The following is a 115343-nucleotide window of genomic DNA, read 5'->3' on the forward strand; positions in this document are numbered from 1 at the left end:
CCAACTTTGATGATACCGCGCTCTACACGACCGGTAACAACGGTACCACGACCGGAGATGGAGAATACGTCTTCGATTGGCAGCAGGAATGGCTTGTCAATCGCACGCTCTGGTTCTGGGATGTAAGAATCCAGGTAGCCAGCCAGTTCGATGATTTTCTCTTCCCACTCTGCTTCGCCTTCCAGCGCTTTCAGCGCGGAACCACGAACGATTGGAGTGTCGTCGCCTGGGAAATCGTACTGAGACAGCAGTTCACGAACTTCCATCTCTACCAGTTCCAGCAGTTCTTCGTCATCAACCATGTCGCATTTGTTCAGGAACACGATGATGTAAGGAACGCCTACCTGACGACCCAGCAGGATGTGCTCACGAGTCTGAGGCATAGGGCCGTCAGTCGCAGCAACAACCAGGATCGCGCCGTCCATCTGCGCAGCACCGGTGATCATGTTTTTAACATAGTCGGCGTGGCCTGGGCAGTCTACGTGTGCGTAGTGGCGAGTCGGGGTGTCATACTCAACGTGAGAGGTGTTGATGGTGATACCACGAGCTTTTTCTTCTGGTGCGTTATCGATCTGGTCGAAAGCACGAGCAGCACCGCCGTAGGTTTTAGCCAGTACGGTAGTGATTGCAGCAGTCAGGGTAGTTTTACCATGGTCAACGTGGCCGATAGTACCAACGTTGACGTGCGGTTTTGTACGTTCAAATTTTTCTTTAGACACGGCTATATTCCTTACTATAGTGCTCTCCCCTTCGGAGAGAGCACGGGACTTAGGTTTTAATCCTGTGGATTACTTACCACGGGCTTCGATAACGGCCTGAGCAACGTTGTTCGGCGCATCATCATACTTCAGGAATTCCATAGTGTATGATGCACGACCTTTGGTCAGAGAACGCAGCTGAGTTGCATATCCGAACATTTCAGACAGCGGAACTTCAGCGTGGATCTTAACGCCAGTTACTTCGGATTCCTGACCACGCAGCATACCGCGACGACGGCTCAAGTCACCGATAACGTCACCGGTGTTCTCTTCAGGAGTTTCTACTTCAACCTTCATGATCGGCTCAAGCAGAACTGGTTTTGCTTTCTTAAAGCCTTCTTTAAAGGCAATAGACGCAGCCAGTTTAAACGCCAGTTCAGAGGAGTCAACGTCGTGGTAAGAACCGAAGTGCAGACGAACACCCATGTCTACAACCGGGTAACCAGCCAGAGGACCAGCTTTCAGCTGCTCCTGGATGCCTTTATCAACGGCAGGGATGTATTCGCCAGGAATTACACCACCTTTGATGTCGTTGATGAACTCGTAACCTTTAGGGTTAGAGCCCGGCTCCAGTGGGTACATGTCGATCACAACGTGACCGTACTGACCGCGACCACCAGACTGCTTAGCGTGTTTACCTTCAACATCGGTAACTTTCGCGCGAATCGCTTCGCGGTAAGCAACCTGAGGTTTACCCACGTTCGCTTCAACGTTGAATTCACGCTTCATACGGTCAACGATGATGTCCAGGTGCAGTTCACCCATACCAGCGATGATGGTCTGGTTAGATTCTTCATCAGTCCATACGCGGAATGATGGGTCTTCTTTCGCCAGACGGCCCAGAGCCAGACCCATTTTTTCCTGGTCAGCTTTGGTTTTTGGTTCAACTGCGATGGAGATTACCGGCTCAGGGAATTCCATACGCTCCAGAATGATCGGGTGATCCGGGTCACACAGGGTGTCACCAGTGGTCACGTCTTTCAGACCGATAGCAGCAGCGATGTCGCCCGCACGAACTTCTTTGATCTCTTCACGTTTGTTAGCGTGCATCTGTACGATACGGCCAAAACGTTCACGCGCCGCTTTCACGGAGTTCAGGATGGTGTCACCGGAGTTAACCACACCAGAGTAAACGCGGAAGAAGGTCAGGTTACCCACGAATGGGTCGGTAGCAATTTTGAACGCCAGTGCAGAGAACGGCTCGTCATCACTTGCGTGACGCTCAGCCGGAGTATCTTTACCGTCGTCCAGGATGCCGTTGATCGCAGGAACGTCAACCGGGGATGGCAGGTAGTCAACTACCGCATCCAGCATCGCCTGAACACCTTTGTTCTTGAACGCAGAACCACAGGTTACCAGGATGATTTCGTTGTTCAGAACGCGCTGACGCAGAGCAGATTTGATCTCTTGCTCAGACAGTTCTTCACCACCCAGGTATTTCTCCATCAGCTCTTCAGAAGCTTCTGCTGCGGATTCGATCAGGTTCTGGTGCCATTCGTCAGCCAGGTCCTGCATCTCTGCCGGGATATCTTCGTATTCGAAGGTAACGCCCGCATCTGCTTCGTTCCAGTTGATGGCTTTCATTTTCACCAGGTCGATAACGCCGGTGAAACCTTCTTCAGCACCAATTGCCAGCTGAAGCGGAACAGGGTTCGCGCCCAGACGGGTTTTGATCTGGCCAACAACTTTCAGGAAGTTAGCACCCATACGGTCCATTTTGTTAACGAACGCGATGCGTGGAACTTTATATTTGTTTGCCTGACGCCATACGGTTTCAGACTGTGGCTGAACACCACCAACTGCGCAATAAACCATTACCGCGCCGTCAAGAACACGCATGGAACGTTCTACTTCGATGGTGAAGTCAACGTGCCCTGGGGTGTCGATGATGTTTACGCGATGCGGTTCGTACTGCTTAGCCATACCTGACCAGAATGCAGTAGTCGCTGCGGAGGTGATAGTAATACCACGCTCCTGCTCCTGTTCCATCCAGTCCATGGTGGCTGCGCCGTCATGAACTTCACCGATTTTATGGTTTACACCGGTGTAGAACAGAATACGTTCGGTAGTAGTGGTTTTACCGGCGTCGATGTGCGCACTGATACCGATATTACGGTAGCGTGCGATGGGTGTTGTACGAGCCATTTGATTCCTCGTTTATATCTTTAGGCGTTCAGTTAAGTTACCCAGAGCGGGCGGCTTCTCTGAAGCGCCCGCCTGGTGACTACGACTCCGAAGGGATTACCAACGGTAGTGTGCGAACGCCTTGTTGGCTTCTGCCATACGGTGAACGTCTTCACGTTTCTTAACTGCGGTACCTTTGTTTTCCGCAGCATCAGAAAGTTCGTTCGCCAGACGCAGAGCCATGGATTTATCACCGCGTTTACGAGCAGCTTCAACGATCCAACGCATTGCCAGAGCATTACGACGAACCGGACGAACTTCAACTGGAACCTGATAAGTAGAACCACCAACGCGGCGAGACTTAACTTCTACAGTCGGGCGCACGTTGTCGAGAGCGACTTCGAAGGCTTCCAGTTCATTTTTACCAGAACGCTGAGCCAGGGTCTCCAGCGCGCTGTATACGATTGCTTCTGCGGTAGATTTTTTACCATCTACCATCAGGATATTTACAAATTTTGCCAGCAGTTCTGATCCGAATTTCGGATCTGGAAGAATTTTACGCTGACCAATGACGCGACGACGTGGCATGGGATTACTCCGTTGTTAATTCAGGATTGTCCAAAACTCTACGAGTTTAGTTTGACATTAAGATAAATCAGTTTGGCCTTACTTAACGGAGAACCATTAAGCCTTAGGACGCTTCACGCCGTACTTGGAGCGAGCCTGCTTACGGTCTTTAACACCTGAGCAGTCCAGCGCACCACGAACGGTGTGGTAACGAACACCCGGAAGGTCTTTAACACGACCGCCACGGATCAGGATCACGGAGTGCTCCTGAAGGTTGTGACCTTCACCACCGATGTAGGAAGTCACTTCGAAACCGTTAGTCAAACGCACACGGCATACTTTACGCAGTGCGGAGTTTGGTTTTTTAGGAGTGGTGGTATATACACGAGTACATACGCCACGTTTCTGCGGGCAGGCTTCCAGCGCAGGCACGTTGCTTTTTGCAACTTTGCGTGCACGTGGTTTGCGTACCAGCTGGTTAACTGTTGCCATTAAATAGCTCCTGGTTTTAGCTTTTGCTTCGTAAACACGTAATAAAACGACCTCATACAATATGAGGACGCGAAATTTTAGGGCTACGTCGAAAAGGTGTCAAGAAATATACAGCGATCTCAAATCACCAGTTCATTTGACTGGCGTGCGTCACAGTAAGATTGACGAAATCAGTATAGCCAACCACGTCAATTTTGGCTGAAATTTGACCAGAAAGACCCCGCGCATCCAGATCCTCTTTCAGCGCAGAGACTGTTATGGGGGCATTAGCGAGGATTTCAACAAAACGGCTGCCTTCAAGCGCCGCAAGCACGCCATCCTGAATCAGCAGCAGATCATCACCTTCGCGCAGCATGCTCAGTAACGTGTCGATATCGCATTGCCACGGTGAACGGCTCAGGGTATGGAGCATGACAGCCTCAGAAAGTCAGAACGGTATCGTAGTGAGAGAGTTGTTCGCGCAGCGCAGCAGATGTCAGGATCGTCACGTCCAGCACGAACGGTGTTTTCTCGTTTAACCCACGCGCGGCCAGCGAGTCGGCGCACACATAGAAGGTTTCAATGTCATAGAGCGGCAGAACTTTAAAGGTCGCAATGTAGTCGCGCGCAAGAATGGCCTGCGGTTGTTGGCCTGCCAGAAGCTGGAATACGCCATCGCCTAAAAAGAAGACGCCGATATCTTCGGTTAAAGCCGATGTCGCGAGCAATGCATCCAGCCCTTCCCGGCCTGAAGCGCTGCCATGCGGCGCAGAAGTAAAAACAAACGCTACGCGCTTCATCAAAATTGCACCACTCTGTCGCAGGTCAACGCCGCCTGTGCCAGGGCACCCAGTCCGCTGAGCGAAAAGCCCGGTTGCAGGTTAGCCCCCGCCAGACCAAGGCGTTCGGCTTCGGTCGCATCCGTCACGCCGCGACGCAGTGCCGCCGCGACGCAGATATGCAGGTCAACGCCCTGCGTTTCGTTTAATTTTTGCCAGGCGCGCACGAGGTCAAACTCATCGCTCGCCGGAGACGTAAACTGGTTCGCGTTATATACGCCTTCGCGATAAAAGAAGACGCTTGCCAGTTCATGACCGGCATCAAGCAGCGCATGGGCAAACTGTAGCGCGCTGCTGGCCTGCTGGGTACCGTACGCCGGGCCCGTCACCATTAACGCAAAACGCATTACTTGTCTTGTCCCAGGAAGTCGCCGCTTTTGAACTGGCGAATATAGAGGTAAACCGTGTGTTTGGAGATATTCAGGCGATCGGCCACCTGGTTGATGGCATCTTTGATATCAAAAATCCCTTTCTCATAGAGGTTCAGGACGATCTGACGATTCTTGGCGTTGTTGGATACGTTGCGATCGGCATTCACCTCTTCAATGGTGAACTCCAGCGTCTGGGTCACGAGATCCTCAACCGAAGAAGCAAAGTTCACCGATGAGCCCACGTCCGGCGTTTCTGGCGGGATGAAGGTGCTCATGATTTGCGAGAATGGCACATCAAGGTTCATGTTGATGCACAGCAAACCGATTACCCGGTGTTCGCGATTTCGAATCGCGATCGTTTCTGATTTCATCAGCACGCCACTTTTGGCGCGGGTGAAATAGCATTTTGAGACGCTGCTGTCCGCGCCGGTCATGTCATGCAACATACGCAATGCAAGGTCGGTTATTGGCGAACCAATTTTACGGCCAGTGTGCTCACCATTCGCAATGCGGATAGCGGAACACTTAAGATCTTGCAGGGAATGCAATACGATTTCGCAGTGGGAACCAATGAGCATCGCTAACCCGTCCACTACCGCTTCGTAGGATTTCAGAATATCGAAGTCGGTCTGGTCAAATGGACGTTGATCCAGCAAATCAAGTTCACTGGTTTCGTTGGTTAAAAGCGACCTGGACATGAAAAAAACACTCCTTTTCAGGAGCCTGTCGTTAGGTTTTCAGGGCAGGCTCATTATCTACACGGACAACTAAATTAATACAGCGTGTATAACGCTTTCCAGTGTTAATTATATCTGCCCCGCAATAAAAAAACCGCCGCCTGTAAAGGCGGCGGTTTTTTTCAGGATTACTTCTTAGCTGCTGCGGCTTTGTCGTCAGCCGGTGCGTCTGTTTTCGCATCCGCTTTCGGCGCCGGTTTGATGTCCAGCAGTTCTACATCAAATACCAGCGTGGAGTTAGCCGGGATACCCGGAACGCCGGTTTTGCCGTAAGCCAGATCCGGTGGGATGACCAGCTTGATTTTACCGCCTTTCTTGATGTTCTTCAGGCCTTCGGTCCAGCCCGGGATCACACCATCCAGACGGAAGGAGAGAGGCTCACCACGGGTATAAGAGTTATCGAACTCTTTACCGTCGATCAGCGTACCTTTGTAGTTCACCACAACGGTGTCGCTGTCTTTAGGCGCGTCGCCGGTACCTTCTTTCTCAACTTTATAGATCAGGCCAGTAGAAGAGGTTTTAACGCCTTTCTCTTTAGCGAACTTGTCGCGGTAGGCTTTGCCTTTCGCTTCGTTATCTTTAGCGTCTGCTTCCATCTTGGTCTGAGCGGCGCCTTTCACGCGCGCTTCAAACGCTTGCAGAGTCTGCTCGATTTCCTGGTCAGACAGTTTGCTCTTGTCTGCGAACGCATCCTGAACCCCTGCGATCAGCTGGTTTTTGTCCAGTTTGATGCCCAGTTTCTCTTGTTCTTTCAGAGAGTTTTCCATGTAACGACCCAGAGACGCGCCAAGTGCGTAGGCGGATTTCTGGTCGTCATTTTTGAATGCCGCTTTGCTGTCTGTAGTCGCAGCAGGCTTCGCAGCAGTATCAGCAGCGAAAGACAGCGGCGCATTGAGCGCTACAGCCATAGTGGTCGCCAGCAGCGTAACTTTAAACAGTGATTTCATCCATATCTCCAGGACCTGAGGTCTCTCACCCCAGTGTTAAACGTAAATGAGTGACGTACTATAAAACGTTGTGGAAGAAATCTACAGACAGACTCCCCCGAATGTCGCTTCTTTTCAGACTATTTTTGTTTAAATAAGTTTCTTGTCAGGGAGATGGATACTGTACTTAGGGAAAAAGTCAGCTAAACTTCGCCGCCGCTGGTCCATTATGGCGAATGAGAGATAAACGAGGTGAATGATGAAGGATACAACGATCGAAGCGAGACTGGCTGAGCTGGAAAGCCGCCTGGCTTTTCAGGACATCACCATCGAAGAACTGAACCAGACCGTGACGGCCCATGAGCTTGAAATGGCAAAACTGCGCGATCACATGCGCCTGCTGACGGAAAAGCTGAAGGCCACGCAGCCGTCAAACATTGCCTCTCAGTCAGAAGAGACGCCACCACCTCATTATTGAGGCGTAAAAAAAGCGGGATTATCCCGCTTTTTTATTTTCCGGAGTACGGAATCAGTGGCAACCGCAGCCGCCGTTACCACAACCACCTTTACCGTGGCCGTGGTCATGACCATGGTCGTGGCCGTGACCACCGCAGCAGCCGTCGTGGCCGTGATCGTGGTCATGGTCGTGACCGTGCGCACCGTGAACGTGGCCATGAGCCAGCTCTTCTTCGGTCGCTTCACGGATCGCAACAACTTCTACGTTGAACTTCAGGTTCTGACCCGCCAGCATGTGGTTGCCGTCAACCACAACGTGGTCGTCTTCAACTTCAGTGATTTCAACCGGAACCGGCCCCTGGTCAGTTTCCGCCAGGAAGCGCATACCAACCTGCAACTCGTCAACGCCCATGAATACGTCTTTAGGAACGCGCTGAACCAGGTTGTCGTCATACTGACCGTAAGCGTCGTTCGCGCCTACAGCAACGTCGAATTTGTCGCCAACTTCATGGCCTTCCAGCGCCGTTTCCAGGCCGGAAATCAGGGAACCGTGACCATGCAGGTAGTCCAGCGGCGCACTCACCGGAGACTCATCAACCAACACACCGTCTTCTGTACGTACCTGATAGGCCAGGCTGACCACCAGGTCTTTTGCTACTTTCATGATATCTCCTGAGCGTGGGAAAATTGCTGGCGCAGATTGTAGCGGAAATCTGCACCCGTGTACCCTTAAGCTTAAAAAAACTCAGAGCATATCGCTAGTCTGGATGAAAAATGCCGATCACTTGCTCTTCTTTGCGAACGTGATCGCGGGCTTCTTTGTCGGCCTCACGCATCTGGTGACCGCACTTAACACATTCAACGATATCGATATTATTTTCACGCCACATGGCCAGCGTATCTTGCGCCTGGCAGGATGGGCATTTTGCGCCCGCGATAAAGCGTTTACGTACAGCCATCTTTCGTTACCCTTTATTCAAATTCATCCCAGCCGTCGAGCTGGCGTCGTTCCTGTTGCATCTCACGCTGGAAGATCTCCTCCAGTTCGCGACGCGCTTCCCGCACGCGGGAGATCTGCGCCGTGTCGCTGTGCACGGGCATCAGTTCACGCAGCATTCGCATATCCAGCCGGCGGAAATGCATCTGGGCGCGTTGCGCCTGATGAGGATGCATACCCAGCGAAACCAGCGCCTTGCGTCCCAGCTCCAGCGCGCTGGAGAAGGTTTCGCGGGAGAAGTGTTTCACACCCGCCTGCAAAAGTTCGTGAGCCTCAACACGTCCGCGCGCACGCGCCAGAATATGCAGATGCGGGAAATGCTGCTGACACAGCTCCACCAGCTTCATTGTGTCTTCCGGATCGTTGCAGGTGATGACGATGGACTCCGCAGCCTCTGCCCCCGCCGAGCGCAACAGCTCAAGCTGCGTCGCATCGCCGTAGTACACCTTATAACCATATTTGCGCATCAGGTTGACGGCGCTAATATCGCGCTCCAGCACCGTAATACGCATTTTGTTCGCCATCAACAGGCGACCAATCACCTGTCCGAAGCGGCCAAAGCCCACGACGATCACCTGCGGTTTATCATCTTCCACCCACGGCGCTTCGTCTTCATCGTCCGCAGGATTCAGGCGGTGCGACAGCAGTTTGTCCACCAGCTTCATCAGCAGCGGCGTGGTCATCATCGACAGCGTGACCGTCACCAGCAGCAGCGCCATCTGGTCATCTTTGAACAGCTTCTGAGACGACGCCGTGGAAAACAGCACGAACGCAAATTCTCCCCCCTGGCTTAACACGCTGGAAAACTGCATTCTTTCCGAGCTGCGCAGCCCGTAAATCCTCGCGAGGAGATACAGCACCAGCGTTTTGACCGCCACCAGCACGGCGACACTCGCAATAACCCACAGCAGATGGGTATAGAGCACGCCAAGATTAAGCGCCATACCTACCGAGATAAAGAACAGCCCTAACAGCAGCCCCTTAAACGGATCGATGGCGGTCTCCAGCTCGTGGCGGTACTCGCTTTCCGCAAGCAGCACCCCGGCGATAAACGTCCCGAGCGCCATCGACAGCCCCAGCGCATCCATAAACAGCGCTGAGCCAAGCACCAGCAGCAGCGTTGCGGCGGTGAATACCTCGCGCACGCCGGATGCCGCAATAAACCGGAACACCGGACGCAGTAAAAACCGTCCGCCGATCAGCATCCCCGCGAAGGCCAGCACCTTCATGGAGATCTTCATCCAGTCGAAATGATCGTCTCCGGATCCCGCCAGCAGCGGCACCAGCGCCAGCGCCGGGATCACCGCTAAATCCTGGAACAGCAGCACCGAAAAACCCAGTTGCCCCGCCTCGTTGCGGTTCATCCCTTTGTCGCGCATCAGCTGAAGCGCCATCGCCGTCGACGACATCGCAAGACCGATCCCGCCAATCACCGCGGCCTGCCAGGAAAACTGCGTCAACATCAGCAGTCCCGCGAGAATGGCCGCGCTGAGTAACACCTGCGCCGCCCCGACGCCAAAAATAGATTGCCGCAGTTGCCACAGCTTGGCGGGGTTCAGCTCCAGCCCGATGATAAACATCAGGAAGACCACGCCCAGCTCGGAGAAGTGGAGAATTTCATCCACATCGCTGATAAACCCAAGCCCCCAGGGGCCAATGGCGATCCCCGCCAGCAAATAGCCCAGCACCGCGCCAATGCCGAGACGCGCGGCAAGCGGGACCGCGACGACGGCGGCAAACAAAAACAGCACCCCGGCAAGGAGTAAATTCGAACCGTCCATTAGCGTCCTCCCGCCGGAATCGGTGACGCCAGCCATTCGCCATAGGCCCTGGCATGGCTCGCCAGTGCTTTCGGATCCTGCCGCCGTGCCCAGTAGATAATAATCGGGCTCATCCAGTGCATACGGCACATCGCCGCCGTCAGCTCAAACGGCCGCAGAATGTCGCTCATGGGGTAACGGTTCAGCCCGTCGTGACGGTAAGCGCTTTCCGGCTCACCGGTGGTAATGACACTCCGCCAGTACTTTCCCGCCAGCTGGTTGCCCCCCACCCCGCTGGAGAAGCCCCGGCTCAGCACGCGGTCCAGCCACTCTTTGAGCAGCGCCGGACAGCTGTAGGTATAAAGCGGATGCTGGAACACAATCACGTCGTGCTGACGCAGCAGTTCCTGCTCGTAAGGAATATCGATAAAAAAATCAGGATAGTGCGCGTAGAGATCGTGCACCGTTACGTTACTGAGCTGTGTGGCCGGCTTAAGCAGCACCCGGTTCGCCACCGAGTCCTGTGATTCCGGATGGGCATACAGCAGCAGCACTTTCGCTGTCTGAGACATCACTCCCCTCCCGGTTCTGTTTTTGTGTATTGTTGTCGTTTTGGGCTACCATGGCGGCCCGGTGGGGAAAATGGCCCACACCTTACATTATCATAATGACAAATTAACATAGTCGGAACATACGGCGCTTCTATGATTGTTTTCTCCTCGTTACAAATTCGTCGCGGCGTGCGCGTCCTGCTGGATAACGCGACTGCTACCATCAACCCGGGCCAGAAAGTGGGGCTGGTCGGCAAAAACGGCTGCGGTAAATCCACCCTGCTGGCGCTGCTGAAAAACGAGATAAGCGCGGATGGCGGTAACTTTACCTTCCCGGGCAACTGGCAGCTCGCCTGGGTGAACCAGGAGACGCCCGCGCTGAGCGAACCCGCGCTCGACTATGTTATCGACGGCGATCGTGAATACCGTAAGCTCGAAGCGGAGCTCAACGCCGCCAACGAACGTAACGACGGCCACGCCATCGCCACCGTCCACGGCAAGCTGGACGCCATCGATGCCTGGACCATTCGCTCCCGTGCCTCCAGCCTGCTGCACGGTCTGGGTTTCAGCAACGAACAGCTTGAACGCCCGGTGAGCGATTTCTCGGGCGGCTGGCGCATGCGCCTTAACCTGGCCCAGGCGCTGATCTGCCGCTCCGACCTTTTGCTGCTCGATGAACCAACCAACCACCTCGATCTTGATGCGGTTATTTGGCTGGAGAAGTGGCTCAAGAGCTATCAGGGCACTCTGATTCTGATCTCTCACGACCGCGACTTCCTCGATCCGGTAGTGGATAAAATCATTCATATCGAACAGCAAAGCATGTTCGAATACACCGGCAACTACAGCTCTTTCGAGCGCCAGCGCGCGACGCGCCTTGCCCAGCAGCAGGCGATGTATGAAAGCCAGCAGCAGCGCGTGGCGCACCTGCAAAGCTTTGTGGATCGCTTCAAGGCCAAGGCGTCAAAAGCCAAGCAGGCGCAGAGCCGCATCAAGATGCTGGAACGCATGGAGATGATCGCCCCGGCGCACGTGGATAACCCGTTCCACTTCAGCTTCCGCGAGCCTGAAAGCCTGCCTAACCCGCTGCTGAAGATGGAGAAGGTCAGCGCGGGCTATGGCGATCGCATTATCCTGGACTCTATCAAGCTCAACCTGGTGCCGGGTTCACGCATTGGTCTGCTGGGACGTAACGGCGCCGGTAAATCGACGCTGATCAAGCTGCTGGCGGGCGAGCTTAACCCGGTCAGCGGCGAAATCGGCCTGGCGAAAGGCATCAAGCTTGGTTACTTCGCCCAGCATCAGCTGGAATTTTTACGCGCGGATGAATCGCCGATCCAGCACCTGGCGCGCCTGGCGCCGCAGGAGATGGAGCAGAAACTGCGCGACTACCTCGGCGGCTTTGGCTTCCAGGGCGATAAGGTGACTGAAAACACCGAGCGCTTCTCCGGGGGCGAAAAAGCCCGTCTGGTGCTGGCGCTGATCGTCTGGCAGCGCCCGAACCTGCTGCTGCTTGATGAACCGACCAACCACCTCGATCTCGACATGCGCCAGGCGCTGACCGAAGCGCTGATAGAGTTCGAAGGGGCGCTGGTTGTCGTATCGCACGACCGCCACCTGATCCGCTCCACCACCGACGATCTCTACCTGGTGCACGGCGGCAAAGTGGAGCCGTTCGACGGCGATCTGGAAGACTACCAGCAGTGGCTGACGGACGTGCAGAAGCAGGAAAACCAGCCGGAAGAGTCAGCGAAAGACAACGCCAACAGCGCCCAGGCGCGTAAAGACCAGAAGCGCCGTGAAGCGGAACTGCGCACCCAGACGCAGCCGCTGCGTAAAGAGATTGCCCGTCTCGAAAAAGAGATGGAAAAGCTCAACGCCACGCTTGCTGCCGTCGAAGAGAAGCTGGGCGACAGCGAACTGTACGATCAGAGCCGCAAAGCGGAGCTGACGGACTGTCTGCAAACTCAGGCGAAAGCCAAATCCAGCCTCGAAGAGTGCGAAATGGCATGGCTGGACGCGCAGGAACAGCTGGAAGCGATGCTGCAAGCCGACTAACACGCCGGGAGGGTTATGGGCTTCGATACCACGAGCGAGATTACATTCCGTAAGCTCAGCATCTTCATGACGTTCATGGAGAAGGGCAATATCGCACGTACCGCCGAAACGCTCGGCCTGAGCGGTGTCAGCGTGCACCGCGCGCTGCATACCCTCGAAGAGAACGTCCGCTGCCCGCTCTTTGCTCACAAAGGGCGCAACCTGATAGCCCTGCCTTCCGCCTGGACGCTGCTGGAATATTGCCAGGAGGTGATGCAGGTGATGGAGCGCGGGCTGGAAGAATCCCGCAAAATTGCCGGAATCGGCCAGGGGCGGCTGCGCGTGGGCACGCTCTACTCCCTGACGCTGGAAACCGTGCCGCGCCTGATTATGGGCATGAAGCTGCGCCGTCCGGATCTGGAGATGGATCTGACGATGGGCTCCAACGACACCCTGCTGCACATGCTGGATGAAGGCTCGCTGGACGCGATTCTTATCTCCATCTCCGAAAGCGATATCGATCGCAACAGCCTTGAGGTTCTGCCGCTGTTCCATGACGATATCTTCCTTGCCGCACCGGCTTCCGCCACGCTAAATACCCACGGGCCAGCGGATCTCCGCGATTATAAAGATCAGAAATTTGTCGCGCTTGCAGAAGGCTTTGCGACCTACGCCGGGTTCCAGGAAGCGTTCCATATCGCCGGGTTTGAACCAGAGATTGTTACCCGGGTGAACGACATTTTCTCAATGCTCAGCCTGGTGCAGGCGGGCGTCGGCTTTACGCTGATGCCGGGAAGGATGAAGAAGGTCTACGAGAATTCCGTGCAACTGTTGAAGCTGGCGGAGCCGTACCAGATGCAGCAGCTGATCGCGATTGTCTTTGCCCGCAACCGCGAGCAGGATCCGAGCCTGCGCGCGCTGGCCGCCGAAGGGCGGATGTATGCCAGAAGTTTGCAGGATAGTGCCTGATGTTATTGCCCGGTGGCGCTACGCTTACCGGGCCTACAATCCGGGAGTAGGCCCGGTAAGGCGCAGCCGCCACCGGGCAAAAAGTCACCGCTGAAGCCGACCCGCCAGATGAACCGCCACGTCCACCCCGCTGCGCTCCAGCGAAATGGATTCGCCTTCCCACGCCGCCTGCCGCGTCAGACAGGTCAGGATGCCCCCTGGCGGCATCTCAATCGCCAGCCGCGCTTCACGCTCGTTAGCAGAAATCACCGCCTCCTGCCAGCGCACGGTTCGCGCCATATTCATCGCCAGATCGTCGGCAATTTTCTCCGGCTGCCAGAGCACGCGTCCGGTACTGCCGCTCAGGTACGCACAGCGCGGACGTGAAAGCGTGACCGAATTAAATGCTGCCACCAGCTTCTGCGCCGGTTCCGCCAGCAGTTCACAGTGCGACGGTACGCTCACCGCCAGCCGCTTAGCCTTGCTCGCGCCTTTTGCCAGGGCGCGCTCCGCCACCTGCGCCATGCCGTCATCGGCTCCGGCAATCACGATCTGCGTTTCGGCGTTCAGGTTAGCAATATAGGTTCCTGTCCCCTGAATCAGGTTTTCCACCTGCGGCAGGGTCAACCCCATAATTGCCGTCAGGCCGTAGCCGTGAGGATACGCCTGCTCCATCAGATCGCCGCGCAACGCCACCAGCTTCAGCGCGTCCGTAAAGTCCAGCGCGCCGGCGATAACCGCCGCAGGATAAGCGCCAATGGACAGCCCGCTGACGATATCCGGCGACACGCCGCGACGTTCCAGCTCGCGCGCCCACGCCACGCCGGCAATCAACAGCGAAAGCTGAACCGCACGGGTGTGGGTTAACGAGCATGCGCTGTCCAGGGTATCGACTTCCGCCCCCAGCACAGCACGGGCCTGCTCCAGCTCCGTTCCCGGCAGGTTTTGCAGCATACCTTCATGCTGTGTGCCCTGCCCCGGAAAGGTAAACAGTATTTTCATTACTCCTCCCTGTGCCATGGATCCGCCACCAGGCGCGGTCCACATTGCGTTTTTAGCAGCGTTTTGCCGTCGCGTAACCATTCCGCCAGCGCGAATCCGCCCTCGGGCGTGTCCACCTGCGTATCCGCCCGGCACAACGCACGGCTGAGCTGAGCCTGCCAGCCAGTAAACGCCTCAGGGGAAACGGCACGCGGGGCGCGGATGAGCAGATCGAGATCGCTGTCGGCGTGGATCACCGGAATGCCGGTCGCCAGCGCGTACCCCGTACTGCCGGTTATCCCCCACGTCCACGTCCACGACTGCTGCGCAAGCTGAAGCGCCACCTGAACCGGCGGCTGAGTGATAAACGGCGAACGCAGCAGATCGGCGGCAACGCTCAAATCTTCGGGCGACACCACGCGCAACACGTTCTCAGGCTTCACCCATCCGGCCGCCCGCTGGTCGCGGCGCAATCCGCGCACGCCAACGGGAATACGGCCTTCATTATCAACATCACGCCGCACCACTACCGGTAGTCCGGCATGCCAGGCCGCGTCCACCCAGGATTCGGTAATCCCTTCCAGGGCGTCGCGCGCGGTAAGCCAGATGAGGTCGTGTGGGCGTAATGTTGTGGTCATGATTACATTCCTGAAGTCAGCGAGATAAACAGCGGCAGCGACAGGATACACAGTACGGAGCTCAACAGCAGCACGGCTTCAGCATCCGGCGACTGCACGCCAAAGCGGTTACCGAACACCACGCCAAAGAAGCCCGCGGACAGCGCAATCATCAGGATGGCGGTGATCGCCACAGAACCGTGCAGACCGAAGATTAAAACGATACCCCAGGCAATCGCTGGCTGGATCAGCAGCTTGGCGATAGTGGAAGTGATCACCATGGTGTTGATCTGAAGTTTACGCGCGGAGAGGATCACCCCGGTCAGGAACAACGCCGCAGCGGTCGCAGACAGTCCCAGCGGTTTAATCGCCGCCAGTACCAGCTCCGGCATTTTGATGCCGATAGCGGACAGGATCACACCCAGCAGCGGGCCCATCACGATCGGTTTTTTAATGGAACGCCACATCAGCACCGGCAGCATGGAAAGCGTTGAACCCGAGTTATTGCCTTCGGCGCGGGCTTTCTCACGCTCCAGAATCAGCAGGCAGAACGGGGTCATCAACACTGAACCACAGGCGATGGAGACCGCAACGGACAGTGAGGTTGAAGGGCCTTCGCCCAGCACGCTGCCCAGAATCGGCAGGCCAAGCGCCGCGTAGTTTGGCAGGGCGACGGTAAGCGTCAGCACGGCCGCATCCTGCGGGGATTTTTTAAACACTTTCGTCGCGAGGAAGTAGATGACCGCATAGGTGATCCACATCGCCAGGGTGAGCACCAGGATCAGCGGCGACTGCGCCACGATGCCGGTCCACGGGGTTTGCACGGTGGCGCTGAACAGCGCAGCCGGGAGTGCAAAATCCATCACGAAGATATTCAGCAGGGAAACATTTTTGTTATCGACCATCTTTGCCTTACCGGCCCAGAATCCCAGCAGCATGATGACGAAAATCGGTGCAAGAGCATGAACAATTACGTAAGTCATAAATCACCTGTAGTAAAAAAGTTTAAGCACTGGCGCGATGTTTATTATTTTCAGGATGCAGGTTCCCGCGTGGACGCAACGGGCGCGCCCACGGGGTGATGCATCTGGCAGGTCTCTTTTTACTTACCAGCTGGCTCGCATACGTTCACGTACGAGCGCCGAGCTGCGGCGGTTGTCAGCACCCAGACGGTTTTTCAACGTGGTGTCCTGACGAGCGTCGCTGATGGCCTGTTGCAGGGTGGTTTTCACCCGCGTCAGATCGCTTTCGGTAGGGGCATCCGGATTGCTGATATCCAGCAGGTCGGAAAGCAGCCCCAGCGTGGCGTAGTTGCTGATGTCATACGCCATTGGCGGAATGGTTGCAGCCAGTTTTTCCAGCGCCTCAACGGTACGCAGCGTAATGCGCGCCGCAGACTCTTTGCCCATGGCATGGATCAGCACGCCTTTATCGTTGAAGGCAATCAGACGGTTAGCCTGGTAGCCGTGCGCCAGAAACGCGCCGGACATGGCCTTACCGACGATAAGACCAATCACCGGATGACCCGCCAGCCGCGCATTAGCGTAGGCGGCAGCGGCGCCGGCCAGCGCCTGGTGGATACCAAACGCCTCTTCGCGACGGCCATAGGCCTGGCTTGGGACGTCGATTACCGCCACAATCGGGCGCTTCACGGCTTTATCTGCGTCGGCGGCGACGGTTTCGCTGACCACTTTTGCCAGCGTCCATCCTTCCAGCAGGCCGACTTCACCCTGCGCCGCGCGCGGGAAGTGGTTGTTGGCGTCCGGCACCACGGCGACAAAACGCACCGTTTCACCGTTTAGCTCGCCGTCTGCGGCCTGCACGGACGGGCATAACCCCTCCAGACGTTTCGCGTTCGGGGCCAGGGTTTCCAGCCAGAGTTCGCCACGGCTAATTGAGTTAGTCATCATTTCACCTCCCGGGCAAAAAGCGCTTTAATCTGTTCGGCATCGGCCTGTTTGCGGGTGTCGAAATTCGTCAGACGGTTCAGGTAATCGTCGTAGTTATCGGTGCGATGTTTCGCCGGTACGCCTTTGGCGATGGCGTCGTTCATCGCGGCTTTCACCGCGTTCACGCCGTCGCCCACCAGCGCGTCCACCAGCCCGCTTTCAAAGCGTACTTCGCCGCCGGTCATGCTCCAGATAAACGGACGGTCGCGGGAGTCATACTCTTCAATGCCCGCTTCCTGCTCGATAACCTGCGGACCGTTGAGGCCGAGCCGCGCTTCGCGGGTCACAATCAGGTAGCTGCACAGCGCCGCGGCGATAGACATCCCACCGAAGCAGCCCACGGTCCCGGCGACAATCCCGACGACCGGGGTATAGCGACGCAGGTCAACGATCGCGGCGTGGATATCGGCAATCGCCGCCAGGCCGAGGTTGGCTTCCTGCAATCGTACGCCGCCGGTTTCGAGGCACAGTACCGCCTGAGTCGGAATGCCGTTGCGGTTATCTTCCGCCGCCAGCTCCAGCGCCGCCGCCATTTTGGCGCCGGACACTTCACCCATGCTGCCGCCCTGGAAGGTGCCTTCAATCGCTACCACCACCGCAGGCTGACCGTTGATGGTCCCTTTCGCGACCACCATGCCGTCATCGGCCTGAGGAACAATCCCCTGTGGCCCAAGCCACGGAGAGATAATGCCTTCAAACGGATCCAGCAGTTCGCGGTAGCTGCCGTCGTCGAGCAGCGCCTGCGCACGCTGGCGCGCTTTTAATTCGATAAAGCTGCTGTCATCACGCATGGTTCACCCCTTCAAAAACCTGTTCGATACGAATGCGTGCCACGCCCGGCGTCGCGCCGAAGTCGTGGATGGTCAGCTTACCTGCGGGCAGGCTGCTGACGGTTTGCAGGCGGTTGAACAATGCCTCCCAGCGCCCGCGGCTGTTGTCGACGGAGGTGGTGATATCAATGGTTAAGGTCTGGCCCGGTTCGGCGGTGAAAAGCGCCTCCATATCCCCGGAACCGACTACCCCTGCCAGCGCCCTGCCGCTTACTTCGCGGCTGGCGGGCACGGTCAATGTGATTTTTTCCATAACATCCTCTTAATGCTTTGAATAGGGCGTTTCGGCGCGGTCAAGAAACAGCGTGGCGGCAAGCAGGTCTGCGGCTCCGCCCGGCGAGGCGTTAAGCGCCAGCATCTGACGGTCTAGCCGCGCCAGCGCCTGCTGCCCGGCGAGGGTTGCGCATCCTCCGGCGTTCAGCACCGCACGGGCGCCGTTCTGCATGGCGTCCAGCCCCTCCATGCCGGCGCGCGACAGCACGCAGGTGTCGGTGAGCGAGGTCATGATCGCCATCAGCGCGTCGAGTCTGGCCTGCGTTTCGCTGCTGCCGTTGAGACGGCTGAGGCGAAGCTGCGGCAGCGCGCGCTGCATGATGTGCGGAAACGCCTGCTGAGCCTCTTCACGCGCGCCCGGCACGCGGTAGCGGTGCGTGACGCGTAACCCCTTGCTAAACACTTTCGGCGCCGCGTCATCCGGCAGCTTCGCCAGCTGAGCGGCGGTGTTCGCGACGGTTTGCGCCCGGGCATCGCCGCCCAGCATCGCCACCGCGCTCACCAGCAATCCCAGCGCCCAGATCGCGCCACGGTGCGTGTTCACGCCGTCGGTAGCGGCCATCATCTGCCGTTCGCCTTTGCGACCCAGGCGGCCAACGGTTTGCCGGAGGGCAATATCCGCCGGACGCTGCCAGCTCTGCTGCGCCAGCGCCTGAAACGTGGGGGTCAGGCTGTGAGCGGAGCGCTCCATCAGCGCAAGCGATAAATCGTGGTGCGCGCCGTTCCCCCGGCTGTCCACCAGACCGGGCTTCGGGCTTAAACGTGCTTCGTCAATCAGACACTGCGTGGCGGTTCGCGCCAGCCATTCGGCACCGCCTTCAACCTGGATCTGGGGCAGAAGTTTCATTACCAGCTCCGGAATTTCGCAGGTGGGTTGTAAAGACCGCCGGACCATTCCACCAGGTCCGCGACGCTACCGGCCGCCAGCAGCGAACGGGTGGCATCGGTGCGGCGAATGCCCATATCTTCCGGATACACAACCTTGCCGCTCTGGCGCAGTTCCGCCACGCGTTTGGCGTCAACGCCCAGTCCGATATCGGTGATACCCGCCACGGCGGCGACCATGGCGCGACGCTCTTCAAGATCTTTCGCCCGGTAGAGGTAAGCAATCCCCTCTTCCGTCAGCACGTGGGTGACGTCATCACCGTAAATCATGACCGGCGCCAGCGGCATACCGGAGGCTTTCGCGACGTCAACGGCGTCGAGTTTTTCCACGAAGGTTGGCTTCACGCCCGCCTGGAAGGTTTCCACCATCTGCACAACCAGCTTTTTACCGCGCTGCATCGGGTCAGGCTCGGTGATCATGTTCAGCCAGGCCGGTGTGGCGTGGCGACGACCGTGCGGATCGTGGCCCATGTTTGGCGCGCCGCCGAAGCCGGAAAGACGGCCGCGGGTCACGGTTGAGGAGTTAGCGTAACCATCAACCTGTAGCGTGGAGCCGATAAACATATCGACCGCGTACTGACCAGCCAGCTGGCAGAAGGCGCGGTTAGAACGCATGGAGCCATCGGCACCGGTAAAGAACACGTCAGGGCGGGCGCGGATGTACTCTTCCATTCCCAGCTCGCCGCCGAAGCAGTGGACGCTCTCCACCCAGCCGCTTTCGATGGCCGGGATCAGCGTTGGATGCGGGTTCAGGGTCCAGTGTTTACAGATTTTGCCTTTGAGTCCGAGCTGTTCGCCGTAGGTTGGCAGCAGCAGCTCGATCGCTGCGGTGTTAAAGCCAATCCCGTGGTTCAGGGACTGCACCTGGTGTTCAGCGTAGATGCCTTTAATCGCCATCATCGCCATCAGGATATGTTCCTGTTTGATCAGGCGCGGGTCACGGGTGAAGAGCGGTTCGATAAAGAACGGCTTATCGGCAACCACCACAAAATCAATCCACGAGCCCGGAATATCCACACGCGGCAGGTCGCACTCGTCGTCCACCAGCTCGTTCACCTGCGCGATGACGATGCCGTCATGGAACGCGGCGGCTTCCACCAGCGCCGGAGTATCTTCGGTACTCGCCCCGGTATAGAGGTTGCCTTTGCGGTCCGCTTTAAAACCGGCAATCAGCGCCACGTTTGGCGAAAGGTCGACGTATAAACGTGAGTAGAGTTCGATGTAGGTGTGAATCGCCCCGATTTCGAGCTGACCATCCTCCAGCAGCTGCGAAATGCGCAGGCTTTGCGTACCGGAGAAGGAGAAGTCCAGCTTGCGGGCGATGCCTTTCTCAAAGATGTCCAGATGCTCGCTGCGGCCCACGCTCGGCATGATCATATGCAGATCGTGCACAATTTGCGGGTTCACTTCCGCCAGTGAACGGGAAAGGAAATCCGCCTGCTTCTGGTTGTTGCCTTCCAGAACGACTTTGTCGCCTGGTGCGATCAGTTTTTCCAGCATGGCGACAAGATCGCCGGTTGGCAGTACCTTGCCCTGCACCGGTACGGACGCCAGACGACGCGCTTTCTCGCTGCGTCGGGTGTTCCATTGCCGGGTGGGTGTTTGCCCAGATAACATTATTAACCTCCTGATACAGCACATCATTCTGATTTGCTTAACGTTGAGTAAAGTGTGCGCGCTGGTGAGAAAGGCATCAATTAAGCGTAGAGCCAAATCATTAGCCTGAGAGTAATAATCAAGGTAAATATTTGTGATCGGGATCAGTTCATGTTTCGGAAAAACGGGCTAAACGGGGTACAATTCGGAAGGTATAGTTAATTTCTGACAAGAATCAGCATCGCCCTTATGACCCAAATCATTCCCTCAGACTTCGACATTGCAGCCGAAGAGAGCGCAGAGTTCGTGCCCATGCGCGGTGTGGCTAACCCTCACCTGCAAACCATGCTGCCGCGCCTGATCCGCCGCAAGGTACAGTTCACCCCGCACTGGCAACGGCTGGATTTGCCGGATGGCGACTTTTTGGATCTCGCCTGGAGCGAAGATCCGGATCGGGCCAGACATAAACCCCGTCTGGTGGTGTTTCACGGTCTGGAAGGCAGCCTGCACAGCCCTTACGCGCACGGTCTCATTGAGGCGGCGAAAGCCCGCGGCTGGCTTGGGGTGGTGATGCATTTTCGCGGATGCAGCGGCGAGCCTAACCGTCAGAAACGCATTTATCACTCGGGTGAAACCGAGGACGGCACCTGGTTCCTGCGCTGGCTAAGAGACCATTTCGGCGAGGCGCCAACGGCAGCGGTGGGGTATTCGCTGGGCGGGAATATGCTGGCCTGCCTGCTGGCGAAGGAGAGCGACGCCGTACCGCTGGATGCGGCGGTGATCGTCTCTGCGCCCTTTATGCTGGAGCAGTGCAGCTATCATATGGAAAAGGGCTTTTCGCGAGTGTACCAGCGCTACCTGCTCAACCTGCTGAAAGCCAACGCCGCGCGCAAGCTGAAGGCCTATCCGGATACGCTGCCTGTGACGCTGCAACAGCTCAAACGCGTGAAGCGCCTGCGCGAGTTTGATGATTTGATCACCTCGAAAATTCACGGCTTTGCCGATGCGATTGACTATTACCGTCAGTGCAGCGCCATGCCTTTACTGAACCAAATCACGAAACCTACGCTGATTATCCACGCCAAAGATGATCCGTTTATGGATCACCACTCGATTCCGGCACCCGATCATCTGCCGGCCAACGTGGAGTATCAGCTCACCCAATTCGGGGGACACGTCGGCTTTGTCGGCGGCACGCTGCGTCGGCCAAAAATGTGGCTTGAGACGCGCATTCCCGACTGGTTAACGGCTTATCTGAACGGTAAATAATGATTATTCCCTGGCAGGATCTCTCTCCCGACACGCTCGATAATCTGATTGAAAGCTTTGTCTTGCGCGAAGGCACCGATTATGGTGAACATGAACGTTCGCTTGAACAAAAGGTCAACGATGTTAAGCGCCAGCTTAAAAGCGGCGACGTGGTGCTGGTATGGTCCGAACTGCATGAGACGGTCAATATCATGCCCCGCAACGCGTTTCACGGCTGATCTTTACACTTTTCCAGTCAGGGAGTTGCTATGTCTGCCAGACATCCGGTTATTGCCGTTACGGGTTCGAGTGGGGCGGGAACCACTACCACCAGCCTCGCCTTCCGCAAGATCTTCGCCCAGCTTAACTTACGGGCGGCAGAGGTAGAAGGCGACAGCTTTCACCGCTACACGCGCCCGGAGATGGATATGGCCATCCGCAAAGCGCGCGATCTGGGTAAACACATCAGCTACTTCGGCCCGGAGGCCAATGACTTCGGCCTGCTGGAGCAAACCTTCCGTGAATACGGGCAAAGCGGTACCGGGCAGTCCCGCAAGTATCTCCACACCTACGATGAAGCCGTGCCCTGGAACCAGGTCCCCGGCACGTTCACGCCCTGGCAGCCGCTGCCGGAACCGACTGACGTGCTGTTTTACGAAGGATTGCACGGCGGCGTGGTGACGCCTCAGCACGACGTGGCGCGCCACGTGGATTTGCTGGTGGGGGTGGTGCCGATTGTTAACCTTGAGTGGATCCAGAAGCTGACGCGTGACATGAGCGAGCGCGGCCATTCGCGAGAGGCGGTCATGGACTCGGTGGTGCGCTCCATGGAAGATTACATCAACTTCCTGACGCCGCAGTTCTCCCGAACCCACATTAACTTCCAGCGCGTCCCCACCGTGGACACCTCCAACCCGTTCGCTGCAAAAAGCATCCCGTCGCTGGACGAGAGCTTTGTGGTGATCCACTTCCGCAACCTGGAAGGCATTGATTATCCCTGGCTGCTGGCGATGCTACAGGGTTCGTTTATTTCGCACATGAATACGTTAGTGGTACCGGGCGGAAAAATGGGGCTGGCAATGGAGCTGATCATGACACCGCTGGTGCAGCGGCTGATGGAAGGAAAGCAGATCGCGTGACACCTGTTGCCGGATGGCGCTTCGCTTATCCGGCCTACGTTCGTGCAGTTGTAGCTTTTGTAGGGCGGGTCAGCGAAGTGCCACCCGCCAAAAATTAAGCCGCGATCACTTCATACGAATGGGTGATTTTTACCGCTTTCTCCAGCATTAACGCCACAGAGCAGTATTTTTCCGCAGACAGGTCAACCGCACGCGAGACCGCCGCATCCTTCAGTTCTTTGCCGGTGACGATAAAGTGCAGATTAATATGCGTGAACAGGCGGGGCGCCTCTTCACGACGTTCCGACGTCAGCTTCACTTCACAATCGGTCACGTCATGACGGCCTTTTTGCAGGATCGACACCACGTCGATCGCGCTGCATCCGCCCGCCGCCATCAGCACCATTTCCATCGGGCTTGGCGCTTTATCGCCGGAGTTGCCATCCATCAAAACCTGGTGCCCGGAAGCAGACTCGCCCAGGAACGTTAACCCTTCAACCCATTTCACACGCGCTTGCATATTCACTCACTCCAACGTTGCATTTTTTATGACAGATTACGTGTACGTTACATTTCTCGCAACGGAAGGCGACCTGCGTCATGCTGAAGCGAGACACCAGGAGACACGCGGCGAAAGCTATGCTAAAACACTCTGGATGCTACAGTAATACATTGACGTTACACATGTATGCAGAGGACATCAAACTTTACTGGCTGCGAAACGTTACGACAGCCGACTTCCCAGGTATGGGTAAGAATTCGATTGCAACCCCAGAGTCCGGATGCATCTTATGACTCTGGTGACAGCTTATAACAGAGGATAACAGCGCATGGTGCTTGGCAAACCGCAAACAGACCCGACTCTCGAATGGTTCTTGTCTCATTGCCACATTCATAAGTACCCATCAAAGAGCACGCTGATTCACCAGGGTGAAAAAGCGGAAACGTTGTATTACATCGTTAAAGGCTCGGTGGCCGTGCTGATCAAAGATGAAGAAGGGAAAGAGATGATCCTTTCTTATCTGAACCAGGGCGATTTTATCGGTGAACTGGGCCTGTTTGAAGAAGGCCAGGAACGTAGCGCCTGGGTTCGTGCAAAAACAGCATGTGAAGTGGCTGAAATTTCTTACAAGAAATTCCGTCAGCTGATTCAGGTCAACCCTGACATCCTGATGCGTCTTTCTTCCCAGATGGCACGCCGTCTGCAAGTGACCTCTGAGAAGGTGGGTAACCTCGCCTTCCTGGACGTGACCGGTCGTATCGCTCAGACGCTGTTGAACCTGGCGAAACAGCCAGACGCCATGACCCACCCTGACGGTATGCAAATTAAAATTACCCGCCAGGAAATCGGTCAGATCGTCGGCTGCTCCCGTGAAACAGTGGGCCGTATCCTGAAGATGCTGGAAGACCAGAACCTGATCTCTGCCCACGGTAAAACCATCGTGGTCTACGGAACCCGTTAATTTCGGTCAAACGGCGTGCCGCCGCAGGGTGGCACGCCGTTTTTGTCTCTACTCCTCATGTGGCGCAGGCTGATCTATCACCCGGAAGTTAACTACGCACTACGACAAACGCTGGTGTTGTGTCTTCCCGTGGCCGTGGGCCTGATCCTCGGACACCTTCAGCAAGGTCTGCTGTTTTCCCTCGTCCCCGCCTGCTGCAACATTGCCGGTCTGGATACGCCGCATAAACGCTTTTTCAAACGCCTGATTATCGGTGGCAGCCTGTTTGCTGGCTGTAGCCTTGCCGTTCAGCTCTTACTGGCCCGCGACATTCCGCTGCCGCTGATACTGACCGTGCTGGCGATGACTCTCGGCGTCACCGCCGAAATCAGCTCGCTGCATGCCCGTCTGCTTCCCGCGTCACTCATTGCGGCCATCTTCACCCTGAGCCTGGCCGGGAATATGCCCGTGTGGGAGCCATTGCTGATCTACGCCCTCGGCACGCTGTGGTACGGGCTGTTTAACTGGTTCTGGTTCTGGCTGTGGCGGGAACAGCCGCTGCGCGAATCCCTGAGCCTGCTCTACGTGCAGCTTGCTGAATACTGCGAAGCAAAATACACCCTGCTCACTCAACATACCGACCCGGAAAAATCCCTGCCGCCGCTGCTGGCGCGCCAGCAAAAAGTGGTGGATCTGATCAGCCAGTGCTATCAGCAGTTGCACATGCTTGCCGCCAACAAAAATCATGAATACAAGCGGCTGCTGCGAACCTTCCAGGTCGGGCTGGATTTGCAGGAGCATATCTCCGTCAGCCTTCATAATCCGGAAGAGGTGCAAAAGCTGGTGGAGCGCAGCCATGCGGAAGCGGTGATCCGCTGGAACGCGCAGACCGTCGCGGCCCGCCTGCGGGTGCTGGCTGACGATATCCTCTATCACCGCTACCCGACGCGCTTTAACATGGACAAACAGCTCGGCGCGCTGGAAAAGATTGCGCGTCAGCACGCGGATAACCCGGTCGGGCAATTTGCTGCCTGGCATTTCAGCCGCATCGCCCGGGTGTTACGCACCCAGCGCCCGCTTTATGCCCGGGACCTGATGGCCGATAAGCAAAAACGGCTGCCGCTACTGCCCGCGCTCAAAAGTTATCTTTCACTGAAATCTTCCGCCCTGCGCAATGCCGCGCGGATCAGTGTGATGCTGAGCATCGCCAGCCTGATGGGAATGGCCCTGCACCTGCCGAAACCCTACTGGATCTTAATGACCGTGCTGTTTGTCACCCAGAACGGCTATGGCGCCACGCGGGTGCGCATTCTGCATCGGGCGGGCGGTACGATGGCGGGGCTGATTATCGCGGGCGTGACGCTGCACTTTCACGTGCCGGAAGGCTATACCCTGGCCGGTATGCTGGCGATCACGATGGTGAGCTACCTGATCATCCGCAAAAACTACGGCTGGGCGATGGTGGGCTTTACGGTGACGGCGGTGTATACCCTGCAACTGCTCACGCTTAACGGGGAACAGTTTATTATTGCCCGGCTGGTCGATACGCTGATTGGCTGCCTGATCGCCTTTGGCGGCATGGTCTGGCTGTGGCCACAGTGGCAAAGCGGGCTGCTCAGGCAGAACGCCCACGACGCGCTCGAAGCCGATCAGCAGGCCATTCGTCTTATTCTGAGCGATGACCCGCAGCCCTCTCCGCTGGCCTACGAGCGCATGAAGGTCAACCAGGCGCATAACGCCCTGTTCAACTCCCTTAACCAGGCCATGCAGGAGCCGGGCTTTAACGCGCACTATCTGGCTGACATGAAGCTGTGGGTCACGCACAGCCAGTTTATCGTCGAGCACATCAATGCCATGACGACGCTGGCGCGGGAGCACACGATGCTGACGCCGGATCTGGCGCAGCGCTATTTGCAGTCGTGTGAAATTGCGTTGCAGCGCTGTCAGCAGCGTCTGGAGTATGACGCGCCGGGCGAGTCAGGGGATTCGAACATTCTGGAAGCGCCGGAGACGCTGACCCATGGGCCGATGAGCACCCTGGAGCAGCATTTGCAGCGCGTGCTGGGGCATCTGAACACCATGCACACTATTTCGTCGGTGGCATGGCGTCAGCGCCCGCATCACGGGATTTGGTTAACGCGTCGGTTAAAACGAACCGCGTATTAGCCTCTGACGATCTTCGCGACCGCCGCGGCAAAACGGGTTAGTCCGTCTTCGATGTCTTTGTCTTCCACCACCAGCGATGGCGCAAAGCGCATCACGTCCGGCCCGGCATTGAGCACCATCACCCCTTCGTGCGCGGCGGCGTGCAGGAAATCGCGCGCGCGGCCTTTGTACTGCGGCTTCAGTTCGGCGCCGATCAGCAGCCCCATGCCGCGGATGTCGCTGAAGACATCAAACTGTTCATCAATCTGCTGGAGATGTTTCACAAACAGGTCGCGTTTCGCATTCACGCCATTCAGGACGTCCGGCGTATTAATGATGTCGAACGCCGCACCCGCCACGGCGCACGCCAGCGGATTACCGCCGTAGGTGGAGCCGTGTGAGCCCACATGAAATGCGGAAGCGATATCCTGGGTGGTGAGCACCGCACTGACCGGGAAACCGCCGCCGAGCGCTTTCGCGCTGGTCAGAATATCCGGCGTTACGCCGTAGTGCATATAAGCAAACAGGTCTCCGGTACGCCCCATCCCACACTGCACTTCATCAAACACCAGCAGCGCCTGGTGCTCGTCGCACAGCTCGCGCAGCCCTTGCAGAAATTCCGGGGTGGCCGCCGTGACGCCGCCTTCCCCCTGAATGGGCTCGACCACCACGGCACAGGTGTGATCGTCCATCACCGCTTTAACGGCGTGGAGATCGTTAAACGGCACGTGGATGATATCCGCAGGTTTCGGACCAAAGCCGTCGGAATACTTCGGCTGGCCGCCAACGGAAACGGTAAAGAAGGAGCGTCCGTGGAAGGCGTTATGGAAGGCGATGATTTTGGTTTTGTACGGGCTATGACGCGTGGTTGCGTAGTAGCGCGCCAGCTTAAAGGCGGTTTCGTTGGCTTCGGTGCCGGAGTTCATAAACAGCACGCGTTCGGCGAAGGTGGCATCGATGATCTTACGCCCCAGACGCAGCGCCGGTTCGTTGGTGAACACGTTGCTCGTGTGCCACAGCGTTTCGCCCTGCGTTTTCAGCGCGTCCACCAGCGCAGGATGGCAATGGCCCAGCGCCGTCACCGCAATACCGCCTGCGAAATCAACATACTCGTTGCCCTGCTGATCCCAGACGCGGCTGCCTCTCCCTTTCACCGGGATAAACTCAGCCGGTGCATAAATCGGCAGGATCACTTCATCGAATGTCGCGCGGGTAATTGCTGGTTGTTCAGTTGCCATGTCATGACCATCCATTTTTATGTCACATTGATTGTGAAAATATAATCACAAAATATGCATAAAAAATCACAACAAGGCAACAGATATTCAGCGATTAAGGAAATTGGCCAGCAGCGCGTGCCCCTGTTCGCTGAGAATGCTTTCCGGGTGGAACTGCACGCCTTCCAGATCGTACTCACGGTGACGAATGCCCATGATCTCCTGCGTCTCGCTCCAGGCGGTGACCTCAAAGCAGGCCGGCAGGGTCGGCGGATCAATGATCAGAGAATGGTAGCGCGTCACGGTTAACGGATTGTTTAGCCCCAGAAATACGCCGGTACCGGTGTGCGTGACCGGAGAGGTTTTGCCGTGCATGACTTTCGCGGCACGGACAATGGTGGCGCCAAAGACCTGCGCAATGGCCTGATGACCCAGGCAGACGCCCAGAATCGGCAGTTTGCCCGCATAATGGCGGATCGCCTCCAGCGAGATACCAGACTCCGAAGGGGTACACGGCCCCGGCGAAATCACGATTTTCTGGGGTGCCAGCGCGTCAATGTCAGCCAGCGCGATCTCATCGTTACGGCGGACAACCACCTCTGCCCCCAGCTCACAAAAATACTGGTAAAGGTTCCAGGTAAAGGAATCGTAGTTATCAATCAGCAGAATCATGGCGGCTCCTGAAAAAATGGCCGCCCTATTTTACGCAGATTCCCGCGCTTCGCTCACAACTTTGGCAAAGATGGCGTTCAGGGCTGTCAAATCCCCCATCGCCCCGCTCTGGTTGGCGGCAGCCCAGTCGTTCGGGTCGATCCCCTGCCAGTTCAGCACATAGCCCGCATGAATAGCCAGTTGTTCAAAGAAGATCCGCTGGGCCACGCCATTACCGCTCATAAACGGATGTAGCATGTTGATTTCACAGTAGTAATGACTGATTCTGTCTGTAAACTCTGCTTTCTGAAGGCCCACCAGATATTTATCACTTTCCAGCGAAGCCATCAGCTCATTACCCACTTTCTCGATGTACTCGAAATGGCAAAAAGGAATGTCGCCCTTAGAAATATCGGCGGTGCGCAGCTCGCCCGCGCCTTTCATTTCGTTGCGGAATAAATGGCGGTGAATAAGACACAGATGGGGTAAACCCGGTGCGGAAGGCCCCAGTTCCAGCGTCTCGATATCGGGTTCAGCGGGACCCTTACCTTTTTCAAGGAGGCAGCTGGCCTGAAAATTGACCTTACGTTGTTGCTCCCAGAGACGGGATTTTTGCTTGTCGGTGAGTTTTTTCACTACGCCTCCCTGAATAGTCCGTTTGCCACAAGTATAAGCAGCAAAACGCGCTTTCGCAGGGAGGGCGGAAAGACACGGGCAAGATGTGCCCGTGTGAGGGAACGTTACGGCAGCACTTTCGCGGAGAGAATGACGACAGGCTTAGTCGGCACATTCTGGTATGGACCGACATCGTGAGTCTGAACCTGAGAGATCTTATCCGCCACGTCCATGCCTTTCACCACTTTGCCGAACACCGCGTAGCCAAAGTCGCGCTGACCGTGGTCCAGGAAGGCGTTATCAGCCACGTTGAGGAAGAACTGGCTGGTGGCGCTGTCTTTGTCCGCCGTACGCGCCATGGAGATGGTGCCGCGCTTGTTCAGCAGGCCGTTGTCTGCTTCATTTTTGATGGGCGGGTTAGGCTGTTTCTGCTGCATCTGCTCGTTAAAACCGCCACCCTGAATCATAAAGCCCGGGATCACGCGGTGGAACGTGGTGTTGTTATAAAAACCACTGTTCACGTAGTCGAGGAAGTTTTTCACCGAAACAGGGGCTTTCTGGCTATCCAGCTCCAGCTCAATATTCCCCGCAGAGGTAGTCAGCAGGACGTGGGGGTCTCCTTTGGCTGCCAGCGCAGCAGGGGAAACGGCAGAAAGAGCAAACACAGCTGCGACAGCCGCCAGTGTTGATTTGAGCATGAGAATTCCTTAACAAAGCGCAGTATAAAAAGCGAATGGCTTGATTCTAAAGAGCAGTATGAACCCAGACCAGTCTTTTACCTAATTTTACCAAATTGAAACAATTATTACCGCGCAAACGATTGTTCACCCCGCAACGTAATGTGATCTGCATCACGTTAAAACCTGCAATTGTGCTCAAAATTTTCTGAAAAGATTTAATTAGATCACTTTCGCGACTAAAATCTGCCCGCTCAAACGCAGTCATTGCGTTTTTCTTTACTTTTAACAGGCCAGACATGACTAACAGCAATCGCATCAAGCTCACATGGATCAGCTTCTTCTCTTACGCCCTGACCGGCGCGTTGGTGATCGTCACCGGGATGGTGATGGGAAATATCGCAGACTACTTCCAGCTGCCCGTTTCCAGCATGAGTAACACCTTCACCTTCCTGAACGCGGGGATCCTGATCTCTATTTTCCTGAATGCCTGGCTGATGGAAATCGTGCCGCTGAAAACGCAGCTGCGTTTCGGCTTCGTGCTGATGGTTGCCGCCGTGGCGGGCCTGATGCTGAGCCACAGCATCGCCCTCTTCTCTGCCGCCATGTTCGTGCTGGGCCTGGTGAGCGGGATTACCATGTCGATCGGTACGTTCCTGATTACGCACATGTATGAAGGCCGCCAGCGCGGCGCGCGTCTGCTGTTCACCGACTCCTTCTTCAGCATGGCCGGGATGATTTTCCCGATGGTCGCCGCGTATCTTCTGGCGCGCAGCATTGAGTGGTACTGGGTGTACGCCTGCATTGGTCTGGTTTATGTCGCGATCTTTGTTCTCACCTTCGGCTGCGAGTTCCCGGTGCTGGGCAAAAAAGCGCAGACTACGTCCGAGCCGGTTGCGAAAGAAAAATGGGGTATCGGCGTACTGTTCCTCTCCATCGCCGCGCTGTGTTACATCCTCGGCCAGCTGGGCTTTATCTCCTGGGTTCCTGAATACGCGAAAGGTCTGGGCATGAGCCTGAACGACGCGGGTAAACTGGTGAGCGATTTCTGGATGTCTTACATGTTCGGCATGTGGGCGTTTAGCTTTATCCTGCGCTTCTTCGACCTGCAACGGATCCTGACCGTTCTGGCGGGTCTGGCAACCGTGCTGATGTATCTGTTCATCAACGGTTCCCCGGAGCATATGCCGTGGTTCATCCTGACCCTGGGCTTCTTCTCCAGCGCGATTTATACCTCGATCATCACCCTTGGCTCTCTTCAGACCAAAGTGGCCTCGCCAAAGCTGGTGAACTTCGTGCTGACCTGCGGCACCATCGGCACCATGCTGACCTTCGTGGTCACGGGCCCGATTGTTGCGCACAGCGGCCCGCTGGCGGCGCTGCATACCGCTAACGGTCTGTACGCCGTGGTGTTCATCATGTGCTTCGTGCTGGGCTTTGTGACCCGTCACCGTCAACACAACCCGGCAACAGCTACCCACTAATCGCCGTAACCCCTTTGCGTACTGCAAAGGGGTTTTCCCCTGCTCACCCGCCCTGCCCGCCAATGGGTAAAAAACACCACTACATTTGTGCAAAAAATAAGCAAGCACAAAAATCAAACAATATCCGTCACTTATAAAAATCCTGACAAATCATAGATATACCCACTAAGGGGTAGGTGAAGGCGTATTTGATTTGCATCAATAAGTGCCCCTGCTGAATCGTTAAGGTAGGCAGTAATAGAAAAGAAATCGAGGCAAAAATGAGCAAAGTCAGACTCGCTATCATCGGTAACGGCATGGTCGGCCACCGCTTTATTGAGGATCTTCTCGATAAAGCCGATGCTGAGCAGTTCGATATTACCGTGTTCTGTGAAGAACCCCGCAAGGCGTACGACCGTGTGCACTTGTCTTCCTACTTCTCTCACCATACCGCCGAAGAGCTCTCTCTGGTGCGTGAAGGGTTCTACGAGAAGCATGGCGTAAAAGTGCTGGTGGGCGAACGCGCTATCACCATCAACCGTCAGGAGAAAGTGATCCACTCCAGCGCCGGACGTACGGTTTTTTACGATAAGCTGATCATGGCGACGGGCTCGTATCCGTGGATCCCGCCTATTAAAGGGTCGGAAACCCAGGATTGCTTCGTTTACCGTACCATTGAAGACCTCAACGCCATTGAATCCTGCGCACGTCGAAGCAAACGCGGCGCGGTTGTCGGCGGTGGTCTGCTGGGTCTGGAAGCGGCAGGCGCACTGAAAAACCTCGGCGTTGAAACCCACGTCATCGAATTTGCCCCGATGCTGATGGCAGAACAGCTGGACCATATGGGTGGCGACCAGCTACGCCGTAAAATCGAAAGCATGGGCGTGAAGGTTCACACCAGCAAGAACACCAAAGAGATCGTGCAGGAAGGCACCGAAGCGCGTAAAACCATGCGCTTTGCAGACGGCAGCGAGCTGGAAGTGGATTTCATCGTCTTCTCCACCGGTATTCGCCCGCGCGACAAGCTGGCCACCCAGTGCGGTCTGGCCGTTGCGCAGCGCGGCGGGATCATGATCAACGATACCTGCCAGACCTCCGATCCGGATATCTACGCCATCGGCGAATGCGCCAGCTGGAATAACCGCGTATACGGTCTGGTTGCACCAGGGTACAAAATGGCGCAGGTCGCCGTTGACCATATCCTCGGCAGCGAAAACGCCTTCACCGGCGCAGACATGAGCGCCAAGCTGAAACTGCTGGGCGTGGACGTGGGCGGTATTGGTGATGCGCATGGCCGCACCCCGAACTCCCGCAGCTATGTTTATCTGGACGAAAGCAAAGAAGTCTACAAACGTCTCATCGTCAGCCAGGACAACAAAACCCTGCTCGGGGCGGTGCTGGTGGGTGATACCAGCGACTTCGGTAACCTGCTCCAGCTGGTGCTGAACGCCATTGAGCTGCCGGAGAACCCGGACGCGCTAATCCTCCCGGCGCACGCCTCCAGCGGTAAGCCGTCCATCGGCGTGGATAAACTGCCGGACAGCGCGCAGATTTGCTCCTGCTTCGACGTGACCAAAGGCATGCTGATCTCCGCCATTAACAAAGGCTGCCACACCGTTGCGGCGCTGAAGGCGGAAACCAAAGCCGGGACCGGCTGCGGCGGCTGTATTCCTCTGGTCACTCAGGTGCTGAACGCCGAGCTGGCAAAACAGGGCATTGAAGTGAACAACAACCTGTGCGAGCACTTCGCTTACTCTCGCCAGGAGCTGTATCACCTAATCCGCGTGGAAGGCATTAAGTCCTTCGACGAACTGCTGGAGAAACACGGCCAGGGCTATGGCTGTGAAGTATGTAAGCCTACCGTCGGTTCCCTGCTGGCGTCATGCTGGAACGAATATGTGCTCAAACCAGAACACACTCCGCTTCAGGACACCAACGATAACTTCCTGGCCAATATTCAGAAAGACGGGACTTACTCGGTGATCCCGCGTTCTGCCGGAGGGGAGATTACCCCGGAAGGGCTGGTCGCCGTGGGCCGTATCGCCCGTGAGTTTAACCTGTACACCAAAATCACCGGCTCCCAGCGTATCGGCCTGTTCGGTGCGCAGAAAGACGACCTGCCGGAAATCTGGCGTCAGCTGATTGAAGCGGGCTTTGAAACCGGTCACGCGTACGCCAAGGCGCTGCGCATGGCGAAAACCTGCGTCGGCAGCACCTGGTGCCGCTACGGCGTGGGCGACAGCGTGGGCTTCGGCGTAGAGCTGGAAAACCGCTACAAAGGCATCCGTACGCCGCACAAAATGAAGTTCGGCGTGTCAGGATGTACCCGTGAATGTGCGGAAGCCCAGGGGAAAGACGTGGGTATCATCGCCACCGAGAAAGGCTGGAACCTGTACGTGTGCGGTAACGGCGGGATGAAACCTCGCCACGCGGATCTGCTGGCCGCCGATCTCGATCGCGATACGCTGATCAAATACCTCGACCGCTTCATGATGTTCTACATTCGTACCGCCGATAAGCTGACCCGTACCGCGTCCTGGCTGGATAATCTCGAAGGCGGCATCGACTACCTGAAATCGGTCATTATCGACGACAAGCTGGGTCTGAATGAACAGCTGGAATCCGAGATGACTCGCCTGCGCGAGGCGGTGATCTGCGAGTGGACCGAAACCGTGAACACGCCAGCGGCGCAGACGCGCTTCAAACACTTTATCAACAGCACCCAGCGCGACCCGAACGTGCAGGTGGTGCCGGAGCGCGAACAGCATCGTCCAGCGACCCCGTATGAACGTATTCCGGTGATGCTGGTGGAGGAAAACGCATGAGCCAGTGGGTTAACATCTGCAATATTAACGACATTCTGCCAGCAACCGGCGTCTGTGCCCTGCTGGGCAACGAGCAGGTGGCGATTTTCCGCCCTCGCCACGATGAACAGGTCTATGCCATCAGCAATATCGACCCGTTCTTCGAGGCCAGCGTGCTCTCCCGCGGTCTAATTGCGGAGCACCAGGGCGAGCTGTGGGTTGCCAGCCCGCTGAAAAAGCAGCGCTTCCGCTTAACCGACGGACTCTGCATGGAAGATGAAAGCTTCTCGGTCAAACACTACGACGTCCGCGTGAAGGACGGCGAGGTGCAGCTGAAAGCGTAACCTCTCGCCTTTTCAATAGGAAAGGCTTATGACCCCTTATGGGTAACGGCAGGAAAAACCGTATGTTCTGTACGATTCCTGCTGTTATCCTGACGTCAATTCTTCCCCCGCCATGAATGCTGTGAGGTAACGTCGTGGATCACCTGCCGATTTTTTGTCAATTACGCAACCGCGACTGCCTGCTCGTGGGCGGCGGCGATGTGGCTGAACGCAAGGCACGCCTGCTGTTAGAGGCGGGTGCCCGGCTGACCGTCAACGCCCTCACCTTTGCCCCGCAGTTTGACGTCTGGGCGCAGGAAGGGATGCTCACCCAGGTGCAGGGCGAATTTGATGAATCCCTGCTGGATACCTGCTGGCTGACCATCGCCGCAACGGATAACGATGACGTTAACCAGCGCGTCAGCGACGCCTGCGAAGCGCGCCGCATCTTCTGTAACGTTGTGGATGCGCCGAAAGAGGCGAGCTTTATCATGCCGTCGATTATCGACCGTTCACCGCTGATGATTGCGGTGTCGTCCGGCGGGCGCTCGCCCGTTCTTGCCCGTCTGCTGCGGGAAAAACTGGAAGCCGTGCTGCCGCAGCATCTTGGTCAGATTGCCCGATACGCCGGGGAGCTGCGCTCCCGCGTGAAGCAAACCTTCGCAACCGTGGGCGAACGCCGTCGCTTCTGGGAGAAGTTCTTTGTCAACGACAGGCTGGCGCAGTCCCTTGCCAATCAGGACACCAAAGCCGTTGAAGAGACGACCGAACAGCTCCTGAGCGAGCCGCTGGACCATCGCGGTGAAGTGGTGCTGGTGGGCGCAGGTCCCGGCGATGCGGGCCTGCTGACGCTGAAGGGTCTCCAGCAGATCCAGCAGGCGGACATCGTGGTGTATGACCGTCTGGTCTCTGATGACATCATGAATCTGGTGCGCCGCGATGCTGACCGCGTGTTCGTCGGCAAACGGGCAGGTTATCACTGCGTACCGCAGGAGGAGATCAACCAGATCCTGCTACGGGAAGCGCAAAAAGGTAAGCGCGTGGTGCGCCTGAAAGGGGGCGATCCATTTATCTTTGGTCGCGGCGGCGAAGAGCTGGAAACCCTGTGCAACGCGGGTATTCCGTTCTCCGTGGTGCCGGGCATTACGGCGGCGTCCGGCTGTTCTGCCTATTCCGGCATTCCGTTAACCCATCGCGACTATGCCCAGAGCGTGCGCCTGGTGACGGGCCACCTGAAAACCGGCAGCGAACTGGACTGGCATAATCTGGCCGCTGAAAAGCAGACGCTGGTGTTCTATATGGGGCTAAATCAGGCAGCCACGATCCAGGCGAAACTGCTGGAGCACGGCATGGAAGCAGATATGCCGGTCGCACTGGTGGAAAACGGCACCGCCATTACGCAGCGCGTGGTCGATGGCGTGCTGACGCAGCTGGGCGAGCTGGCGCAGCAGGTTGAAAGCCCGGCGCTGATCGTGGTGGGTCGCGTGGTAGCCCTGCGCGAAAAACTGAACTGGTTCTCCAGCCACTAACGCATAATCTCTCCCGGGAGTAGTCTTTAAGCGGACTACTCCCTTCTTACCTCAGTCGATAACATACCGCCCGCATAATGGAACTTTTCCATTTATTCCCTCGTGTTACATCCAATTTTCGATTTTTTGACAAGGAATGCGTATGTTCAAACTGGCAAAAGCTGCCGTTCTGGTCGGCCTGTTATCAACTCTGACGGCCTGCACCGGTCACGTTCAAAATACTAAAAATAATTGCAGCTACGATTACCTGCTTCACCCGGCGATCTCCATTTCGAAGATCATCGGCGGTTGCGGCCCGGCGGCACAGCAGTAAGCGTTTTTCAGGCGTAAAAAAACCGGGGATGTCCCGGTTTTTTTTGTTTCGTCAGTTTTGTCGGGTGGCGGCTCCGCCTTACCCGACCTGCACGGTCCCGTAGGCCGGGTAAGCGTAAGCGCCACCCGGCAAAGCGGCTTAAGGTTTCGCCACAAACCCAATCGCGTCGTACACCGCTTTCAGGGTTTCGGAGGCGCGCGCGCTGGCTTTTTCCGCGCCCTCTTTCATCACTTTTTGCAGGAAAGCTTCGTCGTTACGGTAACGGTGATAGCGCTCCTGCAAGTCGGTCAGCATGCCGGAAACGGCGTCTGCCACTTCGCCTTTCAGGTGGCCGTACATCTTGCCTTCAAAGTGTTTTTCCAGCTCAGGGATGCCCTGTCCGGTCACACCGGAGAGAATGTCCAGCAGGTTAGACACGCCCGCTTTGTTCTGCACGTCGTAGCGCACCACTGGCGGCTCGTCGGAGTCAGTCACCGCACGCTTGAGTTTTTTCACCACCGATTTCGGATCTTCCAGCAGGCCGATAACGTTGTTGCGGTTATCGTCAGACTTGGACATCTTTTTGGTCGGCTCCAGCAGCGACATCACGCGCGCGCCGGATTTCGGAATAAACGGCTCAGGCACTTTGAACACGTCACCGTAAAGCGCATTGAAGCGCTGGGCAATATCGCGGCTCAGCTCCAGGTGCTGCTTCTGGTCTTCACCCACCGGCACCTGGTTGGTCTGGTACAGCAGAATGTCGGCCGCCATCAGCACCGGATAGTCAAACAGACCGGCGTTGATGTTTTCAGAGTAGCGGGCAGACTTATCCTTGAACTGGGTCATGCGGCTCAGCTCGCCGAAATAGGTGTAGCAGTTCAGCGCCCAGCCCAGCTGCGCGTGCTCTGGCACGTGAGACTGAACGAAAATGGTGCTCTTCTCTGGATCGATACCGCACGCCAGGTACAGCGCCAGCGTATCAAGTGTTGCTTTGCGCAGCTTCTCGGGATCCTGACGCGCGGTGATAGCATGCAAATCCACGATGCAGTAAATGCAGTGGTAGTCATCCTGCATGCTCACCCACTGACGTAACGCACCCATGTAGTTACCAATGGTCAGTTCACCTGAAGGCTGTGCGCCACTAAAAACGATGGGCTTAGTCATTATTCAATTCCTGATGTTCACTGTGCGAGAGCCCGAGTGCGGGCAACAAATCTTTGAAGTGGTCGAACACAACGTCCGGCTCACTCAGCGTAATGGCTTCACCGTAGTTGTAGCCGTAGGTCAACCCAACCGACGGGCAACCTGCCGCTCTGGCAGCCAGAATATCATTGCGGGAATCCCCGACAAAGAGCAGCTCCGCAGGCGCTAAGGATAATTTTCCTGCCACCAGCAATAGCGGTTCCGGATGCGGCTTTTTATTCTGCACGTCATCGCCGCCCACAATTACGGAGAAGTATTTCGCGATATCCAGCGCTTCCAGCAGAGGCGCAACGAACGGTGTCGGCTTGTTAGTCACCAGTCCCAGCGGGATGCCTTTGGCATGTAGCGCGCTCAGCGTTTCAGCGACATCCGGGAACAGGAAGCTACCCTCTTCGACGGTCTCTTCGTAGAAACGGTCGAACAGTTTGCGCAGAATACGCTGCTGCTCATCCTGGGGAATATCCGCGTGGTCAACACTCGGTTTACCTTGCGCGGAACGCTGAGAGGCACGCTCCTGACGAGCCCAGGACAGCGCGCGCTCCATCAGCACGTCTGCACCGTTACCAATCCACGTCACCACGCGCTCTTCGCCTGCAACGGGGAGTTCAAGGGCATACAGCGCCTGATCGACGGCGCGGGTTAATCCTGGCGCGCTGTCGACCAGCGTGCCGTCGAGGTCAAATGCTACACCCCGAATAGCCTGCAATTTATCCATGACTTACCTTCGCCAGTTCACGGCGCATTTCATCAATGACTTTTTTGTAATCCGGTTGATCGAAGATGGCGGAGCCTGCAACGAACATATCCGCCCCTGCCGCCGCAATCTCACCGATATTATTGACCTTCACGCCGCCGTCCACTTCCAGACGAATATCATAGCCAGACTCATCGATACGGCGGCGCACTTCACGCAGTTTGTCGAGGGTCTGAGGGATAAATGACTGACCACCAAAGCCTGGGTTGACGGACATCAGCAGGATCACGTCCAGCTTGTCCATCACGTAGTCGAGATAGCTCAGCGGGGTCGCCGGGTTAAAGACCAGTCCCGCCTTACAGCCGTTCTCTTTGATCAGCTGTAGCGTGCGGTCAACATGTTCGGAGGCTTCCGGGTGGAAAGTGATGATGCTGGCACCCGCCGCGGCGAAATCAGGCACGATGCGGTCAACCGGTTTCACCATCAGATGCACGTCAATGGGCGCGGTGATCCCGTAGTTACGCAGTGCTTTAAGCACCATCGGACCGATGGTCAGGTTGGGAACGTAGTGGTTATCCATAACGTCGAAATGGACGACATCCGCGCCAGCCGCGAGAGCTTTGGCAGTGTCTTCACCCAGGCGGGCAAAATCGGCCGACAGAATTGAGGGGGCAATCAAAAACTGTTTCATCCGCATCTCCTTGAAATGTGTTTACCGGCGGGCAAAGGCTCAGGGTCGATAAAGCGCCAGAAGTTCGTCCACCTTTTTACGTGTGCCGCCGTTGCTGCTAATGCTACGCCGCACCTTGACCTGAAAATGCTTCGCGGCTTTGTACCATTCGCGCGTATCAGGGGTATCGTGATTCGAAATTAACACCGGAATTCTTTTGCTGACCAGCTTTTCCGCCATCTCCGCCAGACGCGCCTGCTCGGCAGGGCTGAAGCTGTTGGTGTGATAAGCGGTAAAATTCGCCGTCGCAGAGAGCGGGGCGTAAGGCGGGTCGCAGTAGACGACCGAGTTTACGCCAGCCAGCTCCATGCACTCCTCATAGGAGAGACAGTGGAATTCTGCATTCTGCGCTTTTTCAGCAAAGTGGTACAACTCATCCTGCGGGAAGTAAGGGCGCTTGTAGCGACCAAACGGCACGTTAAATTCACCGCGCAGATTATACCGGCACAGGCCGTTGTAGCCATGGCGATTGAGATAAAGAAACAACAGCGCGCGACGGAACGGATCCTGGCTTTGATTAAACTCAGCGCGGAACTGATAGTAGACGTCCGGGTTGTTGTTCTCTGGAGTAAACAGCTTCCGCGCCTCTTCCACATACTCATCGGTACGCAGTTTGACGATGTTATAGAGGCTGATAAGGTCGCTGTTGATATCCGCCAGGATATAACGAGAAAAATCGGTATTCAGGAACACCGATCCAGCACCCACGAAGGGCTCGATAAGACACTCGCCTTTCGGCAGGTGCTTTTTAATATCGTCGAGCAGGGGGTATTTCCCCCCTGCCCATTTCAGAAAAGCGCGATTTTTTTTCATGCTGACTAACTGATTACACCTTCTCCGGCTGTGGAGAAAGCTCCGACAGCATCCTGCGCTTTAAACATTACTTCAGATCGGCCTGCACCTGATGAATCGGCTTCGCCCACGGGTTTTTCGCCTGCACGTCGGCTGGCAGCGTGGAAACGGCACGTTTTGCTTCATCTTTGGAAGCATAAATACCACTCACCAGCACATACCACGGTTGACCGTTACGGGTCGTCTGATAAACCACGTAGTTTTTCAGATTCGATTTCTTCGCCCAGGCGTTGAGGTTGTCATAGTTAGACGAACTGCTCAGCTGAAGGGTGTAGTTGCTGGAAGAGGCCGACTGCAAAGAACCCACGTTGCCCGTCGTTTTACCTGATGCAGCGCCCGTTTTGGCTGCGGGAGCCGCAGGTGTTGTTGCAGAAGGTGTTGTTGCAGCAGGCGCGGTTGTGGTCGCCGTTGCTTTCGGTGCAGTGGTTGCCGCAGGCGTTGGCGCTTTAACCGGCTGGCTCACCGCAGGTTTTGTCTGCGCTGGCGCTTTCGTTTCTGGCGCTTTTGCCACGGTTTGCGGTTTCGTCTCACGCTTCGGCTCAATCACAGCCTGCTTACGCTCCTGGCGTGGCGCAGTCTGCGTCTGGCGCGGTTTGGTTTCCGTTGTCGCCGTTTGCTGCTGGGCATTGCTGCCATGAACTGGCGCAACGGTGGCTGGTTCAGTTGGCAGCGTGGAGTTCACCACGGCAGCGTTAACCTGCTCCTGATTCTGCGGCTGCATCAGCGCATTGTTCAGATCGCCCTGAACTTCAACACGCTGCTGACCTTCAGGCGTCGCAGGCGCCTGGCCCTGAGTCGGGGTCGCAGAGACAGGCGGCAGAGAGATATCCTGGCCAGCGCTGGTGTTACCTGCGGTCTGCTCTGCGGAAGTGGTGCCCGGCGCAGGCTGAGCGCCATTCGCCTGGTTGCTCGCATCGTTACCAGACAGGTCAATGCTCTTCTCGGCAGACGCCGTCTGCTCGGTAGAATTGGTAGAAGGTGCTTTTAGCGCGGACCCAATGCCGACAATCAGCAAGACCAGCACCAGAACGCCAAGGCCCATCATGATGTACTGACGGGAGGCCGGTTTTGCCGCTACCGCTTTTTTACGTTTGCGCGGACGACGTTCAACAGGCTGTTCATCCATTAACTCTTCTTCGGATTCATACTCCTCGTCTTCTCGCTCATTTCGCGCGTTACGGCTACGCGAAGGGCGACGATCGTCTGCATCCAGTTCGACATCGTCAAAATTGATCTGCGGCTCGTTATCACGTTCTGAAGATTGACGAGAACGACCAGTACGACGATCGCTGGGATCGGGTTTCAGCTCGTCTTCTGGTTTGAATTCATCCATTTAACACCCCACTCAAAGGCTTCTGCCAACGACTCTGCATTTACCTGAAGCTAAAACGACCACCTGTTACAGCGGTCTGACCTTTCTAGTTGTTACGCCTGCTGACAATCAGCAATAGCGCCAAGTACGACTTCGTGCGGCACTCCGCCGCGCACTTCACTTTTCCCTATTGCAAGCGGGAGTACCAGACGCATCTCACCTGCCAATACTTTTTTATCGCGCATCATGTGGGGAAGGTACGCCTGCGCAGACATTTCCTGCGGACCACTCACCGGCAAGCCAGCACGTTTAAGCAACGCGATGATACGTGCTGTCTCTTCCGGCCTGAACTGCCCCAGACGTTCAGAGGCTCGCGCCGCCATAAGCATTCCGGCAGCGACAGCTTCACCGTGAAGCCAGTTACCGTAGCCCATTTCGGCTTCGATCGCATGACCAAACGTATGCCCCAGATTCAGTAAAGCACGTAAGCCGGTTTCACGCTCATCTGCGGCAACGACTTCTGCTTTCAGCTCACAACAACGGCGAATACAGTAGGCCATTGCCTGCCCGTCGAGGCGCAGCAGCGCATCCATATTCTCTTCCAGCCAGGTGAAGAATTCCCCGTCAAGAATAATGCCGTATTTGATCACTTCTGCAAGGCCGGACGCCAGTTCGCGCGCTGGCAAGGTTTTCAGACAGTCGAGATCCACCACCACCGAGGCAGGCTGGTAGAACGCGCCAATCATGTTTTTGCCGAGCGGATGGTTAACCGCCGTTTTACCGCCCACAGAAGAATCGACCTGTGAGAGCAACGTGGTTGGAATTTGAATAAAGCGCACGCCGCGCTGATAGCTGGCGGCTGCAAAACCGGTCAGATCGCCCACAACGCCGCCGCCCAGGGCAAGCAGTGTTGTATCACGACCGTGCGGTTTTTGCAGAAGTGCGGTAAAGACGGTATCCAGTACCGTCAGGCTTTTGTACTGCTCGCCATCGGGCAGAATCACACTGTCGACCTTCACGCCCGCCTGCTCAAGCAGGTGACGTACACGGTCGAGATAAAGCGGAGCCAGCGTCTCGTTGGTGACCAGCATCGCCTGATCACCCGCTTTCAGTGGTAAGAAGGAAGCTGGGTCGTTAAACAAACCAGCCGCGATGGTGATAGGGTAACTACGTTCCCCGAGAGTAACTGTAATCCTCTCCATGACGCGACATCCACCTTAAATGCTTTTACCCGCAGGCGAGTGTATATAAAGCCAGAATCAGTTGCTTTCCAGCATATGAATAATCTGGTTTGCAACCACTTTAGCGCTTTGATCGTCAGTACGAATGGTCACATCAGCAATCTCTTCGTACAGAGGATTGCGTTCATCGGCCAAAGCTTCCAGAACTTCACGTGGCGGTGTTTCAACCTGCAACAACGGGCGCTTTTTATCACGCTGCGTGCGTGCCAGCTGTTTTTCGATGGTCGTCTCAAGATAGACCACTACGCCACGGGCGGAGAGACGGTTGCGGGTTTCGCGAGATTTTACAGAGCCGCCGCCAGTTGCCAGCACAATGCCCTGTTTTTCCGTGAGTTCGTTGATCACTTTTTCTTCTCGGTCACGGAAACCTTCTTCGCCTTCTACGTCGAAGACCCAGCCCACATCCGCTCCGGTTCGTTTCTCAATCTCTTGATCAGAATCGTAAAATTCCATATTGAGTTGTTGAGCTAACTGACGCCCAATAGTGCTTTTGCCGGCACCCATAGGCCCAACCAGAAAGATATTGCGTTTCTCTGCCATTTTTTCGGTACTACTAAGACTATTCGTTAATGGTAATCCCCGCTGCGCAGACACCCGGCGTAGCAGGACATGAACTGAAACCTCATTTGCAATAGAGCGAGAGTCAGACGAAAAATTATCTCAATACTCCGGCTTGTTTGGCAACTGATTAAATCACCGTTCCCGGCGCATAAGGAAATAAGACGTAAGTCCAACTCAAATCGGTACTCCTTGTATGCTAATTCATGCCCCACGTCAAACATCTGCAACAAACTGAATGCAAAATCATTGCGGGGATCGTTACCCATTACTGAATACTGACCAGACGTGGCGTGATAAACACCACTAACTCGCGCCGTTCATTATCTTTTCCGTCATGGCGGAACAGCTGACCCAGCCAGGGAATGTTGCCCAGCACGGGCACGCTGTCGCGTCCGGTTTTATTCTTTTGCGAAAAGATCCCGCCCAGCGCGAGCGTTTCCCCACTTTTTACCTCTACCTGCGTTTCGATCTCCTGCTTATCGATCGCCAGCGTTTCGCCGTCTGCCTGTTGCAGCACCTGGCCGGGCATATTTTCACTGATATGCAGTTTCAGGCGCACGCGACCACCCGGCAGGACCACCGGCGTGACCTCCATGCCTAATACCGCTTCTTTAAATTCAACGGATGTCGCCCCGCTTTCGCCGCTGGAAACCTGATACGGGATTTCGCTGCCCTGCTTGATGCTGGCCGGCTGCATGTGCGACGCCAGCAGCCGCGGGCTGGCGATGATATCCACCTGCTGCTTTTGCTCAAGCGCCGACAACTCAAGATCCAGCATCCTGCCGTTGATGCGCCCGATGTTAAACCCTGCGTGGGTGGTTGCACTGGCCACCGACAGGTCCGCCCCCAGCGTCGTGACCTGACCCACCTTACCGGCCTCCGTTGCGTCAGCGAGGTTCCATTTCACCCCCAGTTCACGCAGGCTTTTTTCACTGATGGTCACAATCTGCGCTGCCAGTTCCACCTGCTCGACGGGCAGATCCATCTGCACAGCCCAGCGCTGGAGCATATCCACCACCGTCTGGTTATCCCTGACCAGGAAACGGTTGGTGCGCTTGTCGACGGAGAGACTGCCTTTCGGGCTTAAGAGCTTTTCTGCCGCTTTTTGCAATTCGGCTGCATCCGCATAAGCAAACGGAATGCTGTGAGAGTGCAGCGGGGCGTCAAGCAGACGCTGGGCCCGCTCCTGCTCTTTACGCGTCTGTTGCTCCCGTTGCCAGGCCGCCGTATGCACATAAAAAATGCCGCCCTCTTCCCGCAATACCAGCCCGGCGCTGTTCACTACTGTCTGAAGCGCCTGTCTCCAGGGCACCCGCGTTAAATTCAGCGAAAGCGAACCGCTGACATCCGGCGACACCACCAGATTGCGATCCTCCTGCGCCACCAGCGCCTGTAATATCTGCACCACCGGGACATCATCCACCAGCAGGGTGACCGGTTTTGGCGTCGCGGCCCACAGGGGCTGGCTGAGTGCCGCCAGTAACAGCCCTATCCTTATCTTCACTTTTTTTCGTTCCTTCTCGTTGCCATGTCCATCGCTTCGGCTCGCACATGTCGCCGACATCAACGGTCAGTTGTAGTTTATCTATCGCGCTCACCCGCCAGCCTGTCGGTAACCGCACCTGCGTTTTTACCCGGTGCCAGCGTTTCTGCCCGTCCTGCATAAGGCCGATATCCCTGCTGCCGCTGACTACCCCCTGATACCGCCACTGGCTGAGCTGCCCGGCTGCGCAACGCTCTTCCGGTACAGAGAAGGGATCCCGCATCCCGGTCAGGAAAAGCGGAGAAAGCAGGATCAGCAAACGGGCTTTACTGCGCATGACCGATCTCCAGTTGCAGGCTGAGGCGTAACTGTTTGCCCTGTGGGATGATGGAAAACGCGCTCACCCGCACGTTCTCAAGCGCCAGCCGGGAAAAGAGCGCCGGAACCTCGCCCCAGGAGGCATCCAGCGCCAGCTCTCCCCCACTCTGCTGCGGCTTCCAGTACACCAGCCTTGCGCCCTCACGCTGAAATGCCAGGGGAGAAAAGGGCCGCGAGGGCGTCACTTGCGTAACCACCACTCGCCGTCCGGCCTCTGACCACAGCGAGGCGTTGATTCGCTTCGCACTGATGGCCTGCGCCTGAATATCGGCGTAACGCAGAGCAGCGGGCCTGAGCAGCAGTCCCCAAATTGCCAACGCAACAAGCCCCGACGCAATCAACCAGCAAAGGACGCGCCGGGAGGGACGTGCATCAGTCCAGCGTTGATACCAGATACCCACGGGCTACCTCCGGCTATGCAGTTGAAAAGAGAACATCCATCGTCCCTGGCTATCCTGTTGCAGTTCGCCTGCCGGTCCGGGGTTAAATCCCGTCACCCTTTTCAGCGCATCGGTCATGGCGGAGAGCGCTGGCAGTGAAGTGGTATAGCCGGTCAGGGTCAGCGAGGGTGGCTGATAACGCAGCGCCGTCAGCCACGCCTGCCGGGGCATTGCGCTGGCAAGGGACTCCAGCGCAGGTTGCCAGGCCGGATCGGACGGCGGCGAAGGGGTTTTCAGCTCCGCTGACTGCGGCTGACGGGCTTTCAATACCTTCTGCACCGCACGTGTCCCCGCCAGTTCGCTCTGCAACCCCTGTAACGCGAGAGACTGCGTCGCCCGTAGGCTGATACCTCCCGCCAGCATCACCAGCAATGAGCCAGCAAACAGCAGCCCCCAGAAACGCAGGCGCTGATTACGTTGCTGCCGACGCCAGGGTAAAAGATTGGGTATGCTCATTACGGCACCTCGCTCATGGCCAGCGCCAGGGCGACGGTGTAATCAGCACCGCATTCCGGCAGCGGCGGCTGGCACAGCGTCACCGCTTCCCAGGGATCGCGGGCAGCATCAAACACGGCGATATCAGAAGGAGAAAGCGCAAGCAGCGCCGCCAGTTCATTCACCGTCGCCGCTTCTGTGGTGTAGCGCCGCCCCCACTGGTGACGCATCGCCCATAGCCACTGGTGTTGATCTCTCCAGGCGACGCACCGGGCGGGGGCAACAGCAGAGAGAAGATTAGCCAGCGCGCCGGCATCCGGGGCGATTGCTGCCAGACGCAAACGCAGCGCGTTCGCCAGCGTCAACAGGGTATCGACCTCTCTGTTTTGCGCTGCGGTAACCTGAAAAGTGTTGCTGAACGTATCCTGCGCGTAGTCAAAGCAGAGCGTATCGGCGGGCATCTCCAGCTCACGCGCTAATGCGGCGCCTACCCAGGTGAGCTGTTCGCTGTCACGCAAGGTAACGGATGGACGGGGCAACGCGCGTTGCAGAACGCGCGTCGCCGGAAATGAGAGAAATACCCGATGCGAGTGCGGCAATGTTTTCCGCCAGCCACGTAATGCGTTAACCAGCTGTTCTGGCTTAAGTATTTTGCCTTCCCCGATAACGCCGTCCGACAGCGGTACCGCCCACCAGCGCCGTAAACGCCAACCGGCCCGCTCTCTGGTCAGCGCTACCGCAACCACCTTATCCTGTTGAATATGAACGCCTGTTTGCCACGTTTTAAAAGCCATGCTTCACGATCTCCTTATCGCCCGTCGGAGTGACGGCTATATCAATGAATCAGGCTTGCCTTTATACTACCGCGCGATTGTTTAGAAACTGCCCAGGCTAAACCAAATGGGAAATCTCCGGTGAAGTTCGTAAAGTATTTATTGATCCTTGCAGTCTGTTGCATTCTGCTGGGAGCAGGCTCGATTATTGGTTTGTACAAATATGTCGAGCCGCAACTCCCTGATGTCGCCACGCTTCGTGATGTGCGGCTTCAGATCCCTATGCAGGTCTATAGCGCCGATGGTGAACTGATGGCGCAATACGGCGAGAAACGTCGTATCCCTCTGACCTTAAATCAAATTCCACCCGTGATGGTGAAGGCTTTTATCGCCACCGAGGACAGCCGTTTTTACGAGCACCACGGTGTCGATCCGGTCGGTATTTTCCGTGCGGCAAGCGTGGCGCTGTTCTCCGGTCATGCCTCTCAGGGGGCAAGTACCATTACCCAGCAGCTGGCGCGTAACTTCTTCCTCAGCCCGGAAAAGACGCTGATGCGTAAGATCAAAGAGGTGTTCCTCGCGATCCGCATTGAGCAACTGCTGAGCAAAGACGAGATCCTTGAGCTTTACCTCAACAAGATCTATCTGGGCTACCGCGCCTATGGCGTAGGGGCTGCGGCTCAGGTCTATTTTGGTAAGCCGATCGATCAGCTCACGCTGAGCGAAATGGCGACCATTGCCGGCCTGCCAAAAGCGCCATCCACGTTTAACCCGCTCTACTCGCTGGACCGCGCCACCGCGCGCCGTAACGTGGTGCTGTCGCGTATGTTGAGCGAAGGCTATATCAGCCAGTCTGAGTACGATAAGGCGCGCAGCGACGTTATTGACGCCAATTACCATGCGCCGGAAATCGCCTTCTCTGCACCGTATCTTACTGAAATGGTTCGCCAGGAGATGGTGAGTCGCTACGGTGATAAAGCGTATGAAGATGGTTATCGCGTCTATACCACCGTGACCCGCAAGGTGCAGCAGGCTGCCCAGCAGGCGGTGCGTAATAACGTGATGGATTACGATATGCGTCACGGCTATCGCGGCCCGTCCAACGTGCTGTGGAAAGTGGGTGAAGGCGCATGGGACAGTAAAAAAATCACGGATTCCCTGAAAGCGCTGCCGACCTATGGCCCGCTGCGTCCGGCGGTCGTCACCCAGGCCGATCCACAGGAAGCAGTGGCGATGATGGCCGATGGCACATCCGTTTCGCTGCGCATGGAGGGTGTCCGCTGGGCGCGTCCATACCGTTCTGACACCCTTCAGGGGCCTACGCCACGTAAAGTGACCGATGTCGTACAAACCGGACAACAAATCTGGGTGCGTCAGGTCGGCGATGCCTGGTGGCTGGCGCAGGTGCCGGACGTAAACTCTGCGCTGGTCTCCATCAATCCGCAGAACGGCGCCGTGATGGCGCTGGTTGGCGGGTTCGATTTCAACCAGAGCAAATTTAACCGCGCGACCCAGGCGCTGCGTCAGGTTGGTTCGAACATCAAACCGTTCCTGTATACCGCGGCGATGGATAAGGGGCTGACTCTCGCCAGCATTCTCAACGACGTGCCAATTTCCCGCTGGGATGCCGGTGCGGGCTCTGACTGGCAGCCGAAGAACTCTCCGGCGCAATACGCTGGCCCTATCCGTCTGCGCCAGGGCCTTGGCCAGTCGAAGAACGTGGTCATGGTTCGCGCGATGCGTGCGATGGGCGTGGATTATGCGGCAGAGTATCTGCAACGCTTTGGCTTCCCGGCGCAAAACATCGTTCATACTGAATCTCTGGCGCTCGGCTCCGCGTCCTTTACGCCGCTCCAGGTTGCGCGTGGCTATTCGGTGATGGCGAACGGCGGCTTCCTGGTCGATCCGTATTTCATCAGCAAAATCGAGAACGATCAGGGCGGCGTACTGTTTGAAGCGAAACCGAAAATTGCCTGCCCTGAATGCGATATTCCGGTGATTTACGGCGACACGCCAAAATCCAATGTCCTGGAAAACAAGGATATGGAAGATGTGGCGATCTCTCAGGAACGTCAGAATCTGGCGGTGCCGCAGCCCCAGCTGGAACAGGCCAATCAGGCGCTGGTCGCCCAGAGTGGCGCGCAGGAGTATGCCCCGCACGTGATCAGCACGCCGCTGTCGTTCCTGATTAAGAGCGCACTGAACACCAACATCTTTGGTGAACCGGGCTGGCAAGGCACCGGCTGGCGAGCGGGCCGCGATTTGCAGCGCCACGACATCGGCGGCAAAACCGGGACAACCAACAGTTCAAAAGATGCCTGGTTCTCAGGTTATGGTCCTGGCGTTGTCACCTCCGTCTGGATTGGTTTTGACGATCACCGCCGCGATCTGGGGCGCACGACCGCCTCTGGCGCGATTAAAGATCAGATTTCCGGTTACGAAGGCGGTGCGAAGAGTGCGCAACCTGCCTGGGATGCTTACATGAAAGCCGTTCTCGAGGGCGTACCAGAGCAGCCGCTAACGCCTCCGCCGGGTGTGGTGACGGTGAATATTGACCGCAGCACCGGACAGCTCGCGAATGGCGGTAACAGCCGTGCCGAGTATTTCATCGAGGGTACGCAGCCAACCACGCAGGCAGTGCATGAGGTGGGTACGGAATTGATTGATAACGGCGAAACGCACGAGCTGTTCTGACGCCAACAAAAAAGCCGGGTGGCGACTACGCCTGACCCGGCCTACAACATCAATGCAAAACGGCAACCTTCGGTTGCCGTTTTTAATGGTGGCGCTACAAACGTCCCTGTCCCTTCAGCCACTCCCGCACCAGGAACAGTGCGCTCACGTTGCGCGCCTCGTTAAAGTCAGGATCTTCCAGCAAATCCATCAGATGAGCCAGCGGCCAGCGAACCTGCGGTAGCGGTTCCGGCTCGTCTCCTTCCAGCGATTCAGGATAGAGATCTTCCGCGACAACGATGTTCATTTTGCTGGAGAAATAGGACGGTGCCATGCTCAGCTTTTTCAGGAACGTCAGCTCTTTCGCGCCAAAACCGACCTCTTCTTTCAGCTCCCGGTTTGCCGCTTCAAACACCGTTTCGCCCGGGTCGATCAGTCCTTTGGAGAAGCCCAGCTCGTAGGATTCTGTGCCCACGGCGTATTCACGAATGAGGATCAGGTGCTCGTCGACGATGGGCACAATCATCACCGCTTCACGCGAGGAGGGGCGCATACGCTCATAAACACGACGCACACCGTTGCTGAACTCCAGATCCACGCTTTCGACATTAAACAGACGCGATTTCGCGACGGTTTCAACATTCAGAATGGTGGGCTTTTGTAAGGGTTTGGTCATCTTGACGGGTCTTTGCTGGGTGAACTGGCTTTATTGTGCGATACGCCGCACGGTTTCGGCAATGTCAATTGCTCTTTATTTACATTTATGCAACGTAACTGTAGGCGATTCTCATTTCAAAACAAATGTCAAGAGGTTGAAATGTTTCCAGGAATTTGCTGATATCGCGCCGGAACAGGCTTTGTTATCATTACCGGTCACTGGGATGCGCGTCAACATGCTCAAGTTAGACTCCATACTTGCCGATAGCCGACCACAGAATCTCATTCATTGTACAAAAGGTGCGACTGACAACACCTGTAAGAAGATAAGTAAGATGGGGAAAGCATGAGCACCATTTTGATTTTTCTCGCTGCTGTGCTGGCCTGCGCGTCGATTGCGGTGTGGGTATTCAGGCGCCGCGTACATCGCCGTTATCGGCTGCCCTTTTTGAACGCGTTCGCCGGGGCAAACACGCGCAAGCTTTCGCCAGAGGAACGCAGCACCGTTGAGCAGTATCTCGACACGCTGAACCGATCCCGGCTTTCGCCTGGCCCTACCGGTGCCAGCGCCGCCCCCGTATCGCTCAACCTGAACGCCCAAAGTGACACCGTTCTGTGCGTAACGCGCTCCATTACCCGCTACGGTATTACAACCGACGATCCCAACAAGTGGCGTTACTATCTCGACTCTGTTGAAGTGCACCTGCCTCCCTTCTGGGAGCAGTATATTAACGACGAAAACAGCGTCGAGCTCATCCATACCGATACGCTGCCGCTGGTTATCTCCCTCAATGGTCATACTCTGAGCGAATATGTTCAGGAAGCGCCACGCTTTGCGCTGGAACGCGCAAGCGGAACGCAGGCCTCTATTCGCGGTGAAGAGACTGAGCAGATCGAACTGCTGAACATCCGCCAGGAGACGCATGAAGAGTACGTCCTGAGCCGCCCGGATGGCATTCGCGAAGCGGTGCTGATTGTCGCCTCGTTCCTGCTCTTTTTCATCTGCCTGCTGACGCCGGACGTGTTTGTTCCGTGGCTCGCGGGTGGCGCAGTACTGCTTCTGGCCGCCGGGCTGTGGGGCATATTTGCTCCGCCGGCAAAAACGTCATTACGCGAAATTCACTGCCTGCGCGGAACCCCAAAACGCTGGGGACTGTTCGGTGAGAACGATCAGGAACATATCAACAATATCTCGCTCGGGATCATCGATCTTATCTATCCGCGCCACTGGCAGCCGTGGATTGCGCAGGACCTTGGCCACAAAACGGATATTGATATCTATCTCGACCGCCACGTTGTACGCCAGGGGCGCTACTTATCCCTGCACGACGAAGTGAAAAACTTCCCGCTTCAGCACTGGCTCCGCAGCGCGGTGATTGCCGGTGGCGCCGCGTTAATCTTCGTCATGCTGCTGCTCTTCGTGCCGCTGGATATGCCGATTAAATTTACCCTGTCGTGGATCAAAGGGGCGCAAACTGTGGAAGCCACCAGCGTACAGCAGCTCGAAGAAGCGGGTGTACGCGTGGGAGATACGTTGCGCCTCAAAGGCACCGGGATGTGTAATATCCACACGCCGGGCGCCTGGAACACGCGCCAGAACTCGCCGTTCGCGCCGTTCGACTGCTCTCAGATCATCTGGAATGACGCCTCTCCGCTGCCGCTGCCGGAATCGGATGTGGTCAACAAGGCCACTGCGCTCACCCAGACGATTAATCGCCAGTTCCATCCAAAACCGGATGATGATTCTCGCGTCAGCCCTGCCCTGCGTTCGGCTATTCAGAAGTCGGGCATGGTACTGCTGGATGACTTTGGCGAAATCGTCCTGAAAACAGAGGATCTCTGTTCCGCCCAGGATGACTGTATCCGGCTCAAGAACGCGCTGGTCAACCTCGGCAACAGCAAAGACTGGGACGCGCTGGTGAAACGCGCCGAAGCGGGACGCCTGGACGGTGTGAACGTGCTTCTGCGTCCGGTCAGCGCCGAGTCGCTGGATAACCTGGTGGCGACCTCTACCGCCCCCTTCGTGATGCGTGAAACCACCCGTGCCGCCCAGGCGCTTAACAGCCCGGCGCCTGGCGGTTTTGTGATTGCCAGCGATGAAGGCAGCGACCTGGTGGATCAACCTTATCCGCAGGTTTCGCTCTATGACTATCCTGCCCAGGAGCAGTGGAGCGAATTCCAGCGTCTGGCGCAGATGCTGATGCAGACGCCATTCAGCGCGGAAGGGATCGTCACCACCCTCTTTACCGACGCCAACGGCACGCGTCATATTGGCCTGCACCGTATGCCGGATAGCGCTGGCCTGTGGCGCTATATAGGGACATCCCTGCTGCTGATTGCAATGCTGGCGTGCATTGTCTGGAACGGTTATCAGGCCGTACGCCGCTATCAGCGTTCCCGCACGCGGCTGGCAGAAATCCAGGCCTACTACGAAAATTGCCTTAACCCGAAACTGATCTCCTCTTCCGAGAGCCTGATCGGATAACGTCCCTGCGCGACAAGTTGTGCTACCCTGTCGCGCACGTTTCTTCTGGCTGGAGTTCCCCCTTATGCATCTTAATATCGACTGGCAGGCGGTCGATACCGTCCTGCTTGATATGGACGGCACGCTGCTTGATCTCGCCTTTGATAACTATTTCTGGCAAAAGCTGGTCCCGGAAACATACGGTGAACAGCAGGGGATCTCCCCGGCGGAAGCGCAGGAATTCATTCGTTCGCAATATAGCGCGGTGCAGCATACGCTAAACTGGTACTGTCTTGACTACTGGAGCGAGCGACTCGGTTTGGATATTTGTGCCATGACCACCGCCCAGGGCGCACGCGCTGTACTGCGCGACGATACGGTCCCGTTCCTGGATGCGCTGAAAGCCTGCGGTAAGCGCCGCATTTTGCTGACGAATGCGCATCCCCATAACCTGGCCGTGAAGCTGGAACATACCGGTCTTGCTTCACACCTTGATTTATTGCTTTCCACCCACACATTTGGTTATCCGAAAGAGGATCAGCGGTTGTGGCATGCCGTGGTGGAAGAGACCGGTTTACAGCCGGAACGCACGCTGTTTATTGACGACAGCGAGCCGATTCTGGATTCTGCGGCCGCTTTTGGCATTCGCTATTGTCTGGGCGTGACCAATCCGGATTCCGGCCTGGCTGAAAAAAGCTATCTGCGACATCCGGGGCTGAACGACTATCGCCGGATGATCCCCTCACTCACCGTGAAGGAGACGCCATGAAAGAAAAACCCGCTGATGGGGTAAGACTGGATAAATGGCTGTGGGCCGCCCGTTTTTACAAAACGCGCGCCCTTGCCCGTGAAATGGTTGATGGCGGAAAGGTGCATTACAACGGTCAGCGCAGCAAACCGAGCAAGCTGGTTGAACTGAATGCCACGCTAACGCTTCGCCAGGGCAACGATGAGAAAACGGTGGTGGTGAAAGCCATTACCGAGCAGCGGCGGCCCGCAACCGAAGCCGTTTTGCTGTATGAAGAGACGGCCGAAAGCATAGAGAAGCGCGAGAAAACCGCGCTGGCGCGCAAGATGAATGCGCTGACCATGCCTCACCCGGACCGGCGACCGGATAAAAAAGAGCGCCGCGATCTGATGAAATTTAAACACGGTGAGAGCGAGTAACCCTCACCTGCACGAGAGATGAAAATGGCCCAACACGACCAATTACACCGCTATCTGTTTGAACAATTCGCCGTGCGCGGCGAGCTGGTCACCGTATCCGAAACCTGGAAACAGATTCTGGAAAACCACAACTACCCGCTGCCGGTGAAAACCCTGTTGGGCGAACTGCTGGTTGCCACCAGCCTGCTGACCGCCACGCTGAAGTTCGCTGGCGATATTACCGTTCAGTTGCAGGGTGATGGCCCGATGTCGCTGGCGGTGATCAACGGCAATAACCAGCAGCAGATGCGCGGCGTGGCGCGCGTTCAGGGCGATATCCCTGAAAATGCGGATCTGAAAACGCTGGTCGGAAATGGCTATCTGGTTATCACGATCTCGCCTGAAGAGGGTGAGCGCTATCAGGGCGTTGTCGGTCTGGAAGGCGACACGCTGGCCGCCTGCCTGGAAGATTACTTCATGCGTTCCGAACAGCTGCCAACCCGCCTGTTCATCCGCACCGGTGAAGTGGATGGTCAGCCTGCTGCCGGTGGTATGCTGCTTCAGGTTCTGCCTGCGCAGGATGCGCAGACCAATGATTTCGAGCATCTGGCAACGCTGACGGAAACCATCAAAGCGGAAGAGCTGTTCACCCTGTCGGCGACCGACGTGCTGTGGCGTCTGTACCACGAAGAAGAAGTGACGGTTTACGATCCGCAGGATGTGGAATTTAAGTGCACCTGCTCTCGCGAGCGTTGTGCTGGCGCCCTGAAAACGCTGCCGGATGAAGAGATCGACAGCATCATGGCGGAAGACGGTGAGATCGATATGCACTGTGATTACTGCGGTACGCACTACGTGTTCAATTCCATGGATATCGCGGAGATCCGCAATAACGCCTCTCCGGCGGACCCGCAGGTTCACTAAGCTCTGAGCCTGTTGCCCGGCGGCGCTATGCTTGCACGGGCCTACAATGAATTGTGCAATTTTTTGATATGATTGCTAATTGTAGGCCGGGTAAGCGTAGCGCCACCCGGCAAGAAAAAGCACTAACGCCACTGCGCATTATTGTAACTGTCGTAGCTCATATCGACACGCTCCCCAAAAATCTCAATATCCGCCCAGGGCTTCACGACAGATTTCACTTTCCTCTGCCTTAATGCGCGGTCAAGTTCTTCTCTGGTCAACGCCTCCGGCATTTTCCACGCGTCCCCGGCGATCCTCCAGCCCGTGTTGGTTTGTGTGTAAGCCACGATCGTGCGATCGGTAAATTGAAATAGCACGGCTTCCGGCTTGCCGTCACTGTTAAGATCCAGCGGCATGAGTAAACAGTTACTCTGGGCGCTATCGCAGCTCTCAAAGCGATACTGATTGCTGAGCATGGCTTGCCACAATGCCTTATCAGGACGAGCCATTCCCGGTGCGAGCTGGATCTGTTTTTCCAGCATCGCGGCGGTCATCTTACCTGCTTCGCCAGCGTTCCCGGAGAGAAGACCATTTATTTCACGCTGGCGTTTTGGGTTTGAGATAAACTGTGGATCGTTTTGCAGCATTTGCATCGCCTCTCGCCCCTTTCGTCCGGTATTGCTGAGCATATACAGGCTTACCTGGTCTGCGTTTATTCTGCCATCCTGATAACGCGCCATATGGCTTTCAACGCTGATACGCCAGGGATCAAGCACCGGTGTATGGACCAACACCAGGAAAATCAGCGCCAGTAATCCGGTAGCCGGAGTGATATGAGCCTGGAGCCTTTGCGGATCCCGACGGTAAAAAAGTACGCTAAGACAGAATCCTACCGTCCAGACCAGCGCCACTATCGTAATCAGCACACCGTACAGACGCTCCGGTGACCAGCCATACTGTGCGATGCGCAGCCAGAGCGCCCAGCCTGCCAGGACGGGATACGCAGGAGCGATAATCACGGCAAGATGAATCATTCCTCGCAGGGGAGAGAAGTAAGGCAGCTTTTGACGTTGTGGGTGCCATACGACAGTCACCAGCAATAACAGCAACAGCGCCAGCGTCGTCAGTAAGCCCGCAGCCGAGATCCGTGCTGAAACAGCCTCTAAGCCAACGAAGGGCAATATGCCTATAAAGAGCAGCGCCAGCGCAGCCATCAGTGGAAGCAAACCTGTCGCGATAAGCGTAAGGAGATTTTGCAATGCCAGAATCAGCCGAACCTGCATACGCGCAAGTACTGCCGCGCTGGCTGAAACCACACCAATCGCCACTGAAATAAACCAGTCAGAATTAAAGAAAAGCCGATCAAAAAAAGAGATGCCAATGAGTTTAAAAAGCTCAGCCCAGAGGAAAAGCACCAGCCAGAACAGCCCATTCGAGACAAAAACAAGAAGAAATGTCAGCGCGTTATGCCAGTTTTTATCGTTGAAATCGCGGTAGAAAGCGTCCGTCGGTGCGGTCTCAAGGCGTCGCTGAAGCCATGGCAACAGGAGAAGCGTCATCAGGAGCAGATGAAAACCGAAAAGGAGCACCGCATTTCTGGTATCCCAGTTGTCCAGCCCCGCAACGTTCCACTTAAGCCAGCCGCCCATCCCCGCGACTGCCGCGCCAATCATCCCGAGTGACAGCCACAAAAATGGCTTTCTGAATGACGTCATGGCAAGCGACAACGTGGTTGTCATTACCACGGTGGCAGGTACTACACACATCAGCCACAGCGTATCCGATGGCAATTTTGCGTACTCGATATACCACGTGATTACATAGCAAATTACGCCCTGTAAAGCCCCCGCCAGCACGACGGCTACGCGCGTTGAAGGGGATAACGTCTCACGGTTTTCCATTTCTCATCCCTTGTTCATGAAAAATCTATTGTCTCATCAAAGCAAAACTCTGGCCCCCACCTCAAACTCTGAAAATAGCTGACCCAAGAGACCTGAATCGTTTTCCCAATGTAACCCTTACGTAATTTTCTTACATGTATGCGATTACATTCACATTCTTCTGGATAAATTCACCAGAGATTAACCTTTTAAGAACATTTTCCCCATCCAAAAAGCGATTCCTGCGATAATCTGCCCGCCCTGTGACTGGAGTCGCAGCGTTTTCCGTTAGTAAGGGTTTTGACCAGATACGTAAATCTATGAGCCCCGTCGCGGTTAACATCCCCAGAAAAACCCTACAATTTCAGGCAGTACATATTGGCTAAGGAGCAGTGATATGCGTGTTAATGGTTTAACCCCGCAAGATCTCAAGGCTTATGGTATTCACGACGTCCAGGAAGTGGTCTACAACCCCGATTACGATACGCTGTATCAGGAAGAGCTCAATCCGGCACTGGAAGGATACGAGCGCGGTGTGTTGACGAACCTTGGTGCTATCGCCGTCGATACGGGTATTTTTACCGGTCGTTCGCCGAAAGATAAGTATATCGTCCGAGACGACACCACCCGCGATACGCTGTGGTGGGCTGATAAGGGCAAAGGGAAGAACGATAACAAACCGCTCTCCCCGGAAACCTGGCAGCATCTGAAAGGACTTGTCACCCATCAGCTTTCCGGCAAGCGTCTGTTTATTATTGATGCGTTCTGCGGCGCTAACGCCGACACCCGTCTCTCCGTACGGTTCATTACTGAAGTGGCCTGGCAGGCGCATTTCGTGAAGAATATGTTCATTCGTCCGACCGATGAAGAACTGCAAGACTTCACCCCTGACTTTATCGTGATGAACGGCGCGAAATGCACCAACCCGCAGTGGAAAGAGCAGGGTCTGAACTCCGAAAACTTTATCGCCTTCAACCTGACCGAGCGTATCCAGCTGATCGGCGGTACCTGGTACGGCGGCGAAATGAAGAAAGGGATGTTCTCAGTCATGAACTACCTGCTGCCGCTGCGCGGTATCGCCTCCATGCACTGCTCGGCGAACGTCGGGGAAAAAGGCGATGTAGCAGTGTTCTTCGGCCTTTCCGGCACCGGTAAAACAACGCTGTCCACCGATCCAAAACGTCGTCTGATTGGCGACGATGAACACGGCTGGGATGATGACGGCGTGTTTAACTTTGAAGGCGGCTGCTACGCGAAGACCATTCGCCTGTCGGAAGAGGCAGAGCCGGATATCTACCACGCGATTCGCCGCGATGCGCTGCTGGAAAACGTCACCGTGCGTGCCGATGGTTCTATCGACTTCGACGATGCCTCGAAAACGGAAAACACCCGCGTCTCTTACCCGATCTACCACATCGAGAACATCGTCAAGCCGGTATCGAAGGCGGGTCATGCCACGAAGGTGATTTTCCTGACCGCGGATGCGTTCGGCGTGCTGCCACCGGTTTCCCGCCTGACCGCCAGCCAGACGCAGTACCATTTCCTCTCCGGCTTTACCGCTAAACTGGCGGGTACCGAGCGCGGTGTGACCGAGCCAACCCCAACCTTCTCCGCTTGCTTCGGCGCGGCGTTCCTGTCGCTGCACCCAACGCAGTATGCGGAAGTGCTGGTGAAACGCATGCAGGCATCCGGCGCCCAGGCGTACCTGGTGAACACCGGCTGGAACGGTACGGGCAAACGTATCTCCATCAAAGATACACGTGCCATCATCGACGCGATTCTGGATGGTTCGCTGGATAACGCTGAGACCTTTACGCTGCCGATGTTCGATCTGGCGATCCCAACAGCGCTGCCGGGCGTGGATACGCGTATCCTGGATCCGCGTAACACCTACGGTTCACCGGAACAGTGGCGTGAGAAGGCTGAATCGCTGGCGAAACTGTTTATCGAAAACTTCGAGAAGTATACCGACACCCCGGCCGGTGCTGCGCTGGTGAGTGCGGGACCAAGGTAAAAGCAAAAAGGCAACGAAAGTTGCCTTTTTTAATGTTTTCTCCCTCTCCCCGTGGGAGAGGGCCGGGGTGAGGGCATCAGGCCCCCCCCCTTTTTTAACTCTCTTTCACCTGCCCCCGTAAAACCGGCACCGGTAACCACGCACGAATGCTCAAACCGCCCCGCTCGCTGGTGCCAATTTCCAGCAGTCCGTTATGGTTATCAACAATACGCTGCACAATCGCCAGGCCTAAGCCGGTTCCGCTGGTGCTGCGCGCGCTGTCGCCACGCACAAATGGCTGGAACAGGTGCTTACGCTGCTCAGGCTTAATGCCCGGGCCATCGTCTTCTACCTGGAACCAGGCGCGGTTGAGTTCCGTACCGCTGCTGACTTTGATCCAGCCGTTGCCGTAGCGCGCCGCGTTGACCACCATATTCGCCACCGCGCGTTTAATGGAGAGCGGGTGCATACGTACCTGAATCTCGCCTGCCTGAAGGTCGGTCGCAATTTCACGTTCGTAGCCGCTTTCGGCAGCAACCACTTCGCCCAGAACTGCGTTCAGATCCGCCATCTCCATCGGCATCTCCTGCCCGGTGCGCAGGTAGTCGATAAACTGCTCGATGATGGCGTTACACTCTTCGATATCCTTGTTGATGGACTCTGCAAGATAACCATCCTGCTCGCCCATCATCTCTGTTGCCAGCCGGATACGCGTCAGCGGGGTGCGAAGGTCATGGCTGACCCCCGCCATCAGCAGCGTACGGTCGTCCGCCAGCTGTTTAACGCCTGCCGCCATGTGGTTAAACGCACGCGTTACCGAGCGCACTTCCGATGCGCCATACTCACGCAGCGGCGGTGGGATAATACCTTTACCGACCTGCAATGCCGCATGCTCCAGGTCGACCAGCGGTCGGTTCTGGATACGAATAAACAGCCATGCGCCACCGATGGCCAGCAGCATGATCGCCAGGGTGTATCGGAACAGCGGCGAGAAGTCGCCCTGATGAATCTCGGTGAGCGGAACGCGCACCCAGATGTTGGGTGACAGCCAGGTTTTCAGCCAGACAACCGGCGAGCTTTTATTGACCTCAACGCGCACTTCCGTCGGGCCGCCAAGCTGCTGCGCCATCTGCTGGCTGAGGAATTCATAGTGCTGCGCCCAGCGCAGGCCGGCATCTTCCGCCGCTTCGTTCGAGTAGAGAGAAATGCCCAGCTCACGGTAGATTTCCCGACGGAAAGCCGGGGGAACAACCAACTGCGTGCCGTCCTCCAGTTGCAGTTTGTCGGTCATCAGCATACGCACTTCGTATGCCAGCACCTTATTAAACTGCTGAAGGCTCGGCAGGATTGCAAAGTTCAGCACCACCAGGTAGGTCGTCACCAGACTGACAAACAGCAGGGTGACGATCAATAACAGCGTGCGGGCAAACGAACTTCGCGGCGAGAAGCGCATTCGCCTCATGCTTTAGAGCCGTCCGGAACAAACACGTAGCCTAGACCCCACACGGTCTGAATATAACGAGGATGCGCCGGATCTTCTTCCACCATGCGGCGCAGACGAGAGATCTGCACGTCGATAGAACGCTCCATCGCGGAGTATTCACGACCACGCGCCAGGTTCATCAGCTTGTCACGGGAGAGCGGCTCACGCGGGTGACTGACCAGCGCTTTCAGCACCGCGAACTCGCCGCTGGTGAGCGGCATTGGCTCATCTTCACGGAACATTTCACGGGTGCCGAGGTTCAGCTTGAACTTACCGAATGCAATGACGGCCTCTTCCTGAGACGGCGCGCCCGGCAGCTCGTTCGCCTGACGACGCAGCACGGCGCGAATACGCGCCAGCAGTTCACGCGGGTTAAACGGCTTTGGAATGTAGTCATCAGCGCCAATCTCAAGGCCGACAATGCGGTCAACTTCTTCACCCTTCGCCGTCACCATGATGATCGGCATCGGGTTGCTCTGGCTGCGCAGACGGCGGCAAATAGAGAGCCCGTCTTCGCCAGGCAGCATCAGGTCCAACACCATCAGGTGGAAAGATTCACGCGTCAGCAGACGATCCATCTGTTCCGCGTTCGCGACGCTACGAACCTGGAAGCCCTGCTCGGTCAGATAACGTTCCAGCAGCGCACGCAGGCGCATGTCGTCATCTACGACCAGAATTTTGTAGTTCTCTTGCATTGTGTGTACTCCCAAAGGTTCGGATAAGCCTGGAACAGCGTATTCTAAAAAAGTGCACGGGTTCGACCAGCAAATTCTGGTATAAATTCTAGACGAAATTGTTACAAAGCATATTTAACAGCAGCTTATCTGTTCATTTCATCACATAAATCATTATTAATCTTGTCTGTTACACTGTGCGCTACGTATTGTGCGCAAAGACAGTTAACCGGCATTAAAGGCTGCACCATGAAAACGCCTCTGATCACCCGTGAAGGGTACGAGAAACTCAAAAAAGAGATGGATTACCTGTGGCGCGAAGAGCGTCCGGAAGTGACCAAAAAAGTCACCTGGGCAGCAAGCCTGGGCGACCGCAGCGAGAATGCGGACTACCAGTACAATAAAAAGCGGCTGCGCGAAATCGATCGCCGGGTACGCTACCTGACGAAGTGCCTCGAGAATCTCAAAATTGTCGATTATTCCCCGCAGCAGGAAGGTAAAGTCTTCTTCGGCGCGTGGGTCGAAATTGAAAACGACAGCGGCGACACCCTGCGTTTTCGTATCGTCGGCTACGATGAAATTTTCGGTCGTAAGGATTACATTTCTATCGACTCACCCATGGCCCGCGCCCTGCTGAAAAAAGAGGTAGGCGATTTAGCCGTTGTCCAGACGCCTGCGGGTGAAGCAAGCTGGTACGTCAACGAAATCGAGTATGTTAAATAGTCCGAGAGCGCCCTCCCCGGCTGGCATTTTTTGGTGTCAGCCCGTATAACTATCCCCCTGATTTTCGATCCACAAGATGAACTGACCATGATGAAAGAGTCGCTCTGCCGCATTATTGCGGGTGAACTCCAGGCCAGAGCCGAACAGGTAGAAGCTGCCGTTCGCCTGCTTGATGAAGGGAACACCGTGCCGTTTATTGCACGTTATCGTAAGGAAGTCACCGGCGGTCTGGATGACACGCAGCTGCGAAACCTGGAGACCCGTCTGGGCTATCTGCGCGAGCTGGAAGACCGACGTCAGGCGATCCTCAAATCTATCGGCGAGCAGGGCAAGCTGACCAGTGACCTGGAAAAAGCCATTAACGGTACCCTGAGTAAAACCGAGCTCGAAGACCTCTATCTGCCGTACAAACCGAAGCGCCGCACGCGCGGGCAGATTGCGATCGAAGCCGGCCTTGAGCCACTGGCCGATCTGCTGTGGAACGAACCGTCCCACGATCCGGAAACCGAAGCCGCCAAATTTATCGACGCCGATAAAGGCGTAGCAGACACCAAAGCCGCGCTAGACGGCGCTCGCTACATTCTGATGGAGCGCTTCGCCGAAGACGCGGCGCTGCTGGCCAAAGTGCGTGATTACCTGTGGAAGAACGCGCATATCGTCTCCACCGTGGTGTCCGGCAAAGAGGAAGAAGGCGCGAAATTCCGCGACTACTTCGATCACCACGAACCCATTTCTACCGCGCCGTCTCACCGCGCGCTGGCGATGTTCCGCGGCCGTAACGAAGGCGTGCTGCAACTCTCCCTGAATGCCGATCCACAGTTTGACGAGCCGCCAAAAGAGAGCCACTGCGAGCAGATCATTATCGACCATCTGGGCCTGCGCCTGAACAACGCCCCGGCGGACAGCTGGCGCAAAGGCGTGGTGAGCTGGACCTGGCGCATCAAGGTGCTGATGCACCTCGAAACCGAGCTGATGGGCACCGTGCGCGAGCGCGCCGAAGACGAAGCGATCAACGTCTTCGCCCGTAACCTGCACGACCTGCTGATGGCGGCGCCAGCTGGCCTGCGCGCCACCATGGGTCTCGATCCGGGTCTGCGTACCGGCGTGAAGGTGGCCGTGGTTGACGGCACCGGCAAGCTGGTTGCCACCGACACCATTTACCCGCACACCGGTCAGGCAGCGAAAGCGGCTGTCGTCGTCGCCGCGCTGTGCGAGAAGTACAACGTTGAGCTGGTTGCCATCGGTAACGGTACGGCGTCCCGAGAAACTGAACGTTTCTATCTCGACGTGCAGAAGCAGTTCCCGAAAGTGACGGCGCAGAAAGTGATCGTCAGTGAAGCGGGGGCATCTGTCTATTCCGCCTCGGAACTGGCAGCGCAGGAGTTCCCGGATCTGGACGTTTCCCTGCGCGGCGCGGTCTCTATCGCCCGTCGTTTGCAGGATCCGCTGGCGGAGCTGGTGAAGATTGACCCGAAATCCATCGGCGTGGGCCAGTATCAGCACGACGTGAGCCAGACGCAGCTGGCGCGTAAGCTGGATGCGGTAGTGGAAGACTGTGTTAACGCCGTCGGCGTGGACCTGAACACCGCTTCCGTTCCCCTGCTGACCCGCGTGGCGGGCCTGACCCGTATGATGGCGCAGAATATCGTCGCCTGGCGTGATGAGAACGGTCAGTTCCAGAACCGCCAGCAGCTGCTGAAGGTGAGCCGTCTGGGGCCGAAAGCATTTGAGCAGTGCGCGGGCTTCCTGCGCATCAACCACGGCGATAACCCGCTGGATGCCTCTACCGTTCACCCGGAAGCCTATCCGGTTGTCGAGCGTATCCTGGCCGCCACCCGGCAGGCGCTGAAAGACCTGATGGGCGACAGCAGCGCGCTGCGTAACCTGAAAGCGGTGGATTTCACCGACGAACAGTTCGGCGTGCCGACGGTCACCGACATCATCAAAGAGCTGGAAAAACCGGGCCGCGATCCGCGTCCTGAGTTTAAAACCGCGACCTTTGCTGAGGGCGTAGAAACCATGAACGACCTGCTGCCGGGCATGGTGCTGGAGGGGGCGGTAACCAACGTCACCAACTTTGGCGCGTTTGTGGATATCGGCGTGCATCAGGATGGTCTGGTGCATATCTCTTCCCTCGCCGACAAGTTCGTTGAAGATCCGCACACCGTGGTCAAAGCGGGCGACATCGTGAAGGTGAAAGTGCTCGAAGTGGATCTCCAGCGCAAGCGTATTGCCCTGACCATGCGTCTGGACGAGCAGCCGGGCGACACTAACGCGCGCCGTGGCGGTAATGGCGGTGGCCGTGAACAGCAGCGTCCGGCAGCGAAAGCCGCGAAGCCACGCGGACGTGACGCACAGCCGGCGGGCAACAGCGCGATGATGGATGCGCTGGCAGCGGCGATGGGTAAGAAACGCTAATGCTGTAAATGCCCGGTGGCGCGACGCTTACCGGGCCTACGGTTTTGTAGGCCGGGCAAACGCAGTGCCGCCCGGCAAGCAGGCCGCAGGGAATTAAAATAAATATGTTGTATCCATATTTAAACCACGAATTATCACCTCATTAACAAATAGCCCTCTTTTTATTTTCACCTCAATTTCGAAAATATTGAGCAAGGTCAAGCAGACCGCAAATTAATACGATTAACAACATCCCGTCACATTTTTATTATTGCTGATAAAAACTATTCTCATTATCATCGCAGTGTAGATTATTTAACCTATCGTGGAATCAGGCGCTATGCAATTCACTCCAGACAGTGCGTGGAAAATTATCGGTTTTACCCGTGAGATAAGCCCGGCCTATCGGCAGAAGCTCCTGTCACTGGGCATGCTACCCGGCTCATCATTCCAGGTTGTGCGCGTTGCGCCGTTGGGCGATCCAGTTCATATCGAAACCCGACGCGTTAATCTGGTTCTGCGTAAAAAAGATCTCGCATTAATTGAAATTGAATCTTTATCCCGTTAACAAGCCAGCGGTTTCAGTGAGTCTACTACAATGAAAAAATTAACTATTGGCTTAATTGGCAATCCTAATTCCGGCAAGACAACCTTATTTAATCAGTTAACTGGCGCACGCCAGCGTGTGGGAAATTGGGCAGGCGTGACGGTGGAACGCAAAGAAGGCCAGTTCACCACGACAGATAATCAGGTCACGCTGGTTGATTTACCGGGGACCTATTCCCTCACCACGATTTCATCCCAGACCTCTCTCGATGAGCAAATTGCCTGCCACTATATTCTGAGCGGCGACGCGGATCTGCTTATCAACGTGGTGGATGCCTCTAACCTCGAACGAAATCTGTATCTCACGTTACAGCTGCTGGAGCTGGGTATTCCCTGCATCGTGGCGCTTAACATGCTCGACATCGCGGAGAAGCAAAAGCTGCGCATCGACGTCGATGCCCTCTCCGCCCGTCTGGGCTGCCCGGTGGTTCCGCTGGTTTCTACCCGCGCGCGCGGCATTGACGCCCTGAAGCTGGCGATTGACCGCCACACGGGCAATGCCGACGTCGAACTGGTGCACTATGCCCAGCCGCTGCTGCGCGAAGCCGGGCAGCTGGCGCAGGAGATGGACAACAGCATGCCCGCCAGACAACGTCTGTGGCTTGGCCTGCAAATGCTGGAAGGCGATATCTACAGCCGCGCCTACGCAGGCGATGCGGCGGATAAGCTGGACGTCGCACAGGCTCGCCTGAGCGACGAGCTGGATGACCCGGCCCTGCACATTGCGGATGCGCGCTATCAGGCCATTGCCGCTATCTGTGACGTGGTCAGCAATGCATTAACCGCTGAACCCAGCCGCTTCACCGCCGCCGTGGATAAAATTGTGCTCAACCGCTTCCTCGGTTTGCCGATCTTTTTACTGGTGATGTATGTGATGTTCCTGCTCGCCATTAACATCGGCGGTGCATTACAACCTATCTTTGATGGCGGCTCTGTCGCTATCTTCGTGCACGGTATTCAGTGGCTGGGCTACACCCTCCACTTCCCGGAATGGTTGACCATCTTCCTTGCGCAGGGGATCGGCGGCGGGATCAACACCGTCCTGCCGCTGGTGCCGCAGATCGGCATGATGTACCTGTTCCTCTCCTTCCTTGAGGATTCCGGTTACATGGCGCGCGCCGCCTTCGTGATGGACCGCCTGATGCAGGCGCTGGGGCTGCCGGGCAAATCCTTCGTGCCGCTGATTGTCGGCTTTGGCTGTAACGTGCCGTCAGTCATGGGCGCGCGTACGCTGGACGCCCCGCGCGAACGCCTGATGACCATCATGATGGCGCCGTTCATGTCCTGCGGCGCGCGGCTGGCGATCTTCGCGGTCTTTGCCGCGGCGTTCTTTGGTCAGGAAGGAGCGCTGGCCGTCTTCTCCCTGTATGTGCTGGGTATCGTGATGGCTATTCTCACCGGCCTGATGCTGAAGCACACCATCATGCGTGGCGAAGCGTCGCCGTTCGTGATGGAACTGCCGGTTTATCACGTTCCGCATCTGAAAAGCCTGATTATTCAGACATGGCAGCGCCTGAAGGGCTTCGTTCTGCGCGCCGGTAAGGTGATTGTGGTGGTCAGCATTTTCCTGAGCGCCCTGAACAGCTTCACTCTGAGCGGCCAGGCCGCGGACAACATTAATGACTCTGCCCTGGCCTCCGTCAGCCGGATCATTACGCCGGTCTTCAAACCGATTGGCGTTCAGGAAGACAACTGGCAGGCAACCGTGGGCCTGTTCACCGGCGCGATGGCAAAAGAGGTGGTTGTCGGCACCCTGAACACGCTTTACACCGCGGAAAACATCCAGGAAGAGGAGTTTAATCCGGCAGCGTTCAACCTCGGCGATGAACTGCTTGGCGCGGTGGAAGAGACCTGGCAGAGCCTGAAAGACACCTTCAGCCTGAGCGTACTGGCGAACCCGATTGAAGCCAGCAAAGGCGACGGCGAAATGGCGACCGGAGCAATGGGCGTGATGGGCCAGAAATTTGGCAGCGCGTCGGCGGCCTACAGCTACCTGATCTTCGTCCTGCTCTATATTCCGTGCATCTCGGTCATGGGCGCCATTGCCCGTGAGTCCAGCCGCGGCTGGATGGGCTTCTCCATCCTGTGGGGGCTGAACATTGCCTACTCGCTGGCGACCGTGTTTTATCAGGCCGTCAATTACAGCCAGCATCCGCGCTACAGCCTGGTCTGTATCCTCGCGGTGATCCTGTTTAACGTAATGGTGATTGGCCTGCTGCGCCGGGCGCGTAGCCGCGTTGACGTTAACCTGCTGGCAACGCGCAAAACCCCGACGACCTGCTGTAGCAGCCCTGCGGGCGACTGTCACTGAGGGGAAGAAAGATGGCATCGTTGATTCAGATTCGTGACTTACTGGCGTTACAGGGACGAATGGAGGCGAAGCAGCTTAGCCTCAGCCTGCATACGCCGCAGCCGATGATCGATGCCATGCTGGAAAGGCTGGAGGCGATGGGGAAAGCCGTGCGCATCCAGGAAGAGCCGGACGGTTGTCTGTCCGGCAGTTGTAAGAGTTGTCCTGAAGGTAAAGCCTGTCTCAGGGAGTGGTGGACGCTTCGCTGATAAAACCGGACAGCGCCGAACAAAACTCAGCAGGATGAGAGATGAACGGCGCATGTGCCGCTTTGGCAACCACCATTGATTTACTCTCCGGCCACAGCGCATCCAGCAGCGGAACCACCTTGCGCGGAACCAGTCCATCCAGATAGCCATAAATACGCAGATGCGGCACCGTTAACGACGCCAGCGGCTCGCGCAGATCGACCGTTTTCAGGATTTCCAGCCCTCCGTTCAGCACCTCAACCTCCGGCATCGGCAGAGAAAGCACCGTCTGCTTCAGCGTCCGCGCATCCTGACGGGCGGTTTCTGTTCCCATCGTCTGTAATGCCAGGAAACGCTCCACCGTCCGCTGGAAGTCTTCGCTCAGCTGATGCTGGAACCCGGCCAGCACCTCAGGTTTGATGCCCGGCCACGCCTCGCGGGCGCTGAAACAGGGTGATGAGGCAACGGTGATCAGCGCCTGGACCCGCTCAGGATGGCGCAGCGCAATCTGGCTTGCCACCAGCCCCCCCAGGCTCCAGCCGAGCCAGACGGCTTTTTGCGGCGCCGCTTCCAGAACCTGCTCCGCCATGTCGTCGAGCGTCATCGCGCCGTAGCCGTGGCTGCGGCCATAGCCCGGTAGATCCACCAGGTGTACCGTGAATTGCGAGGCCAGTTCCTCACTTATGCAACGCCACACTTCGGCGTTCAGTCCCCATCCGTGCAGCAGCACAAGATGACAATTTCCCGTCCCAACGGTCTGCCACCACAGCGTCTTCATCAGTTAACGTTCTCTTTTTTCACATGGAGGTTGCGTATGCTAACAGTGCCCGGCTTGTGCTGGCTATGCCGAATGCCACTTGCGATGAGCGCGTGGGGCGTCTGTTCCGTTTGCACGCGAGCGCTGGGTTACCTGAAGGGCTGTCCGCAATGCGGCTTGCCTGCCGTAAGCCAGACGCTCCCCTGCGGCCGTTGCCTGAAAAAAGCGCCGCCGTGGAGCGCGCTGGTGGCGGTGGATGATTACGTTTTGCCGCTGAGTCGTCTGGTTCATCAGTTTAAGTTTTCCAGCCAGACTGCACTGGCGCAGCCCCTGGCACGCCTGTTGTTACTGGCGGTATTACAGGCGCGAAGAACGCGCGGGCTGCCGCCGGTCGACACGCTTGTGAACGTGCCACTGTTTCAGCGTCGGCACTGGCGGCGGGGATACAATCAGAGCGACCTGCTGTGCCGTCCGCTCGCCCACTGGCTGGGTTGCCGGTACCCAGCCTCTGCGCTGAAACGTACTCATGCCACTGCCGTTCAGCACCGGCTCAACGCCCGGTCGCGCAAAAGGAACCTGAAAAACGCCTTTCGCCTTGAATTGCCGGTCAACGGCCTCCATATCGCGATTGTGGATGATGTCGTCACCACGGGCAGTACCGTGGCTGAACTTTCCCGACTGCTTTTGCAAAGCGGCGCCGCGTCAGTTCAGGTATGGTGTCTGTGCCGTACCTTGTAGCCCTTCTTCAATGGGCGTATGATTATACCCAGGTAATTTAGTCAACTATTAGGCCAAAGCTATGATCCGTATTTCCGATTCTGCACAAGCGCACTTTGCCAAACTGCTGGCAAATCAGGAAGAAGGGACGCAGATCCGCGTGTTTGTGATCAATCCAGGCACTCCGAATGCAGAATGTGGTGTCTCTTATTGTCCTCCGGATGCTGTGGAAGCAACTGACACTGCCCTTAAATTTGAACAGCTCACCGCGTACGTTGATGAGCTGAGCGCGCCGTATCTTGAAGATGCGGAGATTGATTTCGTCACTGACCAGCTGGGTTCTCAGCTGACGCTGAAGGCGCCAAACGCGAAGATGCGTAAAGTCTCTGACGATGCCCCGCTGATGGAGCGTGTGGAATATCTGCTGCAATCGCAGATCAACCCGCAGCTGGCCGGCCACGGGGGACGTGTTTCCCTGATGGAAATCACCGAAGATGGTCTGGCGATCCTGCAATTCGGCGGCGGCTGTAACGGCTGCTCCATGGTTGATGTAACCCTGAAAGAAGGGATCGAGAAGCAGCTGCTGAACGAATTCCCGGAACTGAAAGGCGTGCGCGATCTGACCGAGCACCAGCGCGGCGAGCACTCTTACTACTGATTCAGTACCCGTCTGTATTGCCCGGTGGCGCTGCGCTTACCGGGCCTACTTTTTCTTGCCTCCCCCTCTGTATGTTGACCTGCGTCTCATAATTTAAATTTTACCTGCCTGGGTGATTCTCAATCACATCATGTTACCCGTATCATTCTCGTGGGCACTCAACACCCTTATAACAGCCGACTAAACTTAACGTTTTCGCAGGCATCAGTATGAGTGCCGTTAACACTCTGTTCCCAGTTGGGACAACCGGAATTTGTCGTTGAAACAATGACGTTACCCATAACAATTCAAAGGCCAGGTCAATCATGCCATTAGTCATCGTCGCTATCGGTGTTGTGTTATTACTGCTCTTGATGATCCGCTTCAAAATGAACGGATTTATCGCTCTGGTTCTGGTGGCACTTGCAGTCGGTCTGATGCAGGGAATGCCGCTGGTTAAAGTTATCAGCTCCATTAAAGCCGGTGTCGGCGGTACGCTCGGCAGCCTGGCGCTGATCATGGGCTTCGGCGCCATGCTCGGTAAAATGCTCGCGGACTGCGGTGGCGCACAGCGTATTGCCACAACGCTGATCGACAAATTTGGTAAGAAGAACATTCAATGGGCGGTGGTGTTAACCGGTTTTACCGTCGGTTTCGCGCTGTTCTATGAAGTGGGCTTCGTGCTGATGCTGCCGCTGGTGTTCACCATCGCCGCTGCCGCCAACATCCCGCTGCTGTTCGTGGGTGTGCCGATGGCTGCGGCGCTGTCCGTCACCCACGGTTTCCTGCCGCCGCACCCGGGCCCAACGGCTATCGCCACCATCTTCCATGCCGATATGGGTAAAACCCTGCTGTTCGGTACGATTCTGGCGATCCCGACGGTGATTCTGGCAGGCCCGGTGTATGCGCGCTTCCTGAAAGGCATTGATAAGCCTATCCCGGAAGGGCTGTACAGCGCCAAAACCTTTACTGAAGAAGAGATGCCAGGCTTTGGCGTCAGCGTCTGGACCTCACTGGTACCGGTGATCCTGATGGCGATGCGTGCCATAGCAGAGATGGTTCTGCCGAAAGGTCACGCGTTCCTGTCCGTTGCGGAGTTCCTGGGCGACCCGGTGATGGCGACGCTGATTGCGGTCCTGATCGCCATGTTCACCTTCGGTCTTAACCGTGGCCGTTCCATGGATCAGATCAACGACACGCTGACTTCTTCCATCAAAATCATTGCCATGATGCTGCTGATCATCGGCGGTGGCGGCGCGTTCAAGCAGGTGCTGGTCGACAGCGGCGTGGATAAATACATCGCGGCCATGATGCATGAAACCAACGTATCGCCTCTTCTGATGGCCTGGTCTATTGCCGCGGTGCTGCGTATCGCGCTGGGCTCTGCGACAGTTGCGGCAATTACCGCGGGCGGTATCGTTGCCCCGCTGATTGCGACCACGGGCGTAAGCCCTGAGCTGATGGTTATTGCGGTCGGTTCCGGTAGCGTGATTTTCTCCCACGTGAACGATCCGGGCTTCTGGCTGTTCAAGGAGTACTTCAACCTGACCATCGGTGAAACCATCAAGTCCTGGTCCGCGCTGGAAACCATTATTTCGGTGTGCGGTCTGGTCGGGGTGCTGCTGTTGAATATGGTGGTTTGATGTATTAAGTCGGGTGGCGGCTATGCCTTACCCGACCTACTTAATGCACGTAGGCCCGGTAAGCGTTAGCGCCACCGGGCAATAAAAAACCCGCCACTGGCGGGTTTTTTATCATTTCTTCGCGGCTGCTTTTCGCCGTTTATCCAAATCCTTAATCAACCTGTTCACCCCGTCATCGGCGAACATCGCTTCAAGCGTTGTGGACAGCTTGCGGCGCCAGTTTTTGTACTGATAGCTGGTGCCGGGGATGTTTACCGGCTCCGCCATATCAATCCAGTCTTCCGGTTGCAGACCGAGCAACGCGCTGTTGCTGTCGGCAATATAGCGCTGTAAGCCACGGTTAAGCGTTGGCGTCATCGACATCAGCGACGCCTTATGCCCGGCGCGCTTCGGCAGACAGCCATGCTTATGCAGCGCATCCAGCAGCCCCTGCTTCGCCAGCTCGCGATCCTGATACAGCCCACGCAGAACCTCTTCATCCGGGTAGAGACCCAGCGTTTTGCCGAGCGTCAGGTCGCCGCTTTCCCAGTAGCCTCTGAGCGTAGGAAGATCATGCGTCGTCGCGACTGCCATTGACTGTTCAGGGTACGCTTTCGGCGCGCGGAAGGTTTTCTCATGGTCGTTTTCAAAATAGAGCACTTTGTAGGAGTAAACCCCGCTGTCGCGAAGCTTGCTGACAATTTCCACCGGCACGGTACCGAGATCTTCGCCAATCACCATGCACTGATGACGTTTACTCTCCAGCGCGAGGATTGAGAGCAGATCGTCCACCGGATACTGCACGTACGCCCCGTGGTCAGCCGTTTCACCGTACGGGATCCACCACAGGCGCAGCACGGACATCACGTGGTCGATACGCAACGCGCCGCAGTTCTGCATGTTAGCGCGCAGCAGGTCGATAAACGGCTCGTAGGCACGCGCCGCCATCACGTGCGGATCCATCGGCGGTAAGCCCCAGTTCTGACCAAGCGGGCCAAGAATATCCGGCGGCGCACCCACAGAAGCTTTCAGGCAATAAAGTTCACGGTCACACCAGGTTTCCGCCCCGCCTTCCGCCACGCCGACAGCCAGATCGCGATACAGCCCGATCGGCATGTTATAGCCCTGGCTCACCTGCCAGCAGGCGGCAAACTGGCTGTACGCCAGCCACTGCAACCAGAGATAGAAATCCACCTCGTCGGCATGCGTCTCACAGAATGCCTTCACTTCCGGGGTATCAACGGACTGATAGGCTTCCGGCCACACCGGCCAGCCCCAGCGCATCTCGTCCTCCTGAACCTGATACACATGCAGCGCATCAAACGCTGCCTGCCAGTAAAGGCTCTCGCCTTCCTGCATCACAAACTGGCGGAAGGCTGCCATCTGCTCGTCGTCACGCTTCGCAAAGCCCTTCCAGGCCAGACGCAGAGCCGCCATTTTCAGCGCGGTAACGGAGGCGTAATCAACCCAGTCCGCATCGCGGGCCTGTTTCAGCAGCTGTTGCGTGGTCTCAAGCTTCCACCACGCCTGCGCCTCTTTGCTGTTTTTGAAATCGTCTAACGCGTTAACGTCGATGTAAATCACGTTCAGCCAGCGACGGGAAGACGGGCTGTACGGGCTGGCGCTTTCCGGATTCGCCGGATAGAGGGCGTGGATCGGGTTGAGGCCGATGAACGCGCCGCCGCGCTCACCAACAGATGCCAGCATCTTTTTCAGGTCGCCAAAATCACCAATGCCCCAGTTGCTGTCCGAACGCAGGGTATAGAGCTGCACGCAGGCGCCCCACAGCTTTTTGCCTTCACGCAGCGCCTGCGGCTCATAGCAGCGCTTTGGCGCCACAATCACCCGACAGTGAAAACGCTGGTCGTCCCGGGTGAGCGTAAGCGTGTGGTAGCCCTCCGGCAGCTTCGCCGGAAGGTTAAGGGTTTTGCCGCCGGTGGCATGGCCTTTGTGCTGATGCCCCTCTTCGGTGGTGAGCAGCCAACTGAACTCGCCGCGCCCTTCCACCGCCAGCGGCATCTTTTTGCCTGCGGTAAAGACCTTGACGTTCGGCACCGGCGCACCCGACGCTTTCGCGTCGGTTTTGTGCATGGCATCCAGCAAACGTCTTTTGGTGTCCGCACCAATAGACTGCGGTTTGCCGTGCGCATTGATGTAACTGAGGCTAATTCCCGCCGCCTGCGCGGCACTGTCCAGACGTTTACTCTCCATCGCGCTTCCTTAGCGTTTTGCCTGCCAGATACGAGCCTGATAATCACGGATTGAGCGGTCAGAGCTGAACATACCGCAGCGCGCGGTGTTCAGGATACACGCGCGGGTCCAGGCATCCTGGTCGCGATACAGCACGTCGACCTGCTTCTGCGCTTCAACGTAAGCAGAGAAGTCAGCCATCACCAGGTACGGGTCGCCGCCCTGTTTGTCCATGCTGTGCAGCATCTGGTCAAACGCGTGCTTGTCGCCGTCACTGTACTTCCCGCTTTCCAGCTCTTTGAGCACCGCATCCAGCACTTTATCTTTTTTACGCCATTTCACCGGGTCGTACCCTTTGGCTTTGATGGCTTTCACTTCTTCAACAGTATGGCCGAAGATAAAGATGTTCTCTTCGCCGACCTTCTCGGCGATTTCGACGTTCGCACCGTCCAGCGTGCCGACGGTCAGCGCGCCGTTCAGGGCCAGCTTCATGTTGCCGGTACCGGACGCTTCTTTACCGGCGGTAGAGATCTGCTCGGAAATATCCGCCGCCGGGATCAGCATTTCAGCCGCAGAAACGCAGTAGTCCGGCAGGAACACCACCTTCAGCTTGTCGCCCACTTTCGGATCGCTGTTGATCGCCGCCGCCACTTTATTAATGGCAAGGATAATGTTTTTCGCCAGGTAGTAGCCCGGCGCCGCTTTCGCACCGAACAGGAACACGCGCGGGACGCGGTCGGCCTGCGGGTTCTCGCGGATCTCTTTGTACAGCGCCAGAATGTGCAGCAGGTTCAGGTGCTGACGTTTGTACTCGTGCAGTCGTTTGATCTGGATATCGAAAATCGCATTCGGGTTGATCTCAATTCCGGTGCGCATTTTCACAAACTCGGCCAGACGAACCTTGTTCTCCAGCTTAATGGCGCGGTACTGCTCGCGGAACTTCGCGTTGTCGGCCTGTTTTTCCAGGTTGATGAGCTGGTCCAGGTCGTTGGCCCACTCTTTCTTCAGGGTCTTGTCCAGCAGGCCGGCCAGCAGCGGGTTGCACTGCTTAATCCAGCGACGCGGCGTGATGCCGTTGGTCACGTTATGGAATTTGGTCGGCCACAGCTGGTGGTATTCCGGGAAGAGATCTTTCACCACCAGATCCGAGTGCAGCGCGGCCACGCCGTTCACCGCAAAGCCGCTGACCACGCACATGTTCGCCATGCGCACCTGCTTGTCGTGCACAACGGCCAGCTTCGCCCAGACGGCCTTATCGCCCGGCCAGGTTTTCTCCACCAGCGTTTTGAACTGGTCGTTAATCTTGTTGATGATCTGCATATGGCGCGGCAGCAGCGTTTTCACCAGCTTCTCATCCCAGCACTCGAGCGCTTCCGGCATCAGGGTGTGGTTGGTGTAGGCGAAGGTGCGGCTGGTAATGGCCCAGGCGTCGTCCCAGCTCAGCTGATGCTCGTCGATCAGCACGCGCAGCAGCTCCGGGATCGCAATGGTCGGATGCGTGTCGTTAAGCTGAATAACTTCGAAGTCCGGCAGCTGAGCCAGCTTGCGGCCCGCCAGGTGGTGGCGACGCAGAATATCCGCCACGGAGCAGGCGCACTGGAAGTACTGCTGCATCAGACGCAGCTTTTTACCCGCCAGATGATTATCGTTCGGGTAGAGGACTTTGGTCAGCTTCTCGGCGTCGATCCCCTGCTGCTCGGCGCGCAGGAAATCACCGTCGTTGAATTTGGTCAGGTTAAACGGATGCGCGTGCTTCGCCTGCCACAGGCGCAGCGGCTGCGCCACGCCGTTACGGTAGCCGAGTACCGGCAGGTCCCAGGCTTCACCGGTAATGGTGAACGCCGGTTCCCAGAGTCCCTGCTTCGTGACTTTCCCGCCAATCCCGACCTGCACATCCAGCTGCGCGTTGTGGCGGAACCACGGATAGGTATTGCGGTGCCAGTCGTCTGGCGCTTCCATCTGATGGCCGTCGGCAAATGACTGACGGAACAGGCCGTACTGATAGTTCAGGCCATAGCCAATCGCCGACTGGCCCACGGTTGCCATGGAATCCAGGAAACAGGCTGCCAGACGTCCCAGACCGCCGTTACCCAGCGCCGGATCAATCTCTTCTTCCAGCAGATCGGTCAGGTTGATGTCGTGTTCTTTCAGCACGTCACCGACCTCCTGATACCAGCCAAGGTTCAGCAGATTGTTACCCGTCAGACGGCCAATCAGGAACTCCATTGAAATGTAGTTGACGTGACGCTGGCCTTTCACGGGCTTCGTCACAGGCTGAGCGTCCAGCTGCTCTGCGAGCGCCCCGCTCACCGCCTGCCACCACTGGTGAGGCGTCATTTCGTTTGCAGCATGAAGGCCAAAACGCTGCCACTGACGTGTCAGGGCAGCCTGAAATTGAGCTTTGTTGAAAGTAGGCTGTGACATAGGGAATCGGCATCCTGTAGAGAGTAAAAACATTTAACGCTAGTGTGCCTGGCTCATTGCGCCTCTTCCTCCTCCTGTCGGGGATTAGACAGGGAGGAGTAGCGGGGATGAGCATAAAAGTGTGATCGAGGCCACTGTGTGAGTGTGCGCTTCGCTGAAAAAGCGATCCCGGAAGAGCGTCAAAGAAATGAAATGCAGTTTCGGAGGAAATTAATCATCGCTGAAATGATTACTTACGTAGAATAATATTTCCGCGCGTCGCGATTATTCAGCACCCCTATTAAGCCGATGCAACTTTCCCCGAAGTTAATTAACTTCAGCGTCATTATCTCTTTCTGAAACCAGTTTCAGCGCAACCGCGACTTATGCACACAAGCCAGAAGCAGCGCGGCATCCAGCCATTTACGGAAAGTTCCATCAGTGATGAGAATGTTTTGTGACAGAGTGCAAATTCAGAGCCTCCAAACCCAGACATAACTTGCAATAGTTCCTCTATTGGCCGAACTTATAGATATTAATTACGAAGCGCAAAAAAAATAAATTCTCTCGTTCCCCACAGTGAAGTGAAAACTATGTTGATTCCGTCCAAATTAAGTCGCCCGGTTCGTCTTGACCATACTGTGGTCCGCGAGCGCCTGCTGGCTAAACTTTCCGGTGCGCATAATTTCCGACTGGCGCTGGTTACGAGTCCTGCGGGTTATGGAAAAACAACGCTCATTTCGCAATGGGCGGCAGGTAAAAGCGATCTTGGCTGGTACTCCCTGGATGAAGGGGATAACCAGCAGGAGCGTTTTGCCAGCTATTTAATTGCCGCGATTCAGCAGGCAACCAACGGACACTGCGTCACCAGCGAGGTGATGGTGCAAAAGCGCCAGTACGCCAGCCTGTCCTCTCTTTTCTCCCAGCTGTTTATCGAGCTGGCCGAATGGCATCGCCCGCTGTATGTGGTGATTGATGATTATCATCTGATCACCAACCCGGTTATTCACGAGTCCATGCGTTTCTTCCTGCGCCATCAGCCGGAAAACCTGACGCTGGTTGTCCTGTCGCGTAACCTTCCGCAGTTGGGCATTGCCAACCTGCGCGTGCGCGATCAGCTGCTGGAAATCGGCAGTCAGCAGCTGGCCTTTACCCATCAGGAAGCGAAGCAGTTCTTTGACTGCCGCCTGACGTCTCCGATTGAGGCGTCGGAAAGCAGCCGCCTGTGCGATGACGTTGCCGGCTGGGCCACGGCGCTTCAGCTGATTGCCCTCTCCGCGCGGCAAAACAACAGCCCGACGCATCAGTCCGCGCGCCGCCTGGCGGGCATCAACGCCAGCCACCTGTCGGATTATCTGGTGGATGAGGTACTCGACAGCGTTGACCTCTCCACCCGCCATTTCCTGCTGAAAAGCTCCCTGCTGCGTTCCATGAACGATGCGCTGATTGTACGCGTCACCGGCATTGAAAACGGGCAGCTTCAGCTCGAAGAGATTGAACGTCAGGGTCTGTTCCTGACGCGCATGGACGATCCCGGCGAATGGTTTAGCTACCATCCGCTGTTTGGCAGCTTCCTGCGCCAGCGTTGCCAGTGGGAACTGGCCGCAGAGCTGCCTGACATTCACCGCGCCGCCGCCGAAAGCTGGATGGCGCAAGGTTTCCCGAGCGAGGCTATCCACCATGCGCTGGCCGCCGGGGATGCCGGTATGCTGCGCGATATTCTGCTCAACCACGCGTGGGGACTGTTCAACCACAGTGAACTGACGCTGCTGGAAGAGTCGTTAAAAGCGCTGCCGTGGGAAAGCCTGCTGGAAAATCCGCGTCTGGTGCTGCTCCAGGCCTGGCTGATGCAGAGCCAGCATCGCTACAGCGAAGTGAACACCCTGCTGGCGCGCGCCGAGCAGGAGATGGAAAGCGAGATGGATACCACCCTGCATGGCGAATTTAACGCCCTGCGTGCGCAGGTGGCGATTAACGACGGTGACCCTGAGGAAGCCGAACGGCTGGCGATGGTCGCGCTGGATGAGCTGCCGCTGGCGAATTTTTACAGCCGTATTGTGGCCACCTCGGTACACGGCGAAGTGCTGCACTGTAAGGGCGATCTCACGCGTTCGCTTTCACTCATGCAGCAAACCGAACAGATGGCGCGCCGCCACGATGTCTGGCATTACGCCCTCTGGAGCCTGATCCAGCAAAGCGAGATTTTATTTGCTCAGGGATTCCTGCAAGCCGCCTGGGAAAATCAGGAGAAAGCGTTCCAGCTGATCCGTGAACAACATCTGGAACAGCTGCCGATGCACGAGTTCCTGTTGCGTATTCGCGCTCAGCTGCTGTGGGCATGGTCGCGTCTGGATGAAGCAGAAAGCTGTGCCCGCCAGGGTCTGAATGTTCTTTCAAGCTTCCAGCCGCAGCAGCAGCTCCAGTGTCTGGCTCTGCTGGTGCAGTGCTCGCTGGCGCGCGGCGACCTGGATAATGCCCGCAACCATCTTAACCGCCTGGAAAACCTGCTCGGCAACGGGCAGTACCATAGCGACTGGGTATCCAACGCCGATAAGGTCCGGGTGATTTACTGGCAGATGACCGGCGATAAAAAGTCCGCCGCCAACTGGCTGCGTCATACGCCTAAACCGGAATTCGCCAATAACCACTTCCTGCAAAGCCAGTGGCGCAACATCGCTCGCGTGCAGATCCTGCTGGGTGACTTTGAGCCTGCCGAGATTGTGCTGGAAGAGTTAAACGAAAACGCCCGCAGCCTGCGCCTGATGAGCGATTTAAACCGCAACCTGCTGCTGTTAAACCAGCTTTACTGGCAGGCGGGCCGTAAAAACGATGCCCAGCGCGTACTGCTGGAAGCGTTACAGCTGGCGAACCGCACCGGGTTTATCAGCCACTTTGTGATTGAGGGTGAAGTGATGGCCCAGCAGCTGCGCCAGCTGATTCAGCTCAACACGCTGCCAGAACTCGATCAGCATCGCGCCCAGCGCATTCTGCGCGAGATTAACCAGCACCACCGCCACAAGTTTGCGCACTTCGATGAGAACTTTGTTGAACGTCTGCTGAACCATCCGGAAGTGCCGGAGCTTATCCGCACCAGCCCGCTCACCCAGCGTGAATGGCAGGTGCTGGGGCTGATCTATTCCGGCTACAGCAACGAGCAGATTGCCGGTGAGCTGGCGGTGGCGGCGACCACCATCAAAACGCACATTCGCAATCTGTATCAGAAGCTGGGCGTAGCGCACCGACAGGATGCGGTGCAGCATGCGCAGCAGCTGTTGAAGATGATGGGATATGGAGTGTAGATCCTCTGCGGTCTGATGCCCTCACCCCGGCCCTCTCCCACAGGGAGAGGGAGAACGGCTTTTCAACACAACTCTAACTGCACATTATTATCTTTAATCACCTGCATGACGCCCGCCGGCGGCATCACGTCGGTGTAGACCGCATTCACCATGCTGATGCTGCCCATGTTCACCATCGCATTACGACCAAACTTGGAGTGATCCACCACCAGCATTACATGGCGTGAGTTCTCAATGATCGCGCGCTTGGTGCGCACCTCGTGGTAATCAAACTCCAGCAGCGAGCCGTCGGTGTCGATGCCGCTGATCCCCAGAATGCCGAAGTCGAGGCGGAACTGAGAGATAAAATCGAGCGTCGCTTCGCCGATAATGCCCCCGTCGCGGCTGCGCAGTTCGCCGCCCGCGAGGATGATGCGGAAATCGTCTTTCTGCATCAACGTGTTGGCCACGTTCAGGTTGTTGGTCACCACGCGCAGGTTCTCGTGGTTCAGCAGCGCATGGGCGACCGCTTCCGGGGTGGTGCCGATATCAATAAACAGCGTCGCGCCGTTCGGGATCTGGCTCGCCACTTTACGGGCGATACGCTCTTTCTCTGCCGTTTGCGTCGCCTTACGGTCATGCCATGAGGTGTTCACCGAGCTGGACGGCAGTGCGGCGCCGCCGTGGTGACGCAAAATACGGTTCTGATCGGCCAGGTCGTTGAGGTCACGACGGATGGTTTGCGGGCTGACGGCAAACTGCTCCACCAGCTCTTCAGTACTGACGTATCCCTGTTTTTTTACCAGTTCGATAATGGCGTCATGACGTTGTGTTTGTTTCATCAAATGTCCCTGGGAATTATGTTCGTTTTCGCGCATGGAGCGTATCGGCCAGCGCCATCGCCAGCCCGACCGCCAGGCCGGTAACGTGCGCACCATTGGCGATAGACATACCAAACAGATCAAACCATCCGGCAATAAGCCATATTAACGCAAAGGTTATTAATCCACGTTGTAAATAGATGCCACTATCCGGGTCGCGCTCGCCTCTGAGCCAGGCGTAACCCATCAGGGCGTACACCACGCCGGATAACCCGCCAAACCATGGACCGCTGAATTTGTGCTGCACGTAGCCGCTTAACAGGGCGCTGATAAGGGTGATCACAATCAGCTTGCCGCTGCCGAGCCGCTTCTCCACCGCCCCGCCGAGATACCACCACCACAGCAGGTTAAAGAGGATATGCATCACCGAGAAGTGCATCAGCGCATGCGTGAAGTAGCGCCAGACGTCAAATTGCAGGGAGGGATCGTACGGCCATGCGAGGGCAATCATCACGCTCTGGTCGCCCACCACGCTCATAATAATGAAGACGATGATGCAGGCTGCCATCAAAAGCAGCGTAAACGGTCCTGCGCGCTCGCGCAGGGTGGCGAGAAACGGAAAACGTTGATAGTGCAGGCCACTGCCGGTCTGGCCGGATTGCCAGCTTGCCGCCAGATAACGCGGGTCGCCCGGGTTTTCCAGAAAACGCGCAAGCTCGTCGTTCACGCGGCCGGCCTGGCTTTCGTCTGCCAGCCAGACATCCGTCTGTGTATGCTGCTGAATAGTCAGGATAATGCCCTGCGTCGCCATATAGTCGACAAACGCCTGGGCGACGCGCGGGTTGCTAAAAGAGGTGATCATCAACATGGGCAGCGGTCGCTTATTTCCACACAAAAGGGGACAGTATAGCGGGATCAGCGCTCAAACGCGTATTCAACTTCTGCCGGGAAATGACGATGCCAGGCATCGAAGCCGCCATCGACGCTGTACACCGCGTCGTAACCCTGCTGGAGCAGATACTGCGCCGCGCCTTTACTGCTGTTGCCGTGATAGCACATCACCATCACCGGGGTATCGAAGTCGTTATCGCGCATAAACGCGCCCAGCGTGTCGTTGGTGAGATGGAACGCGCCCGGCGTGTGGCCCATCGCAAAGCTCTGCGGATCGCGGATATCCACCAGCACCGCTTGTCCCTGGTGCATCTTCTGATGGGCTTCTTCTACGTTAATACATTCAAACTGATCCATGGTTTTCTCATCTTATATTCAGGTGTGGTGCGGTTTTCCCCTCACCCTACCCTCTCCCGGAGGGAGAGGGAAACGGATCACCCTCTCCCCGTGGGAGAGGGCTGGGGTGAGGGCATCAGACCGCACTATTTTACCCCGTAGTGTACGTCCTGGCGGCGGGTAAACGCCATTATGTTATCCATATCACTCTAAATTGTTTTTTTGATGTTACCAAAAGCGCGTTCCTTTGCTATTATGAGCGATATCGAACATTTTTGAGCTTTAACGAAAGTGCATGAGGGTGTTATGGAAACCAAAGATCTGATTGTGATAGGCGGTGGCATCAACGGTGCCGGTATTGCGGTTGATGCCGCAGGACGCGGTTTATCCGTGCTGATGCTGGAAGCTAACGATCTCGCCTGCGCGACGTCGTCCGCCAGCTCCAAGCTGATCCACGGTGGCCTGCGCTACCTGGAACACTACGAATTCCGCCTGGTCAGCGAAGCGCTGGCTGAACGCGAAGTACTGCTGAAAATGGCTCCGCATCTGGCGATCCCGATGCGTTTCCGTCTGCCTCATCGCCCGCATCTGCGTCCGGCGTGGATGATCCGCATTGGTCTGTTTATGTACGATCATCTGGGTAAACGCACCAGCCTGCCGGGTTCGACAGGTTTGCGTTTTGGCTCAGAGTCGGTTCTTAAACCTGAAATCGTGCGCGGTTTCGAATATTCCGACTGCTGGGTGGACGATGCGCGTCTGGTGCTGGCTAACGCGCAGATGGTCGAGAAGAAAGGCGGCGAGGTGAAAACCCGTACCCGCGCGACCGCCGCACGCCGCGAAAACGGCCTGTGGATTGTGGAAGCGGAAGACGTGGATACCGGTGAGAAGTTTAGCTGGAAAGCGCGCGGCCTGGTGAACGCCACCGGCCCGTGGGTAAAACAGTTCTTCGATGACGGTATGCACCTGCCTTCTCCGTACGGCATCCGCCTGATCAAGGGCAGCCACATTGTGGTGCCGCGCGTGCATACCCAGAAACAGGCTTATATCCTGCAAAATGAAGACAAGCGCATTGTGTTTGTGATCCCGTGGATGGACGAGTTCTCCATCATCGGCACCACCGACGTGGAGTACAAGGGCGATCCGAAAAACGTTGAGATCGACGAGAGTGAAGTCAGCTACCTGTTGAAAGTGTACAACGCGCACTTTAAGAAACAGCTGGCGCGCGATGACGTGGTCTGGACCTACTCCGGCGTGCGTCCGCTGTGTGATGACGAGTCTGACTCACCGCAGGCCATCACCCGTGACTATACGCTTGATATTCATGACGTGGACGGTCAGGCGCCCCTGCTGTCGGTATTTGGCGGTAAGCTCACCACCTACCGTAAACTGGCGGAGCACGCGCTGGAGAAACTGGCGCCGTATTACAAAGGCATCGGCCCGGCGTGGACGAAAGGCGCCGTGCTGCCTGGCGGCGATATCGGCGATAACCGCGACGATTACGCCGCGAAGCTGCGTCGCCGCTTCCCGTTCATTACCGAAGGAATGGCGCGCCACTATGCCCGCACCTACGGCAGCAACACCGAACTGTTCCTCGGCGAGGCGAAAGAGATTGCCGATCTGGGCGAGCATTTTGGCCATGAGCTGTACGAAGCGGAACTGCGCTACCTGGTGGAACACGAGTGGGTGCGCCGTCTGGACGATGCTATCTGGCGTCGTACTAAAGAAGGGATGTGGCTGAATGCCGAGCAGCAGTCTCGCGTGGCACAATGGTTGCAGCAGCATGCGGGAAAGCGTGAATTGTCGTTGGCGTCGTAATTGAAAAAAAGCCGGGTGGCGGCTCCGCCTTACCCGGCCTACTCGATCCCGTAGGCCCGGTAAGCGCAGCGCCACCGGGCTTTGTTTTTACAACCGCACCGGATCAATATGCCAGATATTCTCGGCATACTCTTTGATAGTCCTGTCCGACGAGAAGTATCCCATGTTGGCGATGTTATGCATCGCGGCGCTGGTCCACTTCTCCTGCTGACGGTACAGTTCGTCCACCTTATCCTGACAATCCACGTAGCTGCGGTAATCCGCCAGCACCTGATAGTGATCGCCAAAGTTAATCAGCGAGTCCACCAGATCGCGATAGCGTCCGGGCTCCTCAGGGTTAAACACGCCGGTGGCGATTTGCGTCAGCACCTGGCGTAACTCGTCATCCTCTTCATAATACTCACGCGGCGAGTAGCCCTGCTTGCGCAGCGCCTCCACCTCTTCCGCCGTATTCCCGAAAATAAAGATATTCTCCGCGCCCACATGCTCCAGCATTTCGACATTTGCGCCGTCCAGCGTGCCGATAGTCAGCGCGCCGTTCAGGGCAAACTTCATATTACTGGTGCCGGATGCTTCCGTCCCCGCCGTGGAAATCTGCTCAGAGAGATCCGCCGCCGGAATAATCAGCTGCGCCAGGCTTACGCTGTAGTTCGGGATAAACACGACCTTCAGCTTATCGCCAATGTCCGGATCGTGATTCACCACCTTCGCCACATCGTTGATGAGATGAATGATGTGCTTCGCCATGTAGTACGCGGACGCCGCCTTACCGGCAAAGATTTTCACGCGCGGCACCCACTCCGCCGTCGGGTCAGCCTTAATGCGGTTGTAGTGGGTAATAACGTGCAGGACATTCATCAGCTGACGCTTGTACTCGTGGATACGTTTGATCTGCACGTCGAACAGCGCTTTCGGGTTCGCCACCACGTTCAGATGCATCGCCAGCCAGACCGCCAGACGCTTCTTGTTCAGCAGCTTGGCTTCCCGTACCGCTTTATTCACCGTCGGGAAATCAATGTGCTGCTCCAGCTCGCTCAGCTGGCTCAAATCGGTGCGCCAGGTGCGGCCAATGTTCTCATCCAGAACGTCGGAGAGCGGCTGGTTCGCCAGCGCCAGCCAGCGGCGCGGGGTGACGCCGTTGGTCACGTTGCAGAAACGCGTCGGGAAGATCTTCGCAAAGTCCGCAAACAGGGACTGCACCATCAGGTTCGAGTGCAGCTCTGACACGCCGTTCACCTTGTGGCTGATCACCACCGCCAGCCAGGCCATGCGTACGCGACGCCCGTTGGATTCATCAATGATCGAGGCGCGGCTCAGCAGACCGGTATCGTTCGGGTACTGCTCCTGCAAGGTCTTGAGGAAATAGTCGTTGATCTCGAAGATGATTTGCAGATGGCGTGGCAGAATTTTGCCGAGCATATCCACCGGCCACGTCTCCAGCGCTTCACTCATCAGCGTATGGTTGGTGTACGAGAACACCTGGCAGGTTACTTCAAACGCGTCATCCCAGCTGAACTTATGCTCGTCAATCAGCAGGCGCATCAGCTCAGGGATCGACAGCACCGGATGGGTATCGTTGAGGTGAATGGCGGTTTTTTCCGCCAGATTCGCATAGGTTTTGTGCAGCTGATAGTGACGGCTAAGGATATCCTGAATCGTTGCCGAGACGAGGAAATACTCCTGACGCAGGCGCAGCTCGCGGCCTGAGTAGGTCGAGTCATCCGGATACAGGACGCGTGACACATTCTCGGAGTGGTTTTTATCTTCCACCGCCGCGAAGTAGTCACCCTGGTTGAATTTACCCAGGTTGATCTCGCTACTGGCCTGCGCGTTCCACAGGCGCAGCGTATTGGTCGCATCGGTGTCGTAGCCGGGGATGATCTGGTCATAGGCCACGGCGAGGATCTCCTCGGTTTCCACCCAGCGGGATTTTTTCCCTTCCTGCTGAATACGCCCGCCAAAACGCACCTTGTAGCGCGTGTTGTGGCGCTTGAACTCCCACGGGTTACCGTACTCCAGCCAGTAGTCTGGAGACTCTTTCTGACGACCATCCACGATGTTCTGCTTGAACATACCGTAGTCGTAGCGAATACCGTAGCCGCGCCCCGGCAGCGCCAGCGTCGCCAGTGAATCGAGGAAACAGGCGGCAAGACGCCCGAGACCACCGTTACCCAGCCCCGGGTCGTTCTCTTCGTCAATCAGCTCTTCTAAATCCAGCCCCATCTCTTCCAGTGCGTTTTTGACGTCGTCATAAATCCCGAGCGATAACAGCGCATTGGAGAGGGTGCGACCAATCAGAAACTCCATCGACAGGTAATACACCTGTCGCGTCTCCTGCGAAAGCTGGGCGCGGTTGGAGCGCAGCCAGCGTTCGACCATACGGTCACGCACTGCAAACAGCGTGGCGTTCAGCCACTCATGTTTGTTGGCAATAACGGGATCTTTCCCAATGGTAAACATCAGCTTATAGGCGATGGAGTGTTTCAACGCCTCAACGCTGAGCGTGGGGGAAGAGTAGCTAAATGGAGCATTCATATCAGTAACTTCGCCTCGTTACATCAAGCGTTGATAAAGGTCGCGGTAGGACTGCGCCGCAACGTGCCAGCCAAAGTCCATGGACATCGCCTGACGTTGTACGTAACGCCACAGGGATGGACGGGACCACAAGACGAAAGCACGCCGGATCGCCCGAAGCAGCGACCAGGCATTACTGTCCTCGAAAACAAACCCGCTGGCGATACCGTCCGCCAGGTTTTCGAGGGAGCTATCAGACACCGTATCCGCCAGCCCGCCCGTGCGGCGTACCAGCGGCAACGTGCCGTATTTCAGACCATAGAGCTGCGTCAGGCCGCAGGGCTCGAAGCGGCTCGGCACCAGAATCACGTCCGCGCCGCCCATGATGCGGTGCGAGAACGCTTCGTGATAGCCAATCTGCACGCCCACCTGCCCCGGATGTTCCGCCGCGGCCGCAAGGAAACCTTCCTGCAATACCGGGTCGCCCGCGCCGAGCAGCGCCAGCTGGCCGCCCTGCTCCAGTAATCCCGGCAGCGCTTCCAGCACCAGATCCAGCCCTTTCTGGCTGGTCAGGCGGCTGACCACCGCAAACAGCGGCACCTTGTCGTTGACCTTCAGCCCCATCGCAATCTGTAGCTGGCGCTTGTTCTCCGCTTTGTCCTCCACGGAGTCGCGACCATAGCGCGCCGCCAGCAGGAGGTCCGTTTCCGGATTCCAGATCTGTTCATCCACGCCGTTCAGAATGCCCGACAGGCGACCTTCACGGTGGCGCTGTTGCAGCAGCCCTTCCATACCGTAACCGAACTCCGGCTGGGTAATTTCCCGCGCGTAGGTTGGGCTGACCGCCGTGATGTGGTCGGCGTAGTACAGACCCGCCTTCAGGAACGAAATCTGTCCGTTAAACTCCAGTCCGTGCATGTTAAAGAACGACCATGGCAGATCGATGTCATTCATATGATGCGCGTAATACATGCCCTGATACGCCAGGTTGTGCACCGTAAACACCGATTTGGCCGGGTGCCCCTTCGCCGCCAGATACGCAGGAGCCAGCCCCGCATGCCAGTCATGCGCGTGCACCACGTTCGGACGCCAGAACGGATCCAGTCCGACGGCCATTTCCGCCCCCACCCAGCCGAGCAGGGCAAAGCGCATCACGTTATCGGTATAGGCGTACAGGTTGGTATCGTGATACGGGCTGCCGGGTCGATCGTATAAATGCGGGGCATCAATCAGGTAAATCCCTACGCCATTGTAATGTCCAAACAGCAGGGTGATACGTCCCGCGAAGGTCTCGCGACGGGTAACAACCTTTGCATCGGGAATACCGCGCCGGATATCCGGAAAAGCGGGCAACAACACGCGGGTATCCACCCCTCCGGCGATTTGCGCCGCTGGTAATGCACCAAGAACATCCGCCAGGCCGCCCGTTTTTAACAACGGGAACATCTCAGAACATACGTGTAAAACCTGCATCATCGCTCCTGTTTGATTTGCAGCTTCCGCAACATTTCCCGTGTTACTAACACGATCCCCTCTTCCGAACGGTAGAAACGACGCGCATCTTCTTCCGCGTTTTCCCCAATCACCATCCCTTCGGGAATGATGCAGGCACGATCGATAACGCAGCGACGCAGACGACATGAGCGTCCTACCCAGACATCCGGCAGCAGAACTGCCGAATCGATATTACAGAATGAGTTTATACGCACGCGCGGGAACAGCACGGACTGCACCACCACCGAACCGGAGATAATGCAACCGCCAGAGACCAGCGAGTTGAGCGTCATGCCGTGGCTGCCGGAGCGATCCTGAACGAACTTCGCCGGCGGCAACGATTCCATATGCGTGCGAATCGGCCAGTTCTGGTCGTACATATCCAGCTCAGGCGTGACGGACGCCAGATCGAGGTTGGCTTTCCAGTACGCTTCCAGCGTTCCCACATCGCGCCAGTAAGGCTCCGCATTCGGATCGGACTGCACGCAGGACAGCGGGAAGGGATGCGCATACGCCATGCCAGCTTTGGTGATTTTCGGGATGATGTCTTTACCGAAGTCGTGGCTGGAGTTTTCGTCTTTGTCGTCCTCTTCCAGCAGTTCATAAAGGTAATCGGCATCAAAGACATAGATCCCCATGCTGGCGAGCGATTTGGTGTCGTCGCCCGGCATGGTTGGCGGGTTCGCCGGTTTTTCGACAAAGTCGATAATCTTGTCGTCGCCATCTACATGCATCACGCCAAACGCGGTTGCTTCCGCAACAGGCACCGGCAGACACGCCACGGTGCAGCGCGCCCCTTTTTCGACGTGGTCGATTAGCATGTGGGAGTAATCTTGCTTGTAGATGTGGTCCCCGGCGAGGATAACGATGTATTCCGCGTTGTAGCGACGAATGATGTCGAGGTTCTGGGTCACGGCATCCGCCGTGCCGCGGTACCAGTTCTCCCCATGAACGCGCTGCTGCGCCGGGAGCAGATCGACAAATTCGTTCATCTCTTCGCTGAAGAATGACCAGCCGCGCTGAATGTGCTGCACCAGCGTGTGCGACTGATACTGGGTAATGACGCCAATACGGCGAATGCCTGAGTTCAGGCAGTTGGAAAGTGCAAAATCGATAATACGGAACTTACCACCAAAGTGAACGGCCGGTTTGGCGCGCTTGATGGTCAAATCTTTCAGACGGGTACCACGCCCGCCCGCGAGTATCAGGGCAACTGTTTTTAATGGTAGCTGGCGCGCCAACATTAACGGATCGTTCTTCTCTAATCTAACCATGACTAACTCCTTTTTTATCATCTTTGGAATACGCACACTCCGTGCGCAGGCCCGTGCCAGACAGCCATAACAACCGGATTATCCGCTCCGGCAAAGGGAGGAATGGCTCGCCATTCCCCGTCAGGTAAAACAATCTCTGCGACGTCATCCGTCGCGTTCAGCGTCACCAGCCACGCATCCGAAAGCAGGATTTGCAGACAGGGTATGCCGTGTTGCCACTCTTGCGCGCTTAACGGTTGCGCGTCTTTATTCAGCCAGCGAACGTTTCCGTCGCCCTCTTCCCACCAGCGGTCGGCGGTGAGCGCGGGGATGCGCTGGCGAAGATGGATCAGCGCCGCGGTGAAATGGGTCAGCCCGCTGTTCGCCTCTCCCCAGTCGAGCCAGGTCAGGGTGTTGTCCTGGCAATAGGCGTTGTTGTTGCCGTGCTGGCTGTGGCCGTGCTCATCGCCCGCCAGCAGCATCGGCGTGCCCTGCGACAACAAAAGCGTCGTCAGCAGCGCATGAACGCTGGCGCGTCGCCGCTCGATCACATCCAGACTTCCGCCTAACCCTTCTATACCATGGTTGAAGCTATGGTTATTGTTAGTCCCATCGCGATTCTCCTCGCCGTTTGCCTCATTGTGTTTCTGATTGAAACAAACGCAGTCGCGCAGCGTAAAACCGTCGTGTGCCGTCAGCAGGTTAATGGTGGCCGACGGACGTTTGCCGTCACGCTTGAAGAGATCGCTGGAGCCGGCAAAGCGACCGGCAAACTCCCCCAGCGACAGATCGCGCGTCAGCCAGAAGCGGCGGATGGCATCGCGGAAGTGGTCGTTCCACTCGGCAAACAGCGGCGGGAAATTCCCCACCTGATAACCGCCCTCTCCGATGTCCCAGGGCTCCGCGATCAGCTTAACCTTTGAGAGCACCGGGCAGTTTTTGATGGCCTCAAACAGCGGCGCCTGCTGGCTGAACGCCGGGGTGCGCCCCATCACCGGCGCCAGGTCGAAGCGAAAACCGTCCACGTGGAACGTCTCAACCCAGTATTTCAGGCACTCGTACGCGTAATGCGTAACGGCCGGATGACTGAGGTTGAGGGTGTTACCGCACCCGGTCCAGTTCTCGTAATCGCCGTCGTCCCTGATCCAATAATAGCTACGGTTATCGATTCCGCGCTGTGAGAGCGTCGGGCCGTCAAGATCGCTTTCCGCACTGTGGTTCAGCACCACGTCCAGAATGACCTCGATACCCGCCGCGTGAAGCGCCTTCACCGCATCGCGAAACTCATCCCGTGCCTTCTCCGGCTGCACCGCGTAGCGCGGGTCGAGGGCGAACATCGCCAGCGGGTTGTAGCCCCAGTAGTTGCTTAACCCAAGACGCTGTAGCCGCGGCTCGCTGGCGAAATGCGCCACGGGCAACAGCTCCAGCGCGGTGATCCCTAAGTGCTTCAGGTACGCGACCATCGTCGGATGCCCAAGCGCTTTGTAGGTGCCGCGCATCTCTTTAGGGATTGACGGGTGCAGATATGTCAGCCCTTTAACGTGGGCTTCATAAATAACGGTGTTGCCCCACGGCGTGCGCGGCGGGGCATCGTCTTCCCAGTCGTAGAGATCGTGCACCACCACGCTTTTGGGCGCGACGGGCGCGCTGTCGCGGTGGTCAGGTTCGCCGTAGCCAACGTGGAACAGCGAGTCATCTTTAAACTCACCGTCCACGCGGTGCGCGCACGGGTCAATCAGCAGCTTCGCCGGGTTAAACCAGTGCCCCTGAGAGGGCTCCCAGGGGCCGTGTACGCGAAAACCGTAGTGCATCCCCGGCCGTCCTCCGGCCAGGTAGCCATGCCAGGTATCCCCTGTGCGCGCCGGTAAATCGTAACGGTGCTCGTTACCTTCCCCGTCAAACACACAGAGTTCCACCCGCTCCGCATGGGCGGAAAAGAGCGTGAAGTTCACCCCCTTTCCGTCAAAACTCGCCCCGAGCGGTTCGGGTTTACCTGCCGTAAGCTGCGTCATTCACCCTCCCGCACCAGCCAGATTGTGCCAAGCGGCGGCAGCGTCAGGCTCAGGGAGTTCGGACGGCCGTGGCTTTCAATGGCATCGCTCTGCACCAGGCCACCGTTACCCGCGTTGCTGCCGTGGTAGTGCATGGAGTCGGTATTGAGAATTTCGCGCCATTTGCCCGGCTGGTTAATGCCGAAGCGGTAGTGTTCGCGCGGCACCGGCGTGAAGTTGCTGGCGACAATGATCTCGTTACCCGCCTTGTCGCGGCGCACAAAGACAAACACCGAGCGCTCGTGGTCGTCCACCACCAGCCACTCAAAGCCGTACGGATCGAAGTCCAGCTCGTGCAGCGCTTTGTGGTGGCGATAGGTCAGGTTCAGGTCACGGACCAGACGCTGTACGCCGTGGTGCCAGTTGTCCGCACCTTCCAGCAGATGCCAGTCAAGGCTGCTATCGTGGTTCCATTCGCGGCCCTGAGCGAACTCGTTGCCCATAAACAGCAGCTTTTTACCCGGGAAAGCAAACAGCCAGCCGTAGTAAGCGCGCAGGTTGGCAAACTTCTGCCACGCGTCCCCCGGCATGCGGTCGAGAATGGATTTCTTGCCGTGCACCACTTCATCGTGCGACAGCGGCAGCATGAAGTTTTCGGTGTAGTTATAGAGCAACCCGAAGGTGAGCTTATCGTGGTGATACTGACGATAAACCGGGTCGAGCTTCATGTAGTCGAGCGTGTCGTGCATCCAGCCGAGGTTCCATTTGTACCAGAAGCCCAGACCACCCATTGCCGGTGGACGGGAAACGCCCGGGAAGTCGGTGGACTCTTCCGCCATGGTCACGGCGCCTTCCACCTGCTCGCCGATAATGCGGTTGGTGTTGCGCAGAAACTCAATCGCTTCGAGGTTTTCACGGCCACCATACTCGTTCGGGATCCACTCCCCCTCTTTGCGGCTGTAGTCGCGGTAGATCATCGACGCCACCGCATCCACGCGCAGGGCATCAATGCCGAAGCGCTCGATCCAGTACAGCGCGTTCCCGACCAGGTAGTTCGATACTTCACGGCGACCGTAGTTGTAGATCAGCGTGTTCCAGTCCTGGTGATAGCCTTCGCGCGGGTCGCTGTGCTCGTACAGCTTTGTGCCGTCGAACTCTGCCAGCGCAAAATCATCCGACGGGAAGTGGCCCGGCACCCAGTCGAGGATCACGTTCAGCCCGGCGGCGTGCGCGGCATCGATGAAATAGCGGAAGTCATCGCGCGTGCCGAAGCGGCGCGTGGGCGCATACAGCCCGGTTGGCTGATAGCCCCAGCTGCCGTCAAATGGGTGTTCGTTGATCGGCAGCAGCTCCAGATGGGTAAAGCCCATCCATTTGGCGTACGGCACCAGCTGGTCCGCCAGCTCGCGATAGCTCAGCCAGAAGTTGTTATCGGTGTGGCGACGCCACGAGCCGAGATGCACTTCATAGACGGAGATTGGCGCATCAAAGCGGTTGGCCTGCTTGCGCTCCTCACTCTGGACAACCTTCTCCGGCAGGCCGCAAATCAGCGAGGCGGTATTCGGGCGTAGCTCTGCCTCAAAGGCGTACGGGTCAGATTTAATGCGCAGCTTGCCGTTGGCATCGATCATCTCGAATTTGTAGAGCTGACCGTTGTGCGCGCCGGGGATAAACAGCTCCCAGATGCCGGTTTCCCGGCGCAGACGCATGGGGTGACGACGACCGTCCCAGTAGTTGAACTGCCCGACGACGGAGACGCGCTGGGCGTTTGGCGCCCATACGGCAAAACGCGTGCCGGTGATACCGTCCATGGTATCTGCATGGGCACCCAGCGTTTCGTAGGGGCGTAAATGGGTCCCTTCGGACAGCAGCCAGGCGTCCATCTCTTTTAAGAGCGGGCCGAAGCTATAGGGATCGTCAATCAGGTTTTGCTGACCGTGCCAGATAACGGCAAGCTGATAACGAAAAGGATTTTTACGGCGGGGCATGACGCCCGAGAAGAAGCCACGCGAGTCGAGGCATTTCAGATTACCTACCTTGCGGCCGGTTTTGGGTTCGATAACCCACACTTCTGTTGCATCCGGTAACAGCGCCCGAACTTCCAGTCCGGCCTCTGTACGGTGCATCCCTAGCACAGAAAAGGGGTCGGCAAAGTGACCCGCAATAAGCGCATTAATCACGTCTCTCGAAATACGATCGGACATGGTGTTCATCCTGTTTTTTTATGTCGCCCTTTTTACGCGCTCCGGGACGACTTTTAATGTGACCTAAACGGTGCAGTTAATCCTCTCTGCTCCGCCCTACCCTCAGGTGAGAAATAAATCTTCCTTAAAGCATAGCCAACGTCGTGGGTCCTCCTGATAAAAAATAAGACATCTGCGTTTTACTCCATGTAGTACGCAAAAAAAGGGGGTGACAATCACCCCCCGTGTTTAACAAATTATTACGCCAGCTGGCGCAGCATACGGCGCAGCGGCTCGGCTGCACCCCACAGCAGCTGATCGCCAACGGTGAACGCGGAGAGGTACTCCGGCCCCATGTTCAGCTTGCGCAGACGACCAACCGGGGTGGTCAGCGTGCCGGTAACGGCTGCCGGGGTCAGTTCGCGCATGGTGATATCGCGATCGTTTGGCACCACTTTCGCCCACGGGTTGTGTGCGGCCAGCAGCTCTTCCACGGTCGGAATAGACACATCTTTTTTCAGTTTAATGGTAAAGGCCTGGCTGTGGCAGCGCAGCGCGCCGATACGCACGCACAGACCGTCAACCGGAATGGTGTTCGCGGTGCCGAGGATTTTGTTGGTCTCAGCCTGGCCCTTCCACTCTTCGCGGGTCTGGCCGTTATCCAGCTGTTTGTCGATCCACGGGATCAGGCCACCGGCCAGCGGTACGCCAAAGTTATCCACCGGCAGCTCGCCGCTGCGGGTGAGCTGAGTGACTTTACGCTCGATGTCGAGGATGGCGGACGCCGGGTCTGCCAGCTCGGCAGCGACGCTCTGGTGCAGCTGGCCCATCTGGGTCAGCAGCTCACGCATATGACGCGCGCCGCCGCCGGAGGCCGCCTGGTAGGTCGCCACGGAGACCCACTCCACCAGATCCTGTGCGAACAGGCCGCCGAGGGACATCAGCATCAGGCTGACGGTGCAGTTACCGCCAACAAAGGTTTTCACGCCGTTGTTCAGGCCGTCGGTGATGACGCTCTGGTTAACCGGGTCAAGAATAATGATGGCATCGTCTTTCATGCGAAGCGAAGAGGCCGCATCAATCCAGTAGCCCTGCCAGCCGCTTTCACGCAGCTTCGGATAGATTTCGTTGGTATAATCGCCGCCCTGGCAGGTCACAATAATGTCGAGTGCCTTCAGCGCTTCCAGGTCGTAAGCATCCTGCAACGTGCCTGTGGTACCCCCAAAGGACGGTGCAGCCTGGCCGAGCTGGGAAGTGGAGAAGAAGACCGGGCGGATGGCGTCGAAATCGCGCTCTTCAACCATGCGTTGCATGAGAACAGAGCCGACCATACCGCGCCAGCCGATAAAACCAACGTTTTTCATAGCATTTTTTTCCTGCAAGGGGTGTGTGCTGATTGTGCAAGCCAGTATTGAACTGGGATATGCTTCACATTACAAAATGCTGCCAAAGTCGCAAGCGAAATTAATCGATGATTGCCCGGCAATCAGAAAAAGTGCTAATCATCGCAATGACCACAATAAGTATCAGGGATAATTTAAGATGAGTGAAATCATTTCCGCAGCGGTTTTATTGATCCTGATTATGGATCCGCTCGGTAATCTGCCGATCTTCATGTCGGTGCTGAAGCATACCGAGCCGAAGCGCCGCCGGGCGATCATGATCCGCGAGCTGCTCATCGCCCTGCTGGTGATGTTTATCTTCCTGTTCGCCGGGGAAAAAATCCTCGCTTTCCTGAACTTACGCGCCGAAACGGTCTCCATTTCCGGCGGGATCATTTTGTTCCTGATTGCTATTAAGATGATTTTCCCGAGCGCGGAGGGCAGCAGCAGCGGCCTGCCTGCGGGTGAAGAGCCGTTTATCGTGCCGCTGGCAATTCCGCTGGTCGCCGGGCCAACGATTCTGGCGACGCTGATGCTGCTGTCGCATCAGTATCCGAATCAGATGAGCCATCTGGTGATTGCCCTGCTGATCGCCTGGGGCGGGACGTTTATTATCCTGTTGCAGTCGTCGCTGTTCCTGCGCCTGCTGGGTGAGAAAGGGGTAAACGCCCTGGAGCGCCTGATGGGGCTGATTCTGGTGATGATGGCAACGCAGATGTTCCTGGACGGGATCCGGGCATGGATGAAAGGGTAGGTAAAAGCAAAACGGTAATCTTAGATTGCCGTTTTTAGTGTTTGCCCCCTCTCCCCGTGGGAGAGGGCCGGGGTGAGGGCATCAGGCCGCACCCTAAAATAATATTTCGTTTTGCGAGCCGCCTTCCAGAGCCTCTCTTGCCACTCCGCCCCCAACGCAGTATCTTCTTGCCGCGCCTGCAAAATCAGGCGTCAGGGTTGGTCCCCTGTTATCCTCATCCGCGATGAATCTCTTTTTATCGCGCAGTCAGTTACACTTCAATGGTGGGCTGGACGGTGGCGCCGCAAGGCGCGCCGGTAGCTGATGAGGCCGGTAGGACCAACTCCGTTCAGTCCATCACCAGTGAGGTTGGTCCCTCCAAAGATGGTCAACTCAACTCATTAGAGGCTGTCTTATGACTACTCCCCCTAACTTTTCTCACACTTTATTTACTACCCCGTTCGATCACACTACCGATTTCACCGAACTGGCAGACAACTGCGAGCGATTCGTAGACGTGCTGGTTGAATGTGACGATTCAGCACAAAAGATGGCGCTATGCGGACGGCTTTCCGCCTGCCTCGCCCTGCTCCAGCCCACGCTGCTTGAACCTGTTCCGGAATATCTAAAAGCCAGCCTGACGGTGGATGACCTGCCGCTGGACGTGCCGGTCTTCGAGCCGGAAGTGGATCAGTTAGGACGGTATTGCCAGTTGCTAACGCAAATGCTGTTGGCTCGAACGCTCTCGGCGAGCGATGAAAGAGTCGCAGGAGATTTGTTGCAGGATTTAGTGGGGTTTTACAGTGATACGCTGAAAGCGCCGCGCTGGTTGCGCACAAAGGAAGGCATCGTGCCGCTGTAAAAAAGCCGGGTGGCGCTTACGCTTACCCGGCCTACGGGACCTGAGGTTTTTGTAGGTCGGGTAAGGCGAAGCCGCCACCCGACAAAATACGCCCTCTGCGGCCTGATGCCCTCACCCCAGCCCTCTCCCACGGGGAGAGGGAGAAAACCGGGATTAGCTCAGCAGCGTAAACGCAATCATCCCGACAACCGCACCCGTCGTGCCGAGGATGGTTTCCATCAGCGTCCAGGTTTTCAGGGTTTGCGCTTCGGTTGCGCCGGTAAATTTACCGAACAGCCAGAAGCCCGCGTCGTTCACGTGAGAAACCACAATCGAGCCACCCGCGATACAGATAGAGAGCGCCGCCATCTGCGCACCGGAGTAGTTCAGCTGTTCAATCACCGGCATCACCAGACCCACGGCGGTTAAGCACGCTACGGTCGCGGAGCCCTGAATGATACGTACCGCCGCGGCCAGCACGAAACAGGTGACTGCAATCGGCAGCCCCATCCCGGTCAGCGCTTCGCCCAGCGCCGGACCAACGCCGGAATCCACCAGCACCTGCTTAAACACGCCGCCCGCCCCGATCACCAGCAGGATAATCCCCGCCGGTTGCAGCGCGGCACCACAGATCTCCATCACGCGGTCTTTCGGCATGCCCTGACGCATCGCCAGGCCGTAAATTGCTACCAGACACGCCACCAGGATCGCGGTGAACGGATGACCAATAAATTCGAACCATTCGTAAGCGGTTGATCCCACCGGCACAAAGCGCGCAGCGATGGTTTTCAGGCCCACCAGCACCAGCGGCAGCAGGATCAGCGACAGGCTGAAGCCGAAGGACGGCATTTTGCCCTCGCCCAGGTGCGGCTCGGAGATGTCATCCGGAATGTGCAGCTCAACGTAACGGCTGATGAAGTTGCCCCACAGCGGACCGGCGATAATCATCCCCGGAATTGCCGCGCACAGGCCAATCAGGATCATCCAGCCAAAGTCAGCATGCATCTGGGAGGCCAGCAGCATCGGCGCAGGCCCCGGCAGCAGGAACGCCGCCGCCGCCGCCACGCCCGCAAACAGCGGAATGACCAGCTTCACGAGGTTGGTACCAGTATGCCGCGCCATGGAGAACGCCACGCTAATCAGCAGCACAACGGCCACTTCAAAGAACAGCGGCAGCGCGCAAATCAGACCGGCCAGACCAATCGCGTAGTGCGCACGGCTGTGCCCGAAGGATTTCAGCATCTTGACCGCAATCTGATCGACCGCGCCCGTCTCGTGCAAAATCTTGCCAAACATCGCGCCCAGCGCCACCACAATGGCCAGGAAGCCGAGCGTGCCGCCCATCCCTTTTTCCATCGTCGCCGCGATTTTGTCGAGCGGCATACCGGAAAAGAGACCGGCACCAATAGAAACCACCATCAAAGCCACAAAGGCGTGCATACGCGCCTTCATCACTAAAAACAGCAGCAGCAATACGGAACCCACTGCTGTCAAAACTAGCGTTAATGTACTCAAAACTTACTGCCTTTTATTAATAACCTCGATGGTGCTGGCAACAACACCTTCCAGCGGCTGATCGATATCAACCACTAAGACATCCTGTTCGTCAGCTCCCGGCTCCTGCAACGCTTCGAACTGCGTTACCAGCATCTGGGTTTTGAAGAAGTGGCCTTTACGCGCCTTCAGGCGGCTTTCAATCACCCCGAAATCACCTTTCAGGTAGATGAAAGAGAGGTTCGGGTTGCCGTCGCGCAGCAGGTCGCGATAGGTTTTTTTCAGTGCGGAACAGACGATCAGGGAGACTTTATTGGTGCGCTGCATCGCGAACGCGGCGTCATTCAGCGCCTGCAACCATGGTTTGCGGTCGTCGTCGTTCAGCGGCTCGCCGGAAGCCATTTTCATGATGTTGCTGCGCGGATGGAGGAAGTCACCATCAAGAAACGCAGCCTGGAGTTGATGCGCCACTTCGCTCGCCACGGCAGATTTACCGCTACCGGACACGCCCATCAGGACGTAAACGTGGTGATCGTGATTAGTCGTGCTCAAAGGGTGTCCCTCAGTCAATTGTTACGGGTAACAGTTATCGGTAACATTGTCCTGCCGGGGCATATGAGAAGCAATATCCAAACGTGCGCGAAGTGAATAAGTGTGAGCTACTTCAAATTTGTCGGATTAAATAGATCCACCCGGTGACAAGGTGAAACCTAAATCTAACATTTTCGGGGTAACTGCCTCACCACGAATGCGCGCCAGCAGGCGTTCTGCGCCAATGCGGCCCATGCGTTCACGCGGGGTCAGGACGCTCGCCAGACGCGGCTCCATCACCTGGCCAATGTCGTGGCCGTGGAAGCCGGCAATCGCCATATCATCCGGGATTTTTAAACCCAGACGCTGGCACTCAAACGCGGCGCCGACCGCGAGGTCATCGTTGGTGCAGAAAATACCGTCCAGTTGCGGATACTCACGTCGCGCCTGACGCATCAGCTCAATACCCGACGTGTAAGAAGAAGATTGCTCCACCATCACGCTGTACGGGGTCAAACCAGCGTCGAGCATCGCCTGCTCGTATCCCTTCTGTTTGATGATAGTACGTTCATCTAGACGCGCACCCAGATAGGCCACATGGCGATGACCGCGGGCGATGATCGCCGCCGTCATCTGACGCGCCGCTTCAAAGTTATCGAACCCCACGGCGATGTCGAGGCACGGCGACTGGCTGTCCATCAGTTCCACCACCGGAATGCCTGCCACTTCAATCATTTTCAGCGTGCGCGGGGTGTGAGTACGTTCCGTTAAAATCAGGCCGTCAATGTTCCAGGAAAGCATCGATTCAAGACGTTCCTCTTCCAGTTCCGGCTTGTACCCGTAGTGGGCGAGCATGGTCTGATAGCCAAACGCATCGGTGACGCTTTCAATGCCACGCAGCACTTCGGCGAATACCTGGTTGGTTAAGGAAGGAAGCAGGACGCCCACCGCACGGCTGGTCGCATTGGAGAGAATATCGGGCGCGCGGTTGGGGATATAACCCAGTTCATCAAGGGCGGCGGCAATCTTGCCACGCAACGCCACGGAAACCTGTTCCGGGTTACGTAAAAAACGGCTGACCGTCATTTTGGTCACACCGACGCGATCGGCGACATCCTGAAGTACGGGGCGTTTCTTTTTCATCGTCCTGAGAAATCTTGAAGTGAGAGATTTGCTCAGTTTATCACGGACAAAGCTCAACCTTCCCCGTTTAAAGGGAAGGTTGAGAAATTATTTAGACCGGCGGCAGGTCAAACAGCAGAATTTCACTTTCGCTGTCGGCATGCACGGAGAGCGCCTGCTCATCCCAGACTGCCAGGCCATCGGCGGTTGTCGCTTTGGTGCCGTTGATGGACACTTCACCTTTCACCACCTGGATCCACACGCGGCGGTTAGCGGCAATCTGGTGTACAGACTGTTCATCTTTCGCCAGCGCCCAGCGGTACAGCTCCATATCCTGATGCACTTTCAGGGAACCTTCACGCGCATCCGGGGACAGCACCAGCTGTTTGCCCTGTTTCGCGTCGAAGCGGCGCTGCTCGTAGCGTGGCGTGATGCCGGTCTCTTCTGGAATGATCCAGATTTGATACAGGTGCAGTTTTTCCGTTTTGCTCGGGTTGTACTCAGAGTGACGCACCCCGGTACCCGCGCTCATAATCTGGAACTCGCCCGCCGGAACCTGCTCTTTGTTGCCCATGCTGTCCTGGTGCTCAACCGCCCCTTCCAGCACATAGGTCAAGATTTCCATGTCTTTGTGCGGGTGGGTACCGAAGCCCTGGCCTGCATCAATCACGTCGTCGTTAATCACGCGCAGTGCGGAGAAGCCCATAAAGTTCGGGTCGTAGTAGTCGGCAAACGAGAATGAATGCCATGAGTCCAGCCAGCCATGATTCGCGTGACCACGTTCGTTTGCTTTGCGTAAGTAGATCATTGTTTTCACCCTCAGTTCGTTTCGATGGAGTAAGTGTGGACGCAAACGCCCTGGGATCATAGAGGGTGAAAATTGACTCCTCTGTTCAAAAATTTAGAACAAGCGCAGAGGAGCCATTTTTGCTTATTTTGCGAGGGTTACCGTGGCAGGAGAAGCCTGCTCAAAGGCCCGTTCAAGGATTTCCAGGTTGGTCAGAACGTCAGATTCCTTGACATAATTCGGCGCGCCGGTGGCGAGGGTGTCATACAGCGCATCGTAGACGCGTCCATAGTCGCCCGTTTCCGGCTTCAGCTCTTCCCTGACCGTCAGGCCCTCGTCGTTCACGTACTCCAGCACGCCCACGGAATCATCTGCCGCAAAGCCCGGTTCACCCGGCATGATATTGGCCTTCAGGCTGGTCTCCTGTTGGTCAATACCGTACTTGATAAAGGAGCCTTTCTTGCCGTGAACGATAAATTTCGGGTAGTCGATTTTCACCAGATGGCTGGTTTTTACGATGGCTTTCAGGTCGCCGTAGAACAGCTGCGCTTCAAAGGTATCGTCCGGGTTGGCCTTATTGCGCAGGCTGCGGATGTCATACGCCACGTGGTCCGGGCGGCCAAACAAGGAGATGATCTGGTCCATGGTGTGCACACCGAGACCGTAGAAAGATCCGTCCTGCGGCAGTCCGGGCTGGGTTTCCGCCACCGGGCGGTAGTAATCGAAGTGGCTTTCGATTTCCACGATCTCGCCGAGTTTGCCGCTTTCAATTGCCTTTTTTGCCGTCAGGAAGCAGCTGTCAAAGCGACGGTTCTGGTACGGCGTGACGGTCAGCCCTTTGCTTTTCGCCAGCGCGAACAGCTCCTTCGCTTCGGCGATGGTCGGGGTGAACGGCTTTTCCACCAGCACGTTTTTACCCGCTTCCAGCGCGCGTTTCGCGTAGTCAAAGTGGCTGTCAGCGTGGGTACAGACCACCACCAGCTTCACCTGCGGGTCGTTAAGCACCTCATCAAGATCGCTGGTGAAATGAATATGGGAATACTGCGGAGACTGCTCTTCTGGCTTCGCGCGGCGGCGATAGATATGGGCCACGTGCCAGGTCTCTTTTCGGTTAAGAACATACGGAAGGTGGTAACGCGTGGTGCTTTTGCCAAATCCAATAAATGCACAATGTAGTGTCATGGCTCAGTCCTTTTGGAAGGTTACTGAGTCTAACCATAACAAAAAAAAAGCCAGCGAGAAGCTGGCTAAAGTAATACTGGAAGCAATGTGAGCAATGTCGTGCTTTCAGGTTCCCGTAGGAGGTCTTCCTGAATGCAGAGCAATAATAATCATTCTCATTCGCACTTGTCCAACACTTTTTGCAAAAAATAGCGATTGACTCAACTTTTAAAGTCACTGATGTTGGAGGGGACTTTTAACTGACTGAGGAACAAGGAATGAGTGGGATAGTGATACGCCACGCTGAACCGAAAGATTACGACGCCATTCTTCAGATCCACGCCCAGCCGGAGGTGTACCACAACACGCTACAGGTTCCTCATCCTTCAATGGAAATGTGGCAAATGCGGCTAGGCGAACAGCCGGGCATTAAACAGCTGGTTGCCTGCATTGATGATATCGTGGTCGGCCACCTCACCATTGATGTCGCCCAGCGCCACGCCGCAGCCACGTTGCAGATTTCGGTATCTGCGTTGGCGCGCAGTGGCATAACCGCGGCGTGGCCAGCGCACTGATTCGCACCATGATCGATATGTGCGACAACTGGCTGCGCGTCGACCGCATCGAGTTAACGGTGTTTGTGGATAACGAACCGGCAATCGCGGTGTACAAAAAGCACGGGTTTGAGATTGAAGGCACCGGCAGGCGCTACGCCCTGCGCAACGGCGAGTATGTGGATGCGTATTATATGGCGCGTATGAAGTAGTTTGTTGCCGGGTGGCGGCTTCGCCTTACCCGGCCTACGTTCGTGCCGTTGTAGGCCCGGTAAGCGCAGCGCCACCGGGCAAAAAAATCAATACCCCGCCGTTAAATCATCCACCGAACGCGGGTCCGATGCGCCAAACAGCGCCCCGTCCGGCCCGACCATAATGCTCTGGGTGCTGCCCATCGCCTCCTTCACCGCCACCTTCTGCCCGCGCTGCTCAAGCAGCTTGAGGGTGTCCGGGCTAAAGCCCTTCTCCACGCGCAGCTCGTCCGGCAGCCACTGGTGGTGGAAACGCGGCGCATTGGTCGCTTCGGCGACGTTCATCCCAAAGTCGATACTGTTCACCACCATTTGCAGCACGGTTGTGATAATCCGGCTCCCGCCAGGGCTGCCGGTCACCAGCCAGGTTTTGCCGTCTTTCACCACGATGGTGGGCGACATGGACGACAGCGGGCGCTTCTTCGGCCCGACCGCATTCGCATCGCCGCCGACCAGGCCGTAGACGTTCGGCACGCCCGGTTTGGCAGAGAAGTCATCCATCTCGTTGTTCAGCAAAATGCCGCTGTTGCCCGCCACAATCCCGGTGCCGAAAGTGGTGTTAAGCGTGTAGGTCACCGCCACCGCGTTACCGTCTTTATCCACCACCGAGAAATGGGTGGTCTGGTTACTTTCATACGGCGCCAGCTTGCCGGGGCGGATCTCGCTCGACGGCTTCGCCTTGTTGATGTCGATCTCGTCGGCAATCGATTTGGCATAGGCTTTGTTGGTCAGCGCCTGCCACGGCACCTTCACGAAGTCCGGATCGCCAAGGTATTCCGAGCGGTCAGCGTAGGCGCGCTTCTCCGCCTCCGCCATCACCTGCATGGCATCGGCGCTACCGAAGCCGAACTTGTGCATATCGAAGTTTTCCAGAATATTGAGGATCTGCACGATGTGAATCCCCCCGGAGGACGGCGGCGGCATGGAGAAGACCTCGTAGCCGCGATAGGTGCCGCTGATCGGCTCGCGCTCCACCGCCTTATATTCCGCCAGATCCGCTTTGGTGATCAGCCCGCCGTTCTTCTGCATCTCATCGGCAATCTGATCGGCAATCGGCCCCTTATAGAAGGCGTCCGGACCGTTTTCAGCAATCAGTTCGAGACTTTTTGCGAGATTCTTCTGCACCAGCTTATCGCCCTTCTTCAGCGGCTCGCCGTCTTTCCAGAAGATAGCCTTGCTGTTCTCATGATTGGGAATAACTTCGCTGCCGTAGGTTTTGAGGTCGTCCGCCAGCGCGTCGTTGACGACGAAGCCGTCGCGCGCCAGCTTGATGGCAGGCTGCACCACTTTATTCAGAGGCAGCGTGCCGTATTTTTCCAGCGCCAGCGAGAACCCCGCAACGGTGCCCGGCGTGCCGGAGGCAAGGTGCGAGGTCAGAGATTTTTTACTGTCCGGATTGCCCTGATCGTCGAGGAACATATCTCGGGAGGCCTGATTCGGCGCCATCTCACGGAAGTCGATGGCCGTGGTTTTACCGTCTTTGGTGCGCAGCATCATAAACCCGCCGCCGCCCAGGTTCCCCGCCTGTGGATGCGTCACCGCCAGCGCATATCCCACCGCGACCGCCGCATCCACCGCGTTACCGCCCTGCTTAAGAATATCGACGCCCACCTGCGTTGCCAGCGCGTCAACCGAGGCCACCATGCCGTGCGTCGCCCGCACGGGGTGAAAAACATCCTCCTCCACGCCGTAAGAGACCGGTGGAGCGGCGGGCGGGTTGGCCGCTACGGTAAATGTGCCGCCTGCCATCAGCGCAGCGATGGCGACCCAGCGCAAAAAGGTTGGTTTCATCATTATTGTTCTCCAGGTGAAGGGGTCCATATTCCCCGCTTAAGCCTGGTTCACAACTCTTAAAAAATCATCGTTATGCCGGAATCAGGGTAAACTTAAGAGAAGCCTCAAAGGAGGAGATAACCATGAAACGATTACTGATCCTGACCGCGCTGCTTCCGTTCGCCGCGCTCGCACAGCCAATCAACACCCTGAACAACCCGAACCAGCCGGGCTACGTCATTCCGAGCCAGCAGCGTATGCAGACGGAGATGATGAGCCAGCAACAGCAGCAGAAAGGGATGCTCAATCAGCAGTTAAAGACGCAGACCCAGGTGCAGCAGCAGCACCTGCAAAACCAGATGAATACCAACACCCAGCGCGTGCAGCAGGGCCAGATGCGGGAGCAGCCGCTGCCAAACTCAAACGGTGGGATGTTAGGGGGCGGGGTGTCGCAAAGCAGCGGTCAGCAGCAAATGCTGCCGACCCAGCAGAACGGCAGTATGCTTAATAAATAAAGTTCGGCCCGATCTGGTCAATCGCATCGGTACAGATGCTGTCCACGCCCCAGCGCAGCAGCTCGGCTGCACGCTGGGGTTTATTGACGGTATACACCAGGATATGCAGACCGGCCTCCTTCAACAGCGTCACGCGCACTTCATCCAGCAGCTTATGGTTGAGGTGGATCGACACGCAGCCTAAGCCAGTCGTCAGCGCGCGCCAGTCTTCTCGCCACTCATCCAGCAGCAGCCCGCGCGGCAACTCCGGTACGGCAGCCTGTGCGGCTTCCAGCGCGTCGATGTCAAACGACGACAACAGCGGCGGGGTCATCCCTTCCCACAGCTCGCGCGCGGCGAGGGCAATCACTTTACCCGTCAGCGGCCCGGTGCCGGTGGTCGGTTTGATTTCGATGTTGGCCATCATGCCGTGTTGACGACAGCGGTCCGCCACTTCCGCCAGCAGCGGCAGCGGTTCGCCTTTAAATTCGCCGCTGTACCAGCTGCCGGCGTCCACCTTCAGCAGGTCACGCCACGGCAGTTCACCTGCCACGCCCCAGCCGTTGCTGGTGCGTTCGAGGTTGTCGTCGTGCAGCAGGAAAATTTCGCCGTCCTTCGACAGCTTGGCGTCGAATTCGATCATCGTGTGGCCGTAGCGCGCGCCAACGTCAATTGCCGCCAGGGTGTTTTCCGGCGCCAGTTTACCGCCGCCCCGGTGGGCGACGATGTGGGGGTAAGGCCAGTTGCTCATACTCGTTGTCCTGTTTCACCGTCAAATAAGTGCAGGTGATTTTCCGGCATATGCAGCCACAGCGTGCTGCCTGCCATCGGGCGCTCCTGATGCGGCAGGCGCACCACCAGCTTTTGCTCGCCCCAGCGCCCGTGCGCCAGGTTGTCTGCGCCCAGCATCTCCAGCGTATCCATCACCAGCGGCACGCCGCCGTCCGCCTGAGACGTCAAACCAATATGCTCCGGGCGGATACCGAGCGTCATCTTACGCCCGGCGTAGCCACGATAGTACCAGTTGATCGGCAACGCCATCCCGCTTTCCAGCTCGAAGTGGGTTCCCGCCGCATTGATCCGCCCGTCCAGCAGGTTCATCGCCGGGCTGCCGATAAAGCTCGCCACAAAACGGCTGGCCGGTTTTTCGTAGACCTCCACCGGGGTGCCAATCTGCTCGGCGATGCCTTTGTTCATCACCATCACGCGCTGGGCGAGGGTCATGGCTTCAACCTGATCGTGAGTCACATAGAGGGACGTGGTTTTCAGGCGGCGATGCAGCTGCTGTAGCTCAAGGCGCATCTGCACGCGCAGTTTGGCGTCGAGGTTTGACAGCGGTTCGTCGAACAGGAATACCGCCGGGTCGCGCACGATGGCGCGCCCCATCGCCACGCGCTGACGCTGGCCGCCGGAGAGCTCGCGCGGGCGGCGCTTAAGCAGGCCGTCAAGTTCCAGAATGCGCGCGGCTTCTTTTACGCGCTCGTCGATATGACCTTTGCCCATACCGCGAATTTTCAGCCCCCAGGCCATGTTCTCTTCCACGCTCATGTGCGGATAGAGGGCATAGTTCTGGAACACCATCGCGATGCCGCGATCTTTGGGCTCCATCTCGGTGACGCGCTGGCGGTCAATCCAGATATCCCCGGACGTTACGCGCTCCAGCCCGGCCACCATACGCAGCAGGGTGGATTTTCCGCAGCCGGACGGGCCGACCATCACGATAAATTCCCCGTCCGCCACGTCGAGCGTCAGCGGCTGAATGACCTGGGTTTTACCGTCCCAGCTTTTGGTAACTGCCTGTAATTTTAAACCTGCCATCTTATTTCTCGCTATCGACCAGGCCGCGGACAAACGCGCGCTGCATGGCTAAAACAATGACTACGGGTGGGATAAGGGTGAGCAGCATCGCCGCCATCACCTGGTTCCAGAGGGTGGTGCCTTCGCCGGTGGCGATCATGCCTTTGATGCCTGCCACGGCGGTGCCGAGGTTGACGTCCTGAACGATCAGCAACGGCCACAGATACTGGTTCCAGCCGTAGATAAAGGTGATCACAAACAGCGCCGCGAGGTTGGTTTTCGACAGCGGCAGCACGATGTCGCGGAAGAAGCGCATCGGCGAGGCCCCGTCGATGCGCGCGGCTTCAATCAGCTCGTCCGGCAGAGTCATAAAGAACTGGCGGAACAGGAAGGTGGCGGTCGCCGAGGCCATCAGCGGCAGGGTTAAGCCCGCGTAGCTATCGAGCATCTTCAGGTTGGCGATCACTTCCACCGTCGGGAAGATACGCACCTCTACCGGCAGCATCAGGGTGATGAAAATCATCCAGAAAAACAGGTTACGCAGCGGAAAGCGGAACCAGACGATGGCGAACGCTGAGAGCATCGACACCGTAATTTTGCCGACGGTGATGCCAAACGCCATGATGAAGCTGTTGAGCATCATCAGCCAGAACGGCGCGCTGTTGGCGCCCACGCCCTGGGTCCAGATGGTCTTCATGTTCTCGAAAAGATGCCCGCCTGGGATCAGCGTCATCGGCGTGTCGAACACCGCTTTGGTGTCCAGCGTGGCGGCGACGAAGGCCACGTACAGTGGGAACAGGATGACGATAATCCCTAAAATCAGCATGGTATGGCTGAAAATCGTCAGCCCGCGACGGTTCTCAATCATTGGTAGCGCACCTTACTTTCGACATAGCGGAACTGCACCACCGTGAGGATGATGACGAGGAACATCAGCACCACCGACTGCGCGGCAGAAGCGGAGAGATCCAACCCCGCAAAGCCTTCGCGGTAGATCTTGTAGATCAGCGTCGTTGTCGCCTGCACCGGACCGCCTGCGGTCGCCGCGTCGATCACCGGGAAGGTATCGAAGAAGGCGTACACGAGGTTAACCACCAGCAGGAAGAAACTCACCGGGGCGATCAGCGGCAGCGACAGGCGGAAGAAGCGGCGCACCGGCCCTGCGCCGTCGATGGCGGCGGCCTCCACCAGCGAACGCGGGATAGACTGTAGCGCGGCAAAGAAAAACAGGAAGTTATAGCTGATCTGCTTCCACACCGAGGCGAACACCACCAGGAACATCGCCTGACCGCTTTTCTGAGCGTGGTTCCAGTCGTAGCCAAACTCGCCCAGGAAGTGGGTAATCAGCCCGCGCCCTGGGTTAAACAGGAAGATCCACAGCACGGCGGCCACGGCAGGAGCCACGGCGTAGGGCAGCAGCATCAGGGTCTGATACAGACGGCTGCCGCGCACCACGTAATCCACCAGCGCGGCGAAAAACAGCGACGCGACAAGACCGCTCACGGTGACCAGCGCACTGAATTTGATCGTCGTCCAGAAGGAGTCCAGGTAGTAGCTGTCGTGGAACAGCGCGGTAAAGTTGTCCAGCCCGACAAACTGGCTGGAAAGCCCGAACGGATCGACGCTTTGTACCGAGTACCACAGCGCTTCGCCCGCAGGCCAGATAAAGAAGATAACGGTGATGACCAGCTGCGGTGCGACCAACAGGTACGGCAGCCAGCGGGAACGGAACACCGGACGGGATGAGGACATTGAGATTAGGTTCCTGAACAATGCCGGGTGGCGGCTACGCCTTACCCGGCCTACATGGGGCACGTCGTAGGCCCGGTAAGCGCAGCGCCACCGGGCATTTTTTTACGATTTGGTCGACTGCTCAAAGCGGCGCAGCAGCTGATTCCCGCGCTCTACCGCAGAGTCCAGCGCCTGCTGTGGCGTTTTCTTTCCGGTCCACACGCTTTCCAGTTCTTCATCGACGATGGTGCGGATCTGCGGCATGTTGCCCAGACGCAGGCCCTTGGTGAACGGCAACGGCGGCTTGTTCAGCATCTGGCGCGTCGCGATGTCTGCGCCCGGGTTCTTGCTGTAGAAGCCCTGCTCGCGGGTCAGGTCGTACGCGGCTTTGGTGATCGGCAGATAGCCGGTCTTCTGGTGCCACTCGGCGGCGTTTTCCGGCTTCGCCAGGAAGTCGAGGAACTCGGCCACGCCTTTGTAGGTGCCGTTGTCTTTACCCTGCATCACCCACAGGCTCGCCCCGCCGATGATAGCGTTTTGCGGCGCGCCTTTAACGTCAGCGTCGTACGGCATCATGCCCACGCCGTAGTTGAATTTGGCATAGTGACGTATATCCGCCAGCGAGCCGGACGAGGCGGTAGTAATGGCACAGTCGCCGTTGTAGAACTTCTCGGTGGATTCGTCTTTACGCCCGAAGTAGCTGAAGTCGCCCTTCTTGTCGAGTGCTTCCAGCAGCGCGATGTGCTTCACCTGCTCCGGCTTGTTGAACTCCAGCACCGCGTCGGTACCGTCGAAGCCGTTATTTTGGGTGGCAACCGGCAGCCCGTGCCAGGCGCTGAAGTTTTCAATCTGGATCCAGCCCTGCCAGCCGCTGGCGTAGCCGCACTTCATCCCCGCCGCTTTCAGCTTCGCGGTGTACTCCGCCAGATCCTGCCAGGTTTTTGGCGGCTGCTCCGGATCTAAACCGGCTTTTTTGAAGGCGTCTTTGTTGTAATACAGCACCGGCGTGGAGCTGTTAAACGGCTGAGAAAGCAGGTGGCCGGTTTTGGAATCGGTGTAGTAACCCGCTACGGTCGGTACGAACTGGGATTCGTCAAAGTTAATGCCCGCCTCTTTGAACACCTCGTACACCGGCTTGATGGCTTTGGAGGCCATCATGGTGGCGGTGCCCACTTCATAAACCTGTAACAGCGCAGGCGCGTTACCGGTACGGAAGGCGGCGATGCCCGCGCTCAGGCTCTGCTCGTAGTTGCCTTTGTACACCGGCACAATTTTGTAATCCGGGTGGGTGTCGTTGAAACGCTGCGCCAGGGAGTCAACCTCTTTACCCAACTCCCCTTCCATGGAATGCCAGAACGGAATGGTGATCACAGCCATTGCGTTCGTCGCAAAAGCCAGACCCAGTGCCAGACCCAAAGCTGTGTGTCGTAACGATGTCATTGTCATCTCTCTTATTGTGCCGGATGCGCGATATCACGCGTTTTATGCTCGCGAGGTAACATGACATGCTCGAATGACAGAAAAATAACTGTTTGTTTACAGATAAGTGACAGCCAGGCGTCAGGGGGATGATGGTTGTGTGAAGGGGGTTAATATGAAAAAAGCCGGGTGGCGGCTGCGCCTTACCCGGCCTACATGGTATCCGTAGGCCCGGTAAGCGTAAGCGCCACCGGGCAATACAGACGGCTCAGCCGCCCAGGTACGCACTCCGCACCGCCTCGTTCGCCAGCAGCGCGTCACCGGTATCGGAGAGCACCACGCGCCCGTTCTCCAGCACGTAGCCACGGTCGGCGAGCTTCAGCGCCTGGTTGGCGTTCTGCTCGACGAGGAAGATGGTCATCCCCTCTTTACGCAACTGCTCGATGGTGTCGAAGATCTGCTGGATAATGATCGGCGCAAGACCAAGCGACGGCTCGTCCAGCAGCAGCAGGCGCGGCTGGCTCATCAGCGCGCGGCCAATCGCCAGCATCTGCTGCTCGCCGCCGGACATGGTGCCCGCTCGCTGAATACGACGCTCCCACAGGCGCGGGAAGAGTTCGTACACCCACTTGATGCGGGTCTGGAATTCATCCCGATGGGCGAAGAAACCGCCCATCGCCAGGTTCTCTTCCACCGTCATGCGGGAGAATACGCGGCGCCCTTCCGGGACAATCGCCACCGCTTCACGCATGATCTTAGCCGTCTGCCAGTCGGTAATATCTTTGCCGTCAAACACAATCCGCCCGCTGGTGGCGCGCGGGTCGCCGCACAGGGTGCCGAGCAGCGTGGTTTTACCCGCGCCGTTGGCGCCAATCAGGGTGACGATTTCGCCCTGATTGATGTGCAGGCTGACGTCGTGCAGCGCCTGGATCTTGCCGTAGTGCGCGTTGACCTTGTCGAACGTTAACATCGCTTTTTCCATCTTATGCCTCACCAAGGTATGCGCGGATCACGTCCGGGTTGTTGCGGATCTCTTCCGGCGTGCCGTTTGCCAGCGGCGTGCCCTGGTTTACCACGTAGATACGGTCCGAAATGCCCATCACCAGCTTCATGTCATGCTCAATCAGCAGGATGGTGGTGTCGTGATGGTCGCGCAGCTCGGCAATCAGCTCGTCCAGCTCTTTGGTCTCTTTCGGATTGAGACCTGCCGCTGGTTCGTCGAGCATCAGGATCTCCGGCTGGGTCACCATGCAGCGCACGATCTCAAGGCGACGCTGATCCCCGTAAGCGAGGTTGCTCGCCTGGCGGTTGGCGTGCTGGAGCAGGCCGATACGGTCGAGCCAGGTCGCGGCGCGGTCGAGCGCCTCCTCCTGCGTGCGGCGAAAGGCCGGGGTTTTCAGCAGGCCGGAGAACAGCCCGGTTTTCAGCTGCTGATGCTGTGCCACCAGCAGGTTCTCAATCACCGTCATCTCGCGGAACAGGCGCACGTGCTGGAAGGTGCGCACCACGCCCATGCGGGCAATCTGCTGGCCCGGCAGCCCTTCAAGGTGCTGGTCGCGCAGCATGATGGTGCCGCCCGTCGGCTTGTAGAAGCCGGTCAAACAGTTAAAGACCGTGGTTTTTCCCGCGCCGTTCGGGCCAATCAGGGAGACAATCTCTTTCTTGTGCAGATCCAGATTCACATTGTTGACCGCCAGCAGGCCGCCAAAGCGCATCATCAGGCCGTTAACGGATAATAAAGGCTTCATGCCTGCTCTCCTTTCGCCTGTGTGCGTTTCAGCTTCAGCTGTGGACGGGTCATCGGCAGCAGACCCTGCGGACGCCAGATCATCATCAGCACCATCAAACCACCCAGCATTAACATGCTGTATTCGTTAAAGTCGCGCATCAGCTCGCGGGAGACCACCAGCAGGATAGCCGCGAGGATCACGGCGAACTGCGAGCCCATTCCGCCGAGCACCACAATCGCCAGCACAAAGGCGGATTCGGCAAAGGTGAACGATTCCGGGCTGACGAAGCCCTGACGTGCGGCAAACAGCGTCCCGGCGAAACCGGCAAACGCGGCGCTGATGGTAAATGCGGTCAGCTTGATGCGGGTCGGGTTCAGGCCCAGGGAGCGGCAGGCGATTTCATCTTCGCGCAGCGCTTCCCAGGCGCGGCCCAGCGGCATGCGCAGCAGACGGTTGATCACGAACAGGGTAATCACCACCAGCAGCAGCGCCACCAGATAGAGCCAGATCACGCGGTCGGACGGATCGTACTTGATGCCAAAGAAATTGCTGAAGGTATCCCAGCCGCCTTCACGGGCGGTACGGCTGAACTCCAGGCCGAAGAAGGTCGGTTTCGGGATCTGGCTGATGCCGTTCGGACCGCCGGTCACTTCGGTATTGTTGAGCAGCAGAATACGGACGATTTCGCCGAAGCCTAAGGTCACAATCGCCAGATAGTCACCGCGCAGGCGCAGCACCGGGAAGCCGAGCAGGAAGCCCGCCGCGGCAGAGACCAGCCCCGCCAGCGGCAGACAGGTCCAGAAGCCGAGGCCGTAATAGTGGTTCAGCAGCGCGAAGGTGTAAGCGCCGATGGCGTAGAACCCGCCGTAGCCCAGCACCAGCAGGCCAGACAGCCCCACCACCACGTTCAGACCGAGCCCCAGAATCACGTAGATCATGGTCAGGGTGGCAATATCCACCGTCCCGCGCGAGACCATAAACGGCCACGCTACGGCAGCCACCAGCAGCGCCACCAGGAACAGCTTCTGTTTCACCGTTGTACCGTCGATCGCCGGCAGGACGAATTTCGGCCCGGAGACGTTTTTCAGCGTCTTCTGGAACAGCGGACGCAACAGCTGGAACAAGAACACCACCGCGGTGCCGATAAACACCCACTGCCAGCGGATGTCGGGAGCGGTATCCACCACCAGCTTCGTGCCGTCCAGTCCTAACTGGACGCCCATAAAGACGCCCGCCAGGACGAAGAACATGGCGGCAGAGAGCAGCGCCATCGCAAAATGCATCGGTTTCATACTTTCTCTACCTCCGGACGGCCCAGAATACCGGTAGGCATGACCAGCAGCACCAGAATCAGCAGGGCAAACGACACCACATCTTTATATTCGGTGCTCAGGTACGCCGAGGAGAGCGCTTCGGCCACGCCCAGGATCAGGCCGCCGATCATCGCGCCCGGAATGCTGCCGATGCCGCCCAGTACCGCCGCGGTGAAGGCTTTCATCCCGGCCATAAAGCCGATGTACGGGTTGATTACGCCGTAGAACTGGCCGAGCAACACGCCAGCCACCGCCGCCATCGCTGCGCCGATCACGAAGGTCAGGGCAATCACGCGGTCGGTGTTAATCCCGAGCAGGCTCGCCATCTTCAGATCTTCCGCGCAGGCGCGGCAGGCGCGTCCCATGCGGGAGTAGCGGATGAACAGGGTCAGGGCCAGCATGGCAATAAAGGTCACAACCCAGATAACCAGCTGCATGGTGGTGATGGTGGCAGAGAAGTTTTCGCTGGCCCCTACAATCCACTGGCCGTTAAACAGGCTTGGCAGCGCCACGTCGCGTGAACCTTCGGTCAGGCTGACGTAGTTTTGCAGGAAAATGGACATACCGATGGCGGAGATTAGCGCGATCAGGCGTTTGGAGCTGCGCACCGGCCGGTAGGCCACCCGTTCAATACTCCAGCCGTAGGCGCTGGCGATCACAATCGCGCCGACAAACCCGGCGGCCACCAGCAGCCAGCTGCTGTCGATGCCCATCATCATCAGCGCGGCGATAATCATAAAGGAGACGTAGCTACCGATCATGTACACCTCGCCGTGGGCGAAGTTGATCATGCCGATAATGCCGTAAACCATCGTGTAGCCGATGGCGATCAGCGCGTAGGTGCTTCCCAGCGTGACGCCGTTAAACATCTGCTGCAAGAAGTAGAGAAACTGCTCGGACATAAGAAAACCTTTTTATACCCGCCCGGTGAGCCGGGCGGTGGGATGATTATTTGGCGACCGAGGAAGACCCGTCGGCGTGCCACTTAAAGACACCAAACTCAAATCCCTTCAGATCGCCTTTCTCATCCCAGTTCAGCGGCCCAATCACGGTGTTCGCCCCGTGTGCTTTTAAATCTTTCACCAGATCCAGCGGCTCTTTACTGCCGGTACGGTCCAGCGCGGTGGCCAGAGACTGCACGGCCGCGTAGGTGATCCAGACGTACGGACCGCTCGGATCTTTCTTCTGCGCCTTGAGCGCATCCACGATAGCCTTATTCGCCGGATCCTGGTCATAGCGTTTTGGCATCGTCACCAGCATGCCTTCGGCAGAATCGCCCGCGATGTTGGACAGGGAGGCATTACCGACGCCCTCTGGCCCCATAAACTGGGTTTTCAGGCCGGTGGCGCGCGCCTGGCGCAGCATCTGCCCCATTTCCGGGTAGTAGCCGCCGTAGTAAACGAAGTCGATATTCTCTTTTTGCAGGCGGGCGATCAGCGCGGAGAAGTCTTTCTCACCAGCGGTAATGCCGTCGAAGAAGACGATGTTTGCGCCGCCTTTTTTCAGGCCGTCCTGTACGGAACGCGCCAGGCCTTCGCCGTACTGCTGTTTATCATGAATGATGGCGATACGCTGCGGCTTAACGGTTTCGAGGATGTATTTGGCGGCGGTTGGCCCCTGAGAGGAGTCCAGACCGGCGGTACGCATGATGTGCTGGTAGCCGCGCTGGGTCAGTTCCGGGTTGGTGGCACCCGGGGTGATCATCAGAATGCCTTCGTCTTCGTAGATATCAGACGCAGGCTGCGTGGAGGAAGAACACAGGTGCCCGATGACGTACTGGATACCGTCGTTAACGATTTTGTTGGCGACCGCGACGGCCTGTTTAGGATCGCAGGCGTCGTCATACTCCACGCCTACCAGCTTGTCGCCTTTGATGCCGCCTTTGGCGTTGATATCTTTGATGGCCTGACGCGCGCCGTTGAACTCCATGTCACCCCACTGGGCAACAGGGCCGGACATCGCCCCCACTACCGCAACTTTAATGTCGTCTGCCATAGCGGCATGCGAGATCGACAGTGCGACCATCCCCGCGATTAACGTCTTCGCGTTCCTTTTCATCTCTGAATCCCCATTCGTGATGTCATGTTTATATTTTGTTTTATTATGGTTAAAAAGCATTCTGTACTTTTTATGAACAACGCTATTTTTACCAGTGCCTTTAATGGTTTAGCGCAGTTTTTTGTCAAAAACCAGACTAAAATCTCTATTTTTCAGGCGATTAAGCAAAGATAATATTCTGAAATCAGGCGGAGATAAACAAATAAAAGCGCGGTTTGCAGCATAAAATAACGGTACAAAGCGCCGAATAAATCACTGCCCTTCAGGTTAAAATTCTGCTTATTTTTCGATCCATGTGTTTTCAAACTGCCCATCGCGCTGCCAAAAAACTAATCACCTGGTAAATGGGAAGAAAAAGAGAAAGCGCCTGAGCAAATAAATTGAGTACACTGGCCCTACTCTTTTTGATTTGGACAAGCAGCTAATGAAACTGACTATCGTGCGTCTGGTGACCTTTAGCGACCAGGATCGTATCGACCTGGGCAAGATCTGGCCGGAATATTCCCCTTCATCGCTGGCCGTCGATGAAAACCACCGCATCTATGCCGCGCGTTTTAATGAACGTCTGCTGGCCGCCGTCCGCGTAACGCTGAGCGGCACGGAAGGGGCGCTGGACTCCCTGCGCGTGCGCGACGTGACCCGTCGTCGCGGGGTCGGGCAGTATTTGATTGAAGAGGTGATCCGCGAAAACCCGAGCGTAACCTCCTGGTGGATGGCCGACGTGGGCGTAGAGGATCGCGGCGTGATGGCGGCGTTTATGCAGGCGTTAGGGTTTACGGCGCAGGCGAACGGGTGGGAGAAGCGCTAAAAGAAAGCCGGGTGGCGGCTGCGAGGTGCTCATAGTAGGCCCGGTAAGCGAAGCGCCACCGGGCAAAAGAGGGCTGAGCGGGCTGATGCCCTCACCCCGGCCCTCTCCCACGGGGAGAGGGAGAAAACATTAAAAAAGGCAACTTGCGTTGCCTTTTTACGTTTATTTTGCGTCAGTCGCCGTGCCGTTGGCATGCCAGTCAAACACGCCGAACTCGAAGCCCTTCAAATCGCCCTTCTCATCCCAGGACAGCGGCCCCATCACGGTTTCCACCGAGTTCGCTTTCAGCCAGGTGGCAATCTCCGCCGGATCGGCTGACTGGTTCAGGCCCGCTTGCAGAGACTGCAACGCTGCGTAGGTGGTCCAGACGAACGCACCACTTGGATCCTGTTTCTTCGCCTTGATGGCATCGACAACAGGTTTGTTCGCAGGCACCTGGTCGTAGTTCTTCGGTTTGGTCACCAGCAGCCCTTCAGCGGATTCACCCGCGATATTAGACAGGGAAACGTTCGCGACACCTTCTGGCCCCATGAACTGCGTCTTCAGACCCGCCGCACGCGCCTGGCGCAGGATCTGCCCCATTTCCGGGTGGTAGCCGCCGTAGTAAACGAAATCGATATTTTCTTTCTTCAGACGCGCGACCAGGGTCGAGAAGTCTTTCTCACCGGCGGTGATACCGTCAAAGAACACCACGTTGGCGTTCGCTTTTTTCAGGTTATCCTGCACCGCACGGGCCAGGCCTTCGCCGTACTGCTGTTTGTCATGAACAATCGCGATGCGCTGCGGCTTCACTTTTTCCACGATGTATTTCGCGGCGGTTGGCCCCTGATCGGAGTCCAGACCGGTGGTACGCAGGATCAGCTTATAGCCGCGCGCGGTCAGCTCTGGCGCCGTCGCGGCCGGCGTGATCATCAGAATGCCTTCGTCTTCGTAGATGTCAGACGCGGGCTGGGTGGAAGAGGAGCACAGGTGACCAATAACGTATTTGATCCCGTCGTTTACCACTTTGTTCGCCACCGCGACCGCCTGTTTCGGGTCACAGGCATCGTCATATTTTACGATTTGCAGCTTTTCGCCCTTGATGCCGCCCTTAGCATTAATGTCTGCAACCGCCTGTTCCGCGCCGGTAAATTCCTGGTCGCCGTACTGTGCTACCGGACCGGACATCGCGCCCACCACGGCCACTTTAATATCGGCCTGGGCCATAGTGCTGAATGCCAACGCGATACATCCTGCCAGTAACGCTTTACCCTTCATGTTCATCCTGAGATTCCCCATTATTATGGTTATAACGATTGTTGTGATGTTGTTGTGTAGCGCTTTATTTCAGTTATAGGCGTGCTGTTCGCGCTTTTTCAGCATACTCTGCTAAAACATACCCCATTTTTATGATTTTGGAATAGCTAATTTGAAATGAAAATATGATAAGCCCAACTGTCATTTCAGCCGGGCTTTTGGCTTTATCGTGTCAGCGAGGCGGAAATAATATCCAGCGCTTTACGGAACTGCACTTCGGGGATGGTGAGCGGGTAGAGGAAGCGAATAACGTTGCCGTAAACGCCGCAGCTCAAAAGCAGCAGCCCTTCGTTCAACGCGCGCTCCTGAACCTGACGGGTAAATTCGGGCGACGGCTGTCCGGTTTGCGGATCGGTAAATTCTACCGCCACCATCGAGCCCTGCCCACGGATATCGGCGATATACGGACAGCCATCCTTCGCTTTATTCAGCACCTCGACTAGATGATGCCCGAGATGCGCCGCGCGGGTGCAGAGATCGTCCTCGTCAATCACATCCAGCACCGCATGGGCCGCCGCAATCGCCAGCGGGTTACCCGCGTAGGTTCCGCCCAGCCCGCCCGGGGCGGGCGCATCCATCACCTCCGCCCGGCCAGAGACGGCAGAGAGCGGCATCCCGCCCGCCAGGCTTTTCGCCATGGTGATCAGATCGGGCTTCACGCAGTGGTTTTCCATGGAGAACAGCTTGCCGGTACGGGCGAAGCCGGTTTGCACTTCGTCGGCAATCAGTA

Annotated in this window: 105 protein-coding genes and 1 pseudogene (1 of these 106 running past the window's edge); 34 read left to right on the forward strand and 72 right to left on the reverse strand. The window is 57.0% G+C overall.

All coding sequences use genetic code 11. The features are described 5' to 3' along the window. The 9 genes from IMQ56_RS05485 to fkpA form a co-directional block, all read right to left on the reverse strand. On the reverse strand, positions 1 to 719 hold a 719-nt coding region (locus tag IMQ56_RS05485), incomplete at its 3' end, for an elongation factor Tu (protein WP_196063576.1). A 69-nt stretch (positions 720 to 788) separates the two neighbouring features. Then, complete coding sequence (gene fusA, locus IMQ56_RS05490; protein WP_006812195.1) at positions 789 to 2903, reverse strand: elongation factor G; 2115 nt, start codon at positions 2901 to 2903, stop codon at positions 789 to 791. 96 nt (positions 2904 to 2999) lie between these two features. After that, entirely contained in the window at positions 3000 to 3470 is a 471-nt protein-coding gene (gene rpsG / locus IMQ56_RS05495; RefSeq protein WP_003861706.1) for a 30S ribosomal protein S7, read from the reverse strand. 96 nt (positions 3471 to 3566) lie between these two features. Next, entirely contained in the window at positions 3567 to 3941 is a 375-nt protein-coding gene (gene rpsL / locus IMQ56_RS05500; protein ID WP_000246815.1) for a 30S ribosomal protein S12, read from the reverse strand. 124 nt (positions 3942 to 4065) lie between these two features. After that, a complete protein-coding gene (tusB, locus tag IMQ56_RS05505) occupies positions 4066 to 4353 on the reverse strand; it encodes a sulfurtransferase complex subunit TusB (RefSeq protein WP_015571409.1) in 288 nt (95 codons plus the stop codon). A gap of 7 nt (positions 4354 to 4360) precedes the next feature. Then, complete coding sequence (tusC, locus tag IMQ56_RS05510; protein ID WP_003861700.1) at positions 4361 to 4720, reverse strand: sulfurtransferase complex subunit TusC; 360 nt, start codon at positions 4718 to 4720, stop codon at positions 4361 to 4363. Beyond that, on the reverse strand, positions 4720 to 5106 hold the full coding sequence (gene tusD, locus IMQ56_RS05515) for a sulfurtransferase complex subunit TusD (RefSeq protein WP_003861699.1): 387 nt from the start codon (positions 5104 to 5106) through the stop codon (positions 4720 to 4722). The genes tusC and tusD overlap by 1 nt, the downstream gene beginning before the upstream one ends. Beyond that, a complete protein-coding gene (locus IMQ56_RS05520; RefSeq protein WP_003861697.1) occupies positions 5106 to 5828 on the reverse strand; it encodes a transcriptional regulator in 723 nt (240 codons plus the stop codon). The genes tusD and IMQ56_RS05520 overlap by 1 nt, the downstream gene beginning before the upstream one ends. Before the next feature lie 167 nt (positions 5829 to 5995). Further along, entirely contained in the window at positions 5996 to 6814 is an 819-nt protein-coding gene (fkpA, locus tag IMQ56_RS05525; protein ID WP_003861695.1) for an FKBP-type peptidyl-prolyl cis-trans isomerase, read from the reverse strand. A gap of 238 nt (positions 6815 to 7052) precedes the next feature. On the opposite strand from fkpA, the gene IMQ56_RS05530 reads away from it, so the two are divergent. After that, the gene (locus tag IMQ56_RS05530; protein WP_003861693.1) at positions 7053 to 7271 is read left to right on the forward strand and encodes a protein SlyX; all 219 of its coding nucleotides are present in this window, start codon (positions 7053 to 7055) and stop codon (positions 7269 to 7271) included. A gap of 51 nt (positions 7272 to 7322) precedes the next feature. Here the strand turns inward: IMQ56_RS05530 and slyD are convergent, their stop codons facing one another. The 4 genes from slyD to kefG form a co-directional block, all read right to left on the reverse strand. Next, positions 7323 to 7913 (reverse strand): peptidylprolyl isomerase, encoded by a 591-nt coding sequence (gene slyD / locus IMQ56_RS05535; RefSeq protein WP_003861691.1) that lies wholly within the window; start codon positions 7911 to 7913, stop codon positions 7323 to 7325. A 94-nt stretch (positions 7914 to 8007) separates the two neighbouring features. Continuing rightward, the gene (locus IMQ56_RS05540; protein WP_003861689.1) at positions 8008 to 8208 is read right to left on the reverse strand and encodes a YheV family putative zinc ribbon protein; all 201 of its coding nucleotides are present in this window, start codon (positions 8206 to 8208) and stop codon (positions 8008 to 8010) included. Between the two features lie 13 nt (positions 8209 to 8221). Further along, positions 8222 to 10027, reverse strand: a complete 1806-nt coding sequence (gene kefB / locus IMQ56_RS05545; RefSeq protein ID WP_196063577.1) for a glutathione-regulated potassium-efflux system protein KefB — start codon at positions 10025 to 10027, stop codon at positions 8222 to 8224. After that, on the reverse strand, positions 10027 to 10578 hold the full coding sequence (kefG, locus tag IMQ56_RS05550) for a glutathione-regulated potassium-efflux system ancillary protein KefG (protein ID WP_003861686.1): 552 nt from the start codon (positions 10576 to 10578) through the stop codon (positions 10027 to 10029). The genes kefB and kefG overlap by 1 nt, the downstream gene beginning before the upstream one ends. A 132-nt stretch (positions 10579 to 10710) precedes the next feature. On the opposite strand from kefG, the gene IMQ56_RS05555 reads away from it, so the two are divergent. Next, positions 10711 to 12615, forward strand: a complete 1905-nt coding sequence (locus IMQ56_RS05555; protein ID WP_045333837.1) for an ABC transporter ATP-binding protein — start codon at positions 10711 to 10713, stop codon at positions 12613 to 12615. Between the two features lie 15 nt (positions 12616 to 12630). Continuing rightward, positions 12631 to 13563, forward strand: coding sequence for a LysR substrate-binding domain-containing protein (locus IMQ56_RS05560; protein ID WP_015571415.1), 933 nt, complete (start codon positions 12631 to 12633; stop codon positions 13561 to 13563). Between the two features lie 84 nt (positions 13564 to 13647). Here the strand turns inward: IMQ56_RS05560 and mdcH are convergent, their stop codons facing one another. The 8 genes from mdcH to mdcA all read right to left on the reverse strand — a co-directional run bounded on the left by mdcH (position 13648) and on the right by mdcA (position 20694). After that, on the reverse strand, positions 13648 to 14544 hold the full coding sequence (mdcH, locus tag IMQ56_RS05565; protein ID WP_023304540.1) for a malonate decarboxylase subunit epsilon: 897 nt from the start codon (positions 14542 to 14544) through the stop codon (positions 13648 to 13650). Further along, entirely contained in the window at positions 14544 to 15161 is a 618-nt protein-coding gene (locus IMQ56_RS05570; RefSeq protein ID WP_017384169.1) for a malonate decarboxylase holo-ACP synthase, read from the reverse strand. Before IMQ56_RS05570 ends, mdcH begins: the two co-directional genes overlap by 1 nt. Before the next feature lie 2 nt (positions 15162 to 15163). Then, a complete protein-coding gene (locus IMQ56_RS05575; protein ID WP_000222846.1) occupies positions 15164 to 16123 on the reverse strand; it encodes an AEC family transporter in 960 nt (319 codons plus the stop codon). A 123-nt stretch (positions 16124 to 16246) separates the two neighbouring features. Continuing rightward, positions 16247 to 17047 (reverse strand): biotin-independent malonate decarboxylase subunit gamma, encoded by an 801-nt coding sequence (gene mdcE, locus IMQ56_RS05580; RefSeq protein WP_032104009.1) that lies wholly within the window; start codon positions 17045 to 17047, stop codon positions 16247 to 16249. After that, entirely contained in the window at positions 17047 to 17880 is an 834-nt protein-coding gene (locus IMQ56_RS05585) for a biotin-independent malonate decarboxylase subunit beta (protein ID WP_032669055.1), read from the reverse strand. Before IMQ56_RS05585 ends, mdcE begins: the two co-directional genes overlap by 1 nt. Further along, the gene (gene mdcC, locus IMQ56_RS05590; RefSeq protein ID WP_015571419.1) at positions 17873 to 18172 is read right to left on the reverse strand and encodes a malonate decarboxylase acyl carrier protein; all 300 of its coding nucleotides are present in this window, start codon (positions 18170 to 18172) and stop codon (positions 17873 to 17875) included. Before mdcC ends, IMQ56_RS05585 begins: the two co-directional genes overlap by 8 nt. A gap of 9 nt (positions 18173 to 18181) precedes the next feature. Then, the gene (locus IMQ56_RS05595; protein WP_196063578.1) at positions 18182 to 19039 is read right to left on the reverse strand and encodes a triphosphoribosyl-dephospho-CoA synthase; all 858 of its coding nucleotides are present in this window, start codon (positions 19037 to 19039) and stop codon (positions 18182 to 18184) included. After that, positions 19039 to 20694, reverse strand: a complete 1656-nt coding sequence (mdcA, locus tag IMQ56_RS05600) for a malonate decarboxylase subunit alpha (protein ID WP_003861669.1) — start codon at positions 20692 to 20694, stop codon at positions 19039 to 19041. Before mdcA ends, IMQ56_RS05595 begins: the two co-directional genes overlap by 1 nt. Positions 20695 to 20922: 228 nt before the next feature. Here mdcA and IMQ56_RS05605 point away from each other — a divergent pair, with 228 nt between their 5' ends. The 3 genes from IMQ56_RS05605 to IMQ56_RS05615 are packed head-to-tail and all read left to right on the forward strand — an operon-like array spanning position 20923 to position 23060. Beyond that, positions 20923 to 21942, forward strand: coding sequence for a hydrolase (locus tag IMQ56_RS05605; RefSeq protein ID WP_196063579.1), 1020 nt, complete (start codon positions 20923 to 20925; stop codon positions 21940 to 21942). Continuing rightward, entirely contained in the window at positions 21942 to 22160 is a 219-nt protein-coding gene (locus IMQ56_RS05610) for a YheU family protein (protein ID WP_014171926.1), read from the forward strand. Before IMQ56_RS05605 ends, IMQ56_RS05610 begins: the two co-directional genes overlap by 1 nt. Positions 22161 to 22190: 30 nt before the next feature. After that, the gene (locus IMQ56_RS05615; protein ID WP_003861663.1) at positions 22191 to 23060 is read left to right on the forward strand and encodes a phosphoribulokinase; all 870 of its coding nucleotides are present in this window, start codon (positions 22191 to 22193) and stop codon (positions 23058 to 23060) included. 94 nt (positions 23061 to 23154) lie between these two features. On the opposite strand, the gene IMQ56_RS05620 is transcribed toward IMQ56_RS05615, so the two are convergent. Then, positions 23155 to 23559 carry an OsmC family protein gene (locus IMQ56_RS05620; protein ID WP_015571423.1) on the reverse strand — a complete coding sequence of 135 codons (405 nt, stop codon included), beginning with the start codon at positions 23557 to 23559 and terminating at the stop codon, positions 23155 to 23157. 310 nt (positions 23560 to 23869) lie between these two features. Between IMQ56_RS05620 and crp the strand changes: the two genes are divergently transcribed. Both crp and IMQ56_RS05630 read left to right on the forward strand, forming a co-directional pair. Then, positions 23870 to 24502, forward strand: coding sequence for a cAMP-activated global transcriptional regulator CRP (gene crp / locus IMQ56_RS05625; protein WP_000242758.1), 633 nt, complete (start codon positions 23870 to 23872; stop codon positions 24500 to 24502). A gap of 57 nt (positions 24503 to 24559) precedes the next feature. Then, on the forward strand, positions 24560 to 26647 hold the full coding sequence (locus IMQ56_RS05630) for a YccS/YhfK family putative transporter (protein ID WP_196063602.1): 2088 nt from the start codon (positions 24560 to 24562) through the stop codon (positions 26645 to 26647). On the opposite strand, the gene IMQ56_RS05635 is transcribed toward IMQ56_RS05630, so the two are convergent. From IMQ56_RS05635 to ppiA, 4 genes are all read right to left on the reverse strand, one after another. Then, positions 26644 to 27864, reverse strand: a complete 1221-nt coding sequence (locus IMQ56_RS05635; protein ID WP_023304543.1) for an aspartate aminotransferase family protein — start codon at positions 27862 to 27864, stop codon at positions 26644 to 26646. The genes IMQ56_RS05630 and IMQ56_RS05635 overlap by 4 nt on opposite strands. An 87-nt stretch (positions 27865 to 27951) precedes the next feature. Next, positions 27952 to 28515, reverse strand: a complete 564-nt coding sequence (gene pabA / locus IMQ56_RS05640; RefSeq protein ID WP_017384162.1) for an aminodeoxychorismate synthase component 2 — start codon at positions 28513 to 28515, stop codon at positions 27952 to 27954. Between the two features lie 30 nt (positions 28516 to 28545). After that, positions 28546 to 29130 carry a putative adenosine monophosphate-protein transferase Fic gene (locus IMQ56_RS05645; protein WP_023295530.1) on the reverse strand — a complete coding sequence of 195 codons (585 nt, stop codon included), beginning with the start codon at positions 29128 to 29130 and terminating at the stop codon, positions 28546 to 28548. A 104-nt stretch (positions 29131 to 29234) separates the two neighbouring features. After that, positions 29235 to 29807 carry a peptidylprolyl isomerase A gene (gene ppiA / locus IMQ56_RS05650; protein ID WP_003861649.1) on the reverse strand — a complete coding sequence of 191 codons (573 nt, stop codon included), beginning with the start codon at positions 29805 to 29807 and terminating at the stop codon, positions 29235 to 29237. A 278-nt stretch (positions 29808 to 30085) separates the two neighbouring features. Between ppiA and tsgA the strand changes: the two genes are divergently transcribed. The 5 genes from tsgA to IMQ56_RS05675 all read left to right on the forward strand — a co-directional run bounded on the left by tsgA (position 30086) and on the right by IMQ56_RS05675 (position 36218). Beyond that, positions 30086 to 31270 (forward strand): MFS transporter TsgA, encoded by a 1185-nt coding sequence (gene tsgA / locus IMQ56_RS05655; RefSeq protein WP_015571426.1) that lies wholly within the window; start codon positions 30086 to 30088, stop codon positions 31268 to 31270. Positions 31271 to 31530: 260 nt separating this feature from the next. Further along, positions 31531 to 34074 (forward strand): nitrite reductase large subunit NirB, encoded by a 2544-nt coding sequence (gene nirB, locus IMQ56_RS05660; protein WP_017384160.1) that lies wholly within the window; start codon positions 31531 to 31533, stop codon positions 34072 to 34074. After that, complete coding sequence (gene nirD / locus IMQ56_RS05665; protein WP_015571429.1) at positions 34071 to 34397, forward strand: nitrite reductase small subunit NirD; 327 nt, start codon at positions 34071 to 34073, stop codon at positions 34395 to 34397. The genes nirB and nirD overlap by 4 nt, the downstream gene beginning before the upstream one ends. 134 nt (positions 34398 to 34531) lie before the next feature. Next, positions 34532 to 35905, forward strand: coding sequence for a siroheme synthase CysG (gene cysG, locus IMQ56_RS05670; RefSeq protein WP_196063580.1), 1374 nt, complete (start codon positions 34532 to 34534; stop codon positions 35903 to 35905). A gap of 142 nt (positions 35906 to 36047) precedes the next feature. Then, a complete protein-coding gene (locus IMQ56_RS05675; RefSeq protein ID WP_008503029.1) occupies positions 36048 to 36218 on the forward strand; it encodes a YhfL family protein in 171 nt (56 codons plus the stop codon). A gap of 138 nt (positions 36219 to 36356) precedes the next feature. Here the strand turns inward: IMQ56_RS05675 and trpS are convergent, their stop codons facing one another. The 12 genes from trpS to pilM all read right to left on the reverse strand — a co-directional run bounded on the left by trpS (position 36357) and on the right by pilM (position 46320). Further along, entirely contained in the window at positions 36357 to 37361 is a 1005-nt protein-coding gene (gene trpS / locus IMQ56_RS05680) for a tryptophan--tRNA ligase (RefSeq protein ID WP_196063581.1), read from the reverse strand. Further along, entirely contained in the window at positions 37354 to 38115 is a 762-nt protein-coding gene (gene gph / locus IMQ56_RS05685) for a phosphoglycolate phosphatase (RefSeq protein WP_015571431.1), read from the reverse strand. The genes trpS and gph overlap by 8 nt, the downstream gene beginning before the upstream one ends. Then, positions 38108 to 38785 (reverse strand): ribulose-phosphate 3-epimerase, encoded by a 678-nt coding sequence (gene rpe, locus IMQ56_RS05690; RefSeq protein WP_003861634.1) that lies wholly within the window; start codon positions 38783 to 38785, stop codon positions 38108 to 38110. Before rpe ends, gph begins: the two co-directional genes overlap by 8 nt. 39 nt (positions 38786 to 38824) lie before the next feature. Next, the gene (gene dam, locus IMQ56_RS05695) at positions 38825 to 39637 is read right to left on the reverse strand and encodes an adenine-specific DNA-methyltransferase (protein WP_033488054.1); all 813 of its coding nucleotides are present in this window, start codon (positions 39635 to 39637) and stop codon (positions 38825 to 38827) included. Between the two features lie 67 nt (positions 39638 to 39704). Next, complete coding sequence (damX, locus tag IMQ56_RS05700) at positions 39705 to 41009, reverse strand: cell division protein DamX (protein WP_017693869.1); 1305 nt, start codon at positions 41007 to 41009, stop codon at positions 39705 to 39707. A 92-nt stretch (positions 41010 to 41101) separates the two neighbouring features. Further along, the gene (gene aroB, locus IMQ56_RS05705; RefSeq protein ID WP_196063582.1) at positions 41102 to 42190 is read right to left on the reverse strand and encodes a 3-dehydroquinate synthase; all 1089 of its coding nucleotides are present in this window, start codon (positions 42188 to 42190) and stop codon (positions 41102 to 41104) included. A 57-nt stretch (positions 42191 to 42247) separates the two neighbouring features. Beyond that, positions 42248 to 42769 carry a shikimate kinase AroK gene (gene aroK, locus IMQ56_RS05710; protein ID WP_003861630.1) on the reverse strand — a complete coding sequence of 174 codons (522 nt, stop codon included), beginning with the start codon at positions 42767 to 42769 and terminating at the stop codon, positions 42248 to 42250. Between the two features lie 286 nt (positions 42770 to 43055). Next, on the reverse strand, positions 43056 to 44294 hold the full coding sequence (gene hofQ, locus IMQ56_RS05715; RefSeq protein WP_023295533.1) for a DNA uptake porin HofQ: 1239 nt from the start codon (positions 44292 to 44294) through the stop codon (positions 43056 to 43058). After that, complete coding sequence (locus IMQ56_RS05720) at positions 44206 to 44610, reverse strand: HofP DNA utilization family protein (RefSeq protein ID WP_045341820.1); 405 nt, start codon at positions 44608 to 44610, stop codon at positions 44206 to 44208. Before IMQ56_RS05720 ends, hofQ begins: the two co-directional genes overlap by 89 nt. After that, positions 44600 to 44968 (reverse strand): DNA utilization protein HofO, encoded by a 369-nt coding sequence (locus tag IMQ56_RS05725; RefSeq protein ID WP_230326202.1) that lies wholly within the window; start codon positions 44966 to 44968, stop codon positions 44600 to 44602. The genes IMQ56_RS05720 and IMQ56_RS05725 overlap by 11 nt, the downstream gene beginning before the upstream one ends. An 87-nt stretch (positions 44969 to 45055) precedes the next feature. Next, entirely contained in the window at positions 45056 to 45547 is a 492-nt protein-coding gene (locus tag IMQ56_RS05730) for a PilN domain-containing protein (RefSeq protein ID WP_196063584.1), read from the reverse strand. After that, entirely contained in the window at positions 45547 to 46320 is a 774-nt protein-coding gene (gene pilM / locus IMQ56_RS05735; protein WP_196063585.1) for a pilus assembly protein PilM, read from the reverse strand. Before pilM ends, IMQ56_RS05730 begins: the two co-directional genes overlap by 1 nt. 120 nt (positions 46321 to 46440) lie before the next feature. Between pilM and mrcA the strand changes: the two genes are divergently transcribed. After that, entirely contained in the window at positions 46441 to 48993 is a 2553-nt protein-coding gene (gene mrcA, locus IMQ56_RS05740) for a peptidoglycan glycosyltransferase/peptidoglycan DD-transpeptidase MrcA (protein WP_017693864.1), read from the forward strand. 94 nt (positions 48994 to 49087) lie between these two features. Here mrcA and nudE read toward each other — a convergent pair whose 3' ends face one another. After that, positions 49088 to 49648: an ADP compounds hydrolase NudE gene (gene nudE, locus IMQ56_RS05745; RefSeq protein ID WP_003861622.1), complete on the reverse strand. Its 561-nt coding sequence runs from the start codon at positions 49646 to 49648 to the stop codon at positions 49088 to 49090. 327 nt (positions 49649 to 49975) lie between these two features. Between nudE and IMQ56_RS05750 the strand changes: the two genes are divergently transcribed. The 4 genes from IMQ56_RS05750 (at position 49976) to hslO (ending at position 54163) form a co-directional block, all read left to right on the forward strand. Next, entirely contained in the window at positions 49976 to 52114 is a 2139-nt protein-coding gene (locus tag IMQ56_RS05750) for an intracellular growth attenuator family protein (RefSeq protein ID WP_196063586.1), read from the forward strand. 64 nt (positions 52115 to 52178) lie between these two features. Continuing rightward, a complete protein-coding gene (gene yrfG, locus IMQ56_RS05755; protein WP_000550486.1) occupies positions 52179 to 52862 on the forward strand; it encodes a GMP/IMP nucleotidase in 684 nt (227 codons plus the stop codon). Beyond that, a complete protein-coding gene (gene hslR, locus IMQ56_RS05760; RefSeq protein WP_017693863.1) occupies positions 52859 to 53260 on the forward strand; it encodes a ribosome-associated heat shock protein Hsp15 in 402 nt (133 codons plus the stop codon). Before yrfG ends, hslR begins: the two co-directional genes overlap by 4 nt. Positions 53261 to 53284: 24 nt before the next feature. After that, complete coding sequence (gene hslO / locus IMQ56_RS05765) at positions 53285 to 54163, forward strand: Hsp33 family molecular chaperone HslO (RefSeq protein ID WP_023304550.1); 879 nt, start codon at positions 53285 to 53287, stop codon at positions 54161 to 54163. Positions 54164 to 54285: 122 nt separating this feature from the next. Here the strand turns inward: hslO and IMQ56_RS05770 are convergent, their stop codons facing one another. Then, positions 54286 to 56043 (reverse strand): DUF4153 domain-containing protein, encoded by a 1758-nt coding sequence (locus IMQ56_RS05770; RefSeq protein ID WP_196063587.1) that lies wholly within the window; start codon positions 56041 to 56043, stop codon positions 54286 to 54288. Positions 56044 to 56419: 376 nt separating this feature from the next. On the opposite strand from IMQ56_RS05770, the gene pckA reads away from it, so the two are divergent. Next, entirely contained in the window at positions 56420 to 58036 is a 1617-nt protein-coding gene (gene pckA / locus IMQ56_RS05775; RefSeq protein WP_015571439.1) for a phosphoenolpyruvate carboxykinase (ATP), read from the forward strand. A gap of 94 nt (positions 58037 to 58130) precedes the next feature. On the opposite strand, the gene envZ is transcribed toward pckA, so the two are convergent. Beyond that, positions 58131 to 59477, reverse strand: coding sequence for a two-component system sensor histidine kinase EnvZ (gene envZ, locus IMQ56_RS05780; protein WP_003861615.1), 1347 nt, complete (start codon positions 59475 to 59477; stop codon positions 58131 to 58133). Continuing rightward, complete coding sequence (ompR, locus tag IMQ56_RS05785; protein WP_001157751.1) at positions 59474 to 60193, reverse strand: two-component system response regulator OmpR; 720 nt, start codon at positions 60191 to 60193, stop codon at positions 59474 to 59476. The genes envZ and ompR overlap by 4 nt, the downstream gene beginning before the upstream one ends. A gap of 228 nt (positions 60194 to 60421) precedes the next feature. On the opposite strand from ompR, the gene greB reads away from it, so the two are divergent. The 5 genes from greB to feoC all read left to right on the forward strand — a co-directional run bounded on the left by greB (position 60422) and on the right by feoC (position 66457). After that, positions 60422 to 60895 carry a transcription elongation factor GreB gene (gene greB / locus IMQ56_RS05790; RefSeq protein ID WP_017384149.1) on the forward strand — a complete coding sequence of 158 codons (474 nt, stop codon included), beginning with the start codon at positions 60422 to 60424 and terminating at the stop codon, positions 60893 to 60895. A gap of 87 nt (positions 60896 to 60982) precedes the next feature. Next, positions 60983 to 63313, forward strand: coding sequence for a Tex family protein (locus IMQ56_RS05795; protein WP_015571440.1), 2331 nt, complete (start codon positions 60983 to 60985; stop codon positions 63311 to 63313). Between the two features lie 319 nt (positions 63314 to 63632). Beyond that, complete coding sequence (gene feoA / locus IMQ56_RS05800) at positions 63633 to 63860, forward strand: ferrous iron transporter A (protein WP_015571441.1); 228 nt, start codon at positions 63633 to 63635, stop codon at positions 63858 to 63860. Positions 63861 to 63890: 30 nt separating this feature from the next. After that, positions 63891 to 66209: a Fe(2+) transporter permease subunit FeoB gene (gene feoB / locus IMQ56_RS05805; RefSeq protein ID WP_015571442.1), complete on the forward strand. Its 2319-nt coding sequence runs from the start codon at positions 63891 to 63893 to the stop codon at positions 66207 to 66209. Positions 66210 to 66220: 11 nt separating this feature from the next. Continuing rightward, positions 66221 to 66457 (forward strand): [Fe-S]-dependent transcriptional repressor FeoC, encoded by a 237-nt coding sequence (feoC, locus tag IMQ56_RS05810; RefSeq protein WP_039269603.1) that lies wholly within the window; start codon positions 66221 to 66223, stop codon positions 66455 to 66457. Here the strand turns inward: feoC and bioH are convergent. Beyond that, complete coding sequence (gene bioH, locus IMQ56_RS05815; protein WP_017693858.1) at positions 66432 to 67214, reverse strand: pimeloyl-ACP methyl ester esterase BioH; 783 nt, start codon at positions 67212 to 67214, stop codon at positions 66432 to 66434. The genes feoC and bioH overlap by 26 nt on opposite strands. Positions 67215 to 67250: 36 nt before the next feature. Between bioH and gntX the strand changes: the two genes are divergently transcribed. The 3 genes from gntX to gntT all read left to right on the forward strand — a co-directional run bounded on the left by gntX (position 67251) and on the right by gntT (position 70190). Beyond that, positions 67251 to 67931 (forward strand): DNA utilization protein GntX, encoded by a 681-nt coding sequence (gntX, locus tag IMQ56_RS05820; RefSeq protein ID WP_017384146.1) that lies wholly within the window; start codon positions 67251 to 67253, stop codon positions 67929 to 67931. 61 nt (positions 67932 to 67992) lie between these two features. Next, positions 67993 to 68568, forward strand: coding sequence for a Fe-S biogenesis protein NfuA (gene nfuA, locus IMQ56_RS05825; RefSeq protein ID WP_003861601.1), 576 nt, complete (start codon positions 67993 to 67995; stop codon positions 68566 to 68568). Positions 68569 to 68873: 305 nt separating this feature from the next. Next, positions 68874 to 70190 carry a gluconate transporter gene (gntT, locus tag IMQ56_RS05830; RefSeq protein ID WP_017384145.1) on the forward strand — a complete coding sequence of 439 codons (1317 nt, stop codon included), beginning with the start codon at positions 68874 to 68876 and terminating at the stop codon, positions 70188 to 70190. Between the two features lie 111 nt (positions 70191 to 70301). On the opposite strand, the gene malQ is transcribed toward gntT, so the two are convergent. Together malQ and malP are read right to left on the reverse strand one after the other, a co-directional pair. Further along, positions 70302 to 72380 (reverse strand): 4-alpha-glucanotransferase, encoded by a 2079-nt coding sequence (gene malQ, locus IMQ56_RS05835; RefSeq protein ID WP_196063588.1) that lies wholly within the window; start codon positions 72378 to 72380, stop codon positions 70302 to 70304. Between the two features lie 9 nt (positions 72381 to 72389). Continuing rightward, positions 72390 to 74783 carry a maltodextrin phosphorylase gene (malP, locus tag IMQ56_RS05840; RefSeq protein ID WP_015571448.1) on the reverse strand — a complete coding sequence of 798 codons (2394 nt, stop codon included), beginning with the start codon at positions 74781 to 74783 and terminating at the stop codon, positions 72390 to 72392. Positions 74784 to 75355: 572 nt separating this feature from the next. On the opposite strand from malP, the gene malT reads away from it, so the two are divergent. Then, positions 75356 to 78061, forward strand: coding sequence for an HTH-type transcriptional regulator MalT (gene malT, locus IMQ56_RS05845; protein WP_015571449.1), 2706 nt, complete (start codon positions 75356 to 75358; stop codon positions 78059 to 78061). A 62-nt stretch (positions 78062 to 78123) separates the two neighbouring features. On the opposite strand, the gene IMQ56_RS05850 is transcribed toward malT, so the two are convergent. From IMQ56_RS05850 to glpE, 3 genes are read right to left on the reverse strand one after another with little or no spacing between them, the layout of a single operon-like run. Then, entirely contained in the window at positions 78124 to 78882 is a 759-nt protein-coding gene (locus IMQ56_RS05850; RefSeq protein WP_032655365.1) for a DeoR/GlpR family transcriptional regulator, read from the reverse strand. Between the two features lie 16 nt (positions 78883 to 78898). Further along, positions 78899 to 79729 carry a rhomboid family intramembrane serine protease GlpG gene (gene glpG / locus IMQ56_RS05855; protein WP_015571451.1) on the reverse strand — a complete coding sequence of 277 codons (831 nt, stop codon included), beginning with the start codon at positions 79727 to 79729 and terminating at the stop codon, positions 78899 to 78901. Between the two features lie 47 nt (positions 79730 to 79776). Beyond that, entirely contained in the window at positions 79777 to 80109 is a 333-nt protein-coding gene (glpE, locus tag IMQ56_RS05860; RefSeq protein ID WP_015571452.1) for a thiosulfate sulfurtransferase GlpE, read from the reverse strand. A 285-nt stretch (positions 80110 to 80394) separates the two neighbouring features. Here glpE and glpD point away from each other — a divergent pair, with 285 nt between their 5' ends. Beyond that, complete coding sequence (glpD, locus tag IMQ56_RS05865; protein ID WP_015571453.1) at positions 80395 to 81903, forward strand: glycerol-3-phosphate dehydrogenase; 1509 nt, start codon at positions 80395 to 80397, stop codon at positions 81901 to 81903. Positions 81904 to 81990: 87 nt separating this feature from the next. Here the strand turns inward: glpD and glgP are convergent, their stop codons facing one another. From glgP to asd, 6 genes are all read right to left on the reverse strand, one after another. Then, positions 81991 to 84438 carry a glycogen phosphorylase gene (gene glgP / locus IMQ56_RS05870; RefSeq protein ID WP_015571454.1) on the reverse strand — a complete coding sequence of 816 codons (2448 nt, stop codon included), beginning with the start codon at positions 84436 to 84438 and terminating at the stop codon, positions 81991 to 81993. A gap of 18 nt (positions 84439 to 84456) precedes the next feature. Beyond that, entirely contained in the window at positions 84457 to 85890 is a 1434-nt protein-coding gene (gene glgA, locus IMQ56_RS05875; RefSeq protein WP_017384140.1) for a glycogen synthase GlgA, read from the reverse strand. Further along, complete coding sequence (gene glgC / locus IMQ56_RS05880) at positions 85890 to 87185, reverse strand: glucose-1-phosphate adenylyltransferase (RefSeq protein WP_023295538.1); 1296 nt, start codon at positions 87183 to 87185, stop codon at positions 85890 to 85892. Before glgC ends, glgA begins: the two co-directional genes overlap by 1 nt. Before the next feature lie 17 nt (positions 87186 to 87202). Continuing rightward, positions 87203 to 89176, reverse strand: a complete 1974-nt coding sequence (glgX, locus tag IMQ56_RS05885; protein WP_017384138.1) for a glycogen debranching protein GlgX — start codon at positions 89174 to 89176, stop codon at positions 87203 to 87205. After that, the gene (gene glgB, locus IMQ56_RS05890; protein WP_196063589.1) at positions 89173 to 91359 is read right to left on the reverse strand and encodes a 1,4-alpha-glucan branching enzyme; all 2187 of its coding nucleotides are present in this window, start codon (positions 91357 to 91359) and stop codon (positions 89173 to 89175) included. Before glgB ends, glgX begins: the two co-directional genes overlap by 4 nt. A 239-nt stretch (positions 91360 to 91598) precedes the next feature. Next, the gene (gene asd, locus IMQ56_RS05895; protein ID WP_023304557.1) at positions 91599 to 92702 is read right to left on the reverse strand and encodes an aspartate-semialdehyde dehydrogenase; all 1104 of its coding nucleotides are present in this window, start codon (positions 92700 to 92702) and stop codon (positions 91599 to 91601) included. Between the two features lie 178 nt (positions 92703 to 92880). Here asd and yhgN point away from each other — a divergent pair, with 178 nt between their 5' ends. Next, the gene (gene yhgN / locus IMQ56_RS05900) at positions 92881 to 93474 is read left to right on the forward strand and encodes an NAAT family transporter YhgN (protein WP_003861574.1); all 594 of its coding nucleotides are present in this window, start codon (positions 92881 to 92883) and stop codon (positions 93472 to 93474) included. A gap of 394 nt (positions 93475 to 93868) precedes the next feature. Continuing rightward, on the forward strand, positions 93869 to 94315 hold the full coding sequence (locus IMQ56_RS05905) for a hypothetical protein (protein WP_032655370.1): 447 nt from the start codon (positions 93869 to 93871) through the stop codon (positions 94313 to 94315). A gap of 153 nt (positions 94316 to 94468) precedes the next feature. On the opposite strand, the gene gntU is transcribed toward IMQ56_RS05905, so the two are convergent. The 5 genes from gntU to IMQ56_RS05930 form a co-directional block, all read right to left on the reverse strand. After that, positions 94469 to 95809, reverse strand: coding sequence for a gluconate transporter (gene gntU, locus IMQ56_RS05910; RefSeq protein ID WP_017693851.1), 1341 nt, complete (start codon positions 95807 to 95809; stop codon positions 94469 to 94471). Positions 95810 to 95812: 3 nt separating this feature from the next. Continuing rightward, a complete protein-coding gene (gene gntK, locus IMQ56_RS05915; RefSeq protein ID WP_003861569.1) occupies positions 95813 to 96340 on the reverse strand; it encodes a gluconokinase in 528 nt (175 codons plus the stop codon). A 126-nt stretch (positions 96341 to 96466) separates the two neighbouring features. Then, complete coding sequence (gene gntR / locus IMQ56_RS05920) at positions 96467 to 97462, reverse strand: gluconate operon transcriptional repressor GntR (RefSeq protein WP_003861567.1); 996 nt, start codon at positions 97460 to 97462, stop codon at positions 96467 to 96469. A gap of 91 nt (positions 97463 to 97553) precedes the next feature. Beyond that, the gene (locus tag IMQ56_RS05925) at positions 97554 to 98249 is read right to left on the reverse strand and encodes a pirin family protein (RefSeq protein ID WP_003861565.1); all 696 of its coding nucleotides are present in this window, start codon (positions 98247 to 98249) and stop codon (positions 97554 to 97556) included. 123 nt (positions 98250 to 98372) lie between these two features. Continuing rightward, positions 98373 to 99410, reverse strand: coding sequence for an oxidoreductase (locus IMQ56_RS05930; RefSeq protein WP_045333876.1), 1038 nt, complete (start codon positions 99408 to 99410; stop codon positions 98373 to 98375). Between the two features lie 257 nt (positions 99411 to 99667). Here IMQ56_RS05930 and yhhY point away from each other — a divergent pair. After that, positions 99668 to 100155 (forward strand): annotated as a pseudogene (gene yhhY / locus IMQ56_RS05935) (N-acetyltransferase). An 87-nt stretch (positions 100156 to 100242) separates the two neighbouring features. Here the strand turns inward: yhhY and ggt are convergent. Further along, positions 100243 to 101988, reverse strand: a complete 1746-nt coding sequence (gene ggt / locus IMQ56_RS05940; RefSeq protein WP_072134592.1) for a gamma-glutamyltransferase — start codon at positions 101986 to 101988, stop codon at positions 100243 to 100245. A gap of 122 nt (positions 101989 to 102110) precedes the next feature. Here ggt and IMQ56_RS05945 point away from each other — a divergent pair, with 122 nt between their 5' ends. Then, positions 102111 to 102482, forward strand: a complete 372-nt coding sequence (locus IMQ56_RS05945; RefSeq protein WP_023295542.1) for a DUF2756 family protein — start codon at positions 102111 to 102113, stop codon at positions 102480 to 102482. Here the strand turns inward: IMQ56_RS05945 and ugpQ are convergent. From ugpQ to livK, 10 genes are all read right to left on the reverse strand, one after another. Then, on the reverse strand, positions 102472 to 103212 hold the full coding sequence (ugpQ, locus tag IMQ56_RS05950; RefSeq protein WP_047736907.1) for a glycerophosphodiester phosphodiesterase: 741 nt from the start codon (positions 103210 to 103212) through the stop codon (positions 102472 to 102474). The genes IMQ56_RS05945 and ugpQ overlap by 11 nt on opposite strands. Further along, positions 103209 to 104279 (reverse strand): sn-glycerol-3-phosphate import ATP-binding protein UgpC, encoded by a 1071-nt coding sequence (locus IMQ56_RS05955; RefSeq protein WP_047716452.1) that lies wholly within the window; start codon positions 104277 to 104279, stop codon positions 103209 to 103211. Before IMQ56_RS05955 ends, ugpQ begins: the two co-directional genes overlap by 4 nt. Position 104280: 1 nt before the next feature. Next, positions 104281 to 105126, reverse strand: coding sequence for a sn-glycerol-3-phosphate ABC transporter permease UgpE (ugpE, locus tag IMQ56_RS05960; RefSeq protein ID WP_015571468.1), 846 nt, complete (start codon positions 105124 to 105126; stop codon positions 104281 to 104283). Next, complete coding sequence (gene ugpA, locus IMQ56_RS05965; RefSeq protein ID WP_047726259.1) at positions 105123 to 106010, reverse strand: sn-glycerol-3-phosphate ABC transporter permease UgpA; 888 nt, start codon at positions 106008 to 106010, stop codon at positions 105123 to 105125. Before ugpA ends, ugpE begins: the two co-directional genes overlap by 4 nt. A gap of 102 nt (positions 106011 to 106112) precedes the next feature. Then, positions 106113 to 107429 carry a sn-glycerol-3-phosphate ABC transporter substrate-binding protein UgpB gene (ugpB, locus tag IMQ56_RS05970; RefSeq protein WP_196063590.1) on the reverse strand — a complete coding sequence of 439 codons (1317 nt, stop codon included), beginning with the start codon at positions 107427 to 107429 and terminating at the stop codon, positions 106113 to 106115. Positions 107430 to 107676: 247 nt separating this feature from the next. Further along, positions 107677 to 108390: a high-affinity branched-chain amino acid ABC transporter ATP-binding protein LivF gene (livF, locus tag IMQ56_RS05975; protein WP_015571469.1), complete on the reverse strand. Its 714-nt coding sequence runs from the start codon at positions 108388 to 108390 to the stop codon at positions 107677 to 107679. Between the two features lies 1 nt (position 108391). Further along, the gene (gene livG / locus IMQ56_RS05980; RefSeq protein ID WP_003861544.1) at positions 108392 to 109156 is read right to left on the reverse strand and encodes a high-affinity branched-chain amino acid ABC transporter ATP-binding protein LivG; all 765 of its coding nucleotides are present in this window, start codon (positions 109154 to 109156) and stop codon (positions 108392 to 108394) included. Next, positions 109153 to 110430 carry a high-affinity branched-chain amino acid ABC transporter permease LivM gene (locus IMQ56_RS05985; protein WP_003861542.1) on the reverse strand — a complete coding sequence of 426 codons (1278 nt, stop codon included), beginning with the start codon at positions 110428 to 110430 and terminating at the stop codon, positions 109153 to 109155. The genes livG and IMQ56_RS05985 overlap by 4 nt, the downstream gene beginning before the upstream one ends. Continuing rightward, positions 110427 to 111353 carry a high-affinity branched-chain amino acid ABC transporter permease LivH gene (livH, locus tag IMQ56_RS05990; protein WP_015571470.1) on the reverse strand — a complete coding sequence of 309 codons (927 nt, stop codon included), beginning with the start codon at positions 111351 to 111353 and terminating at the stop codon, positions 110427 to 110429. Before livH ends, IMQ56_RS05985 begins: the two co-directional genes overlap by 4 nt. Before the next feature lie 46 nt (positions 111354 to 111399). Further along, a complete protein-coding gene (livK, locus tag IMQ56_RS05995; RefSeq protein WP_023295547.1) occupies positions 111400 to 112509 on the reverse strand; it encodes a high-affinity branched-chain amino acid ABC transporter substrate-binding protein LivK in 1110 nt (369 codons plus the stop codon). 424 nt (positions 112510 to 112933) lie between these two features. Between livK and panM the strand changes: the two genes are divergently transcribed. Beyond that, positions 112934 to 113317, forward strand: coding sequence for an aspartate 1-decarboxylase autocleavage activator PanM (gene panM / locus IMQ56_RS06000; protein ID WP_015571473.1), 384 nt, complete (start codon positions 112934 to 112936; stop codon positions 113315 to 113317). Positions 113318 to 113479: 162 nt separating this feature from the next. On the opposite strand, the gene livJ is transcribed toward panM, so the two are convergent. Then, entirely contained in the window at positions 113480 to 114580 is a 1101-nt protein-coding gene (livJ, locus tag IMQ56_RS06005; protein ID WP_015571474.1) for a branched chain amino acid ABC transporter substrate-binding protein LivJ, read from the reverse strand. 197 nt (positions 114581 to 114777) lie between these two features. After that, a protein-coding gene (locus IMQ56_RS06010) for a 4-aminobutyrate--2-oxoglutarate transaminase (RefSeq protein WP_017693844.1) crosses the window boundary here: on the reverse strand, positions 114778 to 115343 show its 3' portion. 700 nt of this gene lie beyond the right edge of the window; the window shows 566 of its 1266 coding nt (coding positions 701-1266); its start codon lies beyond the right edge, outside the window; it ends in the stop codon at positions 114778 to 114780.

The organism is Enterobacter sp. Res13-Sevr-PEC09-46 (assembly GCF_015672585.1).
Classification (GTDB): Bacteria; Pseudomonadota; Gammaproteobacteria; order Enterobacterales; family Enterobacteriaceae; genus Enterobacter; species Enterobacter hormaechei_C.

Coding starts and splice junctions, on each gene's coding strand:
- fusA (WP_006812195.1), bottom strand. CDS start 2,903: ATGGCTCGTACAACACCCATCGCACGCTACCGTAATATCGGTATCAGT.
- rpsG (WP_003861706.1), bottom strand. CDS start 3,470: ATGCCACGTCGTCGCGTCATTGGTCAGCGTAAAATTCTTCCAGATCCG.
- rpsL (WP_000246815.1), bottom strand. CDS start 3,941: ATGGCAACAGTTAACCAGCTGGTACGCAAACCACGTGCACGCAAAGTT.
- tusB (WP_015571409.1), bottom strand. CDS start 4,353: ATGCTCCATACCCTGAGCCGTTCACCGTGGCAATGCGATATCGACACG.
- tusC (WP_003861700.1), bottom strand. CDS start 4,720: ATGAAGCGCGTAGCGTTTGTTTTTACTTCTGCGCCGCATGGCAGCGCT.
- tusD (WP_003861699.1), bottom strand. CDS start 5,106: ATGCGTTTTGCGTTAATGGTGACGGGCCCGGCGTACGGTACCCAGCAG.
- IMQ56_RS05520 (WP_003861697.1), bottom strand. CDS start 5,828: ATGTCCAGGTCGCTTTTAACCAACGAAACCAGTGAACTTGATTTGCTG.
- fkpA (WP_003861695.1), bottom strand. CDS start 6,814: ATGAAATCACTGTTTAAAGTTACGCTGCTGGCGACCACTATGGCTGTA.
- IMQ56_RS05530 (WP_003861693.1), top strand. CDS start 7,053: ATGAAGGATACAACGATCGAAGCGAGACTGGCTGAGCTGGAAAGCCGC.
- slyD (WP_003861691.1), bottom strand. CDS start 7,913: ATGAAAGTAGCAAAAGACCTGGTGGTCAGCCTGGCCTATCAGGTACGT.
- IMQ56_RS05540 (WP_003861689.1), bottom strand. CDS start 8,208: ATGGCTGTACGTAAACGCTTTATCGCGGGCGCAAAATGCCCATCCTGC.
- kefB (WP_196063577.1), bottom strand. CDS start 10,027: ATGGACGGTTCGAATTTACTCCTTGCCGGGGTGCTGTTTTTGTTTGCC.
- kefG (WP_003861686.1), bottom strand. CDS start 10,578: ATGTCTCAGACAGCGAAAGTGCTGCTGCTGTATGCCCATCCGGAATCA.
- IMQ56_RS05555 (WP_045333837.1), top strand. CDS start 10,711: ATGATTGTTTTCTCCTCGTTACAAATTCGTCGCGGCGTGCGCGTCCTG.
- IMQ56_RS05560 (WP_015571415.1), top strand. CDS start 12,631: ATGGGCTTCGATACCACGAGCGAGATTACATTCCGTAAGCTCAGCATC.
- mdcH (WP_023304540.1), bottom strand. CDS start 14,544: ATGAAAATACTGTTTACCTTTCCGGGGCAGGGCACACAGCATGAAGGT.
- IMQ56_RS05570 (WP_017384169.1), bottom strand. CDS start 15,161: ATGACCACAACATTACGCCCACACGACCTCATCTGGCTTACCGCGCGC.
- IMQ56_RS05575 (WP_000222846.1), bottom strand. CDS start 16,123: ATGACTTACGTAATTGTTCATGCTCTTGCACCGATTTTCGTCATCATG.
- mdcE (WP_032104009.1), bottom strand. CDS start 17,047: ATGACTAACTCAATTAGCCGTGGCGAACTCTGGCTGGAAACCCTGGCC.
- IMQ56_RS05585 (WP_032669055.1), bottom strand. CDS start 17,880: ATGCGTGATGACAGCAGCTTTATCGAATTAAAAGCGCGCCAGCGTGCG.
- mdcC (WP_015571419.1), bottom strand. CDS start 18,172: ATGGAAAAAATCACATTGACCGTGCCCGCCAGCCGCGAAGTAAGCGGC.
- IMQ56_RS05595 (WP_196063578.1), bottom strand. CDS start 19,039: ATGAAACTTCTGCCCCAGATCCAGGTTGAAGGCGGTGCCGAATGGCTG.
- mdcA (WP_003861669.1), bottom strand. CDS start 20,694: ATGTTATCTGGGCAAACACCCACCCGGCAATGGAACACCCGACGCAGC.
- IMQ56_RS05605 (WP_196063579.1), top strand. CDS start 20,923: ATGACCCAAATCATTCCCTCAGACTTCGACATTGCAGCCGAAGAGAGC.
- IMQ56_RS05610 (WP_014171926.1), top strand. CDS start 21,942: ATGATTATTCCCTGGCAGGATCTCTCTCCCGACACGCTCGATAATCTG.
- IMQ56_RS05615 (WP_003861663.1), top strand. CDS start 22,191: ATGTCTGCCAGACATCCGGTTATTGCCGTTACGGGTTCGAGTGGGGCG.
- IMQ56_RS05620 (WP_015571423.1), bottom strand. CDS start 23,559: ATGCAAGCGCGTGTGAAATGGGTTGAAGGGTTAACGTTCCTGGGCGAG.
- crp (WP_000242758.1), top strand. CDS start 23,870: ATGGTGCTTGGCAAACCGCAAACAGACCCGACTCTCGAATGGTTCTTG.
- IMQ56_RS05630 (WP_196063602.1), top strand. CDS start 24,560: ATGTGGCGCAGGCTGATCTATCACCCGGAAGTTAACTACGCACTACGA.
- IMQ56_RS05635 (WP_023304543.1), bottom strand. CDS start 27,864: ATGGCAACTGAACAACCAGCAATTACCCGCGCGACATTCGATGAAGTG.
- pabA (WP_017384162.1), bottom strand. CDS start 28,515: ATGATTCTGCTGATTGATAACTACGATTCCTTTACCTGGAACCTTTAC.
- ppiA (WP_003861649.1), bottom strand. CDS start 29,807: ATGCTCAAATCAACACTGGCGGCTGTCGCAGCTGTGTTTGCTCTTTCT.
- tsgA (WP_015571426.1), top strand. CDS start 30,086: ATGACTAACAGCAATCGCATCAAGCTCACATGGATCAGCTTCTTCTCT.
- nirB (WP_017384160.1), top strand. CDS start 31,531: ATGAGCAAAGTCAGACTCGCTATCATCGGTAACGGCATGGTCGGCCAC.
- nirD (WP_015571429.1), top strand. CDS start 34,071: ATGAGCCAGTGGGTTAACATCTGCAATATTAACGACATTCTGCCAGCA.
- IMQ56_RS05675 (WP_008503029.1), top strand. CDS start 36,048: ATGTTCAAACTGGCAAAAGCTGCCGTTCTGGTCGGCCTGTTATCAACT.
- trpS (WP_196063581.1), bottom strand. CDS start 37,361: ATGACTAAGCCCATCGTTTTTAGTGGCGCACAGCCTTCAGGTGAACTG.
- gph (WP_015571431.1), bottom strand. CDS start 38,115: ATGGATAAATTGCAGGCTATTCGGGGTGTAGCATTTGACCTCGACGGC.
- rpe (WP_003861634.1), bottom strand. CDS start 38,785: ATGAAACAGTTTTTGATTGCCCCCTCAATTCTGTCGGCCGATTTTGCC.
- dam (WP_033488054.1), bottom strand. CDS start 39,637: ATGAAAAAAAATCGCGCTTTTCTGAAATGGGCAGGGGGGAAATACCCC.
- damX (WP_017693869.1), bottom strand. CDS start 41,009: ATGGATGAATTCAAACCAGAAGACGAGCTGAAACCCGATCCCAGCGAT.
- aroB (WP_196063582.1), bottom strand. CDS start 42,190: ATGGAGAGGATTACAGTTACTCTCGGGGAACGTAGTTACCCTATCACC.
- aroK (WP_003861630.1), bottom strand. CDS start 42,769: ATGGCAGAGAAACGCAATATCTTTCTGGTTGGGCCTATGGGTGCCGGC.
- IMQ56_RS05720 (WP_045341820.1), bottom strand. CDS start 44,610: ATGCGCAGTAAAGCCCGTTTGCTGATCCTGCTTTCTCCGCTTTTCCTG.
- IMQ56_RS05730 (WP_196063584.1), bottom strand. CDS start 45,547: ATGAGCATACCCAATCTTTTACCCTGGCGTCGGCAGCAACGTAATCAG.
- pilM (WP_196063585.1), bottom strand. CDS start 46,320: ATGGCTTTTAAAACGTGGCAAACAGGCGTTCATATTCAACAGGATAAG.
- nudE (WP_003861622.1), bottom strand. CDS start 49,648: ATGACCAAACCCTTACAAAAGCCCACCATTCTGAATGTTGAAACCGTC.
- IMQ56_RS05750 (WP_196063586.1), top strand. CDS start 49,976: ATGAGCACCATTTTGATTTTTCTCGCTGCTGTGCTGGCCTGCGCGTCG.
- yrfG (WP_000550486.1), top strand. CDS start 52,179: ATGCATCTTAATATCGACTGGCAGGCGGTCGATACCGTCCTGCTTGAT.
- hslR (WP_017693863.1), top strand. CDS start 52,859: ATGAAAGAAAAACCCGCTGATGGGGTAAGACTGGATAAATGGCTGTGG.
- hslO (WP_023304550.1), top strand. CDS start 53,285: ATGGCCCAACACGACCAATTACACCGCTATCTGTTTGAACAATTCGCC.
- IMQ56_RS05770 (WP_196063587.1), bottom strand. CDS start 56,043: ATGGAAAACCGTGAGACGTTATCCCCTTCAACGCGCGTAGCCGTCGTG.
- pckA (WP_015571439.1), top strand. CDS start 56,420: ATGCGTGTTAATGGTTTAACCCCGCAAGATCTCAAGGCTTATGGTATT.
- envZ (WP_003861615.1), bottom strand. CDS start 59,477: ATGAGGCGAATGCGCTTCTCGCCGCGAAGTTCGTTTGCCCGCACGCTG.
- ompR (WP_001157751.1), bottom strand. CDS start 60,193: ATGCAAGAGAACTACAAAATTCTGGTCGTAGATGACGACATGCGCCTG.
- greB (WP_017384149.1), top strand. CDS start 60,422: ATGAAAACGCCTCTGATCACCCGTGAAGGGTACGAGAAACTCAAAAAA.
- IMQ56_RS05795 (WP_015571440.1), top strand. CDS start 60,983: ATGATGAAAGAGTCGCTCTGCCGCATTATTGCGGGTGAACTCCAGGCC.
- feoA (WP_015571441.1), top strand. CDS start 63,633: ATGCAATTCACTCCAGACAGTGCGTGGAAAATTATCGGTTTTACCCGT.
- feoB (WP_015571442.1), top strand. CDS start 63,891: ATGAAAAAATTAACTATTGGCTTAATTGGCAATCCTAATTCCGGCAAG.
- feoC (WP_039269603.1), top strand. CDS start 66,221: ATGGCATCGTTGATTCAGATTCGTGACTTACTGGCGTTACAGGGACGA.
- bioH (WP_017693858.1), bottom strand. CDS start 67,214: ATGAAGACGCTGTGGTGGCAGACCGTTGGGACGGGAAATTGTCATCTT.
- gntX (WP_017384146.1), top strand. CDS start 67,251: ATGCTAACAGTGCCCGGCTTGTGCTGGCTATGCCGAATGCCACTTGCG.
- nfuA (WP_003861601.1), top strand. CDS start 67,993: ATGATCCGTATTTCCGATTCTGCACAAGCGCACTTTGCCAAACTGCTG.
- gntT (WP_017384145.1), top strand. CDS start 68,874: ATGCCATTAGTCATCGTCGCTATCGGTGTTGTGTTATTACTGCTCTTG.
- malQ (WP_196063588.1), bottom strand. CDS start 72,380: ATGGAGAGTAAACGTCTGGACAGTGCCGCGCAGGCGGCGGGAATTAGC.
- malP (WP_015571448.1), bottom strand. CDS start 74,783: ATGTCACAGCCTACTTTCAACAAAGCTCAATTTCAGGCTGCCCTGACA.
- malT (WP_015571449.1), top strand. CDS start 75,356: ATGTTGATTCCGTCCAAATTAAGTCGCCCGGTTCGTCTTGACCATACT.
- IMQ56_RS05850 (WP_032655365.1), bottom strand. CDS start 78,882: ATGAAACAAACACAACGTCATGACGCCATTATCGAACTGGTAAAAAAA.
- glpG (WP_015571451.1), bottom strand. CDS start 79,729: ATGTTGATGATCACCTCTTTTAGCAACCCGCGCGTCGCCCAGGCGTTT.
- glpE (WP_015571452.1), bottom strand. CDS start 80,109: ATGGATCAGTTTGAATGTATTAACGTAGAAGAAGCCCATCAGAAGATG.
- glpD (WP_015571453.1), top strand. CDS start 80,395: ATGGAAACCAAAGATCTGATTGTGATAGGCGGTGGCATCAACGGTGCC.
- glgP (WP_015571454.1), bottom strand. CDS start 84,438: ATGAATGCTCCATTTAGCTACTCTTCCCCCACGCTCAGCGTTGAGGCG.
- glgA (WP_017384140.1), bottom strand. CDS start 85,890: ATGCAGGTTTTACACGTATGTTCTGAGATGTTCCCGTTGTTAAAAACG.
- glgC (WP_023295538.1), bottom strand. CDS start 87,185: ATGGTTAGATTAGAGAAGAACGATCCGTTAATGTTGGCGCGCCAGCTA.
- glgX (WP_017384138.1), bottom strand. CDS start 89,176: ATGACGCAGCTTACGGCAGGTAAACCCGAACCGCTCGGGGCGAGTTTT.
- glgB (WP_196063589.1), bottom strand. CDS start 91,359: ATGTCCGATCGTATTTCGAGAGACGTGATTAATGCGCTTATTGCGGGT.
- asd (WP_023304557.1), bottom strand. CDS start 92,702: ATGAAAAACGTTGGTTTTATCGGCTGGCGCGGTATGGTCGGCTCTGTT.
- yhgN (WP_003861574.1), top strand. CDS start 92,881: ATGAGTGAAATCATTTCCGCAGCGGTTTTATTGATCCTGATTATGGAT.
- IMQ56_RS05905 (WP_032655370.1), top strand. CDS start 93,869: ATGACTACTCCCCCTAACTTTTCTCACACTTTATTTACTACCCCGTTC.
- gntR (WP_003861567.1), bottom strand. CDS start 97,462: ATGAAAAAGAAACGCCCCGTACTTCAGGATGTCGCCGATCGCGTCGGT.
- IMQ56_RS05925 (WP_003861565.1), bottom strand. CDS start 98,249: ATGATCTACTTACGCAAAGCAAACGAACGTGGTCACGCGAATCATGGC.
- IMQ56_RS05930 (WP_045333876.1), bottom strand. CDS start 99,410: ATGACACTACATTGTGCATTTATTGGATTTGGCAAAAGCACCACGCGT.
- ggt (WP_072134592.1), bottom strand. CDS start 101,988: ATGATGAAACCAACCTTTTTGCGCTGGGTCGCCATCGCTGCGCTGATG.
- IMQ56_RS05945 (WP_023295542.1), top strand. CDS start 102,111: ATGAAACGATTACTGATCCTGACCGCGCTGCTTCCGTTCGCCGCGCTC.
- ugpQ (WP_047736907.1), bottom strand. CDS start 103,212: ATGAGCAACTGGCCTTACCCCCACATCGTCGCCCACCGGGGCGGCGGT.
- IMQ56_RS05955 (WP_047716452.1), bottom strand. CDS start 104,279: ATGGCAGGTTTAAAATTACAGGCAGTTACCAAAAGCTGGGACGGTAAA.
- ugpE (WP_015571468.1), bottom strand. CDS start 105,126: ATGATTGAGAACCGTCGCGGGCTGACGATTTTCAGCCATACCATGCTG.
- ugpA (WP_047726259.1), bottom strand. CDS start 106,010: ATGTCCTCATCCCGTCCGGTGTTCCGTTCCCGCTGGCTGCCGTACCTG.
- ugpB (WP_196063590.1), bottom strand. CDS start 107,429: ATGACATCGTTACGACACACAGCTTTGGGTCTGGCACTGGGTCTGGCT.
- livF (WP_015571469.1), bottom strand. CDS start 108,390: ATGGAAAAAGCGATGTTAACGTTCGACAAGGTCAACGCGCACTACGGC.
- livG (WP_003861544.1), bottom strand. CDS start 109,156: ATGAAGCCTTTATTATCCGTTAACGGCCTGATGATGCGCTTTGGCGGC.
- IMQ56_RS05985 (WP_003861542.1), bottom strand. CDS start 110,430: ATGAAACCGATGCATTTTGCGATGGCGCTGCTCTCTGCCGCCATGTTC.
- livH (WP_015571470.1), bottom strand. CDS start 111,353: ATGTCCGAGCAGTTTCTCTACTTCTTGCAGCAGATGTTTAACGGCGTC.
- livK (WP_023295547.1), bottom strand. CDS start 112,509: ATGAAAAGGAACGCGAAGACGTTAATCGCGGGGATGGTCGCACTGTCG.
- panM (WP_015571473.1), top strand. CDS start 112,934: ATGAAACTGACTATCGTGCGTCTGGTGACCTTTAGCGACCAGGATCGT.
- livJ (WP_015571474.1), bottom strand. CDS start 114,580: ATGAACATGAAGGGTAAAGCGTTACTGGCAGGATGTATCGCGTTGGCA.